Here is a 115,343-nt window from a genome sequence, read left to right as displayed (position 1 = left end):
ATAAGAGACGGCGCCGTTTCAGATATCGATTTTGAAACATTGAACGAAAGATACATTCCCGATTTTGAACCCACCGATGAACCGTATGTTTATCTGACTTCGCACAACCGAATGGCGGACGAAATCAACTTGAAAAAACTGGCAGAACTGAAAGGAAAATCGTATTTCTACAAAGCAGAAATTACTGGCAATTTTAATGAAAATCAATATCCGAACGAAGAGATTTTAGAATTGAAAACCGGCACCCAAATTATGTTTATCCGTAATGATGCAAGTGGCGAACACCGGTATTTCAATGGGAAATTAGCAGAAGTGGTAGAAATCGATGAGCAGGAAATACACGTGGTCATCGATGGTGAAGACGAAATTTTCAAACTGAAAAAAGAAACCTGGGATCAAAAACGCTATTCTTTGGCAGAAGACAAAAGCATTCAGGAAGAAGTTTTGGGCAGTTTCAAACAATACCCAATTCGCTTAGCTTGGGCGGTTACGATTCATAAATCTCAAGGTTTAACTTTCGATCGGTTGATCATCGATGCCGGAAAATCTTTCGCTTCCGGGCAAGTTTATGTGGCACTTTCGCGCTGTCGAACTTTAGAAGGTATTGTTCTGAAATCGAAAATTATGCCCGAAGTTATTTTTTCTGATAAAAGAGTGTCGAAATTCCAGGATGAAACGCACGCCAATGATCGCGTAGAAGAAATTCTTCAAACCGAGAAATATGATTACAGCATCAAAAAAATTGCGAGCCGATTGGATTGTAAATGGATTGCCGCTTCCTTAGAAATGTGGTACAACAGTGCGAAACACAGCAAGTTTTTGGATCAGGATAAAGCCAAATTTGTGTATGGAATTTTAAAACCCGATGTTTCAAATTTTGGACAAATCTTTGAAAAATTCGAGAAAATTATTCACCAGAAAACGCATAAATTCATCGAAGGAAAAGAAGAATGGAGCGACATTGAAACGAAAGCGAAAGGAGCCGTAAATTTCTTTTTCAGCAACATTAATTCGAAAGTTTTTTCGCCTTTAAAAGATTTTTATGCAGAAAGCAAATCGGTAAAAGGTTTGAAACAATACAACGAAGATTTCCGGGTTTTTCTGGATGATTTGGAAGATTATCTTAATGATTTAAAAACCGTGCACCTTTTAGAAACTCCGCTTTTCGACAAGGCGCTCGATGTTCCGGTGACGGCAAAAATCGCTAAAATTCCGTCGCATATTTTAACTTTTCAACTCTTCGAAGACGGTAAAACCATTCCCGAAATTGCAAAAGAACGTGGTTTGGTTACGGAAACCATCTACGGACATCTCGCCAAATTTGCCGAACAAGGTTTGCTCGATCTTAAAAGAATTTTCGATAAAGAAAAAATCAAAACCTTTGAAAAAGAATTCAAGAAAACTTCCCACGAAACCTTAAACGACTGGAAAAAAGCCTTGCCGAATGAGTTTGAATTTAATGAGATTCGGTTGTTGCTGAATCATTTTAGTTATAAGAAAGAGGATAGAAAATAGATGGAAGACGGAAGTTGGAAGTTGGAAGTAAATAGGTTTTTAGCAAGTAGAATATTTTCGTATTTTTAGCCCGCCTGCAGAAATACCCAAACCGTTAGCTGACATTAATGAAAACCCGTCTATGAAAAGTAAAATCCTGAATTTATTATTAGTTTTCATTTTCCTTTTTAGCTGTAAACAGAAACAAGCTGGAGCAAAAAATGATGAAATTTTAACACCTAATAATTCAAACAAAAATCTAAAAATTGAATATGGGGAAAAATTCTTTCACTATGATGCAGTTGATTATTATTCAATTTATATTAGTGAAAATGATGCAACTAAATTGCTTGATAAGCAAAATTCAAAAATAGAAGAAGAAAAATATAATATCATATTAAATGATGAATTTCCAAAAACAATTAATGAAATTAACTTCATTAAAGATTTATCAAGTTTAGGATTTAAAAAATCTTCAATTAAACCTAAAAAATTCACTGATTTGAATCAAATATTTGTGGAAAAAAGTGAACAAGACGGAATTGTATTTGCTTGCATTCCAGTTTTTAGAGATTTATTGGTTTTTAAAAAAAATAATAAAATAACAGGTTTTGCTAAAATCTGTTTTGAGTGTAATCAAAGTCACATAATTGGTTCAAAATCTGACACTAAAAATTTTGGTCAAGGTCAAGATTATGAAAAACTTGGAAAAATATTAGAGCGCAAATAAAAACGTCGCACAATAACAAAGCTTTCGTTGGGCTTGCAAAGCCAACAATGAAAGCCCGTTGAAAAGTCTCGCCCTTCGGGTAGCTGCAAAACGCTCATCCCTCTGAAGCACTCCGTAGCCACTGTGAAATGCTTCTTTCCTCTTCTTTTTACTTAGAATGCACTTCCTTTTACTTAGAATACGCTTCCTTTTATTTAGAACGCTCTACCTTTCACTTAGAATACATTTCATTCCACTTAGAATGCATTTCATTCCACTTAGAATGCATTTCATTTCACTTAGAATGAGTTTCCTTTCACTTAGAATGCATTTCCTTTCACTTAGAATGAGTTTTCAACCCTTTTTTTTGAAGTTTAATAAATTACTATCTCTATTTCATAAATTTTTAGGGTGTTTTAACCCTTTTTTAGGGTTGTACTGCTATTTTTTTCATCAAAATCGTTTTTTTAATGCATTTTATATATAAATTCGTGTATCATTTAAAAATACAATATCATGAAAAAAGAAATGGCCACCCGAAATTTCAATCTTACCGATGGGGTATTGAAACAAAAAGCAGACGAATTTTTGCTCCTGATGGATCGCGATGCGCAAGAATTTTCAGAAAGAGGTTATAATAGTGCAGCAAAAACTGCATATATGGCGGCAATAGAAGTCGTAAACTCATTTTCTTCCGATGAAACTCTGGAGGGGGAAAAAATGATCCTCACCGAAAACAAAAATGCAGCAAGAAGAATTCTGGAGAAATCCATGCGCACCATTTTTAATATGGCAGCCAATAAATTTGGGTTGCAATCTGCGCAATACCGCGCTTTTGGTCCCGGAGATATTTCCCAACAACCCGATGCAGAACTAGCAAGAACCTACAAAGTAATGGTAAAAGCTGCCAACAAAACCTTAGCAGATCTTAGTTCCGAAGGTCTTTCGCAGGAGAATATTACGGCACTTATTGAGCAAGGAACCCACTTCGATGAAACCATCGATGCTTTGGCAGAAGGAATTTCAGACCGGGATATTGCCACCGAAAGCAGAGTTGAAGCCTTAAATAATTTGTACGCCTTGCTCTCGAAATATGCAGGAATTGGGCAGGATATTTTCTATGAAACCAATGAGGCGAAGTACAATGATTACGTGATCTACGACACGCCAAGCGGAATGCCGCCGGAAGTTCCGGTGGTTTAAAGCAGAGGAACACTGATTAAACTTTGTCAAAGTTTAGAACTTTGACAAAGTTGTTCTAAAACAAACGCATCTCTACAAAAATCCGAAGGACTGAAATGATTGTAACAACGATAGATTAAGACTTATAACCTCAAAAGAAAGAGTTCGGTTCAGTACCGAACTCTTTGCTTTGAAAATAATGTTTAGTTTTTTCTACACTTTTGGGTGCAGGTTTTCACCGCAGGATTTTTCTATATAATAAGGTTAAGATTACAGGGGAAAAATATCACCCTTTCAGGGTTTTCAAAATTCAGCGATTCATTGTTTTTATAATCATGTCACCACTTCGTGGTGAAACCAAAGTTGAAGGGGCAGAAATAAAACTTTGCCAAAGTTTTGAACTTTGACAAAGTTGCATTAAAACAAACGCTCATCAATAAAAGTCCGAAGGACTGAAATTACAGAAAAAAAATATCACCCTTTCAGGGTTTTTAAAATTCAGGGGTTCATTTTTTACAATCATGTCACCACCTCGTGGTGAAACTAAAGTTGAAGGGGCTGAAATAAAACTTTGGCAAAGTTTTGAACTTTGCCAAAGTTGCATTAAAACAAACGCTCATCCATAAAAGTCCGAAGGACTGAAATGATTATAACAACCGAAAACACCACCAACAAAACCGCGAAGCGGTGAAATTATTAACCCAAATTTAGATTCAAAATCTTGTCAAGGTTTGGAACTTCGACAAAGAAAAAAAATCCCGATTCAAATGAATGAATCGGGATTTCTATTTTGAAAACTTTGTGAAAGTCTGGGACTTTGACAAAGTAGAAAAATCTTATGCTTGTACGTTGTTTCCTCCTAATACGAAAGGCTCAACTTCTTTGATTTCGCCAAATTGTTGTTCGTAGTTCGCAATGTTTTGTTGCAATGCAGTAAGGACTCTTTTTGCGTGAAGCGGAGCTAAGATTACTCTTGATCTTACGTTTGCTTGCTGAACTCCTGGCATCATTTGGATGAAATCTACCACGAATTCTGATGGAGAATGATTTACTAATGCTAAGTTACAGTACACTCCTGCAGCAATCATTTCGTTCAAGTTAATGTTGATGTTGTTTGGATCGTTGTTTTGGTTTTGGTTGTTGTCCATTTTTTTTTATATTTTAAATTATAGTTTTTGGTTGTCGGTTGTCGGTTGATGGTTGTCGGCTATAAAACCAACAACCATCAACAATCAACCGTCAACTATTTAGTTAATGTCTTCGAATTCTTTTTTCGAACCTACGATTACGTTTTGGTAGTCTTTCAAACCTGTTCCTGCAGGAATTCTGTGTCCTACAATTACGTTTTCTTTCAGACCTGTTAAGTAATCTACTTTCCCGGAAACCGCTGCTTCGTTCAAAACTTTGGTTGTTTCCTGGAAGGATGCTGCAGACATGAAAGATTTGGTTTGTAGCGCGGCTCTTGTGATCCCTTGCAATACCGGTGTTGCGGTTGCAGATAAGGCTTCACGAACTTCTACTAAAGCTAAATCTTCACGTTTCAGTTTAGAATTCTCGTCTCTTAGTTCTTTGGTAGTAATCATTTGACCAGGTTTGAATTCTTTCGAATCGCCGGCTTCTGTTACTACTTTCAGACCGAATACACGGTTGTTTTCTAATAAGAAATCGTATTTGTGCTCTAAAGCTCCTTCTAAGAAATGGGTATCTCCACCATCCACAATAGAAACTTTGGTCATCATCTGACGAACAATAATTTCAAAGTGTTTATCATCAATTTTCACCCCTTGAAGTCTGTAAACCTCTTGAATTTCATTAACGATATATTCCTGAACGGCAGTTGGTCCTTTAATTTTCAAGATATCATCTGGTGTGATTGATCCATCGGAAAGTGCAGTTCCTGCTCTCACGAAGTCATTTTCCTGTACCAAGATCTGGTTGGAAAGTTTCACCAAATATTTAGAGATTTCTCCGGTTTTTGCTTCTACGATCAACTCGCGGTTACCACGTTTGATTTTACCGTAAGAAACTACCCCGTCGATTTCTGTAACTACTGCTGGGTTTGAAGGATTTCTCGCTTCGAACAATTCGGTAACACGTGGTAAACCTCCTGTAATATCTCCTGATTTTGCAGATTTACGAGGGATTTTGATCATTACTTTACCGGCCTTAATTTTCTCGCCATCGTTGACCATAAGGTGGGCTCCGACTGGAAGGTTATAGGCTTTTTGCTCTACGCCTTTTGCATCTACTACTTTTAAAGTTGGTACGGCTTTCTTGTTACGGGATTCAGAAATTACTTTCTCCTCGAAACCAGTCTGCTCATCGATTTCCAATTGGAATGAAATACCTTGGATAATATCTTCGTACTCTACTTTACCGGCAGATTCTGCAATAATTACGGCGTTATATGGATCCCATCTTGCAATGGTATCTCCTTTTTTCACTTTATCACCTGATTTCACTAATAGTTCGGAACCATAAGGAACGTTGGCTACCATCAAAGGTGTTCTGGCTGCGTTGTCTGCAACCAAACGGAATTCTGTGGAACGTGAAACTAAGATTTCTGCTTTTTTACCTTCATCATTTTCAGAGGTTACAGTTCTTACCTCATCCATTTCCACGATACCGTCGCGTCTTGCAACAATGGATGGATTTTCGGTAATATTTCCTGCAGTTCCCCCTTGGTGGAAAGTTCTCAATGTTAACTGAGTTCCTGGTTCACCGATGGATTGTGCTGCAATAACTCCTACTGCTTCACCCATGTGAATTGGTTTCCCTGTTGCCAAGTTACGACCGTAACATTTCGCACAGATTCCTTTTTTCGCTTCACAAACAAGTGGTGAACGAGCTTCAACCATATCGATTCCGGCAGCTTCAACTAATTTAGCCAAACTTTCGTTGATCAACTGGTCTGCTTCAACAATAATCTCATCCGTTTCAGGATCATAAATATTGTGAAGAGAAACTCTACCTAAAATACGCTCAGAGATTTTTTCAACGATCTCGTCATTTTTCTTCAATGGCGTAATTTCTGTACCTCTTAAAGTTCCACAATCGTTTTCAGTAATGATCACGTCTTGTGCAACATCTACCAATCTACGGGTCAAGTAACCAGCATCGGCAGTTTTTAGAGCGGTATCCGCAAGACCTTTACGTGCACCGTGAGTAGAGATAAAGTATTCCAAAATTGATAAACCTTCTTTAAAGTTCGCCACAATTGGATTTTCAATAATCTCTGCTCCTGTAGAACCCGCTTTTTGAGGTTTTGCCATCAATCCACGCATTCCTGAAAGCTGACGAATCTGCTCTTTGGAACCCCTTGCTCCGGAATCAAGCATCATATAAACGGAATTGAACCCACCTTGATCGGTTTTCATTCTGCTCATAATCATCTCGGTTAATCCGGCGTTGGTATTGGTCCAAACGTCGATTACCTGGTTATATCTTTCAGTATCTGTAATAAGACCCATGTTATAGTTGGCCTTAATTTCGTCTACATTTTCTACTGCCGCTGCAATCATTCCTTTTTTCTCAGCAGGAATTGCGATATCTCCTAAACTAAATGAAAGTCCACCTTTGAATGCGTTTGCATATCCAAGATCTTTCATATCATCCAAGAAGCGTACAGTTGTTGGGAAATCGGTATCAGCTAAAACGCGTCCAATTACATTTCTTAATGATTTTTTGGTTAAAAGCTCATTAATGTAACCAGATTCTTTCGGTACAATTTGGTTGAATAAAATTCTACCTACTGTAGTTTCAGAAAGTTTCGTTTCGATTTGACCATCTTCACCTTTGATAGGCAATCTACATCTTACTTTAGCATTCAAAGAAACTTGTCCTTCAGCATAAGCAATTTCTACTTCTTCTGGAGAATAGAAAGTTAAGCCTTCCCCTAATACTTTTTTCTCTTCTGTAGAATCTAATTGTTTGGTCATAAAATAAAGACCCAAAACCATATCCTGAGAAGGTACAGTAATCGGCGAACCATTTGCAGGGTTCAAGATATTCTGAGAACCCAACATGAGAAGCTGTGCTTCTAAAATTGCTTCTGGTCCTAAAGGTAAATGCACCGCCATTTGATCCCCATCGAAATCCGCATTAAATGCAGTAGTTACCAATGGGTGAAGTTGAATTGCTTTTCCTTCGATCATTTTTGGCTGGAATGCCTGGATTCCTAGTCTGTGCAAAGTAGGTGCTCTGTTCAAAAGTACAGGGTGACCTTTCATAATCCCTTCTAAGATATCATAAACAACAGGTTCTTTTCTGTCGATGATTCTTTTTGCAGATTTTACAGTTTTTACAATCCCTCTTTCGATTAGTTTTCTAATGATAAACGGTTTGTAGAGTTCTGCCGCCATATCTTTTGGAATTCCACATTCGTGCAATTTCAAGTTTGGTCCTACAACAATTACGGAACGTGCTGAATAATCCACACGTTTTCCAAGTAAATTCTGACGGAAACGACCTTGTTTACCTTTCAATGAATCTGAAAGTGATTTCAATGGTCTGTTTGATTCAGATTTTACGGCAGAAGATTTTCTGGTATTATCGAATAATGAATCTACAGATTCCTGCAACATTCTTTTTTCGTTTCTCAAGATTACTTCAGGAGCTTTAATTTCCAAAAGTCTTTTCAAACGGTTGTTTCTGATGATTACACGACGGTAAAGATCATTTAAATCTGAAGTTGCAAAACGACCTCCATCCAATGGAACCAATGGTCTCAATTCTGGTGGAATTACAGGAAGAACCCGCATAATCATCCATTCCGGACGGTTCACCATTCTTGTATTAGCACCTCTGATTGCTTCTACTACGTTGAGTCTTTTTAATGCTTCAGTTCTTCTTTGTTTTGAAGATTCGTTGTGAGCTTTGTGACGCAAATCGAATGATAATGAATCTAGATCGATTCTGCTTAATAATTGCTCCACCGCTTCAGCACCCATTTTGGCGATGAATTTGTTTGGATCAGAATCATCAAGATATTGATTTTCGGCAGGAAGCGTATCTAGGATATCCAGATATTCTTCTTCTGTTAAAAATTCTTTATCATCGAAATCGGCACCGTCGGCTCTTTTCGCCATTCCTTGCTGAATCACGACATATCTTTCATAATAGATGATCATGTCGAGTTTCTTGGAAGGCAATCCTAACATGTAACCAATTTTGTTAGGTAAAGAACGGAAGTACCAAATGTGAGCAACAGGAACAACCAAACCAATGTGTCCGATTCTTTCTCTACGCACTTTTTTCTCGGTAACTTCTACTCCACAACGGTCACAAACGATTCCTTTGTATCGGATTCTTTTGTATTTTCCACAAGCACATTCGTAATCCTTCACAGGACCGAAGATTTTTTCGCAGAAAAGACCATCTCTTTCCGGCTTGTGCGTACGGTAATTAATTGTTTCGGGCTTTAGAACTTCACCACGGGAATCCTGTAGGATATTTTCCGGAGAAGCAAGACCGATCGTAATTTTAGTAAAATTACTTGTTTTATTTTTATTTGACATTTGTTAGATTTTAGATTATAGATTTTAGATTTTAATTTTTCTGAACGCAGGCATTCAAAATTTATAATTTAAAATTTAAAATTATTCTTCCAGTCTTACATCAAGACCAAGACCTTGTAACTCATGCAGCAATACATTGAAGGATTCTGGAATACCTGGTTCAGGCATTGCTTCACCTTTTGCAATTGCTTCATACGTTTTAGCTCTACCAATCACGTCATCGGATTTCACGGTTAAGATTTCTCTTAGAATGTTTGATGCACCGAAAGCTTCGAGTGCCCAAACCTCCATCTCACCGAATCTTTGTCCACCAAACTGCGCTTTACCACCCAAAGGTTGCTGCGTAATTAAGGAATAAGGTCCGATTGAACGAGCGTGCATTTTATCATCAACCATGTGTCCTAATTTCAACATGTAAATGATTCCTACGGTTGCAGGTTGCGAGAATCTTTCTCCGGTACCACCATCAAATAGATAAGTTGAACCAAATTCTGGAAGACCAGCTTGATTGGTATATTCTGTAATTTGTTCAATATTAGCACCATCGAAAATCGGTGTTGCGAATTTTAAACCTAATTTTTTACCAGCCCATCCGAGTACGGTTTCATAAATCTGCCCGATGTTCATACGAGAAGGTACACCCAATGGATTCAATACGATATCAACTGGAGTTCCGTCTTCTAGGAACGGCATGTCTTCTTCACGTACGATTCTGGATACGATCCCTTTGTTACCGTGACGACCTGCCATTTTATCACCAACGTTCAGTTTACGTTTTTTCGCAACATATACTTTCGCAAGTTTGATGATTCCTGCAGGAAGTTCATCACCGATAGAGATTGCAAATTTCTCGCGGTTTTTAACACCGTTTAAGTCATTAGACTTAATTTTGAAATTATGGATCAATTGCTTAATCAACTCGTTACGATCTGCATCTACGGTCCAGTCTGCTCCACTTACGTTTACATAATCTTCAACAGATTGAAGTAATTTTGTAGTAAATTTCACCCCTTTTCCGATGATTTCTTCATCAAGATCATTATTTACTCCTTGAGACGTTTTACCGTTAACAAGTGTTCCTAATTTTTCAAGAAGTAGATTTCTTAATTCGTCGAATTTTGCTTTGTAGTTATTTTCGATTTCTTCAAGTTTCAATTTCTCTTCAGATCTTTTCTTCTTGTCTTTGATGTTTCTAGAGAACAACTTTTTGTTGATGACAACACCTCTCAACGATGAATCTGCTTTCAATGAAGCATCTTTTACGTCTCCTGCTTTATCACCAAAAATCGCTCTCAATAATTTTTCTTCCGGAGTTGGATCTGATTCTCCTTTTGGAGTAATCTTACCAATCATAATGTCGCCAGGTTTTACGTCGGCTCCAATTCTGATCATTCCGTTTTCATCTAAATCTTTGGTAGCTTCTTCTGAAACGTTTGGAATATCTGCGGTTAATTCTTCCATACCCAATTTGGTATCTCGAACTTCCAGAGAATATTCATCAACGTGGATAGAAGTAAACCAATCTTCGCGAACTACTTTTTCGTTGATAACGATCGCATCCTCGAAGTTGTATCCTTTCCAAGGCATGAAGGCAACAACTAAGTTACGTCCTAATGCCAATTCTCCGTTTTCAGTTGCATAACCGTCGCAAAGAACTTGTCCTTTTACTACTTTATCTCCAACTCTTACGTTTGGTCTCAAAGTAATGGTTGTTCCTTGGTTGGTCTTACGGAATTTGGTCAGTTTGTATGATTTTGTTGCAGAATCAAATGATACTAAATCATTGTCTTCTGATCTTTCATATTTAATGGTAATTTTAACAGCATCTACATATTCTACAGTACCGTTTCCTTCAGCATTGATCAAAATTCTCGAGTCAGTAGCTACTTGTTTTTCAAGACCTGTTCCTACAATCGGAGCTTCTGGTTTCAATAATGGAACAGCTTGACGCATCATATTCGATCCCATCAATGCTCTATTCGCATCATCATGCTCCAAGAATGGAATTAATGAAGCAGAAATACCAGAAATCTGATTTGGTGCAACATCAATTAAATCTACTTGTTGTGGTTCTACTACTGGATAATCACCGTCAAGACGGGCAATTACTCTGTCGGTAGAAATGGTACCATCATCAAGCATTTCAACGTTGGCCTGTGCAATTACTTTATCTTCTTCATCTTCAGCATTAAGGAAAACAGCCTGAGTTTTAAGATCTACTTTACCGTTGTTTACTTTTCTGTAAGGGGTTTCGATAAATCCTAAACTGTTGATTTTCGCATAAATTCCTAGAGAAGAAATCAAACCAATGTTTGGTCCCTCTGGAGTTTCAATCGGACAGATTCTTCCGTAGTGTGTATGGTGAACGTCACGTACCTCAAAACCTGCTCTTTCTCTTGAAAGTCCACCAGGTCCTAGTGCAGAAAGTCTACGCTTGTGCGTGATTTCTGATAATGGATTGGTTTGATCCATGAACTGAGATAATTGATTCGTACCGAAGAATGAATTAATTACTGAAGTTAAAGTTTTTGCGTTTACCAAATCAATCGGAGTAAAGATTTCGTTATCTCTAACGTTCATTCGCTCTCTAATCGTTCTTGCAATTCTAGAAAGACCTACCCCAAACTGACCTGATAATTGCTCACCAACAGTTTTAATACGTCTATTTGACAAGTGATCAATATCATCTACTTCCGCTTTGGCATTGACCAATTCGATCAAATGTCTTACGATTGAGATGATGTCTTCTTTGGTTAAAACTTCTGTTTTCGCAGGAATATTTAATCCTAATTTTTTGTTCAATCGGTAACGACCAACTTCTCCTAATGAATAGCGTTGCTCCGAGAAGAATAATTTTTCGATAATTCCTCTTGCTGTTTCTTCATCGGGTGGATCTGCGTTACGCAACTGACGGTAAATATATTCAACCGCTTCTTTTTCGGAGTTGGTTGGATCTTTTTGTAACGTGTTCTGAATGATAGAGAATTCGTGGCTGTTTTCTTTGTGAATCAAAATTGATTTCACACCTGCATCAAGAATAAGATCTAAATGTTCTTTTTCAAGAATGGTTTCTCTATCTAAGATGATCTCATTTCTTTCGATAGAAACTACTTCACCCGTATCTTCGTCAACGAAATCTTCGAACCATGTGTTCAAAACTCTCGCTGCTAAAGTACGACCTTCTACTTTTTTCAGGGCTGCTTTCGAAACTTTCACTTCTTCCGCAAGATCAAAGATTTGAAGGATATCTTTATCGGATTCATATCCGATTGCTCTTAATAAAGTCGTTAACGGTAATTTTTTCTTACGGTCGATGTAAGCATACATTACGTTGTTGATATCGGTTGTAAATTCCATCCAAGATCCTTTGAAAGGGATAATTCTGGAATAATACAATTTCGTACCGTTCGCGTGATAGGTTTGACCAAAAAACACTCCCGGAGATCTGTGCAATTGGGTTACGATTACACGTTCAGCACCATTAATGATAAATGATCCAGAAGGCGTCATGTAAGGAACAGGACCTAAATAAACGTCTTGCACCACGGTTTGGAAATCTTCGTGTTCCGGATCGGTACAATACAATTTAAGTCTCGCTTTTAAAGGCACGGAATACGTAAGACCTCTTTCCACACACTCGTCGATCGAGTAACGTGGTGAATCAACCAGATAATCTAGAAATTCTAAAACGAAATTGTTTCTAGAATCTGTAATTGGGAAATTTTCTTCAAAGGTTTTGTACAGGGATTCGTTTAATCTCTGCTCCGGAAGGGTATCCAACTGGAAAAAACCTTTGAAAGATTGGATCTGAATGTCCAAAAAGTCAGGCGTTTCAATTTTTCCTTTTGCTGCGGAGAAATTGATTCTTTCGTTTCCCTGAGTTTTAGCGACTGCTTTAGATTTACTCATAAAAATTTTTAAGAATGAAGGGTTAAAAAATATTTTGTTTAAAAAATATCAGAAAAAACCTTTTAAGAGTAAGAGAAACAAGAAGATAGGCGCTAACAAATAGACTTGGCTCTTATCAAAAATGGGCTTATTCTAACTGCAACGCCGGTATATCTTTTCACGGAGTAGTGCAAAATACTTTTTGATCTTTCAACGCTAAACAATAGTGAAATCTGTAAATAGAGAAAAGCTGCTTTCAGAAACTGAAAGAGCTGATTTACAATATTTTAGTGATTTATGTACAATGGTTAGCGCCAAAAGGAGTGCAAATTTAGGTAAATTAATTCGCTTTGACAAGTAAAAAACCATCTCCGAAGAGATGGTCTATTATAAAATTTTGTTAAAATTTATTTAAACCCCGTCGCTTACGGTTTCCAGAAGCTCCATTTGCTTCCGTTAAATACAGCCAGACGTTTATAAAAAGTAGGCGAAACACCTGCCACATAAACCATCATGCCCGGTGAGGGACTTGGAATATTTTGTACATCGGCAACGGTTGGTAAGACCATTGCTTTGGTGGTGCTGTTTAAAACCAGCGCCCCTTCAGGAAATGAAACTGGTATTGGATCGGGTACCGTACCAATGATTGCTCTAGCAGATGCATCTTCTGTTATTCCTGTTGGTTGCTTTGCCAAAGCTGTAGTTACATCAGCATTTTGACCACTCAAGTCTACCCAAGCTGTTTCATTATAAAACTTCATTCTTGCGGCTGTTGCGGTAGTGGCATCTAAAATAATGGCACCACCAACCAACGCAGTTCCGGTAGGTAAGGTTCTAACATAAGGAACGATAATGCCCTTGTTTTGGTTTGCCGCAAAATCTAGGAGAACTGAAGTTTTGTTTGTTGCAGTACCTACTGCATCACCTAGGATGACCTGCGCATTTGCGAAAGAAAAACTTGCTATAAATAGGGTGAATATTATTTTTTTCATTTTATTTTAAATTTAAATTATAAAAATCCGGATTGGTTAAGAAAAATATTTTTTGATCAACCGACCGGCTTTTTGTTTCGATTAAGGACAGGTTGGAGTATTGAAACAGCTCCACGCAGCCCCGTCAAATAATTTTAAACATTTTAAATTGGTATCGTAAACCATCATTCCACTTTGGCCGGTCAATGCATTGATCTCTGCGGTAGTCATTCTGGTAATCACAAAACCTTTCGTATTGGATTCCAAGGCAGTGAAAGCAGATTTTCTCTCCATTGGCCAGTTATCAGGTTGAGGAGTTGCACCTGCTCTTTTCAGTAGCGTGATTCCGTGTTTCGTATCTGCACCTACAGTGCCTGTGTTGGGATCGTTGTAGCAAATACAAGCATTTATTGCGGCATTGGTAGATGCACCAACTCCTTGACCAATGTCTGCTGTAGTTGGTCCCGGCACATCTGTGTTATCTGCCAAACCAGCTAAATCTGAAGGGTTCGTTATAGAATTTAAATTATTTCCTGCATTGTTTACCAATTGTGGCACCCCTAAAGCAGCTGCAGATTGGCTTACAATATTTGGTTGTGTATTGGTTGTTATGCCATCATAAATAACTTTTATTTTTCCTCTATTAGCATAGTTCGCGTCCGCAATTGGCAAATGCAAAGGCCACACCTGCTCTATCGAAACATTTTCTGAGCCTTCTACCGCATCGGGGCAAGTATCACCATCACTATCCGTATCTAAATAATTTGGTGTTCCATCTCCGTCAGTATCTTTAGAGAAACAATATGAAATTGAGTCTAGGTGTCCAAAATCTCCTACAAACATTCTTATTCTATAAGTTCCTGCTGGCAAAGCAACTGAATTAATAGAGCTATTGTTCCAAATTTCATCCGAAATACTAGATGTGAAGTTGATAGTATTTCCTTGTGCAACAGTTATCCCTGTTGTTTCGTTTCTAATTTCTATTTTGGTAGACCATGGTGCATAACCTCCATTAGAAGATTCTCTGTTTGCAAACCAAGCAGAAGCAGAAAATACAGTTGGGGTAGTAAGGATAATATCTTTATAAACATAAGTACTAGAGGCATTTATATCAATATATTGCGTACCTGATTGTGCAACATCTGGCCCCTTAGAGTAGCCTGCTCCGTTTACTCTGATGACATTAAATGCGTTAGCTCCTCCTGTCTCTGTGCCCCATCCATTGTATGGATTGACACTCTGAATATTATTCCCGTTAACAGTTGTTACCGAAGGAGAATCAAACCCATCAGTTGAAGGATTAGATGTATTAATACACTGCCCTTCTGTTGTATCTAAAATCCCATCATTATCATCATCTAAGTCTACTGTATCTCCCACTCCATCACCATCAGAATCTACATCTACCACTGCCGGTAAACTACAGGTGGTTGTACTTCCATTTAAATCATATATTATGGTTCTAGTACCACTTGCACCACCACCATCGTAGGTAACTGGTACATCTATAAAAGTGCTAGCTGTCGTAATGGTAGCTTGGTAAGCCGGATTAGTAATATTTGTACCGTTCACATTGATGGTGTACGTTCCTGGATAGTACACATTTGAGATAGGAATACGTAAAGTTCTTGTGGAAGAAGTTCCTACAATATATGGGTTACTTGTCAGAAAACTAGCGCTACCACAATTAAAAGTAAAAGGTAAAAAATAATCTACACTTCCTAAATCGGAGTTAGCCGTCGGAGATAAACCCGTATAGGTAGTAAGAACACCACTTACGCTTTTTGTTAAAAAGTCAATACTTCTTATTTGTACACTCGTACCGCTAATTGTTGATAAATATATTTTACCGTTTAAATATGCAATACCTTGCGCTGCTCCCGGCATCGCATTAGTTGTGGTGTTAATTTGAAACATTTGCGTCGCTACTTGCGTTGATAGATTCATCTTATACAAATAGTAATTGGTTCCATTTTGAATAATTTGAAAAATATTGTTTTCATAATCAAAAGCACCATCAAAACCAAACGGTGTTCCACCTGTAAAAGTGGCATCTGCAGCATTAGCGAAAGTAATATTTGTAGCAGCTGGACTTGGATACATTTGCCGTATCGATTTGGCACCTCCAATATTACCATAGGTTATTCCAAAAAAAGTACCCGGTACATTATTAATCCCTAGACCACTGACTGCTGTAACAGTTCTTACACCAGTGGCTGTACCGTTTTTATAAAAACTTTGATTAGCAGTGACATTGGCGTTGAAATAAAACGGACCTCCTGATGCATTAGCTTCAAAGCCAACTGCGAGACTACTTTGGTCTGCAAAACTAGAAGTAGTTCCTAGACCAGTTACAGAAGCAGGCAAAGCACCTGTAGCAGCACCACCATTTAATGTTGTTATATCATAAATTCTACCGGTATATGCAGAAGAAAAATACAGTCTACCACTTTGGGCAGCTTGACTTAGAAGCATTGTTGTAAAAAACAAAGCCGCGAATAAAGTCAGAATTTTTTTAGTGAAATTATAGTTCATTACTTATTTTTATATAAATTTTGAGGATGTAAATGACAGAATATGTAACCTTTACACAAATGAATAAAGCAGTGGTGTTCTCACTGAAAAAGATTTATTACATACAAATTGAAAAAGCTATACAGCGTATGGTGGTCCCCGAAGTGAAGAGCTTCTGTATTTGCTAAATTGCAAATAAGAAAGTGAGGTATAAAACTTTTGTTTTTTTAATTGGCTTTCAATCTTAAGAATGGTTTGATCATAAGTTGAAGCAAGCGCATGTATTTGTAGAACATTAGATGGAAGTACAACAGCCGTTTTGGTTTTACCAGATCTTCCTGTAATCCCAGATTCACCGCCAGAAGAAACCGAAAAGTTATTTTTTGCTTTTTCTTGAATCCTTTTTACTAAATGCGCTAATTTTATTTTGGCTTTTTTTTCAGATGACGTATTGTTGGTCTGTTCTAAAAAAGTAGATTTTGTAAACTTTTTAATTTGAGTTTTTTTTCTTCCAGACACTACTTTTACCTTGTAGAACTCATCTAAACCGACAACTGTTGTTCCGGCCGTAACAAAAATGGTTTTATCTTCCTCATGGAGACTACCTGGAGATTCCTGCGAAACTTTGTCTGAAGGAACAATTTTGGTTGAATTTTCCTGAAACTGCTTTTCGGCGTTTGCTGTTGAAATATTTGCAGCTTGTCGGATCGTATCTGAAACAATGATATTTTCCAGATCATTTGGATGAGAAGGAACATCAACTGAACCGTTCGTATTGATAAAAGCTAAGCTTCCTTCCTCATGAGTAATTTTTATAGCCGCTCCATACAAATGAATTTGGAACAAAAAAGAAATAATGAGCACCGCAAATAAACGTGCTTTAACGTGCGCCTTCACTTTCAATGTTTCAAAACTTTTAAAAAGTAATTCTTTTTTCAAATGGTAATATTTATAAAATCTGTAAGAATTATTTTAAATACAAATTTAATCGCGACAAAAATAGGTGTTTTTTTTTAATTTATTATGTTAAGTCTTCGCAATAAATTACAATTTTAATTCATGAAGGCTATTTCTCAAAATAAAAACAAAAAAAAGCCGAATCAAAACTGATTCGGCTTTCTTTTAATATGATTTACTTTACGGTTTCCAAAAAGACCATTTGTTACCATTGTAAACCGCAAGCCTTTTTGCGCCGACTTTGTTGATATACACGATCATTCCGGGTGAAGGACTTGGAATATTTTGTACATCGGCAACGGTTGGTAAGACCATGGCTTTGGTGGTAGATTCTAAAACCAAAACACCATCGGCACTTGAACTTCTGGCACCGATAATTGATTTAGCACCAGTTTCTGATACAGCAGTTGAAGGCTGCGTTGCCAAGGAGGAAGAAATATCTGCATTTAGGCCGCTTAAATCTAACCATGATGTTCCGTTGGAAAATTTAAGTCGAGCAGCAGAGGGTGTACTTGCATCGAGTAGAATCGTTCCTTCTGTAATCGGAAGTGGCGGTGGAAGCGTTCTTACGTAGGGTAAAATAAGACCTTTATTTCCTACTGCAAATTCTAATAAAACAGATGTTTTTACAGGTGCAGTACCTATGGCATCACCAATGATTACTTGTGCATTTGCCAAAGCGAATCCTGATAAAAGTATTGTTGATATTAATTTTTTCATTTTATTTAATTTTTTAAAGATTAAAATATGGAGCACCACTTCGTTGATATAGAAATGCTTTTGTTTTAATGCTATTATGGACAAGCAGGGTTGCTAAAACACTTCCAACTCGTTCCGTCGTATATTTTTAAACATTTCGTAAAAGTATCATATATTATCATTCCCTCTTGTGGATTGGTGATTTTATCGATGTAGTTAACTGCGGATGATTGTAAGGGATCACTTGTCATTCTGGTAATCACTAAACCTTTGGTATTCGATTCTAACGCAAAATGTGCAGACTTTCTTACCATTGGCCAATCTGAAGCTGTTCCTCCCGCTCTCTTTAGTAGAGTGATTCCGTGAGTTGTAGCCTGAGCAAGGTTGGATGTATTTGCACTTTCATAACATGCAAGAGTAACGACTACAGTGTTGTTGGTCTTAATGTTATTACATGAACCACCTAATCCATTATTTGCACATTCGTACGAAGGATTAGTAGGCGGTATAGTTATATTAGGATTAGTTGCATCGGGATCAGTAACATCATTAGTACGTAATATCGCAGCTTCCACGAGTTGATTACCTGTCGTAGAAAGATTACTAACTGTTACGGTGATAATGTACGTGATTTCGCAACCGTTCGGAAGGTTAAGATTCGAGGTGTACGTATTAGTTCCTGAATTAAAATTCAATGCTAAGCTTTCGCTTCCACATCCATTATTAACAAACTGAATATTTTGTGGCGATAATCCTGTAGGAATTTTAAAGAAGAATGGAGCACCAGTGATGTCACTAACTCCCGCGTTTTTCACTTTTACTGTATAAGCGATCTGTTCTCCTACTACTGCATTTGTTCGATCTGGACTGATAGAGGTCACCAATAAATCTGCACTTTTAACCATAACACTCGTTGTCACAGTAGTTTCTTCGGCCTTAATAAAGGTCCATGTGTCTATAGATTTGATATCTCCAAAGAGTCCGCTTGTACCAGAACCTCCAACTCCCCATTTATGTCCATTGCTATTACTACTTATTCCAACACTATTTGCTGGTGGCAAATGACTGTTATTTTTCGGAGCTGAGATCGAACCATTCGACACGTTTGGAATATCAACATCATTCCAGTAAACTATATCTGAAACAACCTGGACCAAAGGAGTTGGCAAACTTAGCTTCGTATGGTCAAGAAGTTCCACAATGGTCCCGAAGCGGTTGTACTCCATATCAAAATAAGGGAAATGGACTTCCGCTTGTTGTAAACGAACTGTAATTTTAACAGGGAATGTTCCAACAGGTGATGCAGTTCCGCTTCCATCTTTGCCATCCCAAAAAATTTGATTAGCTCCCGCTGAAGAAGACCCTGTGAGTACGCGCGTTACGAAGCCGGGATTCGCGACCGTTCCCTCAATTGCGATACTATAATTTCCCTGTACGTCTGCATTAAATTTTATATAACCCCCTTTCTTACTTATCTGCCCAGTTGTACCTTCAACACCCACTACATTAACACTAGTAACAAGTGGAGTTTTTACAGCATTTTTCAGCCAGGTAGCGGTACCCGGAACTGCACCCGCAGATGAGGTTGGGAGATCAGCATTTGGCAAAGTGTAAAACATTTTATGAGTTATATTTTTAGCAGTATCTGCACTATTGGGATTTTGTACTTTTCCTGCTAAAAATGCAGAAGTGGAACCATTTAAACTTTTGTAAACGGGATCCTGAGTAGTCGCATCAATAAAGCCATTATTATTGACAAAAAATGTGAAATAGATCCCATTATTACCATTGTTGTTTATTCGGTAAGTATATCCGTCTTTAGTGAGGGCAAATAACTTTCCGTAGAAACCATCGCTGCTTACGCTACTTAAACCATTACTAAAGTTTAAAACGTTGGCATAAACTCTTCCCGGAATGAAGGCAGAATTTCCTGCATTGATTACAGAAATATCCCATGCCATAATTGACACATTATTTCCTTGCGTCCAGGATGAATTTGCACTAATTGTTGTAGACGGATCAGCTGTCCCTCTTGCTACAAATTCTACACGATAAATTCCTGCACCGCCTGTTGGAACCTGATAATAAATCGGAATATATCTTCCTCCCGAAGCTGCACCAGATAACTGTGGTCCTGCAATTTCGGCAGCTCTATTTGGAATTTGTCCTGCAATAGTGTTATCATTTACTTTTAAAGTTCCATCGGGTGCATACAGCCGAATTCTGGAAGCACCACCACCAATTTGCGCGCTGGATGCCAAGGTAATCTTTTCACCAACCTGTGCATAAACGTAATGGACTCCCTCATTCGGAAAAGGCCAGTTTTCTGTTGGAGTTAAACTTGATCTGAGATACGCACGTAAACCCACCGCTCCACTAGGATAAAGATCTTTTGATCCATCTGCAAACAAAGAAGTACTGCAGAGCATTGTGGCAAAAAGAATAGCGATGCTAAGCATCCGAGTCGCTTTTTGCCATGAATAAATTATTAATTTCATGATATTTGTGTTTGTGTTTGTGTTTGTGTTTAATGACTTATATCAAAGCAAAGAGCATCTATAAATAATACTACTGCTTAAACAATTTCATTTAAAAAAATAAGTTCTTCTTTTAGCAAAAAGGGGGAGGTCTGGAAAATAAAAACCGGGAAAGCGTTGCAATTTTAGAAAAGTCTGCAACGTAGGTTTTGATGAGGTACTCGAAAATATGAATGTTACTAACCACATATCGAAAAGAAAATAAATTCCCTGATTGAAATGCGGGAGTAATGATAGAATTTTTGGTATTTGAAAATGTACCAATATAAAAGCTATCTACAGATCCTTTACTTTTAAATACAAATCGCGTTGGAAATAATTTTGGGAGATTTTCAGCCCGATACTTAGTGGAGACTTTATCATTTCCAGCTACTACCTTCTTATTTATTTTTGAAAAAAAGTGCTTTTTACTACCACTTTCTTTAGGTACAGAATTGATTTTTACAATTTGGGTATAACTCGTAGAACCATTTTCAACTATTATGGCATCACCAGAAACGTAAATAATTGCTTGCTGATTTTGCTGCGGAATTTCAACTTCTAATACAGACGCATTAAAAAATGAAGTGATGCAGAGAAGAGGCAACAAAATAAATTTCAAAAAAAAGGAATTATAATTCCCTTTTTTCAGATTTGATTTTGTTGCTCTAAAGAATAAATTTTCTTTCAAGCTTGTGTTTGTGTTTTGTGTTTTCGATTATTTAATAAATAACCTTCACAAAAATAACAAACCAAAAATTAATTTACAGCGTAAAATCAAAAAAAGAATCTGATTAACAGCAAATTGGGTGATTTAACCCTTTCTTTACATCCTTAAAAATAATTTGAAAATAAAAAATATTTTTAATTAAAACATGAATTTTATAAACGAATCGTAATTATTATGCAACACTTATCAATAAATATTTCGTGCCATTCCATAAATGTGTGAATTACAAAATTCGGAAATAAGAAGGATCAAAACCGAAATTCAGAATCAGAAATGTTAATTTTAGTTAAAATAATATTTGAATCCAATAAGGAAATGTGAAATATCAATCGATTGTAAATACTAAAGAAGTCTTAGTTTGAATTAAATCATAAACCGGTGAGGATTTTCATCAAAAATCATTGAATTCGATACTGTGGAAATATTCAAAAAAAATGTTGTCGAGCAAAATTTTGAAAGAAAAAAAATCTGATGAATATTTTGGCAGAATTTTATAGGAAACACCATTTTTCATATAATCGTTACCATATCTTAAAAAGGATCATTCTTAATGATAAAGATATCAATTAATCCTCCAAATCAATTTAGGCTTAGACTATTTCCAACCCACTCTATCATGTGTAAAAAAGACACTTATGAGAAGCGGATTAAAATGTATTTTTGGAAAACTCTACAATTTTCGTGTTTCTATATTACAAAAAAAACCGTTCCAAAAAGGAACGGTTTCTATTATTAGGACTAAAAGTGAATTATTTCAATTCAACTTCAGCACCAGCTTCTTCTAATTGTTTTTTCAAAGCTTCTGCTTCGTCTTTAGAAACACCTTCTTTAATAGCAGTTGGAGCACCATCTACCATATCTTTAGCTTCTTTAAGACCAGCACCAGTTAAATCTTTAACTAGTTTTACAACTGCTAATTTAGAAGCACCTGCAGCTTTCAAGATAACATCGAATTCTGTTTTTTCTTCAGCAGCTTCAGCACCACCTGCAACAGCAGCAACTGCAACAGCAGCTGGTTCGATTCCGTACTCATCCTTAAGGATAGCAGCTAATTCATTTACGTCTTTAACGGTTAAGTTTACAAGCGTTTCCGCTAAGTTTTTTAAATCTGACATTTTAATAATGTTTTAATTGTTGAACGATTTATTTTGATTTGTTTTTGAGTCTAATTACTCTGCACTTGGTGCATCTGTAGCTTCAGCGCTTGCTTCTGGAGCAGCTTCTGCAGCTGGAGTTTCTTCTGCTTTCGCTTCAGCAACAGGTTCAGCTTCTTCAGCATTTCCTTGAGCTTCGTCTTTATTTTGAAGTGCAGAAAGTACATTTCTAAGTGGAGATTGAAGTAATGTGATGATTTCACCAATCATTTCTTCTCTAGATTTGATATTTACCAAAGTTTCTAGATGCTCATCACCTACATAGAATGTTTCTTGTAAGAAAGCAGATTTCAACGCTGGAATTTCTGCTTTTTTTCTGAATCCTTGAATCAACTTTGCCGGAGCATTTGCTGTTTCAGAAATCATTAAAGCGGAGTTTCCTTTGAAAGACTGGAACATTTCAGAGTAATCTACTCCTTCCATTTGTTCCATTGCTTTTTGTAACAAGGTATTTTTTACAACTTTCAGTGTAATATTTTGCTTAAATGCTTGTCTTCTAAAATCTGAAGTGGCAGCAGCATTCATTCCTTCAAGGTTTGCTACATAAACAACTTTCGCGTCTTGTAACATTCCTTTTATATCTTGTATTACTAATACTTTATCTTCTTTTGTCATTGTTCTTCAGATTTTAGTTTACAGATTTAGTATCAATTGCAATCCCTGGACTCATCGTAGAAGACAAATAAATGCTTTTCACATAAGTTCCTTTCGATGCGGTTGGTTTCAATTTGATTAAAGTCTGAATTAATTCAACAGCATTCTCTCTGATTTTAGCAGCATCAAAAGATACTTTACCAATTCCAGCATGAATAATACCGTATTTATCAACTTTGAAATCAATTTTACCTGCTTTTACTTCTGCAACTGCTTTACCAATTTCCATCGTTACGGTACCTGATTTTGGGTTTGGCATTAAACCTCTTGGTCCTAATACTCTACCTAATGGACCTAATTTACCCATAACTGCAGGCATAGTTACAATCACATCAACATCAGTCCAACCGTCTTTTATTTTCTGTAAATATTCGTCAAGACCTACGTAATCAGCACCTGCTTCTTTAGCTTCTGCTTCTTTGTCTGGAGTTACTAAAGCCAAAACTTTAACATCTTTACCAGTACCGTGTGGAAGAGAAACAACTCCTCTAACCATTTGGTTGGCTTTTCTAGGATCAACTCCTAATCTTACTGCTAAGTCAACAGAAGCGTCGAATTTTGCAGTGTTTACTTCTTTTACCAAAGCAGAAGCTTCGTCAAGAGAGTAAATTTTATTTTTTTCTAATTTGCTTAAAGCTTCTTTTTGCTTTTTTGTTAATTTTGCCATATCTATTAGTTTTAAGCGTTAGTTGGTTTAGTTCCTGTTACTCTTAATCCCATAGATCTTGCAGTTCCGGCAACCATTGTAAGAGCACCGTCAATTGTAAAGCAATTAAGATCTACCATTTTGTCTTCAGCAATTTTTTTAACTTGATCCCAAGACACGGAACCTACTTTTACTCGGTTTGGCTCTCCTGAACCTTTTTTCTGCTTAGAAGCATCTAAAAGTTGGATTGCAGCTGGTGGCGTTTTAATAACAAATTCAAAAGATTTGTCTTCGTACACTGTAATTACTACAGGTAACACTTGCCCAGGTTTGTCTTGAGTTCTTCCGTTAAATTGCTTACAAAACTCCATAATATTCACCCCTGCAGAACCCAAAGCTGGACCTACTGGTGGAGATGGGTTTGCTGCTCCTCCTTTTACTTGGAGCTTAACCATTTTAAAGACTTTTTTAGCCATTTTGATTTTTTAAAAAATTAAGTAATTTATGAATGTGGAAGCATTAATAAATCTGTAAATAGTTTCTCATCTAACTACTTTACATTTCGGACTGCAAAATTAAGAATTTTTTTTAATTACGCAAATGTAATTTGCTGATTTTTAATAAGAATTTGATTGAAACTCAAAGTCAATCTTGATTTAAAATTGAAAAAATGATTATAGCCCGAAGTAGAGAAACATTCCTAGTAGTTATTTTTGCGGATGTTTTCTCAGTTCTTACAGGTAATGAATGTGTATTTTAAATAATGCGGTTTCTTTTTTAATGTAATCAAAAAAGATCCAACCCAAATGAAACTTCAATTTCTGGTCTACTAAAAAGGTGAGCTCTTCATTTAATACTTTTAGTATAGGAATACGATGATCTTTTTTAACGAAACTTCCGTCTACCACCGTTTGAATAGGGATTAATTCTTAATTGTTTACTACAATTTTTTTAACAATCTTATCTTTTCCAGAAATAATCGTCACCAAATAAACGCCATTACTCAAAGAAATAGGCAGTTCTAAATTGCCAGAAAAATCTTGAGATTTTGCTGTGAAAATTCTTCTACCCAAATAATCATTTATGGAAATCTGTGCGTTTTTCAGTAAATAATTCGATTTAATTTTCAAAGAATATTTCACAGGATTTTCGATCCAAACTTGGTCATTTGTAGCATTTTCACTTGTACTTAATGTGCTAGAATTTAATATTTCATTTAAGGCAAACTGCACATTTTGCGAATTTAATGTAACGTGGTCTTCATTCACAGTGGGAACCGAATATGCTGCAAAAGGTGTTACGGACGAGGTATTGACCGGAGAATAATAGTTGCTGCTATTGATTGCTAATGAACTTAAAGCAGGAATAAAATTGAAGTACTTAATAGTCAGATTATTCACAAATTCTGTGAGAAGTGGATTAGAACCTGTCGCAGCTGCAAACTGATTCAAGTTAAATCTTCCTCCCGGAGCAGTATCTAACCCCTCGGAAGTTGTTGTAGATTTCGAACTGGCTGCACTAGAATATGCGGTAAACCAGAAGAAAATCCATTGTTGCGCCTTAAAATTACTGACTTCTAAAGTTTGATTTTTTAACGGAGTATAATTAACTTTTATAATTGCTCTTTGCGTGCTGGAATTGTTAAATGTATGATCCATTACCACCATTCCGGGAGTTCCAGTCATTGTTCCATTTCCGGCACCATTGCTGATGGCAACATTTCTAGTACTTACGGGAAAACCCATCGCATTTAATTCCGTTTGAAAAGGCGTTCTGTAATTTGGAGCTCCAGCTGGTAAAGTTTTTGTGGTATCAAATTCTACTGCATCACCTGGTTTCAAATGTGCTTCAAAATGATCGAGCAACATTTCTCTCGCAGCTGGACTTTTCAACATTCCGTTGACAATACCTTGCTAAGTAACATCACCTAAAGGTCCAAAACCCATATAATTAAACAGGTGTTGAAAGCCTATAGGAACATTCGCTCCCAAATGTGGCGCATCAAATGATAAGTAAAGTCGCGTATCTGGATTTAAATTATATTGCTCCATATATCTTAATGCATATCGCGAAATTAAGCCACCCATACTAGGACCGATAAGAACATTCTTCTCCGTTCCTACTTTTTCAGCATTTATCTTCTTCATCAATTCAACTAAAATCATGGCATTTCTTTGAATATAATCTACTCCACCATCAATAATTGTTGTAGAAGCATCTCGCGTGTCGGTAGGAAAGTTTAATACGATTACATCATAACCTTGGGCACGAATTACATCGCCTAAGTTTTGATTGGTGCCATAATTTAAGAGTTGGTAGATCGCTGAAGTATTTCGCGTATCACCAGGATCAAAACCATCTACCAATATGATCGGTTTGTCTAAAACTCCATTTACAGTATCAAGAAAAACTTCATATTCGCCTTTACCTAGAAACGACGCTGTTTCGCCATAACCTTTATACGGAATGGTGGAAGAAATTGAACTTACAATATTGGGTTGAAATGCAGCATTTCCCTTCGATTCGGTGTTCCTCTTTTGATATTGTACATCAATTGCAAAGGACTGCGAAATAATGGTTCCGTCGCTGAAATGAATTATATAAGGAACTGTATTAAATCCGTTTTCCTTAAAATTTAATTTAAACGGTTGATCAACCGTTATAATTCTCCAAGTGTTTTCTTCTTTTACCTCAATAAAAGAAATTGCACGCTTTGTAGTATTAAATATGAGATTGCTTTTGAGAATAAATGTGGGTTGATTATCCTTAGTTTTACCTAAAGTTGTACCTAAAAGATTTATTTGATAAAGATCAAAAACATCTTTACTTCCATCCCTTAATTCTAACTGATTATCAGAATTTAGTACTACTTTTCTGGTTTCTAAATCGTTTGCTTTTAAGTTATCAAAATCTGCTATCAATAATGAAAGCGGAATATAATTATTAATAAAACCATCATTGGATAAACTTTGAACGACCTCTAATTTCGGAAGTCTCTGTAAGTAATCTGCGCGCTGAATTTCATGATAAACCTGCAAGAAATTATTGGCTGAAACCTGGTCTTTCTTCAAATGCGTGGCATTTGAAACGGGATAAACCCGATCGTAAATAATTTTGGTTTCAGAATAGGGTTTTAATACTTCAAAAATTTTCTGCTCCTATCCGAAAGATATTCCAAAGCTGAGCAATAGCAAGAAGAATGTAAATTTAGTTTTCATCATTATAATTTTAATAAACTAAATTACTAAAAATTATGACTTCGATGGATAAAATTCAATCGCTTGACGATTTAATTACTAAAAGCAAGAAGAATGATAGCAAATTAAATAGCAATGAATAAAAAGTATTTTAAAGCTATTATAAAAATTCAAAAAAAAAAAGAACCAAGTAAATTGATTCTTTTTGTATTAATAAGAAGTAAGGCTATACCTTTTCAACCTGCATGTAACTTAATTCCATTGGAGTTTTTCTTCCAAATATCATTACTGAAACTTCTATTTTCTTTTTGTCTTCGAATAATTTTTCGATTGTACCGTTAAATCCGTTAAAAGGACCGTCGATTACTTTTACGTTTTCCCCTACGATGAAAGGAATATTTGCTTCCACGGCAAATTCTGAAAGCTCATCCATTCTACCAAGCATTCTGTTAACTTCAGATTTACGCATTGGAACAGGATCTCCCCCCTTGGTTAAACTTAAGAAAGAAATAACGCCGGGAATATTTTTAATAATGTGCGGAACCTCACCTGCTAAGTTTGCCTCTACCATCAAATATCCTGGATAATAAGGCTTCTCTTTTGGCACTTTTTTACCGTTTCTTAATTGAATTACCTTCTCCATCGGAATCACAACCTGAGTAACGAAATCCTCCAAACCATGGTGCTTCATCTCGTTCTCGATATAGGCTTTCACCTTATTTTCTTGTCCGCTGATGGATTTCAGTACATACCAGTTAGTGTCACTCATTTTGGAAAATAATTTTAATTGAAAAGATTGATAAAAAGGGTAAGAAAATTAGCAATCGACTTACTAAAAAGTGAATCAATTCCAAATGTGAAAATTGCTAAAAGAACTGTTCCAATAGTTACCACAATTGTAGATGATTGCAGTTCTGGCCACTTTGGCCATTCAACTTTATCCTTGAATTCGGTGTAAGAACCTTTTATAAAATCAACTAAGCTCATTATCTTTTTTTTGCACGGGCACAAGGACTCGAACCCTGATCAACGGTTTTGGAGACCGGTATCCTACCATTGGACGATGCCCGTAAATTAAAAAAAAGTTCCGTAAGTTTCCCTACGGAACTTTCATATTTATTTAGAAATTAATCTAATATTTCAGTTACCTGACCTGCACCAACTGTTCTACCACCTTCTCTGATCGCGAATCTAAGACCCACGTTAAGAGCGATTGGCTGTAACAATTCTACAGTAATAGTTAAGTTGTCTCCTGGCATTACCATCTCAACACCTTCTGGTAAGAAAATCTCACCTGTAACGTCTGTAGTTCTTACATAGAACTGTGGACGATATTTGTTGTGGAATGGAGTGTGACGACCACCTTCTTCTTTTGAAAGAACATAAACCTCAGCTTTGAAGTGTTTGTGTGGCTTAACAGAACCAGATTTTACGATAACCATCCCTCTTTTGATATCAGTTTTCTCAATACCTCTTAAAAGAATACCTACGTTATCTCCAGCTTCACCTCTGTCAAGGATTTTACGGAACATTTCTACTCCTGTTACAGTTGAAGTTAATTTTTCATCACCCATACCTACGATATCTACACCATCTCCTGTGTTGATTACCCCAGCTTCGATACGTCCTGTTGCTACAGTTCCACGACCTGTAATAGAGAATACATCTTCGATAGGCATCAAGAATGGTTTATCAACATCTCTTGTAGGAAGTGCGATCCAAGAATCAACTGCATCCATTAATTCTTCGATTTTCGCTACCCATTTAGCATCTCCGTTCAATCCACCTAAAGCAGATCCTTGGATTACTGGAGCGTTATCACCATCATATTCGTAAGAAGATAAAAGTTCTCTAACTTCTAATTCTACCAATTCTAACAATTCTGGATCATCTACCATATCTACTTTGTTCATGAAAACAAGTACATTAGGTACATTTACCTGACGACACAAAAGGATGTGCTCTCTTGTTTGAGGCATTGGTCCGTCTGTAGCAGCAACAACTAAAATAGCACCATCCATTTGAGCAGCACCTGTAACCATGTTTTTTACATAATCGGCGTGACCTGGACAATCTACGTGAGCATAGTGTCTGTTTGCAGTTTCATATTCAATGTGTGCAGTATTAATTGTAATACCTCTTTCTTTTTCTTCTGGTGCAGAATCGATAGAAGAGAAATCTCTTGCTGTTCCGTATCCTTTGTCAGATAATACTTTACTGATTGCTGCAGTAAGTGTAGTTTTACCATGGTCTACGTGACCGATGGTACCAATGTTCAAGTGCGGTTTGCTACGATTAAACGTTTCCTTTGCCATGATATAAATTATTTATTAATTATTTACTTTAATTTTCGGTGTGCAAATATAGTTATTTTTTGAATATTGAAAATCTTTTTGTACAAAAAAATTCTAACATTCAAAAATATTGCGTTACACCTTTGATATTTTACCGAATTATCAGCGTGCAAATTTAAGAAAAATTATTTATTTGTGAAAATTCTATAAATAAATTTCAACAAACATTTTCTTTTTTAAAGAAATCTCACCAGTTTTCATTCATTTTTTAGCAACACTTTTTTTTTATTAATGGCTTCCAAATCCAGTATTCAAAAGAAAAAAAGAATTATATGATAAAGCTATATAGCTGTTCAGGGATTTTTTTTCTGTTAAAGTCAAAATAAAATGGGGAATATCAATAAAGCCAAAAAAGCCTCTGTCACAAGTTCATCTATAACCACAATTAAAAAGGGTTTTTGGGACTCAGAACCTTTTCCCGTTAAAAGAACAAGTGGTAACAATCCTTCCGACGCCATTAATGGAGTAAATACAACAGGTCAGACTCTCACTCCTTCAAAATTACCCTCTGTTGAAATCTTTCCGGATTTCATATTTTGATGGAATTCCGAAAGTAAAAGCATTTTTTTAAATACAGATTACCAAAACTCGCTCCCTCCTAAATTCAAAATTCACTTCTGAACGACGAATCAAAATCATACCTCCAATTAACGCAATAGAACTTTGGCTACAACTAATAGCGAATGCACCTGAATAAACTTTAAGAGACAGCCATTTGGGAAGTCATTAAACGCACTTTTTACTAGGAAGATTGCCTCAATTCAAAATCACACTAAGATTTGAAAGATAAGATCATCATTTAACAAAAGAACTTTCAAAATGTGGTTTGAAAAGCAAAACTACGAAATTTAAGCAAAAAAAATCCCCCAATCAATTGAGAGATTTTCACAGAGCCAACTATGAGATTTGAACTCACGACCTCTTCCTTACCAAGGAAACGCTCTACCCCTGAGCTAAGTCGGCGAAAAAATTAAAAAAAAATCACAAGCCATAGAATGATTGTGATTTTTTTTGTGAGCGGAAGACGAGGGTCGAACTCGCGACATTCAGCTTGGAAGGCTGACGCTCTACCAACTGAGCTACTTCCGCATTTTTGTTTCCAAAAACTGTTGGTAAACGGTTTGCAAATTTATAAAAAATTTGCAAGTACGCAAATAAAACTAGAAAAAAATGTGGGGAGAGTAGGATTCGAACCTACGAAGTCGTAAGACAGCAGAGTTACAGTCTGATCCATTTGGCCACTCTGGAATCTCCCCAATTTTATTTTTTTCAATGAGCCTCCAGAGGGACTCGAACCCACGACCTGCTGATTACAAATCAGCTGCTCTAGCCAGCTGAGCTACGGAGGCAAAGATTTTTAAAGAACTACTTATCTGTTTTTGCGAGTGCAAATATAAGTGAGTTTTTTTGAAATCCGCAAATTATTTTAAAGAAATTTTTAATTTTTTTTTTAAGCTAGTTCTTTTTTCTTGATTAGCAGCTTTTTAGCAACTTCAGCACAAAGGTCTAAACTCTCTTCAAAACTTGCCGAAGTCTTTTTTACCACAATATCATCACCCGGAACTGCCAATAAAATCTCAACGGTCTTATTTTCTTTGTCTGATTTATTCTCAACTTTTAGATAAACTTTGCATTCTACGATTTTATCGTAATAGCTTTCGAGTTTATTTAATTTTTTTTCGATATGTTCTTCAAGCGGTGCGTGTGGTGTCAATCCCATTGACTGTACAGAAATTTTCATAAATCTACATTTTTTTTAGCTCGAGGATGAGCATTGTTAAAAACTTTTTTTAATTGTTCAATATTGGCAGTCGTATAAACCTGCGTTGATGCAAGCGACGAATGCCCCATAATTCTCTTTACTTTAGAAATTTCAGCCCCATGTTCCAAGACATGCGTCGCAAAACTATGTCTCAAAATATGGGGACTTTTTTTCTTCTTCGAAGTAACAAGACTAAGATAGGAATTAACTGTAGAATAGACAAATTTATCGTTCAATATTTTGCCTTTCGGATTGATGAAGAAGTACATCTCCCACTCTTTCAGCGGTTTCCTTTCTGTTAAATATTTCCTAAAATCAGCGGCGAGTTTTTCTGAAATAGGAATAATTCTCGCCTTATTCCCTTTTCCGACCACTTTGATCTCCAATGTGCTGAAATCTACATTTTCTAAAAGTAAATTCACTAATTCAGCTCGCCGCATTCCGGTTTGGTAAAGCGTTTCAATAATGAGTTCTTTGAGGAAACTCCCTTTATTTGGCTGAAATTCGGGCAACTTTTGATTGCTCATTTCCTCCTCGGAAAAAGGAATTTGTTTCTCCGCGTAAAATTTTAAGGACTGTATGCTTTCTAAAGGCGAGGTTTTCACCTGACCAACCTTCATAAGAAACAAGTAGAAACTCCTTAGAGAAGAGAGTTTGCGGTTAATGGAGCGCTTAGCGATTTTCTTTTCGCCTAATTCCACCATGAAATTTCTGATGATCTTTTTATCAACTGCACCAAAATCCTGATGGGCTTCTGACTGAAGAAGGAACTGGGAAAAACCCTCAAGATCCTTTCTATAACTCGTCAAAGTGTGTGGAGAATACCGTTTTTCAACAGCAATATATTCCAAAAATCTTTCTATCATAATATACCAACAAAAAAATCACTCTTCAAATATAACTATTTGAAAAGTGATTTTGGTATTTTATAAGTAAATTTTGACTTAAGCCTGCTCTTCTTTGCTCAAAATTCTTTGTTTATGAGCAGCTTTCACATTGGCCTGTCTTTTAACAACAGACGGTTTGTTGAATTGTTGACGACTTCTAAGAGCTCTAATAGTTCCTGTTTTGTCGAATTTCCTTTTATATTTTTTTAAGGCTCTGTCGATGGATTCACCATCTTTTACTGGGATTATTAACATAATTTACATCTCATTTTGGATTGCAAAAGTAAGATTTTTTTTCTTAATGACAAATTTTTTATTACTTTTAAACTCAATTTTCATTGAAGATGCAAAAAAACTATACCGTTATCAACGCTTCCGCAGGTTCTGGAAAAACCTACGCTCTGGTTCAGAACCTTCTAGCCATCTGTTTGAAACATCCATCGCAACCGGATAAAATCCGAAATATATTGGCGCTTACCTTCACCAATAAAGCGGCGAACGAAATGAAACACCGCATCATCGAGTGGTTAAAAGATTTTTCTGCAGATTCTTTTACAACGAATCAGGATTTAGTCAACGTTCAAATTAAACTTAAAAACCAAGGGTATAACATTGCGCTAAATGATTTGCATGAGCGTTCAAAAAAGATTCTGGATTACGTACTTCACCACTACTCTACTTTAAATATTGGAACGATCGATAAATTTAATGCAAGATTGGTTCGAAGCTTTTCTTATGAATTGGGTTTGGCGCAGAACTTTAATCTGGAAATCAATCCGGAACCTTTTCTCATGGAAGCCGTCGATAAAATGCTGGAAGATATCGGAGAAGAGAACGATGTTTCCGGAGCTTTTATGGATTTTGTTAATTACAGTTTAGATAATAACGACCGCTTCAACCTCAACAAAACTTTATACGATTCTGCAAAAGAATATGTGCAAGACAAACATTATTTCCGACTGCATGAAAACAAAGATTTTGATTGGGAAGTGTATGAGAAATCAAAAACAAAACTTCGGGAAGATCTGAAAAATCTAAAAAAGGAAAATATCGAATTGTTGCAAACTTCTATTGATTTAATGGTTGAAAAAAACCTTCAAGTCGGTGATTTCGCAGGTGGAAACAGCAATAGTATCGCCAAATTTTTCACTGAATCCTTGAAATATTACCGCTCTGAACGAAAAGATTTTCCTTTTCCGGGCAATGAAGAAACCGCTAAAAATAAATTTCTTGCCGGAGCATCCTCCACGGGTAAAAATCGGGAAAGTGAAATCCTGGAAATCCTCGATTTTTTAATGGAAAGCAGACAAAAAATCATCATTAATTATATTCTCACGCAAAAAAAAGAGAAAATTCTTAACGCTATTTTGCCATTAAAAGTCAACAAAGACATTCAGGATAAACTCGCAGAAATCGAGGCTGAAAACGATTTGGTTTTGCTCTCTAAATTTAATATTCTGATTCATGAAAACCTGCGCAATGAACCGTCATCATTTATTTATGAAAAAGTAGGAACTAAGTTTTCCCATTATTTTTTCGATGAATTTCAGGACACTTCTTTTCTGCAGTGGCAAAATTTAATTCCGTTAAGAGATCACGCGGTTTCATCAAGCGATATGAGTTTTACTTTGGTAGGAGATCCCAAACAGAGTATTTATAGGTTCCGAGGTGGTGATTCTAAACTCATGCTGGATATCATTAATCACAAAGAAGAATCATTGGTTCTTGCCGAACTCGAAAATCTGGAAAGTAACTGGCGAAGTGCAAAAAATATCGTCAATTTCAATAACGAACTGTATCAATTTTTCGCCAATTTTACGCAAGTAGAACATCAGAAAATTTTCGGACCCGACTCTCAGCAAATCCCAAAATCGAAATTGGAAGGTTGCGTTCGTGTAAATTTAATAGAAAATACCACGAAAAGTGTTTTTTATGAAGAAGTTGCACAACAGATGAAAACCGACATTCAAAGTAGTGTTGATCGCGGTTTCAGCCTTTCTGATATTACCATTCTTTGTCGTGGGAATTTCGATATTTTCAGTTTCTCGCAATTGCTCGGAAGTTTGAAAATTAATTACCATGGGAAAGAAGAATTTATAAAAACCATTTCTGATTCTGGTTTAACTTTAAATTTGTCTTCAACTTTAAAAGCGCTTACCGAATTTTTACGTTGGGAACAGAACCCCAAAAACTATCAGTTTGCCGTAAAAATGCTGTACTATTTGAATGTTTTGGGAAGAATAAAAATCGAGGATTTCACGGCAGAAATGTTGGAAATGTTGCAACTCGAGAACAAATCTGAAATGGAAGTATTTATTGAAAAAAAATACGGTATTCAGTTAAAAAACAAACATTTGCTTCAACTGAACCTCTATAATTTCATCGAAAATTATTTGCAGGAATTTTCGGTGGAAAGTAAGGAAACCGATTTCCTTTTCAATTACCTGGAAATGCTTTACGCTTATTGCCAAAATGCGGGTTCTACGCTGAAAGATTTTCTTCGGTTTTGGGATGAAGAAGGCCATATGAAGACGATTCAGGCTTCAGATAATTTAGATGCCATCAAATTGATGACGATTCACAAAGCAAAAGGTTTAGAATTTCCTGTTGTCTTTTTACCGATGGAAAACTCCAACAAAGACGGCAAATTCACAAACTGGCTCGAAATTGAAGCTGAAAACGGATTGTCTGCAGTCAATGTAAATGCCTTCGCAAAAGAGCTTGAAGTTTATGATGCTGAAATGGAGCAATTCAATCAGGAAAATGCTTATCAAAATAAAATCGACCGTTTCTGTTTGCAGTATGTTGCAACGACAAGAGCGGTGGAACAACTTTTTTTCTACATTCAAAAGCCAAATAAAACAGCCAATCATCTGGAAATTTATGAATTTTTGGAACCTAAAATCCCAAGAGATGAAGCGGGTGAAGAATTATCTTCTTTTGACCTGTATAAATTTTCGGAGGAAGATCTAAAGAAGCAAACCACGGATAAAACTTCGGAATTGATGACCAAACCTATTCAATTTAAAACAGAAAAAAGAGCAGATTTGGAAGCGATAAAAATTGCGACTCCATCCAAAAGTTATCAGAACCGCGTAGAAAAAGTGAGGATTGGGATTTTCACGCATGAAATTTTAGCGCGCATTAACACGGAAAAAGACATCGAAAAAACTTTACAATCTTATCTTTTGGAAGGAACGATCACGGAAGATGAAAAATCTGAAATTCAGGAACGGCTTTACGGTTTTATTAAAAATCCCGAATACTCGAAATATTTTATTGACAATCAAGTGGTTATCAACGAAAGAGACATTATGATCACGGAAAATGGGGATTCTAAAATGTATCGTCCTGACCGAATGATTGATACTGGGAATGGGTTTATTATCCTCGATTTTAAGACCGGAGACTTTAAAGAAAAACATCAATTACAAATTGAAGAATATCAAGCGGTGCTCGAAAAATTGGGTAAAAAAGTGATTGAAACCAAAATCATTTATGGGTAAAAAAAATCCTGTCACCACAATTGGCGACAGGATTTAGCTAGTAATTCTTTAAATTTTATTTCTTCACGGCAGTGACTACTTGAGCTTCCATCTTGGTAATATTATCAAAGATTTGCTTGAAAGCCGGATAATATTCAACCGGAAAAACAGCATCATCGATCATCACTGTTGTTTCTATCGTAAGTTTGTTTCCTTCCTGCGTCACGAGATAAATGTATTGCAATGCATTGTCTTCGGTGCGGAATTTTTTGGATTTTGGTACATTTTCGAAGGTATAATTATCGGGAATGGTCACCGTAACTTTTTTGATCCTGTCGGAAGCGGAGTAAAATTCAAGTGGTGCTTTACGCTTTTCTTCCTGATCAAAATTATGTTTCTGCGAGTACAAAAACAAAAGAGGATTAAAAACCAACTTGTTTCCTAAAACATCGGTAAAAGTATCTGCATTAAAGTCGAAACTCGTTTCAAAATCATTGTTATCCTGAACTCCATGTTTCAAATTAGAGATCGCGAATTTGTAGTCGTCTTTGTAACTTTTGGCGAATTTTTCTTGATCTTCTGTAAATCTTTCGTTGACCATCATTGCGTAAAGTTTGGTATCACGGTCTGAAAAATTACCTTCGAAAGTTCCGTCAGGATTCATTGTAGCATTTACGGTAAGAAGGGTTTTGCTCACTTCCGGAAACAAGATATTGATTTGTTTTGCATCATCTTTGGTCATATAATACCCGTAATAATTCAAGGCACGCGGCGAAATCATATTTAGATCACTTTGCTTGGAAGTTGCATCTAAAAGCACAAATTTGTTGTCTTCGATATAAGAAGCAAGGACAAAATTCAACTGCGCCAATGAAGGCAAATAACCCGTTAACATTCCTTTTTTTACGGTTGCCAAAACAATGGGATTTGCATCGATATCTGCACTTCTTAGCAACATTATCAACAAGAGGTTAATTTCTGCGGTATTCCCAATTTTAGTGGAAAGTAAATTGCGGATTCCTTTGTCTGTCACTACTTCATCTTCTTTATTCCAGGTATAATTTTTTTGAACATATTTCAAAATTGCACGAGCTTTGTCCGTTTTCGAGGGCATTTCTTTTATTTCAGCAGGAAGCAGATCTTTTACCAAATTCTGCTTTTTTAGTTCGCTCCCAAAATCGTCGTGGTCATATAATCTTTTGCTGATGTCTTTCCAGGTCAAAGCGTAGGATTTCAGTTCAGTGCCGCGCATAATCGAGTTAAGCTCAGATTTGATCCCTGTTTTATAATTATCACTGTTCAGGACATATTTTTCTTCTTTGTAAGGCGGAACGTTTTCGTACCCAAAACGATAGAGTTGGTAATCACCTCCATAGATTTTTTTCTCTTCCATTTCCCGAAAAGTGGGCAATAAATCTCCTTTGTAATTAATGTTATACCCAATCGGTTTCGGACTATCGAAAACATATTCAACATATCTTACAGGAATTTCATCTTCGATCATAACTCGTGGAGTAGATCCGATAAAAGGCGTATAAAGCAAGTAAGAATACTCTACAATCGAGCCATCTTTCACATTAGGAAAAGCAAATTTGGTAACGATGTAATTTTTATCTTCTTTAGACTTGTATTTTTCGTTACGTTCAACTTTGGCTTCTACTTTTTTACCGTTTTCCCAGTTGTAGGTGTAGGCTTTTAAATTGCTCAGTGTTTCGCGGCTGCCTCTGTTATCTTCGTACTGGGAAATTTTAAAATCTAAATAATCCGCGGCATTATCTTTATTATAAATTTTCACGCGATCCACAACATCTTTGTACAGAAAACCGTCATAATCAATTCTGAAATGAATTGATCGAAACAGAACTTCTGCGGGTGCATCGGGATATTTCGCTGATTTGGTGCTTTTCAAATCATCATCGGAAATTTTCGGGATTTCTAAAAATTTGTGTTGCGAAGAAACGAAACCAAATAAAAAGAGAGACAAAAAGAATAGATTTTTTTTCATTATAATTTAGAAATTAAGATTTTGGTATTATCATTACTCGCTGTTTTTTTTCTGAAAGCGACATACTCTTTGAATTTTTCTTTAGGATAAATTCCTTTTTTGATGGTTAAGATTCGATGTACAGAAAGCTTATTGTCTTTTAAACTAAAGCTGATCGTGTAAGAACCGAAATCTGTAGAAAAATTAGCCGGTGCAGGAACTTCTGTAAATTTGTAGCCTGCAGGAATGCTGTACTCCAGTTCATAATCATCCTGAAAAGGAAAAGAAGTTTCAAAAGGCAAAACTCTATCATCATTCATAGAAAAAGTAGTCGCTTGGTAGTAAGGCATCACAGGAAAAAACATATCGTTTCCTAATTTTTTGGAAAAGGAATTGGCCTTCAAATTCAGATCGTAATTAATTTTTGCCAGATCTCGGTCATTTTTTAAATTATTAATGGCAAGTTGATCAATCTTTAAATTATAATGTCTGTTTTTTAGGGCATCAATCATTTCATCATTTTTCAAACTGAAAAGTCTTAGACTACTGTCATACTGTCCTCCTGAAAACTCAAAATGAGCTTCGGAAGAAATGCTGCCATCTTCTGCAATTTGAATTTTTCCAATTAATTTTTCCTTACTTTCTTCAGGTTGATAAACGGGAGTATCGATAATTTGTATTCCATTTTCATTTACCGCCAAAACATTTCTGTTGTGTGAAGAATAAGAGAGATGATTAAAAGCAACTCTTTGTGAAGTGTTTTCTAACCAAATGTCGTTTTTTTCTGTCGGAACCATTAAAATAACGTGATTTCCGTCCAATTTCGGGAAATCTTTATCAAAATTAATTACCGAATCATCATTATAAATTATCGCATAATAGGAAGGAATTCCTGCAGCTGTAAGCAAAGTTCGCATATAATTGGTTAAAGCTTTGCAATCACCATATCCTTTTTTACTCACTTCCGAAGCCGGCATGGGTTTCCAACCGCCAATTCCCATTGATATCAGAACATAGCGCGTTTTATTTTGCATGTATTGATAAATGGTTTTTACTTTTTCGGCAGTTGTTCCTTTTAGATTTAAAGCAGAAATCTCTGCAGATATTTCTGGTGTAATGGTGGAAACCGGTGAAATTAATTGCTGATAATACCATTTACCGAAAGTATTCCAGTCGGTCATATCGCCTTGTTTTCCTTCAAGTGTAAATTTCTCGGGAGAAAATTGAACATCGGGCAATAAGTATTCTAAGCTTGGTGCTAAATCTTCTTGTTTAATAGCAGGAATATTTTGATAAGAGTACCTCCAGATGTTTCCTTCTTTAATTTCTGAAACTTTACCAATCGGTTTATCATTGATTTTGGTTCGAATCGGGATTCCCGAATTGTTGGTGATAACAAAACTGCTCTTTTCCAAAGAAACATTATAGGTAGAAATTGGGGAAAAACTTCTTAAATTAATGGTATTGGAAGTGCTGGTTTCGTAAGATAATTTTAGCGTGAAAGGATATTGTGTTGTAACCGGTTGCAATACAAGAATCCTGTCATCTACATATAAACCTGCACTTGGATTGTTGGTATAATCGGCAAAGTCTTTTTTAGAAAAAGTTTTGATTATTTTGCCTGAAGCGTCGAACATTTCAACTTTAATACCACTAACTCTGGTTGTTGGGTTGTATGGAATATAAATCCTGGAATAATCCTCACCTGCGGCGTTCATGATGGTCGAAACATAGGTTCTTTTAACCGTCATATCACTCACCGATTTCAGACTGTAATCTTCTGACCAATCTCTGATGACCGCCTGCGCATTTTTCACAAGATGTTCGGGAATGGAGGAAACATTATAGTCCTGAGCAAAGCTGAAACTAGCGAAAACTGAAAAAAGGAAGAGGTAAAGCTTTTTCATACATTTAATTTCCAGAGTCTGAAACAAAAACGCGCTGACTCAATTCCTGATCGAAAAGATAAAGTGCGGAAGGATTTTCGCAAACCATTTTTATTTTGGTAACGAGTTGTGATGCATTTGCTTCTTCTTCAACCTGCTCATTTACAAACCACTGAAGGAAAGAAATGGTGGCAAAATCGCCTTCAATATTGGCATTTTTCATAATATTAAAAATACTTTTCGTTACCAACTTTTCGTGATCCAAAGCTTTTTCGAAAATATCCGTGGCATTTTCAAATTCATAAGGAGGTTGTTCGATGGCGCCCATTCTGATTTCTGCACCTACATCGTTTAAGTAATCAAACATTTTGTCGGCGTGCATTAATTCTTCTTTGCTCTGAATTCTAAAATAATTGGCAATACCATCTAAATCCTTTGCATAAAACCAGGCAGACATTGATAAATAATACTGTGCGGCATATTGCTCTTTCGCAATTTGCTGATTGATCAAGTTCGCTATTTCATTTGATATCATATTTTCCTTTTTACCAAATATATAGATTTCAAGAGGGGTGAACAAGAAAAAAGCGGAAAAAATTTTCCGCTTCTATAAAAAAAATTAAAAATATAAATTAGTTTTTTGCAGGCATATCATGCATCCCTCTCTTCATCATTTTTTCTTTTCTGTCTTGCATTTTTTCCTGCTTTTTAGATTGCCATTTGGTGTATTGGTCAGGAGTCAAAATTTGTTTCATCTCAGCATTCCACTGCTCATTTTTGGCTTTCATCTGTTCCATTTTCGCCTTTCTTTCTGCCTGCATTTGTGGAGCATTTGCTTTTCTTTCTGCCATTTTTTTATCCTGCAAAGCTTTAATCTGAGCAACTTGTGCAGTTGAAAGATTCAGTTCAGATTGCATTTTTTCCATGTGATCTGCTCTTCTCTGTTCCATTTTTGCTGGATCTTTCATTTTCATGTCTTTCATTTGGCTGTTTTGTTGAGCCATTGCAAATGTTCCTATCGCTACGAACGCCGCGCTTAAAAATACTTTTTTCATTGTTTTACTATTTTATTTTTATTTGATGTTTTGATAAATATATTGTACTGAAGTTAAATATCTGAATCATAAATTTTTGTTAATTTAAATTTTAAATAAAATTTATTCAATCTTGCAGACCAATCAGAAAAAGAATTCAGACCGATATTAATAGAACTATCTTCCTGTAAATCGAAGTCCTGAACTGTTAGAAGTTCTCATTGGTGGAGCTTGTTTTTTCAGTTCAGAATTCATTTCGACTTTTCTATCTCCGCCTTTATTTCTCAAACCAGAACCGGAATCGTTTGATCGAAATCCTCCATTATTTCGTGGAGCCACTGGTTGCGACTTTGTACCGTTGTTATTTCTAAATCCTCCGTTATCACGTTGTCGGATATTTTTCACAGCATCATTTGGATTATTTCTAAAACCGTCGCTATTTCTATTGGCATCGTTTCTAAAACCGCCGTCGTACGAGTTATTTTGCCAGTTTCCGTCGTTGTTTCTGGTGGAATCTCTAAATCCCATTTCATGTCTAGGATTGTTTTGTTGGTATTGCTCCCGATCAATCCTGTATCGGTTGATATTGATATTTCGATATCTTGGAACCACATATATATTGGTTACATAATGTTGTCTCCTGTAATTCTGGTAATAAACAACCGGGTTATAACCTTGGTAATAATTATTTTGAAAAATCACAAAAATTCGTGGACCCATAATATTTTGCAAAGCATAAAAACGATCGTAATACCATCTGTCGGGATTGTATCTGTAATAAGAATTCCATGCACTGTATGAAGCATAGCGATCATTCAACATCATGATTTGCTCAATTTGCCACGGTGACAATCGGTGTCTTGCAAAAAAACGGTTCCAGTTCACCTCATAAATACTTTGCCGATAATCATTATAAGAACTTTGATAAAAATCATCGGTATAATAATCCGAGGGATATTCATAGTAATAATCATCCGGAAAATACATGGCATCTTCTTCGTTGCTATAATAGGTATTATTCGTGTTGTTTGAACTGGTCGGATAAGGATCCGGATAATATTGCGCGGAAATTAATGCTGATAAAAGCACCGAAATTCCATAAAATATTTTTTTCATTTTTTTGCCGTTTGTTTTAGTTATTGATACGTTCTTCTTACAAAATCATGCCAAGAATCGAACTTAAAACCTTTAATACAAGGGATTTAAACCCGAACTTCACTTCTTTGATGCCAATAAAAAAGGGAAGTTAAAACCAAAGTTTTAAATTCCCTTCCTAAAACCGTAAACACTTGAAAACCAATTATTAAAAATAAGTTAAACGCAGCTGCTACAATTTGCAAATATCTTATTTTTCTATATTCTGTTCGAATCTTTAACCCATGCGCTAATTTTGTTGTTAAAATCATCTTTTTTCAACAGATCTTCTACATTCAAATGCATTCTGTATCTCCAGTAATGAGGGAATACAGCTGGATTATTGATTCGTTCTTCATCTGGATTTGGATGTGCTAATTCTTGATCAGTTGCCAAAAATTCTTGAAGTGGGAAAATAGCTAACATTGCATCATTATAAAGATGTTGCTTCATAATGATTTCCGCGAGTTGCGGCTCTAAATTCCAAGGTGCAGTTCCAGATTGCCCCAATTGCTTGTTAAAATATTCTTGGGTGAAAATTCGGTCTTCATGCCACCATTGTCTTAGGGTAGAACTATCGTGCGAACTTGCAGTCACTACATTCATATAACCAGCATTTTTCGGATTATACCATGCAATATTTTCAGAAGGCATTCTCTGCACTTTCAGCGCAGTAATCGCCAATCGATCCATAACTTGTGGTACAGAATCTGGAACTAATCCTAAATCTTCGCCACAAATTAGCATGTCGGTCGAGTTCAAAATAACAGGAAGCGTTTCCATGGCTTTTTGGTACCAAAGTCCATCTTGTCTTTTGAAAAAGTAATCTACATACAGATCATCAATTGCATTTTTCTCTCTATCTGATAAATATTGGTAAGATTTTGTCTTGTTGATATTGAACCGTGGATGATAAACCACCGCACCATCTCTTGTTTCTTCAGGCAAGAAAAGCACATTTGCACAAAGTGAAATTAATTTACTTTCTGCCCAACCTTGAGGATTTTCTTTAAAGTAATCTGATAATTTTCTTTGGGTATTAAATTCTTCTTTAAAAGTATAGGTTCCATTAAAATGATTATTCATAAACTGGTTATGAATCGCATCTCTTTCGTCACCAAAGTAATCCCAAAGAATCTGATCGTTGATAAAAGGTTTGCAATAACGGTCTTCATTGAAAGGAATATTCCTAGCTTGAAACTCTTCCATTTTCACAGGAACTGCAGGATAAAAATAACCCAAAATTCCTTGCGTCGCACTCATCGGCATTCTCCAAATTCTAAAAAATCCCAGAATATGGTCAATTCTCATCGCATCAAAATATTGCTCCAAAGCTTTGAAACGGTTTTTCCACCAACGGTAACCATCTTCTTTCATCGCTTCCCAATTATAAGTTGGGAATTCCCAGTTTTGTCCGAGATCTGTAAATTGATCAGGTGGTGCTCCGGCTTGGAAATTCATACCAAACAATTCGGGTTCTGTCCAGGCTTCAACAGAATATCTATAAATTCCGATAGGCAAATCTCCTTTAACAGAAACTCCTAAACCGTGCGTATAATCGATTGCATCTTTTAACTGAAGATGAAGTTGATACTGAACCCAAGAATGCAGCATTGTCGTATCAAAATCTTTGCTTTTCGCAGTAAAAAACGGTGCGATCTTTCCGGCAATATATTTTTTATGCGTTTTCCAGTCGTTGAAATTGGGCGTTTTATACTTATCGCGCTGTACGCAAAAAGCGGAATAAGGCAGAAGCCATTCTTCATTATCTTTGATAAATTTCTTGAAACTACGGTCTTTTAGAATTTTATCTTTGTTAAGTTCAAAAACAGCTTTTACATAGTTCCATTTCCCAGAAATCATTTGCTCGTAATCGATGAGCGGTAAAGCATTGAGTTTTGCTTTTAGTGCATTGTATTCCTTAACTAAATTATCCGGTAAAGAAAAATCCAGTTTTTCAATGGACAAATATTGAGGATGAAGCGCATAAACAGAAATTGCTGCGTAGGGATATGAATCGGTCCACGTATAATTTGCAGTGGTATCATTAATTGGTAAAATCTGCAAAATAGAAAGATTCGTTTTTTTCGCCCAATCTGCTAAAATTTTCAAATCTGGAAATTCTCCTACACCGAAACCATTTTCAGATTTCAATGCAAAAACCGGAACTGCAACACCGGCTGCGTGGTACATTTCAAAAGCTTTAAATTTGAAAAAATGATCGGCTTTTATCTGCAAAATATTTTTTTCTGCATTGGGTAAAGCCCAGCGATTGTCACCGTATTCAATATCGAAAACCTGACCAGAATCGGTATTCAACAAACCGTATTTATACTGAATAAGTTGTTCCGTTGGCAATTCCAACGCAACTTCCCAAATCCCAAAGTCGGTTTGCAACATCGGTACAGCTTTCAAATATCCCCAATTTCCGAGCGCGTCATTATTTCCGAGCAACACGATTTTCCAGTTCGGATGATAAATCGGAGCTTCCAAACGAAACAAATGCGTATGCTTTTTCAAGACTGAAATTTTTTCGTTCTGGAAGCCGCTTAATTTATTTTTAAGAATTTTATTATTGAGATAATTTTCGGGGAAATTCTTGTTGTTCCAAACATCGAAAATGATAAATTCTTGATAGTTGTGCGGGAAATTCAGTTCGTGAAGAGAAAACTCTTCATCTAAAACAGTCCCACCATCATTAACCAATTGATATTTATACGAAATTGCTTTGGAGAAATAATCTACTTCTGCGTCCCAGTTTCCGTTCTCGTTATAATTTAAAAAGTGATTCCTAACTTCACCTCCTTCTTCCATTACCAAAAGCTGGAGTTTTTCTCCCATTTTAGTTTTGAAATTAACTCTAAAATACAATTTCATAGCTTGTCATTTGAAATTGCAATTTAGGAAAAAAAAGGCGGAAAATTATATTTTTTACAATTATTTTTTAAGAGTTTAGATGTTGATTTACAGAACCTTGCGAAGAAGAATTAAATGCATGAGCAAAATCATCAATTCTTTGAAATTAATATTTAGAATAAATAAAAAACCTCTCCTAAATTACATTTAAGAGAGGTTGGTTTATAAGTAGGGATTACATTCTAAGCCGCCACAAAACAATTGATGGTCTAAGAAATCGAATAACTTGTTCCTTCACGGCCATCTTTCAATTCAATTCCTTCTGCGAGCAAACGGTCGCGAATCTGGTCGGAAAGCTCGAAATTTTTAGATTTTCTAGCTTGGTTTCTTAAGTCGATTAAAACCTGTAAGGTCTGATCGAGTTTTGCATTATTATTCTCTTCAATATTCTGCAAACCTAGAATATCAAATATAAAATTGTTCATCAAACTTTTTAAATCCTGTAAGTCGATTTCAGAAATACTTTCTTTTCCATCCTTTAATTTAAAGATAAAATTTACCGCTTCGAAAAGATGGGCAATTAAAATTGGCGAATTAAAATCATCGGTTAAGGCAGCGTAGCATTTTTCTTTCCAAGCCTTTAAATCAAAAGTTGAAAGTGAAGCATTCGGAAATGTGGCATTCGAAAGAACTTTCATCGCTTCCATCAAACGCTGGAATCCTTTTTCACTCGCGACCATTGCCTCATTTGAGATATCTAAAACACTGCGGTAATGTGCTTGCATAAAATTAAAACGCACGACCGTAGGATGAAAAGCTTTCTCGAAAAAATTATTACTTCCCGAAACCAGTTCCATGGGTAAAATATAGTTTCCGGTCGATTTACTCATCCGTTGTCCGTTCATGGTCAACATATTCGCGTGCATCCAGTAATTTACAGGTTCCGTTCCGTTGCAGGCTTTTCCCTGTGCAACTTCACATTCATGGTGTGGGAATTTCAGATCCATTCCACCGCCGTGAATATCGAATTTTTCACCTAAATACTTCGTTGACATTGCCGTACATTCCAAATGCCATCCGGGAAAACCTTCACCCCAAGGAGAATTCCAACGCATAATATGAGCAGGAGAAGCCGCCTTCCAGAGCGCAAAATCTTGAGGATTTTTCTTCTCCGACTGTCCATCTAAATCACGGGTATTGGCGAAAAGTTCTTCGATATTTCTGCGGGAAAGCTCGCCGTAATTAAGGCCTCGTTTATTGTATTCTACAACATCGAAATAGACGGATTTATTACTCTCATAAGCAAAACCTTTGTCGATTAATTTCTGAGTCAGTTCGATCTGTTCCAAAATATGTCCGGTTGCGGTAGGTTCGATCGTAGGGGGAAGAAAATTAAACAACTCTAAAACCCGGTGAAAATCGACGGTATATTTCTGAACAATTTCCATTGGCTCCAGTTTTTCCAGCCGTGATTGTTTCACAAAACGGTCATTGTCAACATCGCCATCATCGGTTAAATGTCCTGCATCTGTAATATTTCTCACGTACCGCACTTTGTAACCCAAATGAACGAGCGAGCGGTAAATAAAATCGAAAGACATGAAGGTGCGCACATTTCCCAAATGCACATTGCTGTAAACGGTCGGTCCACAAACGTACATTCCAACACTCTTTTCGTGTATTGATTTAAAGATTTCTTTTTCGCCGGAAAGGGAATTGTATATTGTTAAATTCATTTTTATATTAAGTTTGAAATTACTCCAAATTGGAGCGATTACCGACATAATGAAGGAATTCTTGTCTGGTAATCGAATTGGTTCTGAAAAGCCCACTAAGTTCCGCAGTTGTAGTTGAACTAGCGGTGTCTTTGATGCCGCGACAGTTCACGCATAAATGTTTGGCTTCAATGATACAGGCAACATCTTTGGTTCCCAATGCTACTTTCAAAGCCTCCACAATCTGCATCGTCAAACGCTCCTGAACCTGTGGTCGTTTCGCGTAATAATCTACAACTCTGTTTATTTTCGAAAGGCCAATTACTTCACCATTAGAAATATAAGCAACATGCGCTCTACCAATAATCGGGAGAAAATGATGTTCGCAAAATGAATAAACGGTAATGTCTTTTTCCACCAGCATTTGGCGGTATTTGTATTTATTTGAAAAGGTAGAAATGCGTGGATTATTTTCTGGCAGAAGACCGCCAAAAATTTCATTCACATACATTTTCGCAACACGTTTCGGGGAATCTTTCAGGGAGTCATCGGTCATATCCATTCCTAAAGTTTCCATAATTTGATGGAAATGCTTTTGGATAATCTCGATTTTTTCTTCTGGTGATTTTTCAAAAGCGTCATCTCGCAAAGGTGTAAATCCTTTTCCGGTGAACAGATCATCGTCGTTGTCGAAATTTTTACTCATATCGTTATTTACTGGTAAGCAAAATTAAGGATTTAATTTCTATTTCCGTCACCAAAAATCCCTCGCCAAAAGTGAGGGATTTTAAGGGAAACAAATTCGATTCAATTTTAGAATCCGCCACTTCCGGAGAAGGTAAATGTCGCAGTTAATCCCGCTCTGATCGTAGAAAGTGGGAATGCTGTAGAAATTTTGTATTTGGTTAACAACTGATCGTAAAAGAATCTTATGTTAAAGTTTTGCGACATATTGTAATCTGCAGAAAATTTAAAGCTCATCACTCTTTGACCTCCTGTAATTTGGGAATCATTTTGTAAAATATTGGTGATTCTGGTCTGGCTGTCTCTGAGAGAGAAATCACCACGCAGATTCAAATCACTTTTAATGGTTCTGGATTTTCCTTTGAAATTCATTTTCATTTTGAGATCTTTAAGAATATATCCAAAACCTACAATGTACTCGTTACCGGCGTCTTCAGTCAAAGTTTGATTGACCAAACCGAGCATAAACAATCGGTCGCGGTTGTACTGCGCGCGGAACTGCATGTTATTTCTCATGGTAACATCTGCTCCGATCAGCGGCGCAAAAGCTTCCACGTAACCAACCTGAGAAAAAGTGTATGGATTAAACTGATTCCCAAAAGCATCAATTTTCGGTGCAGTTGAATTATTTTGTTGGTTATAAAAATCAACACTCGACTGGATTCCAGTTGCCGTGAAAGTGGAAGTATAACCGTGAAGAATATCAAATTTAGAAAACTGACTGTTGATCAACGGAATGTTTTTCAGCCCAGAATAAGTCACTCTCCAGTTTGGAAGAGGGAATCCTGATTTCTTCGGATCGGAAAGTCTGCCATTTACAGATCGTCCTTCTACAGCCGCCTGAAATGCAGGAATTAAAACATAAGCATCTGCTAAACCACGACCTTTGGCAAAATCGGTCTGATTATAAACACCACCTGATTGTATGAAAATTTGTTTCGCATTTTCATACATCGTATCGTAAATGCTTTTTCCATCTCTAAAAGCGGTATTAAAGGTCCACGTGGTTTTGGAGTAGCTGATCATATCGGTACCGAAAGAGTTTTGGAATCCATCTCTATTAGGATCTGCATCCACATTATAACCACCCTGAATGAAGTTGCTGTTGAAATTTTTCAGAAAATTAAAGTCGATACGGAAATCATTCACTGGTGCAACCTGAACATTGGCTATGAAATTTTGATTTTTCATTTGCGAATAAGGGTCATTCATGTACGGAGAATCAGAAATCCAACCGTTTTCGATAATGGTTCTTCTGAAATCTGCTTGTGATCCTAGAAGGAAACCAACAGTAGGTCCTCCTAATGTTTGACCGTAACCATACCAGTTTGGTGCAGAAAGCAAACCAGGGAGTACCGTTCCGTTATTTTCATTATAAGACAAATCAACTTGTTTGATAGAAGTTAAAGCGTACGCAATTCCCTGGAAAGGATTCAACTTATTTTTGAATTTATAACTTTTGAAACCTTTCTTTTTGCCCTTTTTCTGCCACACCAAATTATAAACATTGTTGAGGGAATCAATTTCCTGTTTGCGTTTCTGCATCGTGGTATTGATTTTTTGAAAATACTTAAATTTACTGAAGAATTTCGGCACATCAACTGCGGCAGTTGCGACAATATTATTGGTGTTTTGACCGATGCTTCCAAGACTTTCCGCACGTTGAGTCACAGGATTTATAAAGTTGGTCAACACGGTACTTCTCGCATTCCAATTATAGGTAAATCCGTAGCCAAGTTCTGCATTCACAAAGTCGAGATACGGTAAATATTCAAACGGGAATTTGTAATTCAGCTGTACTTTGTGGTTGTATAAAACAGGTCTTCCTGCACGGAAAGGATTGGCGAAAATTGAATTGGTGTTCATTTCGTACACATTCAAATTATCGTTCAACGTCCGCATTGCAGAATTAATTTCGAGTTTTAACGATTTGGTAAAATTAAATCCAATCCCATATTGCCACCCGAAAAAGAAGTTTCTGTTTTTGATGACATCAAAATCCTGACCTGCATTTCCACTAAGAATGGCTTCGATATTTCTAAATTCGAGTTCGTTGTAATTACGGTCGATTTCTGTACGGAAAGATAATCTTGTTGGAACAGGATTGATATTTACTTCTTTCAGCCATCTTAGGTATTTGTAAGATTTGGCAGTATCGCTCACAATTTTATTGAAAGGTCTTAGAACAAACGGCTTGAAGGAATAATTGTAATCAATATATCCTTTCAAATACTGACGGTAATTTTTCTTCGTATAAACATCTCTGAAGAAATCATCGTTGTAGATGGTCGTTACTGAAAGGTTTTCTACATCATAGAATTTCGGTTTTTTGTTCGGATTCATTCTTTCTTTACGCATGTTCACAACTCCTATACTTCGCTGTTGCGTGTAGGTTCTTGCGACTTTTTTCAGTTCCTCTTTATTTGGAGCCTGGTCAAAAGTTACATCATTATCCAAAGGATTATATTTCGGATCTTCGATGGTTTGCGTGTAAGAATAATTCACCGGAATTTTCATTCCCACTTTTTCAGGTAAAAATTTATCGACGTTTACGGTGGTGTTGATACTGAAGGCAGATCGTGCAGACTGCGCTCTTTCTGCAGGTTTCTCTGTGATTCCCCCAAATCCAATACTCGAAACAGAGGCATTTGCGTTCACCAAAGCGAAATCACCGAGGTTGAAATTCACACTTGCATTTCCTGCGTAACCGCCTTTATTTTCAATTTCAGAAAGACGGATTTCATTGACCCAAAGAACCAGGTCTTTCGAATCGGTGACTGATCTATTTCGAACTCCCAACATAATGGTGGATACGTTGCCTAAACTAGGGCGACCTTTGATGAATATTTTTTTATGGGGATCGATTGCGCCATAATCAAAGTCTTCTGTACGGTCATCAATTTTATTGTTTGGATTTTGATCGCGTCTTAACTTAGCATCTACAAAATTTTGAATTTCCAGGTTCACAGTATTCTCCGACGGCCAAATTTCTAATGGTGACCGCGCGTTGGTTGCCGTGTATTTCAGAGCCGCTTCATATTCGTAGTAGTTATCTGTAGCATCGCTTCCGAAACGGATGAAGAAAGTCGCATCTTTATCATAGACGGTAGAAGTCGGGTTTCGTAAATCTTCTGCATGGACAAAAAGTTCTAATTTTTTATAACGACGCATATCCAAAGCTACATTTTTGAATACTCCTTTTGTAGTTTTCAAGGCAATTGGCTGCGTTTTCATATAAAGTGAAGCTTCATTTTGTCTTTGAGCACCCGAATTTCCGCTGAGAACCTGTCTGTCGATTCCTGGAGGAAGTACGTAAGGAGGTTGGCTTAATCCGTTTTCTTCTAAGTTCACACTTCCTACATCAACTTTTTCATTGTCCACAGGATTTACTCCTTCCGTATCTGTAGTTGTTGTAGCAATATCTTTGGTATATTTTCGCCAGTCGCTTCTTACCAAATCCAACGTTCCGAATCGAATTGTTGATGCTTGATCGAAACCTGTTAAAAGCATTCTTGCGAACCGAACATTATTTAAAATTGAAGGATCTTTTGATCCACCAGAAGTCGGGTCTTTATCAAATTGCTGCACGGGAACACGGAACAAGTACCATTTGTTACTTCCGCTTTGTCCGTTCTGGAATTTCACCTCCACCGTTTTTTCATCAACAATAAATTTCTGTCCAACTGCAAGGCTTGATTTATCTAAATTGATGGTGTATTGGTTATAATTTTCGCTTTGATCTAAGTTATAATCTCTGTTTACATCTTCTGCATCCGGTGTTTGGGTAGAAACTTCTAAAGTATTGCTTTGGGAATTACCTTCGGGACCACGGAAATATTTGTAGCGCTCTGTTAACGAAGAAGCTTGCGCTCCCTGAAATTTATCAGAGAGATAAAATAGGAAATCATCAGAAGCAGGATCGGCAACTTTGGTGACAGGATTCACGAAATTGCTTCCGAATTTCGCAGCTTCACCTTGAGCTTCAAGACCGTCATAACCTAAATCTTGCGCGGTTCTTTCTTCATTTTCGGTGGAGAACGCATAGAGAATTGGGAACTGGTTCGGTTGAGTTCCCCATTTCGTTGATGTGGTATTTGCAGGAACATTTGGAGTAGGCAATCCGTTTTCGTACAATAATTTTCCATCTTTCAAAACATCTTCGGAGACGTTTCCTAACTGAAGTAATAATTTAGGATTTGCGCCTAAAGGATTTCCGTCTGCGTAAGGATCCATCATCCAGAATTCAACATATTCAATATTTGAATTCACGAAATTGGAGACAGAAATCGGTCGCATTAAACCCGCCCATCTTTGCTGAGTGGTTTCCGCATTTGGATTCACGTTATATGGTCCTCTTTCATTTGGAAAATAACTGAGGTCAAAAGTATTGGTATACAACTGTTCTCCGGCAACAAAATCTCTGGAATTGTATAATTCTTTCGTTTGAACTCGTCGCGAAGCATGATTAGAAAGTGCTTGTGCATTAATTCCGCCAGGAGCTGAACCGCCAATTCCGTAGAATCGTGGATCTATATTGTACCAAGTTAACAAACCTCTTCCGTTTCCGTGAGCGAGATCATCGTTTAAAGGTCCATTGGCGAAATAAGGTTCATTTGGGTTTTTCTCCGGTTTTGAAGCCAAGCTCCACAATGCTGGTTCCTTCAAGGAAATTTTAGAAGTCGTCTGTTCAAAATCATCAATATAAGATTGGTCTCCAGTTCCTTGATTTTGTCCCGGAATTAAATAGGCTCCTTCTGCCGCAAAACTTAAGTTTGAAGGAGCTTCAGTATTGATGAAAGGAATTTTATCGGTTAATCTCGTCAGGAAAGGCAATTCGTTATTATATAAAATATTGAAACCAGCCATCGTGTTGTTCACTGCTTCTTGCCCGAAATTTACTTTTTGCGTTAAAGGAGTTTCGGAATAATTCACCACCGTTCCTCCTATTGTTAGATGTTCATTGAACTTTCTTTCTAGATTTAATCCTAAAAATCTTTTTCTTTGGGTATTAAAAGTCAGCTGATTTTCTAAGGAAATATTAATTGCTTGACCAGATTGTTTTACGGTTTCATTAATGATATTGACCGTTCCGAGCATATAATCTACCGTATAGTCGATTCCTTCCTGCAGCTGAACTCCATTTGCAGTAACTTTTACCGAACCTTGAGGAACATTGATTGCCCCTAAAGAAATTCCGGTTCCTTGCGAACCTTTAAATCGACCTTCTAGCGTGTATGCTAAAGCCAATCGGTTTTCGGAAGCTACATTTTTGAATTTATCGTATAAATCATTAAAAACATATTTCGGATCACTGCTCCCTAAAACACTTTGAAGATAAGCGCCAAAAGGTTTCGCCTTCGTGAAAATTACTTTTCCGTCCTGTGGATTAATCGTTATTCCAGGTACAAAATCGAAAATCCCGTCTCCGGTCACATTTCCATTTTGCTGTAAATCGTTATTCATATTCAACCGATCCCAGTTGAATAATTTCAACAAATTCGTGTCCTGAACCGCGGTATTTGGTAAATAATTGACTTTACCACTTGTTGGATCTCTTAAAAAAACGTTCAGTAAGAAACCATCATTATTAATTTGATTAGAATTCAAAGAATAAATATTCTTCATCATCAAATCCCACATTGGAGTCGTGGTCGTAGTTTTGGTATTAGATTTTAACATCTTCGTGATAAGAACCGGGCTTTCTTCCGAAAATTCCCCGACTTTATATACTTTGCTGTCTCCATTCAAAGTATACGTATAGGCAACCGACAAAAGCTGGTTGTCATTCAACCGTTGATTCAGGGAAATATAACCCAATTGCGGATGAAAGGTAAATTCGTTTTGATTTAATTTCCTGGCTTTTCTGTTAAAAATAAATTCTTCACCATCGGTATAAGTGACCGGAGTTCCGTTGGCATTGGGAAAAGATTTCCCGTTGATGGTGTTGTAAGCGGTATTCACGTCTCTAATTCCGGTTCCTAAACCTGCAATTTGAGGATAAAGGGCATTCTGGGAATTATCGGGAAATCCTGAAATCCCTTCTCCTAGATCACGTATTCCTAAAATTCCTTTTTGATCCTGAAGATTTCCGGAGCCTTGATCCAAAACCCACGCTTCAATTCTGGTAATACTGATTCTTGAATTGATTTGAGGATAATTCAACAAAGCGGTATCATAATTATCTAAGAAATAATGCCCGATATAATAATGCTGATTGTCTTCATAGTCGATCGCATTCAATTTAAAGGTATTCATCACACCACCACCTTGTGCGACGATGTTTCTGGATTCTCCCTGTTGTTGGGAAAAGACTAATGTTCCAGTAGTTTTCCCGAGTTGAAATTCTGTTTTTAAACCGAACAATGATTCTGAACCCCGAATTAAACTGGTAGAAAGTGGCATATTCACGTTTCCAAATTCAATTCTTTTGATGATTTTATCTTCGCCACCTGTAGTTTTATCGTTTAAACCTTTGGACTGTAAATCCTTCCAGGTTCCTTTTGCTTGCCAAACCAGATTCATTCTATTCTCAAATGCAAATCCACTCTGGGTATCATAATTGGCTTTAAGCTGAAGATTTTCGCCCACTTTCCCTGTTAATCCAAGCTGGATTCTCTGTTGGATGTCGATGGCGAAACTGGTTCTGTTCTGGGGTAAAATTAAGGGATTATCGATCTTTTGGTAGAGTCCGCCGAGATCAAAAGAGGCAAATCCTTGTGGAATGATTTCAATTTTATTTCCTCCAAAAATTTCTTCGAAGAGCCTATTTTTTATTTTAAAACTCGGCAGTAATCCTTTTTTGAGTGCATCGGATTGATCTTTTCGGTAACCCAAATTATTGGTCGCCGATTTTTCATTGTAGTATTCCTTCAGCTGATTATTCAGCATATATTGATGATATTCGGCAGAAGTCATGGAAACAGGATTTCCGACTACCATATTCCCGATTTTGGGATAGAGAAAATACATTCCGCTGGAAACATCATAAAATGCGTCATAACGTAAAGGATTGGGCAGGGAAAAATCTTGCCGAACCGTAGAACTGTCCTGTGGTTTCACCTGTGCAAATACACTTGCAGACGAAAAACAAAGGAATATAAAAACTAAGAATGTATGCTGAAAAAAATTATTCTTCTTCAAATGTTAAATGTTTTTTAAGATTTGCTTCACCAATTGTTCAACTGAAAAATCAGGATTTTGCTTTAAAATGCGGTCTGCAATTTTCTCGCTCATTTTTTTGGGTATGCCCAAAACCTCTAATGCTGATAACGATTCTTCTTTAATTTTATTATTTGCAAATGTAGAAATATTTTCATCAGAATCTTTGAATTTTTGGACTTTATCCCGCAAATCAACAATCACTCTTTCAGCGGTTTTGGTTCCGATTCCCTTCACTTTTTGCAGCAGCAAACTGTTGTTGGAAAGGATTGCTGATGATATCTCTTCTAAGCTTAATGAAGAGAGCATAATAAGAGCTGAAACAGGACCTACTCCATTAACACTTATTAACAGATTAAAGAGTTCTTTTTCTAAAATTGTGTTAAAACCAAAAAGCAAGTGAGCGTCTTCTCGAATAATTTGCTGAATATGCAGGAAGGTAGGTTTTCCGGTTTCTAATTTCCCGGAAGTTTGCAGACTTACGCCCACATAATAACCGACTCCATTAACATCGAGAACCATGGAAGTTGGGTTCAGTTCCTGAACAATTCCTTTGAGAGAGTAAATCATAGTGTTTTTCTAAAAGTTTCAAATATAAGATTTTTAAAATTTATAAAAAAAGCAGTTTAGATGACTAAACTGCTTACTATTTATTTTGAAATTGATGCGTGGAATTGCTTACTATTATATTAAAAAAACCATGGTTTATTGCGATTGATCATTTAAAAAATTTCTCATCGATCAACCTTCGCCGATCTAATCTTTTTGTGTGCTTACTTTCCCAAAAAGCCTTTATATTGTAACTTTTTAGAAGATCATAGAAAGCCCGCTGTACTTTATAAAAGGAACTTTATCACCAATGATCATGAGTTTTAATCGCACCTCATCTAGGGAAACTATACTTTCTCTCTTCGCTGCGCATCCAAAACTGCGATCGTAGCCAAATTCACAATTTCATCTACACTTGCGCGCATTTGCAAAACGTGAACCGGTTGATTCAAGCCCATTAAAATAGGACCTACTACTTGCGCCACTTTCAATCCGCGGATGATTTTATAGGAAACATTCGCACTTTCTAAGTTTGGAAATACAAAAACATTCGCAGGAGTTGTTCCCAGTTTTGAAAACGGATAATCAGAAAGATGATCTGCGTTTAAGGCAAAATCGGGCTGAATTTCACCATCGACAATCATATTCGGAAATTTCTCATGAAGTATTGAAACGGCTTTCGCTACTTTTTTGGAGGTCTCTGAAATACCTGAAAAATTTTCAAAAGACAACATCGCAATTCGTGGTTCGATCGCAAAAGTTTTCACGGTAATTTCTGCCATTTTTGCGATATTCACCAGATCTTCGGAACTCGGACTTTGATTAATAGAAGTATCTGCGAAAAACAGCGGTCTTTTCTCCGTCATAATCATCATCATCGACGCAATTTTATCGACTCCTTTTTCTTTTTCGATTATCTTTAAAATCGGTTTCAGCGTGGATGAATAATTTTTCGAAAACCCAACGATCAAAGCATCAGTATCACCGTGACGAAGCATCAATGGACCGAAATAATCTCTTTGACGAACATATCTTTTGGCTTTATATTCATTCATCCCTTTCCTTTGGCGTAGTTTCCAAAGGGTTTCGCGGTATTTAATTCGGTTTTCTTCCTGATCATCGTCCATAGGATCAACAATCGGAACATCGATTTCAATTCCGAATTTTTTCATCTGTTCCAGCACAAATTTTTTCTCCCCTAACAAAATAGGTTGTGCAATTCCTTCTTCGTATAGAATCTGAGCAGCTTTCAAAACATTGTATTCTTCGGCATTTCCGAGTGTAACTCTTTTCGGATTAGAACGCGCTCTGTTTTGCATCATGCGGATGAGTTTCTCGTCGCGCCCCATTCTGTCGAGTAAGGCATTTTCGTAATCCTCAAAATTTTCGATCGGTTTTCCTGCGATTCCACTATCCATTGCAGCTTTGGCAACAGCTTTAGAAACTCGTGTAATTAATCGGTTATCGAAAGGTTTCGGTATAAAATATTCTCTGCTGAAATTTAATCCTTTTAAGTTATAAGCAAGAATTACTGCTTCTGGTACGGGTTCTTTGGCAAGATCAGCAATGGCTTTTACTGCGGCTAATTTCATTTCTTCATTAATCCCAGTCGCCTGAACATCGAGGGCGCCACGGAAAATATACGGAAATCCTAGAACGTTATTAACCTGATTAGGATAATCGCTTCTTCCGGTTGCCATAATGGTATCTTTACGGGTTTCCATCGCTAAATCATATTCGATTTCTGGGTTTGGATTTGCCAAACCGAAAACAATTGGATTATCGGCCATGCTCAAAAGCATTTCTGGCGTCATCACATCAGCTTTGGAAAGTCCGATAAAAACATCGGCACCTTGCAGCGCTTCTGCCAAAGTTTGCATCTCGGTTTCGGCTACAAAATCTAATTTTTCTGGGGTCAGGTTTTCTCTTTTATGATTGATGATTCCTTTTGAATCACACATTAAAACGTTTTCTTTTCTAAGTCCCAATTCCAAATAGAGTTTGGTACAGGCGATTGCTGCAGCTCCGGCTCCATTGACAACTACTTTCACGGCTTCGATTTTTTTATTTGCAATCTCTAAAGCATTAATTAAAGCTGCGGCAGAAATAATTGCAGTTCCGTGTTGATCGTCGTGCATCAACGGGATATTGAGTTCTTCCTTGAGTCGTTTTTCGATATAGAAAGCTTCCGGCGCTTTGATATCTTCTAAGTTGATCCCACCAAAAGTCGGTGCAATTCCTTTTACAATTTCAACAAATTTATCGGGATCCGTTTCATTAATCTCAATATCAAAAACATTAATATCTGCAAAAATTTTGAAGAGTAATCCTTTTCCTTCCATTACTGGTTTGGAAGCTTCAGCACCGATATTTCCTAATCCTAAAACTGCGGTTCCATTAGAAATTACGGCAACTAAATTTCCTTTTCCGGTGTATTCGTAAGCTAATTTGGGATCTCTTTCAATTTCTAAACAAGGAATCGCAACACCTGGTGAATAGGCGATCGAAAGATCCCGCTGCGAAGAGTGAGGTTTTGAAGGGACTACTTCTATCTTTCCTTTCGGCTCACTTCTATGATAATCGAGAACTGCTTCTTTAAAATTTTTCTCGTCTCTGTTCGTTTTGTTTGACATGTTTTTCTTTTTTTTTGCAAACGCAAATGTAATATTGATCAACTTTTAATGATTGGTTCATTGCTGTTGAAGGTGAAATTTGAATTAAACTTTAATTCAAAATATATTTAAGGTGGAAATCTACTAAACTATCGATAGGCTTCTGTACTACTTTTCCTATTGTTAAATTGAGTTCTGCCGCCGCTGCTCTTAAAATATCTTCGTAGATATAAGCAATATATCCGATAAAATTGATTTCGACCTCGCCTGCTTCAGGATAAGGCAGCACCTGATAATCCAGGAAATTCTTTAACTCATCGAAAACCATATTCTGAAAATAAGGATGTTTTTTTCGCTCGGCAATAAACTTATTGTATTCTCCTAAATATGCATTGGCTCTCGGATTGTGATACATGCTTCGAATGGCTTCTTCGATGGTAAGATGATAAGTATCGCGAAAATCCTGTTCTAAATCTTGTGGCAGTTTTTTCATAAAAAACCTTCGTAAAAGATGTTTTCCCAGAGCACTTCCGCTTCCTTCATCCCCAATTAAAAAACCGAGAGATGGCAAATCTACCCTTATTTTCTCCCCATCAAAAAAGCAAGAATTAGAACCTGTTCCAAGAATACAAACGATGGCTGGTTTGCCGTTGTAAGCTGAATAAGCAGCCGCTGTAAGGTCTTCTTTAATGGTAATTTCTGCCTGTGGAAAAGTCTTGACAAATTCGTTTCTTACTTTTTGGGCATTATCGGGAGTTCCGCAACCAGAACCGTAAAAAAAGACTTTTTCAAGGTGATTTTTGATGAAGAAAAGTGCCTCATTTTTATCAATTTCCTGTAAAATAAAATCGGTGTTAATGATATTCGGATTGAATCCCAATGTGGTGGTTTTCAAATGGATTTTTCCGGAATTTTCTAGGATTACCCAATCACATTTCGTGGAGCCGCCGTCAACAATGGCAATCATATTTTGTATAGTTTAATGCGCTAAAATATTAATTTAATTTTAAACCTTTTGTTATTTACCTCACTATTTTAATTCGGAGCTGAAATTTTAAGTAAAGAAGCAAAAAAAAGCAATTCAATATTGAATTGCCAAGTTTATTGATATGGTTCACAATGGTCTATTCGACTTCGATGACCTCTACAATTTCTGGTGCGAATTGTTTGATGGTATTTTCTACGCCCAGTTTCATGGTAGAAAAACTCATCGGACAACCGTTACAGTTCCCCTGAAGTTTTACATAAACGATATTATCTTTCACATCGATCAATTCTATATCACCGCCGTCTTTATTAAGAAACGGACGAATACTTTCCAGCGCATCCATTACTTTCGTCACGATTTCTTCGTGTTTGATTTCTGTTTTCATTTTTCTTTTGTGATATAAATTCGATTTCTATTTAAACCGTTATTTTTAATTTTATAAGCATCTCACGATAGGATCCGCTTATTTTTTTGAAGAACAACCCGCCATAGTAGTAATTTTCACTGCTTCTGTTGGTGGAAGTAATTTATTTCTTTCTACCAAGCTTTCGATCATATTTTGCGCTGTTTTAATATAAATTTCTTGAATTTTAGAACCCTCTTGTAAAACAGCAGGTCTACCAACATCTCCCGCTTCACGAATACTCTGAATCAGTGGAATTTCTCCCAAAACTGGAATTCCTAAATCTTCTGCTAAATATTGTGCTCCTTGATTTCCGAAAATGTAATATTTATTGTCGGGCAATTCAGCTGGAGTAAAGTACGACATATTTTCAATCAAACCAAGTACAGGGATATTGATGCTTTCCATCTGAAACATTGCAATTCCTTTTCTTACATCGGCAAGTGCGATATGTTGCGGCGTACTTACAATTACAGCTCCTGTCACAGGAACTTCCTGAATTATTGATAAATGGATATCACCAGTTCCCGGCGGTAAATCGATTAAAAGAAAATCGAGTTCTCCCCAAGCTGCATCACGAATCATTTGGTTTAAAGCTTTCGAAGCCATCGGTCCACGCCAAACAACAGCTTGATTAGCACCCGAGAAATAGCCAATCGACAGCATTTTCACTCCATAATTTTCTACGGGTTTCATCAGGTTTTTACCGTCAATTTCTACAGAAATTGGTTTTGCATCTGCAGTATCAAACATAGTTGGTATCGATGGTCCGTAAATATCGGCATCTAAAACCCCAACTTTGAAACCCATATTTGCTAAAGTTACCGCAAGATTAGCCGCAACAGTAGATTTACCAACACCTCCTTTACCGGAAGCAATTGCGATAATATTTTGAATACCTTTGATTTGTTTTCCTTTGATTTGACTTTGCTGAATCTCTGTTGGTTCTGGCGAAGCAATCTTTAATTTCAGAATAATTTCTTCTCCGAATTCTGAAGCGAAGGCTTGTTTCATGGCAGCTTCGAGCTTCTTTTTCTCATGCATTGCCGGTGAATGCGCGGTCATATCGATATAAACATCATTTCCCATTACCTGGAAATTCTGTACTAAATCATCAACCTCTATTTCTTTTAAAAACGCCTGAACTTTTTCTTTCGTCAACATAATTCTGTATAATAAATTGGAATACAAATTTACGGAAATTTTTGTTATTTAGAATGAGTAAAAGTTATGATTAATATCTGTATTTATTGTTATTATTAAGTTCATCACTTCTTCTACTCAGCCTATCACAATAACAAATTTATTCTAAAACCCATATATAGTTGAATTAAATTCATCACTTAAGTTAAAAAATTAACGTTTCAATCACAAATTTGCTTAATAGTTTGATATTTTATATTTACATTTGGTTTAAATTTAAACTCTATGAAAAAACTCATTTTACCGATTATTCTGTGTGGCTCCCTATTTGTGTCTGCTCAAGAAAAAAACAAAGCTTCGGATTCTTTATCGACGCAAGGAATTGATGAAGTAACCGTAACGGGCAGCAGAAATAAAAAAAGAACTGCAATAGACACGCCTGTTCCAGTAGATGTGATCGATGTAAAACAAATCAGCCAAGCAACAGGACAGGTTGATGTAAACCAACTCCTACAATTTGCCGCTCCTTCTTTTAACTCTAACAAACAATCAGGTTCCGATGGTGCAGATGCAGTAGATCCCGCAACTTTGCGTGGTTTAGGTCCTGATCAAACTTTGGTTTTACTCAACGGCAAAAGATACCATCAATCTTCACTTGTCAATTTATTTGGCACAAAAGGTCGCGGAAATTCAGGTACCGATATGAATACCATTCCTTTGGATGCAATTAAAAGAATAGAAGTTTTGCGTGACGGAGCTTCCGCACAATATGGCTCCGATGCAATTGCCGGCGTAATCAATGTTATTTTAAATGACCGAAAACAAGGTTTTGAAGCCAAAGCTTTTTACGGTTTAAATTTATTTAGAAGTCCGCACGGTGGAAACGCTATTGTTTCCGATAAAAATTTAGACGGACTCACTTTAGATGTAAGTGGAAACTATGGAACAAAGATCGGTCGTAATGGTGGATTTCTTAATGTTACCGGCGAAGTAGTCTCTAAAGGGTATGCTATTCGAAATGCAAATCCCGAATTATATACTGCACCTCGTCAAAGATTCGGGGATGCAAAATCTAACAATTATTATATTTTTTATAATGCTGAAATTCCGGTTTCTGCAAAGACTGACCTTTACTCGTTCGGAGGATTTTCTTATCGCAACACCGATGCTTATGCCTGGACAAGAGATGCTGAAGCCGATGGAAACGTACCTTCCATTTATCCGAATGGTTTCAATCCTATAGAGAATACAGAAATCAAAGATTTTACATTCAATAATGGTTTAAAATTCAAACTTGCCAATTGGGACCTCGATGTATTCAATGCTTTTGGCAGCAATCAATTCATGTATAACATCAACAATACGGTTAATGCAACATTGGGCGCAAATTCAAAAACAAGTTTTGATGCGGGTGGTCATTCTCTTTTACAAAACACCACAGGTTTCAATGCATCAAAACCTTTTGATGTACTAGAGGGACTCAATATCGCTTTAGGAGCCGAATTTAGATACGAACAATTTAAAATCATCAAAGGAGAAGAACAATCTTACTCCGCCTACGACATTAATGGAAATATTGTGACCGCTTCAACTCCCCAAAACCTCTTGGTAATCAACCCGCTTTCTGGAAATGTAAGGCCTGCAGGTTCACAAGGATTCCCGGGTTATTCTTCAGCAGTAGACCAAGGAAGAAACAATTTTGCAGCCTACTTGGATACAGAACTTGACCTTACCAAGAACTGGATGATCAGTGCTGCCGGAAGATTCGAAAATTACAATGATTTCGGAAGCACCATCAATGGGAAATTTTCGACACGATATAAAATTACAAAAGGGTTCGCTTTTCGAGGCTCAGTTTCTACTGGATTTCGCGCGCCTTCGTTGGTTCAGAAATTTTATGGTTTGAATTTTACGAATTTCCAAGGTGGACAATTGGTAACAATTCAGCTCGCTTCGAACGACAGTGCACTCGCAAAAGCCGTAGGAATCCCACAATTAAAACAGGAAAAATCGGTTAATGGAAGTGCAGGATTTACTTTTAATTCTAATAAATTCACTGCAACAGTTGATGGTTATTACGTAAAAGTAAAAGACAGAATTGTTTTGACAGGAAATTTTGATCAAAGCGATGACAAAATTGGGCAGATTTTGATTGATAATCATATCGATCAGGCACAGTTTTTCACCAATGCAATCGACACCAAAACTTTAGGACTTGACATCATTTTAACCTATAGCGAAAATATTGGTAGCGGTAAATTAACTTCAAGTTTTGCAGCTAATTTTAATGACATGGAAATTACTTCTGTCAACACCACCCCAGAATTGAAAGGCAAAGAAGATGTTTATTTAAGTCCGAGAGAAAAGGCATTTATCCTGGCTTCAGCTCCAAAAAACAAATTCAACTTGAGTTTAAACTACAAGATTCACAAATTTAATACTAATTTACAGCTGGTTCGATTTGACAAGGTTACATTAATCGGCTACAATGGCGCAGATGATTTCCAAAAATATGGTGCAAAAGTAACGACGGATCTTTCTTTCGGTTACGATTTCAGTAAAAACTTCAATTGGACCATTGGTGCGAAAAATATTTTCAACAGATATCCAAATCTTCAGGTACCTGCAGTTTCTGATGGTAACACAGAGTCGGGCGGAATTTTCGATCCGGTTCAAATGGGATTTGCAGGAAGACAGATTTTCACAAGAATCCATTATACTTTTTAAAAACAATTGATAAAAACTTATAAACTCAAAAACGAAAAAAAATGAATGTATCTTTAACATCGAAAATTGTAGCAGAAATGCTCGGAACAATGGTCTTGGTTTTAATGGGTTGCGGAAGTGCCGTAATTGCAGGAGCAGATGGAACGACAGGAGTTGGATTATTAGGAATCTCTTTTGCGTTTGGACTCAGTGTCGTAGCAATGGCATATGCAATCGGGCATATTTCTGGATGCCACATTAATCCAGCAATTTCAGTGGCAATGGTCGTTGCCGGAAGAATGAAAGCCAAAGAAGCTGCTTTTTATATCGTCGCCCAAATAATAGGAGCGATTATTGGCGCCGGAATTTTATATGTATTGGTCACCAATCAGATCGCAGGTTTTAATATGAAACCATACGCTCTCGGATCAAATGGATGGGGAACCGGATATTTGGGAGAATACAATACTTTAGCAGCTTTCGTAGCAGAATTTATTTTCACTTTTATTTTTCTGTTTGTGATTTTGGGTTCAACTTCGACCAAAAATATTAACGGTGGTTTTGCAGGTTTGGCGATTGGATTGTCTTTAACTCTAATTCATATAGTTGGAATAAAAATTACCGGAGTTTCTGTAAATCCAGCCAGAAGTATCGGACCAGCTCTTTTCGCAGGTGGAGCTGCAATTTCGCAACTTTGGTTATTTATTGTTGCCCCAGTTTTGGGAGGTATTGCCGCAGCTTTTATCCATGGGTTATTAATTGAAAATCCAAAAAGTTTCAGAGATTAAACCTTTAACAAATAACATGAAAAGAAAGACCATTGTTTGATTACAATGGTCTTTTTTAGTAATTAAAAAACAGTCCGATTATTCCATTCTTTTTAAACCTTCAATTTTCTAATGGGATTTTAAAAGAATTGATTAACAGGTTCAATACAAATATCTTTACAAAAAATCGGGGTAGAATGACCATTATTCCGCAAAATCCAGAGATAAGAATTAGAGATCGACTCCGAAATAAACAGGGTACATTCGGTTTTAATGAAATCATCAATTCCAACGATCACCAAAATTTTACCTTTAATTTTTGATAAATTTTAAAATATGAGTTAAATTTCCGGAGGTCATTAATCTAATGAAATAGGTTCCAGCGGGAAGCAAAGAAACATTTATTTTTTTGCCCGCAACTTTATTTTGCCTCACAGATTTTCCATTAAAATCGATGATTTCATAATTTTCAAAATCGATATCGGAATCTATATTGAAAAATTCTTGTACCGGATTGGGATAAATCTTCACAACCGCAATTTTTTTACCAGGATCATTTGTTGCTAATAAACAAGCAGGAGGATTGGTAATTGGTCCCGAAGAATAATCATAATAAACCGTATCTTCTGTCACAATATTAAAATATTGATAAAGAGGAGACATTGGAGGAAATACACAATTATCAAAAGTGACCTGTCCCACAAAAAAAGCCTGATTTCCCTTCAACCAACCCTCACAAACTGGCGTCATAGGTGGTCCACTGAAAAAATCGATAGTCACTTGCGGGTCATTTGAATTACTAAAAGAACAGGCATTTGTCCAAGTTGGTGGTTTTTTAAAATAAACCGTTTTGCTTGGAAATGGTCCAAAATAATATTTCTTTGAAAAGACTTGCGACAACTGATTCGAACTATTCTTAAGCATCGCTTTTACAGTCAGTACTTTGGAAATACTAATATTTACTTCATTTAATCCAGACATGGAATTAAGCGTTGGGTTCGTTCCATCCGTGGTATAGTAAATGGTTCCATTTCCGGTTAACATAGCGTTATACGGTTGCGGTCCAAACGAATAAACATAAGTTTGAAAAGTAATTTGCGAACTGTACCATTGAAAAATAGGCAGTAATAGAAGGAGTAAAAATTTTTTCATAATACTGAAATTAAGAGATGTAGGAAAGTTACAAAAAATTGTAAATATCGCAGAAGAAATTCTTGCTAAAAATTTCTTCATTCAGCTCTCAATTCCATATTTCAATTAGAAAAATTAGAGATCTCCACCATGATTTTCCAGCTGACCTTCCCATTTGGAAACGGCAGAAGTTGCCAAAGCATTTCCTAAAACATTGGTCATACTTCTTCCCATATCACAGAAATGATCGATCGGTAAAATCAAGGCAATTCCTTCTGGTGGAATTCCGAACATCGTGCAGGTTGCAACAATAATTACCAAACTCGCTCTTGGAACTCCGGCAATTCCTTTGGAAGTAAGCATCAAAACCAAAAGCATGATAATCTGTTGTCCCAAAGTCATATCGATCCCATAAATCTGCGCAATAAAAATCGCAGCGAAAGTCATGTACATCATACTTCCATCGAGGTTAAAGGAGTATCCTAAAGGTAAAATGAAAGAAACAATTCTATTATTGCACCCAAATCTTTCCAGTTCTTCTACCAATTTCGGGAAGACCGCTTCAGAACTTGTGGTGGAAAATGCAATGAGTAAAGGTTCTTTGATTCTTCGTAACAATTCGAAAAGTCGGTTCCCTAAAATTAAATATCCTACAACACAGAGAACAAGCCATAAAATTGCCAAGGCAAAGAAAAAATCACGCAAATAAATAGCGTACACTTTGAAAATATCGAAACCATTGGTAGCAACAACTGCCGCGATCGCCCCTAAAACGCCAAGTGGAGCGAACCACATGATGTAACCGACCATTTTTAGAATTGCATGGGCACAAATATCTAAAGCCCGAACAATAGGTTTGGTATATTCCTCACCCATATTGGCTAAAGCAATACCGAACATTATAGAGAAAACAACAATTTGCAAAACTTCATTGGTTGCAAATGCTTCGAACAAACTTTTGGGAATAATGTGCTTTACAAATTCTTCTAAAGACAAACCCTTACTATTTGCTACCACCTCTCCTGCAGCATCTGCAGCAGGTTTTGCCAATTGCATTACTCGACCTGGCTCTAACCAGTTCACAAAAACCAATCCGATCGTTAACGAAACCAAAGAAGCCGTAATAAACCAAAGCATGGCTTTACTTCCTACTCTACCAATCATTTTGATGTCACTCATTTTTGCAATCCCTACAACCAAAGTGGTAAAAACCAAAGGCGCAATAATCATCTGAACCAGACGGATGAAAATGGTACCAAGTAACTTAATGTTTTTTGAAAACCCCTCCGAACTCTCCGGATATTGCGTATGAACGACACCGCCCATGATAACTCCCACAACTAATGCGACGATAATAGCGATGAACAGTTTATTTTGACCTTTCATAATTTTTGCTTATTCTACAAATATAGTTTTTTTTAGGAAAAATCAGCTATAAAGAGGACTTAAGACACGCTATTGAATGAGAACTCTTTTTTGCACAGAAAGCCCAGCGAACATCAATTGAAAAGCAAAACACGTTTCCGAAAAATGACGCCGGCTTTTGTAGAATTATTTTTTAGGTTGGTTCCCACAAAAAAAACCCCTGAAAAATCAGAGGTTTCATTATAGTTTTGAGAGAAAACTACGCTTGCAAATATCTTGCGTAAGCATAACCTTCTTCTCCATCGGCAGTTCTTACTTTCCACCAATCATCATTTGTTTGCTCGACTAATGTTACAGATTCACCTTTTGCTGCTTTACCAACAATAGCGCCATCTGTAGAAGCTTCCTCTCTAATATTCAGATTAGAATCTTCAGTAGCAACAGTTAAAACTGCTCCAGCTTCTAATCCTACAACCTGTACATCTACATTAATATCAGAAGCAGAATACGTAGAATCTATTGCTCCAAGAGCGTTCCAAACTGCATCTTTTGCAGAAGTTGATCCGGCATGACCAGAAACATAAAGAATACCTTCTTGCTCGCTCACCTGAAGATTAGAAACTCCAGCTGATTGTGCTGCAGCAATTACTCCTGCATATTTATCTTGTAATTCGCTCATTTTTAATTATTTTACGGTGTAGTTATAATTTACTTTCCCAGCTTTCAAAGCATCTACAGACATTTTAATTTGTTTTGCTTGAGTAGGAGAAACATTTCCAGTTAAAGTTAATTCGCCATTTACGACCTCCACTTTTACAGAAGGAAAATCTTTTACGGCATCAGTCACTTTTTGCTGAACCATAGGATCTACTGCAGAAACAGTTTCTACGACAACCGGCGCTGCAATTGTAGACATGTCCATCACATCTTTAATTCCAGGAATTGCTTTTAACGAAGCAATCATGTTATCTTTTGAAGCTTGATCAGCAAAAGTTCCGCTCAAATGTGCAGTACCTTCTTTTACTTCAACCGAAGCGTTTGGATTAGAGGTTACTACTGTAGTTGCCTGAGTTTGAAGATCAGCATCAGAAATTTTCTTTTTACAAGAAATAGAACCGATAGACACGACTAGCGCTAAAGCAGCCATTGCAATTGTTTTTTTCATAGTTGAATTTATTTAATATTAAAATTGTAATTTCAAATTTAACAATAAAATGCACTCTTAAATACTAAAAAATGATAAAATTTTCATAAAATTTTAAATTAATTCATTCATTCGAAAAGAATTTGTCAATTCTCATCCTGCGTACAAAGAAACATCCTCCATGATCATCCGGAATGTTAAATTAATTCTTGGTGTAAATATTTTTTTGGTGGGCGGTAATCGGTGAAGCCAAAAACTTTGCGTTTGATCTTTCATGACCAAAAGACTTCCGTTGGCTAAAACAAGTTCTACCTTTTCTTTCGTGAATTTGTGTTTGAACGAAAATTTTCTTTCCGCCCCGAAACTTAAACTGGCAATTGCGCCATTTTTTTTCAAATCCTTCTCGCCGTCGCTGTGATAAGCCATTCCTTCGTTTCCATCATGATATAAATTAAGAAGGCAGGAATTAAATTGTTCCCCGGTTATTTCCTCCGTTAATTTCTTCAGTTCTAAAAGTTCCGGCGTCCATTTCAGAGCCTTTTTTGTAGAATTAGAATACGTATATTCGAAATTTTCGTCGCCATACCACGCCACTTTTCTTTTCGTGATGATTTTCTTGCCGAAAATTACTGCTTCGTCATTTCGCCACTCAATATCATTCAATAGTTTTAAATAAAACTGATTGGCTTTTTTCTCTTGCAGAATTTTCCCGTAATAATTCACTGTTCCATCTTGTGGCAAAAGATTTCTGTGCGGATCTGCGATATTTTCAAATAATTCCATCAATACAATTTAAAGATCAAATTTCTGTATTTAATTTTATAATTTCGTTTAAAATTAATTCAATGCAAAAATACTTTCAATTTTCCTTTCTCTTTTTACTGATATTTACGTTTGCTCAAAAAAAGCCAGACAATACTTTTGTTAAAGAACATTACAATAAAAAGGAGGTTTATATCACAATGCGAGATGGGGTGAAACTCTTTACTTCCATCTATACTCCGAAAGATATTTCCAAAACAAAAAAACTGCCTTTTTTGATGCAAAGAACTTGCTACAGCGTTGCGCCGTATGGTGAAACAGAATTTCCAAGATCGTTGGGTCCCAATAAATATCTGCTGAATGACGAATATATTTTCGTTTATCAGGATGTTCGCGGAAGATACATGAGTGAAGGAACTTTTACGAATATGACGCCGCAAGTGGAACGCAAATCTAAAAAAGACGTCGATGAAAGTACCGATACGTACGACACCATCGATTGGCTCATCAAAAACATTGAAAACAACAATAAAAAAGTTGGGCAATACGGAACTTCTTATCCGGGATTTTATACAGCAGCAGGAATTTTAGCCGATCATCCAAGTTTGGTGGCTTCTTCTCCACAAGCACCAATTTCGGATTTTTGGAATGATGATTTTCTGCACAACGGAAAATTTATGATGGGTTATTTCCGAACTTTCCCAGTGTTTGGAATTCAAAAAACCAAGGCAGAAAAAGACAGTTGGTTTATGGACACTTTCATTAAGCCTACCTCAGAAGACGGATTGAAATTTTACCGCGAAATGGGAACTTTGAAAGACGGATATGAAAAATATTACAAAAATAATTTCTTCATGACCGAAATCATGAACCACCCAAACTACGATGAATATTGGCAAAAAAGAGGTCTGCTTCCGCATCTGAAAAATGTAAACCACGCTGTAATGACTGTTGGAGGTTGGTTTGATGCAGAAGATCTTTCCGGACCATTAAATATTTATAAAACCATTGAAAAAACCAGTCCAAAAGCAAAAAACACCATCGTGATGGGACCTTTTTCTCACGGAGCTTGGGGAAGAGAAACCGGAAAAGCTTTTCATAATGAAATCTATTTTGGCGACAGTATTTCGACCTTTTATCAGAAAAATTTAGAAACAAAATTCTTTAATCATTATTTAAAAGGTGACCCGAAAACCGACGCAGGAATTCCGGAAGCGGTGATGTACGATACGGGAAGCAAAGAATGGCGGGAATTTGCGCAATATCCATCGAAAAATGTGAAAAAAGTTAGTTTCTATTTAGCAGATGGAACCTTGAAAAACGCAGCTTCCAATGCGGCTTCAGAATATTACAGCGACCCGAACAATCCTGTTTTAAGCTCCGATCATTTAAAAGATTTTAATGGTTTCACGCCGAAAAATTACATGAGCGAAGACCAAAGATTTGCGGTAGGAAGACCAGATGTGATCACTTTCACGACCGATATTCTGACAGAAGATATGACTTTTGGTGGCGAATTAATGGCGAAACTCAATATCGCTTCTACTTCTACTGATGCAGATTTTGCCGTAAAATTAATCGATGTTTATCCCGCAGATTTTGTTCCGAAAGAAAAGAAGGAAGGCGTGATTTACAACAATTATCATCAAATGGTTCGCAGCGAAATTATGCCTGCAAGATTCCGAAATTCTCGTGAAAAAGGCGAAGCTTTGGTTCCGAATCAGAAAACTGCTGTTAATTTCAGACTTCAGGATGTGATGCACACGTTCAAAAAAGGACATCGCATTCAGATTCAGATTTCCAGCACCTGGTTTCCTTTGTTCGTCGTGAATCCTCAGAAATTTCTAGAGAATCCCAACTTTGCCACAAAAGAAGACTACACGAAAGCTTTTATTAAAATTTTTGGAGATAGTTCTTTGGAGGTTGATGTTTTGAAGTAAATTAAAAAATACTACAGAGGAGAACCATATTCCTTTCATTCTCATTTTAAACTAATTTTATTTTATTCCATTTTAGGGAAAGCAAATCGAGAAGAAGCAGGCACAGAACAGTATATTTTTAGTTCATGACGACATTTGCGTTGCCCAATTTCCAGAAAGGTTCTTACACGCGTGCGACAGGTTTTCAGAGCTTCCGGAAAAGTTGTCGCACGAGTGTTTGGAACTTTCAGGAACACTAGAAAGCTTCTTGCACCCTCGCAACAGACTTTCCGGAACTCCGGAAAGCTTCTTGCACTCTAGCTTTAAACTTTCCGGTGAAAAAACTTTAAAACAGCTGTTTTATGAATGAAATACAATGAAGAATGCTTCGCAACGCCGATATCTGCAAAATATTTGTCATCGAGATTCTTTAATTTAAAAGGATCATACTTTACTCGCGAACAGAGAAAATAAGTTGCCAACGGAATATCTTGTGACCCTTTCATAAAAGAAAAACCGCCTGATTGGGCGGTTCGTCTATTTAAATTACTTTTGGATTTCAAATTTGTGATATTGGTAAAAGTATCTTCAATATCCATCCGCAAATTTCTACATTTTTGAAACGTGATAATACGCCAACATTTTATAATACAATTTTGCGGCAAGAAAAGCAGTGGGTTTCGGCATCGGAGAATCCATGAGTTCTACAATATCAAAAGCAACTACGTTGCATTTTTCGAAAACTTTTTTCAATAATTCCAAAGTAGGATACCATTGCAAACCTCCTGGTTCAGGTGTTCCGGTTGAAGGAGCAATCGAAGGATCAAAAGCATCTAAATCAATCGTGATGTAAACGTTTCCGGAAACTTTTTCTAAAACATCATCAATCCAAGTAGGATTAACGGCGATTTCATGTGCCCAAAAACAATTTCCATCTTGTACATATTGCATTTCCTCAATATCTCCAGAACGAATTCCGACCTGTACCAAATTATGTTTCTGACTCGCTTCAAAAACCGCACAAGCATGATTGGAAGTAGATCCGTGGAAGTCTGGACGTAAATCGGTGTGTGCATCCAATTGCAAAACGGTGAGGTTTTCAAATTTTTCCCCAACTGCACGAATCGATCCGATGGAAACGGAATGTTCCCCGCCAAAAAGCGTAAATAATTTCCCTTCGTTGGTTAAAAGTTCTTTTGTTTTTTGGTAAACCGCTTCGGTCATTGCTTCAGGCGATGATTTTTCGGAGATTTCTCCACCCAAATAAACGCCTTCCAAATAAGGTTCTGTCGAAGTTTCGATATCGTACAACTCCATATTTTCGGAAGCGTCTAAAAAAAGTTCTGGACCTTTATCTGCACCTTTTCCCCAAGTGGAGGTTCCATCATAAGGAACAGTTACGAGCATTACTTTTGAGTTTTCTAAGGTGGCATTTTCTTCGGGAATTCCGGCGTATGTTTTCATGTGAAATTTTAAATTTTGAATTATAAATTTTAGATGCCAAAGATAGTTATTTTACAAATTGATAAAAGTTAGCCCATTAATTTTAAAACACAGCCCGAATTGCGTAATTTTATAATTCTTTAAAAAAAATTCAAATGAAAATAATACCCGTAAAATTTGGCTGGGAAATATTACTTCTGGTTTATGGCATTTTCTTTTGGATGATTTATCTCAATTTTTCTGAACCCAAAGCCGGTTCATCAATCCTAATCAGTTTGTATTTTATTTTTGTAACTGTTTGTATTTTTGGAATTCGGTACAGGATTGATGATCAAACACTAAAAATTAGAAATGGATTTTTTGGTACTACAAAAATCGACATTAACAAAATTGAACGGCTTGAAAAAACATGGAATGCAATTTCATCTCCCGCGCCAAGTGTTTTTGGAAGAGTAGAAATTTATTTTGAAAACAACAGCATCGTAATTTCACCGAAAAACTTTGATGAATTCAAAACAGAACTTTTAAAAGTCAATCCAAATATTGTGATAAAAGAATAAAACTGGCGTTAATTTAAATAAATTTGTAAAAATTTTCAAATGCCATTAAAAGCAGTTTTATTCGATATGGACGGTGTGATTGTGGACACCGAACCTCTTCACCGGAAAGCCTATTTCAATATGTTTGATGACTTAAAAATTGAGGTATCTGAGGAAATTTACACTTCTTTCACCGGCGCTTCGACAAAGAAAGTTTGTGAAACCTTGATTACAGAATATCAACTTGAAAAAAATCATGAAGAATTAGCACTCATTAAAAGAAGGTACTTCAAAGAATACTTTTACAATGATGCCGATTTTCAACTTCTTCCTGGCGTGAAAAATTTGATTCAAAATTATTTTGAAAACGGAATAAAACTCGTGCTCGCTTCTTCTGCAAGCATGACGACGATTGATATGGTTTTTGATAAATTTGATTTGGAAAAATATTTTATCGCAAAAATTAGCGGTGCCGATTTAAAGGAGTCGAAACCGCATCCGGAAATTTTTGTTCTGGCCTCAGAACTCGCCAATGAACGAAAGGAAAACTGCATGGTGATCGAAGATTCTACCAACGGAATTTTAGCGGCTCATGCTGCAGGAATCTTTTGTACCGCTTATAAAAGCGAGCATTCATTTGGGCAAAATTATGAAAAGGCGACTTTGGTCATTTCAGATTTCTCAGAAGTTGAGTTTGATAAGATTTCGACCCATTTTTAAAAATTTTTTCTTTCTTTCAAATGACAAAATGCCTGAACTTTTAGCCCCGATTGAAGGGAAAATCCTTTTTTAAATGCTGCATTTGAGCATTTAAAAAAGATTGGAATGAAAGCGGGACTGATTTTGAAAAGAAGCGATCCCGATAGCTATCGGGACATGTTGCTCCTTAATATCCTAAAATCTTCAAAACATCTTCAGCTTTCTGTTCTTCCCGGAAAACTTTGTAAGTGAAATTTCCTTCCTCGTCTTTATCGATCAAAATATGTTTCGGTTGTGGCATCAAACAGTGATGAACTCCGCCGTAACCGCCAATTGTTTCCTGATACGCTCCGGTGTGGAAAAAACCGATAAACAGAGGTTTTGTTTCGCTGAAAACGGGTAAATAAATCGCATTGGTATGTTGCTCCGAATTGTAATAATCATCGGAATCACAAGTTAATCCACCCAGAAAAACGCGTTCGTAAGTATCTTCCCATCGATTGAGTGGAAGCATAATAAATTTTCGGGAAATCGCCCAAGTGTCGGGTAAAGTCGTCATGAAAGAAGAATCGATCATGTTCCATTTTTCCCGGTCGTTTTGACGTTTTTGAGAAATTATTTTATATAGATGACCACCACTTTCACCAACGGTAAAACTACCAAACTCGGTGTAAATATTGGGTTCTTCTACGCCTTCTTCTTCACAGAATTTTTTGATTTGCGACACGATTTCATTCACCATATATTGGTAATCGTAGTCGAAATTGAGGGAAGTTTTTATAGGAAAACCGCCACCAATATTGAGAGAATCAACTTCGGGTGCAATTTTTTTCAATCGTGCATAAACGCGCAAACATTTGTACAACTCATTCCAATAATAAGCGGTGTCTTTGATTCCGGTATTGATGAAAAAATGGAGCATTTTTAATCTCGCATTCGGATGTTCAGCAATTTTTTGGCTGTAATAAGGAATAATATCTTTGTACCCAATTCCTAATCTGGACGTATAAAATTCGAATTTTGGCTCTTCCTCAGAAGCGATTCTAATCCCAATATTAAAAGTAGTATCAATGCTTTCTGTCAATTTATCTAACTCGCGGTAATTATCGAGAATAGGAATAATATTTTGAAAACCATTGTTGATCAAATCAGATATTTTCGCCAAATAATCGTCGGTTTTAAAACCGTTGCAAATCACTTCAATATCTTTTCCGTATTTGCCTTTATCATACAGAGACTTCACGATATCCATATCGTAAGCTGAAGAAGTTTCTAAGGAAATATCGTTTTTCAAAGCTTCTTCTACCACAAAAGCAAACTGGCTGGATTTTGTGCAATAACAATATCTGTAGCCTTTTTTGTAGTCGTGTTTTTCTATTGCTTCTTTGAACCAACCTTTTGCACGTTGAATGTTCATAGAAATTTTTGGGAGATAATTAAATTTCAAAGGTGTTCCAAACTTTTCTACCACCTCCATCAAAGGAATATCATGGAAATGTAAACTATTTTCCGCAACGTTAAATTCTTCGGTTGGGAAATACAAAGTTTGGTCAATAAGCTCTGAATATTTAATCTTCATTATAGAAAAAAGTGTTTATAAAGTTAGAAGTGCAAATTTCGTAAAAAAAAGTGGTTTTATAGATTTATTTAGTCAAATTTAATGCGTTTGTCATCGTGTTTAGAATCTCAGTTTTACCAAAAAAATATTAAAAATCTGCTTAGTTTGAAACAAAAACAACCAGATCGCCACTTTCAAAATGAATCGTAACCATTTCCTCTACTGCAACATTTCTTGTGCCAATTCTTTTGGTAAGTTCTAAATGTTCATTATTTAAAGGCCATTGCAACCCGATCGTGGTGATATTTTTCGTGCTTGGAAAGGGATATAAAGAAATCGTTTTGCCTTTTACCTCGTTTAAAACTAATTTTTTCGGCGAAAAAAAATAACTTCCATATTCATCAAAAAAAGTAATCTTGAGATTGTTTTTAAAGAGAAAAGCTACCGTTAAATTCCCCAGAAAATGATCCATTTCGCCGCCACTTCCGCCATATACATCTACTTTTGTAAAACCTTTTTCTGCAATAATTTCCAAAGATTTTTGGAAATCAGTTTTGCTTTGATCGGGAGTATAAATAAATTTTTCCTCGTAAATATTTTCATCTTTTCCGGAATGTGAATCGAAATCACCGGAAATAAAATCAAGTTTTTCGAGGGGAAAATTCCTTTCTTTTAAATAATGAAAAGCGCCATCGGAACAGGCAATCAAGTAATAACTTTCCGTTTCGGGAAGATTTTTTGGCGGAATTCCGTTGATAAAAAGAAGGGCTTTCATTTTAATGGTAGAGTTTTTGAGTGATTGAGTGATTGAGTGATTGAGTTTTTAAAAAGGTAAATCGGAAATAGCGATTGGATTAATCATTTAGTTTTAATTTTCAATCAAGAACTTAAGAAGTCAATCTCTCAAAAACTCTTCTATTTTCTATCATTAGGATTCCAAAATTCTTCTGCTTCATTATTTAAATGCGAAACATAACGCGCCAAAACAAACAAATAATCCGAAAGTCGGTTCAAATATTTAATCAATTCCGGGCGAACTTCTTCCGATTCATTCAAAAAAACCAAACCTCTTTCGGCTCTTCTACAAACGGTTCTACAGATATGAAGGGACGTTGCGCCTTTTCCACCACCGGGAAGAATAAAATACTGAAGCGGTTGCAATTCTTTTTCAAATTCGTCCATCCAGTTTTCTAGTTCTTCAATTTCAACATCTGAAATCATTAAAGTCAAACGCGATTTTCCGGTGGCTAAAGTTAATTTATCGGTCGGTGTTGCAGATTCTGAACCTAGGGTAAATAAATCGAATTGTATTTTTTTGAGTTGGTTTAAAACTTTTTCATCCGCTATTTCGGTCTTTGCAAAACCGATAAAAGAGTTGAGTTCATCGATTGTTCCATAAGATTCTACTCTCGCGCAAGCTTTGGAAACCCGAGTTCCACCGTATAAAGCAGTTTCCCCTTTGTCGCCGGTTTTTGTATATATTTTCATTATTTTTACTTTATTAGAAACGTAAATTTAAGGTTTTTTAAAAGAGCTGAAAGATGGTCGCTTCAAAACTTTTGAAATATTTTGTAATAATTTCCCAACTTTTTTATCCAATGTTCAGAAGCCAGAAAATCTGACGGTCCAATTACCAATACAAGTGAAATGAAAAAAAATCTTCAGCATTCAACTTTAACAAAATCGAAAAAGAATGACTTACGATTTTGACCAGCTTTACGAGGAATTTTCGGGCAGAATCTACAAATTATGTTTGAGTTATTCCGGTGACCAACTATTTGCAGACGATCTCCATCAAGAAACGTGGATTGCAGTTTGGAACAGCTTGCCCAAATTTCGCGGGGAAAGTAAAATTGGCACCTGGGTTTACAGAATCGCGATTAACACTTGCTTGGTTGGACTGAAGAAAGAAAAAAACAAAGATCAAAATTCCGAAATCATTCTTGCAAAACTCGTTCACGAAGAAACCTACGACAACTCCAAAGAAATCAATCGATTGTATGAATGCATCAGTAAATTGAAAGAAAGCGAGAGAATCATCATCACTTTGGTTTTAGAAGAAAAACCTTACGAAGAAATCGCAGAAATCACAGGAATAACCGAAAATAATCTGCGCGTAAAAATTCATAGAATCAAAAAAGAACTTCAGGAAATATACACCAATTATGGAAGAATTTAAAGAACTGGAAAATCTTTGGAAACAATCTGAAACAAAGATTCCACCACAAAAAACCAATATTTCAAAAATAAAAAACAATCGTATGAAACTGAAAAACACCTATACCAAAGGAGCAATTTTGCTTATCCTTACCGGAATTTTCATCTTAGGTTTAATGATTTTTTTAGACTCCAATTTAAAAACCATTCTTGTCGTTTCATCAATGATAATAATCTCTATAACGTGCTTTCTACAAGCTGCTTTGATGCTTATCACCGCAAATGAAATCTCCAAAATTGATGAAACTCAAACTCCAACTTCTCATTTGAAACAATGGCAAAATTTCAGAGCATTTCAGAAAAAACAAAGACACTGGAACATGCCTGTTTATTACACCTTATTGAGCATTGCACTCGGAGTTTACATGTATGAATTGCTAAAAAACGTCGATTTATGGAAGATGATTCTCACTTTTGCCATCACGTATTCCTGGATGCTTTTCGCCTATTTTTATCTCGGTAAAAAAGAAATAAAAAAGCAAGATGCAAAGTTAGACGGCATTATTTCTGAACTGAAAAGTCTCGAAAATCAATTTCAATAGGTAAAAAATTCTGGGAGCAAAAACTTCCAGATTTTTTTTTAAAGTTCGTTTAAAACAATCTTCCAAAGACTTTTATTGAAACTTCGAAAAAAATTGATGTGCCCGATTTCACCTTTTTCAGAGTCTGAAACTGTAATTTCGCGGTAAGTTTTCTTTAAATGAGGATAAACATTGTTCATTAAATTTTCCATTCCTTTCATCGTAACCCAAGGATCGTCTTCAGCGTGAATGATGAAGGTTTCCTGCTTTAAATCTTTAGAAAAATGAGTAGCAATTTTTTCATAAAGACGGCTCGTTGATTTTCTATTTAAAATTAAAGTTCGCCAATCGTAAGCGACCCCTTTTGGTAAAGATTCGCCCAAACCAAAACGATGTGCCGGAAAATAACCAAAAAATTTGGTGGTGAGTGGAACGGCAATTCCGAAACCTAAAACTGCAGAGGCTGCAATATTTGCCTTTAGATTTCCAATGTATGCATCTTGAGTGGCGACAAAAATGAATTTGTCAAAAATATGGGCGTCTTCATTCATCCCAATAATCAAAGCTCCGACTGAATGTCCGAGACAAAATTTCTGGTGGTTTTGATAATTTTTTTTAATAAAATCGGTTACAGTTTTGAAATCATCTGTTCCCCAAATTCTCATGGTTGCATGAAAACCATTCATCTTTTTGGGTTTTGAATCGCCAATTCCCCTGTAATCATAGGTGATTGCGGTAAAGCCATTTTCTGCAAAATATTTGGCAAAAGAAAAATAAATTTGCTGTTTTACGCCAGTTGCAGAATTGATGAGCAACAATTTTCCGTTTGGATTTTGCGGTTCAAAAACAGTAACGGAAATTAAATTGTGATCTGAAGTTTTTAGAAATAATTGCTGCATGATATGGATCTACCTCAAAAATAAGAAGGGAAAATCTTGCTTAAAAGTATGAAATTAGAACAAGCGACCCAGAAATTTCGATATGTAAAAAATAGGATTTATTCTTGCGTGAAATCTTTAAGATAAGGCAATCCGCTTTGTGAACCTCTATTTTTAGCCACTTTTAGCGAAACATCATTTCCGAATTTCACACAATCATCTACAGAATTATGGTGACAAAGTGCGACTGCAAAACCAGAAGTAAAAGCATCGCCCATTCCCATTTTATGCAAAACTGAATCGTGATCGTTTCTATAATATTTCATTTCCGAACCGTTGAAATAGGTGGTGGAATTGGTATCATCTCTCACAAAAAGTTTGTTTGGATATTTTCTTAAAATCTGCTCACGATTTTCATCTCCAAAAACAATTGAAAGTTCATTGCTTTTCGCAACAATAAAACTTGCCTTTTCGATCATATGGTCGGAAAGTTTGGTCGCAGGAGAAGCATAAATGCCGACTTTGTTGTTGTTGCTTGTTGCTAAATCAACCGTAAATTCTACCACCTCCATCGGAATTTCTAGCTGCACTAAAACTAAATCACTTGTTGCAAAAAATTTTTCAGCTTCAATGATGTTTTCGATTTTCAAGCAATAATTGGAGGCAGGAACTACTACGATAGAATTAATTCCTTCCGCGGCGGTTACGTAAGCGGTTCCGGTGGAAACCTCTTCGTTTTCTGCGACAAATCCCACATTCACGCCTTCATCAACTAAATTTCGGAGAATTTGCTGCCCAAAAGGATCCATTCCCACACAACCGATGAAATAAACACTTGCACCAAGTCGCGAGGTTCCTACAGCCTGATTCGCGCCTTTTCCACCAAAAAAACTTTCGGATTTTTCTGCCATTACCGTTTCGTTGGGTTTCGGTAAATGATGCGTGTTCAGCACCAAATCGATGGAGGAACTTCCTACGACAATGATTTTCGGTTGTTCTGAAGTGATATTCATTTTTTCTAAAGTTTTTTATACTTGTAAATTGTTTAAAGATAAAGACGCGATTAATCGCGCCTTCAAAAACTAATGACCAAATTTATTCTTTTAATTAGAGATTGGAAAATCATTTAACTTTAATTAACTGCCTATTTCTATAAATTCTGTAATTAATTTCAGAGGCTGATTGTCTTTTCCAAAACCGATATAACTTGCATAAAATCCTTCACCATAACCAGTTTCGAACGCAAAAATATTGCCTTTCTTTTCTTCGTCGGGTTTTAAAAAAGCAAATTGATCGATTGCACCATTATGATCAAAAAAATATTCGTGGAAAAACTCTTCATAAATCCCCATAAATTCTGCACCTTTTCGGTGAAATAATCTTTTTTCTAAATGATTAAGGGAATCCTGCGTTTCAAAATCCATGAAACACCCCATTCCACTTTCTACGGGATAGCCGAAAATTTCTTCCCCTTTTAGATCGTCAATATTTTGGTCTTCGGTAGTTGCGAGTTTCCATTCGATGATTTCTTCGTCGCCAAAGATTATTTCTACGTAAGCTACGCAATTGCTTTCTCTTTCCTTATGCAACAAAACGGGAAATTCACCTTGCGGAAAATTGATTTTAAATTCCTTCATGTCGCTTGTAATTAATGGATCACAGGCTATGACTCTTCCTGTTGGAAGATTAATAGTTCCGGTGTCGAAACTTTCTATTAATGGATTTTCGACGAAATTTTTGCTAAAAAGTTTTTTGATATTTTCCAGGTGCTGCATAATGATGATGAAAAAGTAAAGGTAGTCGAAAAAGGCTAAAAAAATAAAGTTTAATTAGCCTTTAATTGAAGATTTTTAGGAATTCTATTTTAAAGCGTTTTAAGTTTATCTTCTAAAAGAACAATTTTATCTTGTGCATCTTTTTGTTTTTTGCGCTCTACTTCTACCACTTCTGGTTTGGCATTGGCAACAAATTTCTCGTTGGTTAATTTCTTTTCTACGGAAATCAAGAAGCCTTTTAAGTATTTAATTTCTTCTTCTGTTTTTATTTTTTCTTCAGCTAAATCTAAAGTTTCACTTAAAGGAATAGAAATTTCTGTTCCACCCATTAAAAATGAATAGCTAGGTTTATCGGTTTTTGTGGCAAAATGAATCTGAGAAATATTGGCTAATTTTTTCACCAAATTTTCATTATCAAAGCTCGATGCATTCGTGAAAACTTCTACGTCTTCGCGCGGAGAAATTCCTTTGCTTTGACGGTAATTGCGAACGCCGGAAATGAGTTCTTTTGAATTTTCGAAATCTTTAATAATGCTTTCGTCAAAGGTTGCATCTTTTTTCTGCTGGGAAATGACCAAAGCGTTTTCAGGAGTTCTTTCCGAAATATTTTGCCATAATTCTTCTGATAAAAAGGGCATAAATGGATGCAGTAACTTCATTAATTCTTCAAAATAAAGAATCGTTTGATCATAAACCTCTTTAGAAATCGGTTCGCCGTAAGCAGGTTTGATGGCTTCGAGATACCAAGAACAGAAATCATCCCAAATCAATTTGTACAACAAGTGCAGTGCATCAGAAATCCTGAATTTCTCGAATTGATCGGCGATTTCTGCAATCGTTTTATTCATTTGATTTCCGAACCATTCAATTGCTTGTTGATCGGCTTCGGCGCTTTTGAGGGTCTCATCTTTCTTCCAACCTTGGATAAGTTTGTAGGCATTCCAGATTTTGGTGGCGAAATTTCTTCCCTGCAACATTAATTCTTCATCGAAAAGCAAATCGTTTCCGGCGGCTGAACTAAGTAAACTTCCGACACGAACTCCATCTGCACCGTATTTTTCAATCAATTCAATCGGATCTGGTGAATTTCCTAATTGTTTCGACATTTTGCGGCGCTGTTTATCGCGAACAATTCCGGTGAAATAAACGTTTTGGAATGGCACTTCTTTTCGGTATTCCAAACCAGCCATGATCATTCTTGCGACCCAAAAGAAAATAATATCTGGACCAGTTACTAGATCTGAGGTTGGGTAATAATAATTAATATCTTTATTTTCGGGATCAGAAACACCGTCAAAAACCGACATAGGCCATAACCAGGACGAAAACCAAGTATCGAGAGCGTCTTCATCTTGCTTCAAATGGTCGATTGTCAGTTGATGGTTATTGGATTTCTCTTTGGCTAAAATTAAAGCTTCTTCAATTGTTTCTGCAACTACGAAATCATTTTCCCCTTCTCCAAAATAGAAAGCAGGAATTTGTTGACCCCACCACAATTGGCGGGAAATATTCCAGTCGCGGATGTTTTCCATCCAGTGTTTATAGGTGTTTTTGAATTTTTCTGGATGAAATTTCACCTCATCATTCATCACCACATCTAAAGCAGGTTTCGCCAAATCAGCCATTTTCAAAAACCACTGTACCGAAACTTTGGGTTCAATAACTGCTCCTGTTCTTTCGGAAGTTCCAACTTTATTGATGTAATCTTCTGCCTTTAGTAAAAGATCTTTTTCTTCTAATTCCTTTGCTATTTCTTTTCGGACCACAAATCTGTTTTTTCCGGCGTAATGCAAACCGTGTTCATTCAAATTCGCATCATCATCCAACGAATCGATTATTTGCAAACCATGACGTTTCCCGATTTCATAATCATTAATATCATGAGCAGGAGTTATTTTCAGCGCACCTGTACCGAATTCAATATCTACGTACTCATCTTCTATAATAGGAACTGCGCGATTTACGATCGGAACAATTACATTTTTTCCGCGCAAATGTGCAAAACGCTCATCATTAGGATTGATACAAACAGCAGTATCTCCGAAAATGGTTTCTGGACGAGTTGTTGCAACGGAAATAAATTCTTCTGTACCTTCAATTTTATATTTTAGATAATACAATTTCCCGTTTTGTTCTTTGAAGATCACTTCTTCATCAGAAATATTTGTTTTCGCTTCAGGATCCCAATTGACCATTCTGTACCCTCTATAAATGAGTCCTTTTTGATAAAGATCAACGAAAGATTTGATAACTTGGGAAGATAATTTTGGTTCTAAAGTAAATCGTGTTCTCTCCCAATCGCAAGAACAGCCTAATTTCTTCAACTGTTCTAAAATTGTTCCGCCATATTTGTCAGTCCAATCCCAAGCATGTTTTAAAAACTCTTCGCGGGAAAGATCGGCTTTATTGATTCCCTCTGATTTCAGTTTTGCCACAACTTTGGCTTCGGTTGCAATCGAAGCATGATCAGTTCCGGGAACCCAACAAGCATTGAAACCCTGCATTCTTGCTCTACGAACCAAAACATCCTGAATGGTATTGTTTAACATGTGTCCCATGTGAAGAATCCCTGTAACGTTTGGTGGTGGAATTACAATGGTATAAGGAGGTTTTTCGTTGGGTTCTGAATGAAAATAATCATTTTCTAACCAGTATTTGTACCACTTCGTTTCTGTTTCCTGTGGATTGTATTTTTCTGAAATCTGCATAAAGGCTTTTCTTGGGCTTAATAGTTGCAAAAATAGGCAAATAAAAAAAAATGATCTTCATATTGATTTAATTTTTAACTTTGTCATACAAGTTTTATCAAACAATCAATAAAAACAAATTAAAAATATGAAAAAGATTTTGGCAGGTTTATTTTTAACCGCATCTTTAGTATTCGCTTCTGCACAAACAATTTCCTTTGACAAGACCACATTTGACTATGGAAATGTAAAAGCTGGCGCAGATGGGCACCGATTTTTCGTAGTAAAAAATACGGGAGACAAACCATTAATTATTTCTAAAGTTCAGGCATCTTGCGGATGTACAACACCAGAATGGAGCCAAGATCCTATTATGCCAGGAAAAACAGCTCAAATCAAAGTTGGCTATAACACCACAATTGTTGGTCCGTTCACAAAAATTATTGAAGTATATTCTAATGATCCTGCAAACAGCAGATCAGTAATTAATATTAAAGGTACGGTAGAAGGAGGCGCTGAACAAGCTCCTGTGAAAGCTGAAGCCATGGAAGTAAAAGCAGTTGCTGCTCCTGTCGCAGCAGAAGCTGCTGTGAAAGCTGCTCGTTCAAAAGCAAGAAGAGCTGCGAAAAAAGCGTCTTAAATTTAAAAAACAATAGTTTTATTAAATAATTATTAAAATCACTTCTTTATTGGAGTGATTTTTTTATTTTTAATGAAAATAACAATTATGGATTTAGATTTCAGCGACAATTTCATTGTAAAAGGAGCATTTTCAATAAAAAACGCAACTACCCAATATAAAGGCAAACTCGAAAAAAAAGAGGGTGAAGAGATGCTGCAAAAAGAAAAAGCGAAACTCCGGGAACTGCAGGAACTGCTCTATGCAGACTCCAGCAAATCATTGCTCGTGGTACTTCAAGCCATGGATGGCGCAGGAAAAGATTCCTTAGTCGAACATGTTTTTGGCGGGGTAAATCCACAAGGTTGTGAGGTAACAAGTTTCAAAGCTCCAAGTCAAAAAGAATATTCCCACGATTTTTTGTGGCGCCATTATATTGCACTTCCAGAAAAAGGAGATATCGGAATCTTCAACAGAAGTCATTACGAAAGCGTTTTGGTCTGCAAAATTCATCCGGAATATAACCTGAACGAAAAAGTGTGGGATTCTGTTTCAGATTTTGATGATCAATTCTGGAAAAATCGGTACGAAAGCATCAGGAATTTTGAAAAACATTTGGCAGAAAACGGCACTTCAGTCATCAAAATATTCCTTCACATTTCTAAGGACGAACAGAAAAAAAGATTTATTGACAGAATCGACGAACAAGAGAAAAACTGGAAATTCTCGATGGGAGATTTACCGGAACGAGCACTTTGGGACCAATATATGTCAGCTTACGAAGAAGCAATCAACGAGACTTCAAAAGATTACGCACCGTGGTTTGTGATTCCTGCTGATGACAAATGGTTTGCGAGAGTTGCGGCGATACAAATCATCATTGATGCTTTGGAAGACATGAAACTGAAATTCCCAAAACTGTCGGAAGCTGATCAAAAAGAATTAGCAAGCGCAAAAAAACAATTGGAAAACGAATAAAGATGAAAAAAGTTTTAGTTTTATTGTTGCTTATTTATGGTGTTGTCGCTTTTGCACAAACTCCAAGGTTCACAAAATACAATGTTGCATCAACTTCTGTTCAAATATATTTACCTACAGAACCGAAATGGGACCAATCAACTTCAGAAGATGGAAGTGAAATCTTTATTTATGATGATCTTTTCGGAAACATGAATTACAGCGCTATTATTGTAAAATTACACCCAACTGTGGTCAATGACAAACCAGAAAGCTTATTAGAAAGTTATATGATTTATCTAGAAAAAGCTGTTTTTACATTAGATCAAAAAGCAGGTTTCGGGAAAGGTCATACTTTGGAAAATCAGCCGAATGTAAAAGGAATTTTGCAAATGGGCAAATCTAAAGATGGAAAAGAATACAAAATTATGGGTTGGACGGATGGAAAATATATGGCAGTTTTAGCAACGTCGTCTTTGGAGGAAATGAATTATAATATTCAGGAAATGTTTTTGCGTGGAATTCGGTTTCCGCAGTAATACTCAGAAAAAACCCACAAGAAAAACTATAAGCCGGATTCTGTTTTCAATTGCTTGAACGCTTGTTATTTATCTGCGCTTTACATTTCTGAAAAGCTTTAGCTGTTTACCCCTCGGTTTTTGGAGCGAGCCACTCCTATTTTTCATTGCTGAAAAAAATCCGATATACTTAACATTGCACCGCAAAGAGTTTACCTGGTTTCACTATAAATGAATATACATACTTTCTGTTGCACTGGTCCTGATCTCGCGACCGACGGATGTTATCCGTTTTGCTGCTCTATGGTGTCCGGACTTTCCTACCCCAAATAAATCTGGAATCAACAAGCCGTTTTTCTTGTGGACCGCAAAGATAGGAATTTAATGCAAGCGATTTAATAATTACGAAATTGAGTTTTGGCGGTAATCCTTAATTTCATAAGTTGGGCGAACTTTTTTTAAATAAATGAGGGATCAACGTATCTTTTTTCAAAATTTCTCTTTTTTGGAAAGAATATTGCAAGGACCAGAACTTAATTATTGATACTTTTGACCTATGAATTATTACGACATTGTCTTCTCCGTTTTACAAAGATGGTATGAAAGATTCGCACAAGCAACCCCTAAAATCGTAGTGGGGATTTTGGTATTTTCACTGATTGTAATGTTCAGTTCCTATCTGAGCAAATTGACAGTAAGGATCTTTCACCGTTTTTTTCCAAAAAGCAAAAACACCTCCTTTATCGTTCTCGTGAAGACCTTCAAATTCCTCATCATCTTAATGGGGACTTTCATTGCCTTAGAAATTATGGGATTGGGCGGCTTTGTTTTAAAATTTGTAGGTAGTTTAGGAGTTGCGGGTGTTATTGCAGGTGTTGCATTAAAAGATTTGGTCTCATCCATGTTTTCTGGAGCATTGATCGGCATCGATAAAGCTTTTGCGGTTGGAGATTACGTTTCTATCAAAGAAATTTCGGGTGTTGTGGAATCTATCGGATTTTTAACCACAAAAATCATTACCGATGAAGGCAAAAAAGTATACATTCCTAATCAATTGATTTTCAGTGCTCCATTTGTAAATTACACAACTTCAGGACAGCGAAAAGTATTTATTGATCTTCAAATCGCAAATTCTCAGGACCTAGAGCAAGCTACTAAAGTCATTTTAAACGAAATTAAAACTTTCGAATTCGCTAATCACGTGGAGCAAGCTGAAGTGATTGTTTTGAAACAGAATTTCGGGATTTTCTATCTTGAAGCCCGCTTTTCTATGAAAACCGGTGAAAATATGACGCGGATAAGAAGTGAAGCTTTGATGCGCCTCAAGAAAAAGCTTGACGAATCGGCTATTCAACTAGCAACCCAAACCAGTGATTCTTTATCCAATTAAACAGACCGCTCAATTTTCTAGAAAAGAGAACTCAATCATTTTTGTAAAGATTCACAAGAAAAAGTCAAGTTAGACCAATTCAAGCTGAAATGGAAGACAGCCGGAAAAAGCTTAAAAAAAAACCGTTCAAAAAATTGAACGGTTTTTTAATACAAATATTTGGAGAATCTTAGTGACCTAAAACTTCTTTTACTTTATTAGCAGCTTCTTCCAAAGTGATTACTGAATGAACTGGCAAACCAGAATCATCGATCAATTGTTTGGCTTCTACTGCGTTTGTACCTTGAAGACGCACGATCAAAGGAACAGGAAGACTTCCCATCGCTTTGTACGCATCTACAATTCCTTGTGCAACACGGTCGCAACGAACAATTCCACCGAAAATATTGATCAAAATTGCTTTTACGTTTGGATCTTTCAAAATAATTCCGAAAGCTTTCTGAACTCTTTCTGCATCAGCTGTTCCACCAACGTCTAAGAAATTTGCAGGATTTCCGCCAGATAATTTAATGATATCCATCGTTGCCATTGCAAGTCCAGCTCCATTTACCATACATGCAACATCACCATCCAATTTCACGAAGTTCAAACCAGCTTCACCAGCTTCTACATCTGTAGCATCTTCTTCTCTGGTATCTCTCAATTCTGCCAAATCTTTGTGACGGAACAAAGCGTTGTCGTCTAAAGAAACTTTAGCATCAACTGCGATAATTTTATTGTCAGAAGTTTTTAAAACCGGGTTGATTTCGAAAAGACTTGCGTCAATTCCTACGTAAGCATTATATAAAGAAGCGATGAATTTCACGAAATCTTTGTGAGCAGCACCTTCCAAACCTAGGTTGAAAGCGATTTTTCTTGCCTGAAAACCTTGCAAACCAACTGCAGGATCAACCACTTCATTGTGAATTAAATGAGGAGTAACTTCAGCAACGTGCTCAATATCCATCCCACCTTCTGTAGAATACACGATCATATTTTTTCCTTGCTCTCTATCTAAAAGGATCGATACATAAAACTCTTTGGTTTCAGATTCTCCCGGATAATACACGTCTTCAGCAACCAAAACGAAGTTCACTTTTTTCCCTTCTGCAGAAGTTTGTGGAGTTACCAACTGCATTCCGATGATGTTTCCAGCATTTTCTTTCAGTTTTTCCATGTTCGGAGAGAACTTTACACCGCCACCTTTTCCACGTCCACCGGCGTGAACCTGAGCTTTAACCACCCAACCTTCATTTCCGTTTAGTTCTGTCAATTTTTTTGCTGCAGCTTCAGCTTCATCAACATTATTTGCGATAAAACCTCTCTGGATGTTTACGCCGTATTTTGCCAAAATTTCTTTCGATTGGTACTCGTGAAGATTCATATTATTTAAATTAGATTTTTATTTTTTTTAAAGATTTACAAATTTAAGAAAATTTGCTTAGATAGTAGGTTTTGTGTTTAAATTATTTGCGCACACTTTGAACCAGGTCGAGAAGGTTTTTATGATATTTTTTGGCGCACATTTCACTTCGTCGAAAGGCATCATATTATTTTTTTATTGGGCGCCTTTTCCGGCTTTCACTACTCGCTCCCCGCTCAAATGCAGCGGGAGAGCTCAAACATGCCGTTCAATCCGGGGCGCAGTTCGTTTCTCATTAGAAATAGTGGAATAATTAATTATTTTTAGAGCACGGATTTTACGGATTTGCACAGATTTTAATCTGTAGAATAAAAATCACCGTTTTCGATTGCATCAGGAGAGCGCAAACATGCCGTTCAATTCAGGGCGCAGTTTGTTTCTCATTAGAAATAGTGGAATACTAATTTTTTTAGCGCAAAGATTTCTCGAATTTGAACAGATTTTAATATGTAAGAAAAAAAAATTATCGTTTTTATTTTTTCAAATCGTTGCCAACTTCTATCCGTCCAAATCCGTGTAAATCTGTGCAATCTGTGCGAATCCGAGAAATCTGTGCGAAAAAAAATACCACGAAATCATCCTTGCGTTGTTCTGCAGTCAGGATTTGCAATTTCGTTCAAAAAAGTTATAAATTGTTACGGGTTAAAAAATGAGATCTTTGCAGAAAACAAATACAATGAAATTTAAAACACCAAATAAAAAATGGACCCTCGTCTGGATTATGGTAGCACTGATTTTCGTGCTTGCAGTTTTTCCCGTTCCAGCGCAAAAACCCATCACATATATTGATCGCGAAAGCGGACAGGTTAAAATTGAAAAGGTTTATGGGGAAAAATGGCTCGATTGGCTGTATCATAATCCGGTCGGAGAAGCAAGTTTGTGGATCATCGCAAAACGAAAAATCCTGACTTCTATTTATGGAGACAAGATGGATGAACATTCATCAGCTGCTAAAATTCAACCTTTCATCAAAGAATATGAGGTTGATATCAGTATTGCTCAAACACAAAATTTCAATAGTTTTAATGATTTTTTCACGCGCAAACTCAAACCCGAATCAAGACCAATCATTGCAGATTCCCTTGCAGTAGCTTCTCCCGCAGATGGAAAAATTTTAGCTTTTACCAATGTCAATAATTCTGATTTCTATATTAAAGGTTTCAGATTTAATGTTCAATCATTTTTGAACAACCCCGAACTGGCGAAAAAATATGAAGACGGAGCCATGATCGTTTTCCGACTTGCACCACCGGATTATCACCGTTATCATTTTCCGGTAAGTGGAACCACCTCATCCTCAAATACGAAGATCGACGGCGATTATTATTCTGTAAATCCTTTAGCTCTTCGTAAAAAAGCCGAAATTTTCTGGCTGAATAAAAGAGAATATGGCATTATAAAAAGTGCAGCTTTTGGAGATGTTGTCATGGTAGAAGTGGGCGCAACAATGGTCGGAAGCATGATCAAAACTTATAACGGCACTACAGTGAAAAAAGGCGAAGAAAAAGGATATTTTAAATTCGGCGGTTCAACTGTAGTTTTATTGTTTGAGAAAGACCACATTAATATTGATTCCGATTTATTGATTAACACGTCGAAAGGATTAGAAACGACCATCAAAATGGGTGAAAAAATTGCGGTAAAAAAATAAAACTTTTTATCTTTTGTATTTTATTACAAAGATTTTCGAACTATTTTCTTCTCATAAAAAGTAGTCGCAATTCCCGCTAAAATAATGACACTTCCGATCATTTGAACATTTGTAATTTTTTCATTTACAAAGATCGCTGCTAAAATTGTGGCAAATATCGCTTGACTCAACAAGCTTAACGAAACACGTGTTGCCCGCATTTTTTGGGTTGCGTAACTGATAAGCAACCACGCAATCAACTGACAAACAACTCCTTGAACAAAAAGAGAATACCAGGCTTTTTCCGAAAAACCAACAAAACTTTCATGGAAGAAAACATTAATGAAAAAGAGAAATACTGTACTGAAAATCATGCTGTAGAGCATAAAAGTAATGATATTCATTTTCGCCAAAACATTCTTACTCACCAATATATAAATCGCATACAACAATCCTGAAAGAATTCCGAGAAAAAAGGCAAAATCGAGTTTGAATTCTAAAATCGTTTCAATGCCTACAAAAACAATCATTCCCATTAACGCAATTAAAGTTCCGAGCCAAAAACTTTTCTTCGGACGGTAACTGAGAAAAATAAAGGAAAAAACGCCGACCCAAATCGGAGACAAATTCGTGAGTAAAGTTGCCTGTGTTGCGGAGGAATTTTGAATGGAAATATTCCAGACTGCAATATCCGAAGCGAACAGAATTCCGCAAACCGCAATAGGAAAAAGCATTTTGATATTTTCTAACCGAACTTTATCTTTATAAATAGCGATGGGTAAAAGTATTGCCGTTGCAATTGCCATTCTGTAAAAAGCAGAAATTAATCCGGACGTGAGATTCATTCTTACGATCACCGGAAAAATAGAGATGCATAAAATGCCGAGAAATAAAGCGATTCTTGGTTTGGTCATGATCAATAAAGCCTTCCAACTTCTTTACAGATTTCTAAATATTCTTCCGGCATCTCTTTCGAAAAATAATTGGTTTCATAATATTCGTCGGAATGGGGAATATAAATGCTGTATTTTTTGCCAAGAGGAATGAGCGGAATAAAGAAAAGTTCGAAATAATATTGATATACTTTAATAATAGCATTAACGTGCAATCCGTTTTTCAGGATTTTACGATCTTCTTTACGCTTTAGTTTGGTCTTAATTCCGAAAATGAAAAACATTATATCTTATTTTTCACCAAATAAAAGATCAACATCGCCCAGGAAATAATCATCAACAATCCTCCAAGTGGCGTTAAAGGTCCAATGATTTTTGTAGGAATTGCAGCCACTTCACTAAAAGCCAATAAATAAATGGTCACCGAAAAAATGAAAGTTCCCGCAATCATTAAAATAGAAATCCATTTCTCAGAAGGCGTTTCAAATTTCAAAATATAACCCACGATTAATAAAAAAAGTGCAGCATACATTTGATATCTCACACCGGTTTCAAAACTGATGAGTTTTTCTACGGAAATCACTTTTTTCAAAGCATGTGCGCCGAAAGCGCCTAAAATAACAGACAGCAATCCGTAAACTGCTCCGATAATTAAGGTGGTATTTTTCATAATTTAAATTTCTCCTTTTTGATACATCATAAATAATTTCCCTACAACTGATAAAATTCCAATCAAAATAAACATCCACGAAAATTTTTTCGAGGTTGCCAATTTTGGATCTTTGGTCACTTTTAAAAAAAGCCCAAAAATCAATATAAAAAATCCTAAAACGATTCCGAACATATTATTTTTTTCTCAAAAGATTAAACTCCGAAATCACTTCATGGTGAGACACCGTTTTGTCTTTAAAATAATTCACAAAATAATTTTTCTCTTCTTCCGTCGCTTCTAATTGATTCAAAATATTGAACAAATGCATTTTCATGTGTCCCTTTTGAATTCCGGTTGTGGTTAAAGAACGAAGCGCGCCAAAATTCTGCGCCAATCCGGAAACCGCCAAAATACTCATCAATTCCTGCGCAGAAGGTTTTCCCAAAAGCGCCAAAGAAAATTTAACGAGCGGATGAAGATTCGTTAAACCACCGACAACGCCCACAGAAATCGGCAAATCAATCCAAAACCTAAAAATCCCGTTATCAATTGTACAATGGGTCAAACTGGAATATTTTCCATCTTTCGCTGCATAAGCATGCGCACAAGCTTCGGTTGCTCGGAAATCATTTCCGGTTGCAATTACTACAGCATCAACTCCGTTCATTATTCCTTTATTGTGCGTGGTTGCGCGATACGGTTCAATTTCTGCAATCGTAACGGCACGTTTAAATTTGGTCGCAAATTCCTCATTAGAAATTCCGCTATCATCATTCAAGTCCTCAATTTTACAGGAAACTTCGGCTCTTACAATACAATCTGGTGTAAAGTTGGAGAGAATATTCATCACAATTTGTAAAGAATCTTTCTCTTCCTGAGAAAATGCGTCTTCATTTTGAACTTCTTCTTTCAAAGTTTTTCCAAATTGTTCCAAACAGGAATTGATGAAATTCGCACCCATCGAATCTACGGTATCAAAACTCGCCTTCAACTGAAAATAATTTTCCAAATCTGCGGTTTTATCGATCAACCGAATATTCAAAATTCCGCCGCCACGATTTCTCATGTTTTTGGTAATTTCTTCTGTCGCTTCAAAGAGTTTTTTCTTTAATTTAAAGTTGAAGAAATGCAAAACTTTATGCGGTTCCACATTCAAAATAAAATGCGTGTGACCGAGTTTTTTCGTATTAATGATGGTTGTTTTGAAACCGCCTTTATCAATCCAGAATTTTGCCGCTTTCGAAGCTGCTGCAACCACGGAACTTTCTTCAACCGCCATTGGTAAAGCCAACAACTTTCCATCGATCAGGAAATTTGGGGCAATTCCATACGGCATATAAAAATTAGAAATCGTGTTTTCCGAAAATTCTTCGTGGAGTTTTTGCAAAGTTTCATCGCTGTTCCAATATTGCTGAAGAACCTGTTCGTAACTGCGGTCTTCATTCAGATATTCTTTGATGAGCCAATCTATTTTACTTTGTTTTGAAAGTTTAGAAAAACCTTCAACCGGACTGTGATTCATGGAATTTTAATTTGAAATTCAAAGATAAGAAATTCGGTGGGATGTTTGGAAGTTGAAGGACGGAAGTATGAAGACTGAAGTTGGATGTTGGATGTTGGATGTTGGATGAATTTCGAGAAATGACGAATAAAAAAAAATTCTATCTTTAAGTAATGAAAAAATTACTTCTTTTTTTGCCTTTGATTTTTCTTTTTACCTGCAAAAAGAGCGAAAGTTCTATTTCGAAAATTCTGAAAGCGGAAAATTCTGAAATTTCAAATTCGAAAACTTTACCGAAAATAAATATAGATAAAAACACCGTTAAAGAACGATTTGAGGCACCCAAAAATTATCATTGGATCGATGAAAAAGCTAATTCATTCGGTTATTTTCTGGAAAACTTTCCACTGAAAAAGTATAGTTCACTAATTAAGAAGTTTGACGGAAGTGAAATTACCACGCAAAATCTTCATGAAGCCATTTTCGATCTTGATGTCGGAACAAAAGATCTTCAACAATGTGCAGATGCAGTGATTCGGTTGAGAGCTGAATATTTATTTAAGACTAAAAACTTTGACAAAATTAAATTTCATTTTACAAGTGGTGATTTGATGAGCTGGAACGATTATAAAAATGGAGTTCGAGCCTTTGTAAATGGCAATTCTGTAAGCTTTAGAAAAACAGAAAATTTCGATGATTCTTATGAAAATTTTAGAAAATACTTGGATCTGATTTTCAATTATGCAGGTACAATTTCTTTAAATAAAGAATCAAATGCGGTCCTAAAAACTTCAGATTTGAAAACAGGCGATTTCTTGATTACGCCAGGAAGTCCGGGTCACGTTGTTTTTATTGCGGGAGTTTGCGAAAATGCAGCAGGAAAAAAGCTTTTTCTTTTGGCAGAAGGTTTTACTCCGGCGCAATCGATTCATTTGTTAAAAAATCCTTTCAATCCAAACATTTCACCTTGGTATGAATTGGACGTAAATTCTGCGCAAACAAAAACGGCGAGATATATATTTGAGCCGAGTAATTTTAGAAATTTTTAACAATGAAATTATAAAGATTTTGCAAAAGGATTTTCATCCAAAAAAAACCGTGTCAAGTTTTAATCTTAACACGGTTTAGGTATTTTTTTCAAATCTTAATTTCAATTACGCATCTAACTGCGTTCCCAAAAACTCCCATTCTTGCAAAGCCAAATCTAAATCTGCTTTCTTCGAATTGTATAGTTCTAAAGTTTCTTCTGATGGATTTTGCGTAGTGAAGCTTGCTTCCATTTCCTCGATCTTTAGTTCGAGTTCAGAAATTTTTTCTTCTACTTTTTTGATTTTATTTTGAATATTCTTTTGATCTTTGGAGACGATCACCGTAACTTTTTCTACTGGTTTTTCAACTACCTTCGCTACAGCTGGTTCGTTTCTGAGTTCTTGTAATTTCGATTTTTCTGCAGAAATTTCTCTGATGCTTTCTTTCTGACGGAACTCCAAATAATCATTAATATCTCCCAAAAATTCTTTCATCCTTCCATCGCGGAATTCGAAAATCTTATCACTCAATCCTTGTAGAAATTCCCGGTCGTGAGAAATAACGATCAATGTTCCCTCAAATTTTTGAAGCGCCATTTTGATGATTTCCTTCGATTGAATATCCAAGTGATTCGTCGGCTCATCCATAATCAACGTATTGAAAGGACGCAGCAACAATTTACACAAAGCCAACCGGTTTCTTTCTCCACCCGAAAGTACTTTGGTTTTTTTCTGAACATCTTCTCCCTGAAAAAGGAAACTTCCCAATAAATCGCGAACTCTTGGTCGGGTTTCTTCGGTTGCGGAATCTTCGGCTTCTTCCAAAACCGTTTTATTCGGTGTTAAAACTTCTTCCTGATTTTGGGCAAAATAACCGATGTTCACATTGTGACCAAGATTCCATTCTCCCGTTGTATCCGTAATTTCTCCGGCTAAAATTTTTGCTAAAGTTGTTTTTCCCTGTCCATTTTGACCTAATAAAGCGATTCTCTGTCCACGTTCGATAAAGAAATCTACTTTATCAAAAATCTGTTTATTACCATACGCTTTTCCAAGATTTTTCGCTTCGAAAACTACTTTTCCGGGAGTTACAGCGGGCTGAAAACGGATATTAAATTTAGAAACATCATCCGTATCAACTTCGATCCTTTCCAATTTATCTAATTTTTTGATTAAAGACTGCGCAAAAGAAGATTTGGTTGCAGACGCGCGAAAACGGTTGATGTTATCTTCCATTTGCTTTATTTCTACATCCTGATTTTTCTTCGCCTGTATCTGTTTTTCTTTTCGCTCTTTACTCAGCTCCAAATATTTGGTATAATTGGCTTTATAATCGTCAACTTTTCTATTATTAATGTCGAATGTTCGATTACAAACAGAGGTCATAAATTGCTTATCGTGACTTACCAATACGATGGAACCTGGATAATCTTTCAAAAAAGCTTCGAGCCAAATAATGGATTCCATGTCCAAGTGATTGGTTGGCTCATCCAGAAGCATGAGATCATTTTTCTGCAAAAGCAGTTTCGCGAGTTCAATTCTCATTCTCCAACCACCAGAAAAATCATCGGTAATTTTCTGAAAATCATCCGCTTTAAAACCTAAACCAAGCAAAACTTTCTCTACATCACCTTCCAAATTGTAGGCATCATAATGCATCAAAAGATCATTCAGTTCCGTCATTCTATGAATGATGTTTTCGTAAGCATCACTTTCATAGTCGGTTCTTGTCACCAATTGATGATTCACCTCATCAAGCTCATTTTTCATGGCATTGATTTGCTCAAAAGCTTGCATGGTTTCTTCCCAAACCGTTCGTCCTTTCACAAAATCTAAATCTTGTTTCAAAAAACCAATCGTTACGGTTCCTTCCTGCACAATGCTGCCTTCGTAGAAATTGATTTCTCCGGTAAGCATTTTCAACAAGGTAGATTTTCCTGCTCCATTTTTTCCAACTAAACCAATCTTATCATCTTTTTTGATGGTAAAATTGACGTTTTGAAAAAGATAATTTCCTGAATGATGAAGACCTAAACTTTGAACCGAAATCATAGTAATGAATGCTTATAATTGTGTGAATTTTCGAGGTGCAAAAGTAGTGAAACTAATTGAATTACTTATTGTTTTTGAAAACGGTGAATTTTTATATCGAATCAAAAAACACGGTGAATTCCGGTATGAAATAACATCGCTAAATGCAGACACAGCCACTAGAAAGCTACATTATATATAAAAAAAGAATCCACCGATGAAAGTGGATTCTAAAAACACAAATGATGAAAAAAAATTTATTCTTTGCTCTTGCGAGCATTTGAACACTGCAATAATAGATATATTTTTTAGATAAAAAAACTTTTTTTGCATTTAATTTCTTTTTATGGGGAAAGAAGTTAAAATACATCTACGGACTGTTCAAAGGTTGAAATATTACGATTAATGAAATAATTTATTATACCAATGAAGCGATAAAAATGGTCACAATTTGTTTAAATATAGGTGCGTTTAACTTAACTCCATCCAAAATATTTATTAAAGGCCATGATTATCAATACTTTTTTCCTTAATTTCAGTCAGGACTCTAGTGTAAGATCCGCTGTAAAAAATCTAAAAACTCAGCATTAATAGTCCTAAAATCCAAAAAACCGACCTTTTGAAATTTCAATTGGTCGGTTTTTATAATTATTTAAATAGGAAAGTTCTTAATTTTCTGTCTGCCGGAAAACCAAACCGCTTTCGTCGAAATAATCGAGTATGATTCGATCACCATCATTTACATGACCTGCAAGGATTTCTTTCGACAGTTTGTTTAAAACTTCTTGCTGCAAAACTCTTTTTAACGGTCTTGCACCGAAAGCCGGATCGTAACCTTTATTGGTAATATAAGTAATCGCATCTTCGGTTGCGGTCATGAAAATGCCTCGTTTTGCAAGCATATCATTAAAGCCTCTTAATTGATAATGCACAATTTTGCCAATTTCTTTTTTATTCAAAGGTTGGAAAAGAACGATTTCATCAATTCTGTTCAAAAATTCTGGACGTAACGTTTGCTTCAACAAGGTGAAAACTTCTTCTTTGGTCTTCGCCACAATTTCCTCCGCATTGTCATCGGTGATATTTTCGAAATTTTCCTGAATCAAATGCGATCCCAAATTGGAAGTCATAATAATGATCGAGTTTTTAAAATTCACAACCCTGCCTTTATTATCGGTTAATCGTCCATCATCCAAAACTTGCAATAAAGTGTTGAAAACATCGGGATGCGCTTTTTCAATTTCATCTAAAAGCACCACGGAATAAGGTCTTCTTCGCACCGCTTCTGTTAATTGTCCACCTTCATCGTAACCAACATATCCAGGAGGCGCTCCAACCAATCGCGAAACAGAATGCCTTTCCTGATATTCACTCATGTCAATTCTCGTCATATTATTTTCGTCATCGAACAGATATTCTGCGAGTGCTTTTGCCAATTCGGTTTTCCCAACTCCAGTTGTTCCGAGGAAAAGAAAACTTCCGATCGGTTTTTTCTCGTCGCTCAATCCTGCACGATTTCTTCTAATAGCATCCGCAACTGATTCAATGGCTTCTTCCTGTCCCACTACTCTTTTGTGCAGTTCATCTTCCAGATGCAACAATTTTTCTCTTTCAGACTGAATTAATTTCGTGACAGGAATTCCGGTCCATTTTGAAATGACTTCGGAAATATTTTCTGCGGTCACTTCCTCTTTGATCAGCTCGTTTTGATGGTTTTGCATTTCGAGTTCGAGTTTTTGCAAATCATCTTCTTTTTCTTTTATTTTTCCGTACTGAATTTCGGCTACTTTTGCATAATCCCCGATTCTCGAAGCCCTTTCTGCTTCTAATTTTAATGCTTCAATATCATTTTTAATGGAAGTTAAATCCTCCGATTTTTGTTTTTCCTTCAACCATTTCGCATTAATTTCATTGCGCTCTTCAGAAATTCTGGAAATATCTTCTTTCAGATGAGTGACTTTAATATCATTTCCTTCCCGGGAAATTGCTGCTAATTCAATTTCCATCTGCATCAGTTTTCGATCCAAAACATCGAGTTCTTCAGGTTTTGAATTGATTTCCATTCTCAATTTAGCGGACGCTTCATCAATGAGATCGATGGCTTTATCCGGTAAAAAACGGTCAGAAATATAACGTTGTGATTGCTCCACTGCGGCAATAATTGCTTCATCTTTGATCCGAACTTTATGGTGGGCTTCATATTTATCTTTAATTCCACGCAGAATAGAAATCGCCGATTCGGTATCGGGTTCTTCTACCATTACTTTTTGGAAACGTCTTTCTAACGCTTTGTCTTTTTCAAAATATTTTTGATATTCATTTAAAGTCGTCGCACCAATCGCTCTCAATTCTCCTCTCGCTAAAGCCGGTTTCAGAATATTTGCCGCATCCATCGCGCCTTCTCCACCTCCTGCTCCAACTAAAGTGTGGATCTCATCGATGAAAAGGATAATCTGTCCTGCAGAATTGGTGACTTCATTAATAACGGATTTTAAGCGTTCTTCAAACTCACCTTTGTATTTTGCACCCGCAATTAGAGCACCCATATCTAAAGAGTACAAGGTTTTATCCTGCAAATTTTCGGGAATATCGCCGGAAATAATTCGGTGCGCAATTCCTTCTGCGATCGCGGTTTTACCAACTCCGGGTTCACCAATTAGGATTGGATTATTTTTGGTTCTTCTGGAAAGAATCTGCAAAACTCTTCTAATTTCTTCATCGCGCCCAATTACAGGATCAAGTTTCCCTTCTGCGGCGAGAACATTGAAATTTTTAGCGTATTTGTTTAAACTTTGATAGGTTTCTTCGGAACTTGCAGAAGTTGCTTTCGAGCCTTTTCGCAATTCGTTGATCGCCATTTCCAAACCTTTTTTCGTGATGCCCATATCTTTGAGCATTTTGGAAACCTCAGAATTCACATCCAATAAAGAAAGCCACAGATGTTCGATGGTCACAAACTCGTCTCCCATTTTCTTTGCAATATTGGGCGCATCGAGCAAAACTTTATTCGCATTTTGGGAAAGGTAAATATTTCCACCTTCCACTTTTGGTAGTTTTTCGAGATTTTCTCGGTTTCTTTCTCTGACTAAAGTTAATTCGGCTTCTGATTTCTTTAACAAAAACTCCGAAATATTTTCTTCTGTTTGGAAAATCCCTTCCAATAAATGTTGTGGTTCTATTTGCTGATTGCCAAATTCCATTGCCACCTGTTGTGCTTTTTGGATGGCTTCTTGTGATTTTACAGTATATTGATTTAAATTCATTGTTATTTTTTTTAAAGGTTAAAAATTTTAGAAATAGTAGAAACTCAATTTTTTAGGAGGAATTCCTACTTTTTCTAATCAATTATAATCATTCGATGAGATGCTCTCAAAAACTATACTTATTCAATTTTCTTAAAAAAATACTGTCAGAATTTCCGAAATATAAATTTTAACACCTTGATAATCAGACAATATTTCCACATTTGTATTATCATATTCTAAAGGTAAGACATAAAAGAGCTGTTTAAATTTTTTATTACTCTGAAATTAATCATCTATTTTTAGCTTCTAAAAAATAAGTATATTTGTTGAACTCACCTTTTATATATTTAACATTATTTATGCACCATTTTCATTCATTAAAAACGACAAAAGTAAGCAAGGAAACGAACGATTGTGTTCACATCGCTTTTGCAATTCCGCCCGAATTAAGACATGAATTTACCTTTAAACAAGGGCAATACATCAATGTACGATTTCTGATGGGCGAAGAAGATCTGCGAAGAAGTTACTCGATTGTCAACGCACCAAGTGAAGGAAACGGCGATCTGGAAATCCTGGTCAAACACCTCGATAATGGAAAAGTTTCCACTTATTTAAATCAGGTTTTAAAATTGGGGGATTTTGTTGAAGTCATGGCTCCTTCCGGACATTTCTACACGCATTATCATCCATCGAATGAAAAAAATTACATTGGTTTAGCGGCAGGAAGTGGAATTTCTCCCGTTTTATCGAATCTAAAAGAAGCACTTTATCAAGAACCGAAAAGCAACGGATATTTGATTTTTAGCAATAAAAGTTTCGCTGAAATTATTTTTAAAAAAGAAATTGATGCTTTAGTAGCGCAGTTTGAAGGAAAATTAAAAGTCTTCTATCTGGTTTCGAGAGAAAAACATTTCGAAGATGAACTTTTTGAAGGCAGAATTTCCGCGGAAAAACTGGATCTTATTTTTGAAAAATTTCCGGAAATTCCTGTCCAGGATTCTACCTATTTTATTTGTGGACCTTCTGAAATGATCAAAGGAATTGGGGATTATCTGAAAAAAGACAAAAAAGTTCCTTCATTGCAAGTAATGTATGAGTATTATTCGGCGCCGGACGACGGAGAAAGTTCTGAAATGAGCGATGAATTTAAGGCCATTCCGAACTTGGAAAGCATGGTCACTTTAATCATTGATGATGATGAATATTCTTTTCACCTGAATTCTAAGAAAAGAAGTATTTTGGATCAGGCGTTGAACGATAAACTTCCGGTTCCATTCGCGTGCAAAGGCGGCGTTTGCTGTACTTGCAAAGCACAAGTGATGGAAGGTGAAGTTTTTATGGAGAAAAATTTCGCGTTGACCGAAGATGAAGTTGCGCGCGGTTTTGTTTTGACCTGTCAATGTCACCCGACAACAAATGTGGTGATGCTGAATTATGATGTATAATTTTTAAATTTAAAAAAATGCAAAACTGGAAATTTGTTTCTTTAATAGAAGTTGACAAAGAATTTAAAATCGAAGGAATCAACATTTGGAATCATTATTGGAATTGTTCCGAAAGAAAGATTGAAGTAATTGGTCCATTAAGTGGAAATCCTTATTTATTCAATCAATACGAAATAAAAAGCGCTGAAAAAACCATCACTTTTGTCGTTGGTGAATTTTCGGAAGGCAGAATTGGATTGTACATTCCAGAGGAAACTGCAATTCCCTCTATCTAATTAAATGATTAATTTAAAAAAATTAAGATGAATCAGGAAAAATTTTTAGAATACGTTCAAGACGAAAATAAAGTAGAACCAAAAGATGTAATGCCCGATGATTACAGAAAACTGTTGGTTCGCCAAATTTCTCAGCACGCCCATTCCGAGATTGTAGGAATGCTTCCGGAAGCTAACTGGATTTCCCGTGCGCCAACTTTAAGAAGAAAAATGGCACTTTTGGCAAAAATTCAGGATGAAGCCGGACACGGACTTTATTTATATGCTGCAACAGAAACTTTGAACAACGGAGAAATTGCTGCAGACCGCGATTCTACGTACAACGATATGCTTTCCGGAAAAGCAAAATATTCCAGCATTTTCAATTATCCTGCACTTTCCTGGGCAGATATTGGAGCGATCGGTTGGTTAGTTGATGGCGCTGCAATTATGAATCAGGTCATGTTGATGGGGAATTCTTACGGACCTTATTCCAGAGCGATGGTAAGAATTTGCAAAGAGGAATCTTTTCATCAAAGACAGGGTTATGAAATTTTGATGACGCTTTGTCGAGGAACAAAAGAGCAAAAAGATTTAGCACAGCAAGCTTTGAACCGCTTTTGGTGGCCAGCTTTGATGATGTTTGGACCAAACGATTCCGATTCTCCAAATTCAAAGAAATCCATGAATTATCGGGTAAAAAGAGAAAGCAATGATGATTTGCGTCAAAGATTTGTGGATGTTACGGTTTCTCAGGCAGAATTTTTAGGATTAAAAGTTCCGGATGAAAATTTAAAATGGAACGAAGAAAGACAACATTACGATTTCGGAGATTTACCTTGGGATGAATTTATGGAAGTTTTGAAAGGAAACGGACCTTGCAACAAAAAGCGTTTGGAAACGAAAAGAAAAGCTCAACGTGAACATTCTTGGGTGAAAGATGCGGCGATGGCTTTTGCGGGAAATATGAAGCATGAAACTGCAAATCTTTAAGTGAAAATATAATTTATGATCTGGACTGGACGTTTCGATGGTGATGAACCTTTATATCACAGAATTTTTCAAAGGGTCTCTTTGGAAAATAATTACGAAAATATTTTACCGAATGATTTCGTTTTACACGGATTTGCGGTGGATGAAGGCGTGAAAAGAAACAAAGGAAGAGTCGGTGCGAAAGACGCTCCCGATTTCATCAGAAAAAATTGCGCGAATTTTCCGGTTGTAAATCCAGATTTTTCTTTAAAAGATTTTGGAAATTTGGAATGCAATCCCGATAGTTATCGGGACGAAAATTTGGAGCAGGCTCAAAATCTTCTGGCTGAAAAAGTTCAAAAAACATTAGAAAAAGGCGGCAGATCAGTAGTTTTCGGAGGCGGCCATGAATCCATGTACGCTCATTATTCTGGTATTAGAAAAGCTTTTCCGAATAAAAAAATTGGCATCATTAATATAGATGCACATTTTGATAATCGGGAAATAGATTTGAAAGTGGGTTCAACATCGGGAACGGGATTTTGGCAAATTGCGCAAGAAGAAAAACTGCACTCCTTACATATTGGAATTCAGCGCAATTCGAATACCTTAAAGCTTTTTGACATTGCCCACAAAAACGGAATGAAATACATTTTAGCAGATGAAATTTTCTTTGAAAACCTCCCCAATGTTTATTCAAAAATCGATGATTTCGTAGAAGAAGCCGACCTACTTTACGTTACCATTTGCATGGACGTTTTCAATGCTTCAATCGCTCCCGGAGTTTCTGCTTCTGCCTACAATGGAATTTTTGCCGACGCTTCCTTTATGCATTTTTATAAACATATTTTAGATTCACAAAAATTGAAAGCTTTAGATGTCTGCGAGGTGAATCCAACCCACGATATTGCAGAACGAACTTCAAAATTAGCTGCAGCTTTAGTTAATGAATGGTTTATGGTATAGAAAAAACAGAAGCTCACAAATCACTTAGAAAAACAGAGGACTCCTTTTTATTTCTATTTCGCTTAATAATCCTTTCTTAATTTACATGAATGATCATTACTATTAATAAATCTTCAGCTGCTGAATTTAGAATTTACAAAGAACATTTTCTAAAATTTTCTGTAAGTATTGGCAAATAAGCGGATTGCAAAACAATCGATTTATTAAGCCTATTAATGATTAATTATTTCTAAAAAAACTTCAAATTATAAAGAATTTTATATATTTGCAGCAATTAACAACTTATTAAAATAAATTACTATGTCAGACATTGCATCAAGAGTAAAGGCTATTATCGCTGATAAACTCGACGTTGAGGAAACAGAAGTTACTCCAGAAGCTAGCTTTACTAACGATTTAGGAGCTGATTCATTGGATACTGTAGAATTAATTATGGAATTCGAAAAGGAATTTAACATCCAAATTCCTGATGATCAAGCAGAAAAAATCACCACTGTAGGACACGCTGTTGCTTATATTGAAGAAGTAGTGAACAAATAATATTCGATCTCAACGAAAAAAAAATTTATGGAATTAAAAAGAGTAGTTGTTACCGGTTTCGGCGCTATTACGCCTGTTGGAAATAATGCCAAAGATTACTGGGAAAGCCTTGTGAAAGGTGAGAGCGGTGCTGCTCCTATTACTCTTTTTGATGCCACAAATTTCAAAACCAAATTCGCCTGCGAAGTAAAAAATTTCGATCCATTGAATTATTTCGATAAGAAAGAATCAAAAAAAATGGACCGAAACACGCAGTTCGGACTCGTTGCCGCAAGAGAAGCCGTAGAACATTCTAGGATTATCGAAGACCATGTGGACAAAAACAGAGTTGGGGTGATCTGGGGTTCTGGAATTGGTGGCTTATCAACTTTTGAAAAAGAAGTTTTAGAGTGGGCAGGAACAGATATTCCTCGATTTAATCCTTTCTTTATCCCAAAAATGATCGCCGATATTACTGGAGGTCAAATTTCTATTGAATACGGATTTCACGGACCGAATTACACTACTGTTTCAGCGTGTGCTTCCTCTGCAAATGCTTTGATTGACGGTAAAATGCTCATTCAGTTAGGCAAAGCCGACGTCATTGTTTGTGGTGGTTCTGAAGCTGCAATTACAGCAAGTGGTGTTGGTGGTTTTAATGCGATGATGGCACTTTCTACCAGAAATGATGATCCAAAAACCGCTTCACGACCTTTTGATAAAGACCGAGATGGTTTTGTTTTAGGAGAAGGAGCAGGAACCATTATTTTAGAAGAATATGAACACGCAATAAAACGTGGCGCTACGATTTACGCAGAATTAACTGGAGGTGGAATGAGTGCAGATGCTTATCACATGACCGCTCCTCATCCTGAAGGTTTAGGCGCTTATCTGGTAATGAAAAATTGTTTAGAAGATGCAGGTGTAACAGCCGACGAAGTAGATCACATCAATATGCATGGTACTTCTACTCCATTGGGTGACATTGCAGAATCAAACGCAATTTCTCGATTATTTGGTGAACACGCTTTCGACATTCAAATTAATTCTACCAAATCAGTTACGGGTCACTTACTTGGTGCAGCTGGCGTGATTGAAGCGATTGCCATACTGAACAGCATAACTCATGGAATTGTACCACCTACCATCAATCATTTTACAGATGATGAAAAAATTGACAGCCGACTTAATTTTACCTTTAACAATGCGGTAAAAAAGGAAGTAAATATAGCGATGAGCAATACCTTCGGTTTCGGTGGACACAATGCCTGTGTACTTTTCACTAAAATCTAAGAAAATTTACAGATGGAGTTAAAGAAATATCTTTCTCAATTCCTCGTCAACAGAAAAAAAAAACTTTCGGAAAAAGACTATATTTTCAGTACCGAACTCACTAAAATTACGGGTTGCGGACAACAGAATATCCATCTTTACCGCGAAGCATTTTCATTAAAAACATCTTCCCGAAACAAAGAAATTAAAAATTACGAAAGACTCGAATTTTTAGGAGATTCAGTATTGGGAGCGATTATTTCGTGTCATCTATTCACAACTTATCCCGATGCAAATGAAGGTTACCTTACCCAAATGAAATCGAAAATTGTGAACCGCAAAAATCTAAATAAATTGGGTAATGAACTGCAACTCACGAAATTTTTGCAATATGATTCTACTACAATTTTAAGCGAAAATATTTCGGGAAATCTTTTGGAGTCTTTGGTAGGCGCACTTTACCTAGACCTGGATTATGAAACCTGCCGAAAAGTCGTTCTGGAAAGACTTCTAACACCGTCGGAGATGAATAAGCTCGAAAATAAAATCGTGAGCTACAAAGGGTTACTTTTAGAATGGGGACAGAAAAAAAAAGTGACCATCAAATACGAAACCTGCGAAGAAATGCAGCCCAACAAAAACTTAGTTTTCCGAAGTGTTGTCTGGCTGGATGAGGAAAAGATTTCAAATGCTACAGAAACCTCTAAGAAAAAAGCGGAAGAAAAAGCCGCACAGAGAGCCTTTTATATCCTAAACAAAAAACAAAGCATCCTTGAAATCTCAAAAGATACTGCTTGAAATTGAAGACGAAGATGAAGAAATAACTTTAGGTTTAATTCGTCTCGCAAAAGAAGTTCCAGAACATGAATTTTTTTACCAACTCAATGTACGCAACTCTTTCAAATTAACTAGAATTGCAGATTTAGTGTACTGCGGCGCGTACAACGACTATTTTTTTCCCAGGTTTGAAGGTTTTCATTGTGATTCGAAAGTTTGTTTTCAGTTTATTGCAAACAAATCCTCCCAACATATTCAGAAAAAAGTTTCGAACGAATTATTTTCAGGAGAACAGGAAACCAAATTCCTGCTGAATCATTTTCAGGATGTCGATTATCTCCTGAAAACATCGGAACCATTTAATGATTTTTCCTTAATTTTGCTCCCGGAAAATCTTATGTTTCCAATACAACATTTTCCACTAAGCCCTATCGAAGAGCTTTATCAAATAATTCAATATTATGAATAAATATTTAAAAAAAACAAAAATCATCGCAACCCTTGGACCAGCCTCTTCTGACAAAGAAGTCATTTTACAGCTCATTCAAGCCGGTGCAGATGTTTTCAGAATAAATTTCTCACACGCAGATTACGATTTAGTTTCCAGAAACGTACAAATGATTCGAGAATTGAATCAGGAATACGGATTTTCTGTAGGTATTCTCGGTGATTTACAAGGCCCGAAACTTCGTGTTGGCGTAGTAAAAGAAGGTTCCTATCTGAATCCAGGCGACATCTTAACCTTCACCAATGAAAAAATTGAAGGGGATTCTAAAATGGTGTACATGACCTATCAAAAGTTTCCTCAAGATGTAAAGGCAGGAGAAAGAATTTTGATCGATGATGGTAAATTAGTCTTGGAGGTTTTAGAGACCAACAATATCGACACTGTACGAGCAAAAACCATTCAAGGTGGACCGCTGAGTTCTAAAAAAGGAGTGAATTTACCGAACACCAATGTGTCGCTTCCAGCTTTAACTGAAAAAGATATTGAGGATGCTAATTTCATGCTCGATTTAGAATTGGATTGGATTGCATTGTCATTCGTTCGTCATGCGCAGGATATTATTGATTTGAAAGAAATCATGAAAAACCATCCTACTAACAAGCACAAAACGCCGATCATTGCTAAAATTGAAAAACCAGAAGGGGTAAAAAATATTGAAGAAATTCTTCAGGAATGCGATGGTTTAATGGTAGCTCGTGGAGATTTGGGCGTAGAAGTTCCGATGGAAGAAGTTCCGGCCATTCAGAAAAATTTGGTAGAAATCGCAAGAAAACATTCGAAACCCGTGATTATCGCCACCCAAATGATGGAAACCATGATCACCAGTTTAACACCAACAAGAGCTGAAGTAAATGACGTTGCAAACTCCGTATTAGACGGTGCCGATGCGGTAATGCTTTCAGGCGAAACTTCCGTTGGAAGATATCCTGTAGATGTGGTAAAAAACATGTCGAAAATCGTAAAAAACATTGAGCAAACCCATTTTTACCAAACGAAAAATTCTCCGATCGAACGTGAATTTAATTGTATTGATGAGCGCTTCATTACCAACAGAGTTTGTCTTGCAGCGGTAAGAATTGCAAAATCAACCAATGTGGAGGCGATTATTACCCTCACTTATTCTGGCTACACGGCTTTCCAAATTTCTGCACACCGACCAAACTCGAATATCATTGTTTTCAGTTCTAACAAAAGAGTTTTAACGATGCTTAACTTGCTTTGGGGCGTACGCGCGTACTATTACGACATGCAAAAATCGACCGATGAAACCATCGTACAGGTAAATATGTTGGCGCACACCCACGGTTTTGTAGAAAACGGCGATTTCGTGATCAACCTCAACGCTACTCCAGCGTATGAAGGCGGAAAAACCAATACATTAAGATTAACGACGATTTAATAGCGATTGTCCAAAAGCCATAGGCTAAAAGCAATAGGCTAGAAGCTAAAAGCCATTTGCCATCAGCAAAAACACAGTCTGCCCCCATTTATTTGGTGGCAGATTTTTTTTGTCTGGAAATTTGCTTTATTTACTGCGGAGAAGGCGCTCCCTTCTATTTATTTACAAAATCCTTTTGTCGGATAATTGGTTAAAAAACATTTTCAATCTGTTTTCTAAATTCAATTAAAAAAAGTGAGTTTTAACGGTTATTTGGTTCACTATTTCTTATTAATTTTGACTTACAAATCAATTAAAATTTTTAATTATGTCAATTAACAACCTCAACAACACGCACTTGACTGCGGCACAAATCGACGCAATCAACACCGCACTTGCTGCTTTAGAAGCTGCACTTGCGCCACTTACCGCAACGCTTACGCCAAATGAACGCAAAACCTATGGAAGCGTAAACGAATAGAACAAACTTCTGGTGAACAAAGTTTGGGATTACCGCAGAACCAGCCCAGAACTTTCTGTTCAAGATGAAGACTGGGTAGAATTTGAGAATGACTACAACAGCAGACTCTTCCTGGAGGGCGCCTTCAATAGATTGGAGGCATTGCAGGAAAAAATGAGAGATGCGAAGATCCTACACGATTACGACAATTACCAGTCAGCACTGAATGATTACGCGTTCACCACTTACAAAGCAGGTTCGAACTCGGCGGGTTTCCAAACCAAGATGAATGAGCTGAAACAGTTTTTTGGAAAACGTATAAAAAACACACCACCAGTAGAAGGTGGCGACAGTATCTAAAAAAGGCTGCTCACCATTACGAATCTCTGCCTTGGGCAGGGATTTTTTTGTGTCGTTTCGGTTCGGAACCTATCCGACGGGGTTCGGAACCGAAAATTTGCGGTTCAGAACCGGGACGACGGGGTTCGGAACCGGGACGACGGGGTTCAGAACTGGGACGACGGGGTTCGGAACCGGGACGACGAGGTTCGGAACCGGGATGACGGGGTTCGGAACCGGGATGACGGGGGTTCGAAACCGGGAATTTGGGGTTCAGGACCGCGATGGTGGGCGTTTTACTTAAAATTAACAATAGAATACCCAAATAACTGATCTTACCAAGACTTTTCGGCAGTATTAAGGGGTAGATTTTTTCGTTTTCTTTGGTTTCTCTTTGGTAAATAAGTCTGCTGTGTATTTTTCATAGAGCTCAAATAGGAATACCATCCTGTTGGCTTCGCTGGTAAAAGCTTGTGGTCGGTAAGCCAAGTCCACGGCTTTGTCTAAGTCATTGTGGGCTTTTACCAAAACAGGCGGCATCGTCAAAGGATCATAAAGAACCGCCAATGAACTGTTCGGAAATTGCAGTCGTGCGTCCAAAACTTTTTGTGCGGCTGTTTCTATGGAGTTGATCTGTTTATCGCTGGGATTTTCTGGGAACGGATAGTTGTTATAAACCAATTCATTTGAGTAGCGGTAATCACTTTTTATACGACCGCACATATTTTTAACCCAAACCATATGAATGCTTGACATTAGAACACCAAAATGATAGAGCTTTGCACCTTCAATAAATAGACAACTATCACTTGCAATAGAATTCTCGACAAAGAAGCCCAAAGGAATATATTTTCTATTCTCAGATGAATGACGTGGTATTAGCACGTAATCACTTTTTGGTTGTCTGTCCTCTCCAAACAAAGTTGGGAAAGCTGCCAGTTTTTGAGTTGCTTGTCTTGTGCTTTTTTCCCTAAGTTTTCTGACATTTTCAACTCTTTCAGTTACAAGTTTTGTTTCTTTTAAATCTGTTGGATTTGCACTTTTAAGCCATAAACACCAACGTTTATGACCATTTAGAAATTCGTGAGCTGAAATGAGTGGTCTGAAAAACTTTTCCGCTTTCGGTTCTTGTTCAATAAATGCGTTTTTTTCTACGTCTGTGAAAAGAAAATTTCCGCCATCATTAGGCATACTGCCAAATGATATTTCTGGAATATTGCAAATAGGTTTTCTGCGTTTACCAACAAAAATATCTTTTGCATCAACTAAATATGGATTGATATTTTTTGCTTTTATTTCGTGGGCTTCACTTTTGATATCTTCATATTCAAAAATACTTTTGTTTGATGTGTCGTAATTAGCGAACCCAACGATCACGCAATAAACCGCTGCATTTCCTTTGGCTTCATTACTCCATTTAAAAGTTCGGTGCGCAAAGTGAATTTTAATGTTGTATTTATTAAGCATTTGTCCCCACAGAATACTCGTTTGTTCCCCTTGAACAATGGAATTTGTAGAAACAAAGGCAACTTTAATTTTGGTGTTTTGAATATATTTTGCGGCTTTAATATACCAACCTGTTACATAGTCTAAAACTCCAGTTCCGTCTGCATAGTCAAATTCTTTTACAATTTGGTTGCGCTGATTTTGCTTCATGATTTTAGAACCAATAAAAGGAGGATTTCCAATGATATAAGAAAGCTCATCCTTAGAAATTACTTCTTCCCAATCGAATTCCAAAGCATCACCATGAACAATTTTCGCAGATTTTTTTAAGGGCAAACGCGCAAAGTATTGTCCAAACTCATGGCTGATCAACATATTCATTTGGTGGTCAATGAGCCACATTGCCACTTCGGCAATTCGTGCAGGGAACTCTTCATATTCTAATCCGCTCATCATATCGACATCCAGCCAAATAATACTACTCACGTCAATCACTTGTTGACCGCCTTTGTAGGTTGCGCGCAAAATTGCTAACTCCAGCAAACGCAATTCCCGGTAGGTAATCACCAAAAAATTTCCGCAACCACACGCTGGATCCAGAAATTTCAGGGTGCTTAGTTTTTTATGAAATTCGGGGAGTTTGTTTTTGTTGTCTTTTATGCCTTCAAATTCTTTCCAAAGTTCGTCCAGGAAAAGTGGTTTGATGAGTTTCAGGATATTGGTTTCACTAGTATAATGTGCGCCTAAGTTTCTGCGTTCCTTCGGGTTCATCACACTTTGAAACATGGAACCAAAAATGGCGGGCGAAATTTTACTCCAATCAATGTAGCAGCAATTCAGTAATGCCTGTCTCATTTTGCTGTCGAAACTTGCTGTAGGTAGGGATTCTAAGAACAGTTTTCCGTTGACGTATGGAAAATCTGCCAATTGCTCGTCTTGGTTTTTGTAGCGGTTTTCCTTCGGCGTGTTCAGCACCTGAAAGAGTTCGTGCAGTTTTGCAGCAAGATCGCTCCCATCCACATTGGTGCGTTGCTCAATATATTCCTGGAATTGCTGCTTATTGAAAATAGTGGTGTCTTCTGCAAAAAGCAAAAAAAGAATGCGAACCAAATACACTTCTAAGGAATGACCGGTGTAGCCAATTTCCTCTAACCGATCGTGAAGTTTGCCCATCAAATCAGCGGCTTTGATGTTTGCAGGATCCTGTTCTTCGTAAACTTTCTTTTGGTACCCCAATAAATAACCGAAATGCTGAACATTATTTACAAGATCATCGAGTTTAAATGCTATGGTTTTATTTTCTTCCAAATCGTAGAGCCGGAAGTTTTCAAAATCACAAATCAAGATGTATTTCGGGAGTTCGTGTTCCTTCAGTCCGTGGGTATAATCGATGGCTTGTTGGTAGGCTTTGTCAAGGTTTTTGCCGCGGCTTTTCATTTCTATTAAAATGGTGCCTTTCCAAAGCAGGTCAATGTAACCGTCTTTGTCATCTAATTTTTTCACCCGATGCTCGAAAGTGGAAACGCGTTTTCGTGTGATGCCAAAAACATTAAAAAACTCAACGAGAAAGGGTTTTGCATCTGCGTCTTCGTTTGAAGTTTCTGCCCATTCTTTGGAGAATTTTAATGCGCGGTCTTTTATTTCGTTCCAACTTAAAGCCATTATTTTTATTATGTTTAATTAAAAAATATTGAGGGGTCAACTTGAACCTCACTTATAGATATCTTTTTAATGATCATCAACTAAATATAATAAAATAAATTCAAAAAATAGGAACCGATTTTCTTAATTCCAAAAAAAATCCGCTCAGAAAAATATCTGAACGGATTATTTATTATTATTGCGTCGGTCGCTGACCGTTACATCATTCCCGGCATTCCACCTCCCATTGGCATGGCTGGTTCTGCGCTTTTCACTTCGGTGATGACACATTCTGTAGTCAACAACATTCCTGAAACTGATGCTGCGTTTTCTAAGGCTACACGAACTACTTTCGTAGGATCGATAATTCCTGCTTCGTACATATTCACGTACTCATCAGTTTTTGCGTTGAAACCGAAATCTCCGTTTCCTTCAGAAACTTTTGCTACGATTACAGAACCTTCTCCACCTGCATTGGCAACGATTTGTCTTAATGGTTCTTCAATCGCTCTTCTGATGATTTTAATACCAGTATCCTGATCCTGATTGTCTCCTTTCAAATTGATTAACGCTGAAATACTTCTTACCAAAGCAACGCCTCCTCCAGGAACAATTCCTTCTTCTACTGCTGCTCTTGTTGCGTGCAAAGCATCATCAACACGGTCTTTTTTCTCTTTCATTTCTACTTCAGAAGCTGCTCCTACGTAAAGTACCGCAACTCCACCTGCCAATTTAGCAAGACGTTCCTGTAACTTTTCTTTATCGTAGTCGGAAGTTGTGGTTTCCATCTGTGCTTTGATCTGGCTTACTCTTCCTTTGATTAAAGCTTCGTCACCACCACCGTTTACCAAAGTGGTATTGTCTTTATCGATCACAATTTTTTCTGCAGTTCCAAGCATATCCAAAGTTGCGTTTTCCATCGTGAAACCTCTTTCTTCAGAAATAACAGTTCCACCCGTTAAAATCGCGATATCTTCCAACATTGCTTTTCTTCGGTCTCCAAAACCTGGCGCTTTCACGGCAGCAATCTTCAATGATCCTCTTAGTTTATTTACTACCAAAGTTGCTAAAGCTTCGCCCTCAACTTCTTCACAGATAATTAGTAATGCTTTTCCTGATTGTGCAACCGGCTCCAAAACTGGAAGCAAATCTTTCATGGAAGAAATTTTCTTTTCTACCAAAAGGATATACGGATTTTCTAATTCAGCGATCATTTTTTCAGGATTGGTCACGAAATACGGAGATTGGTAACCTCTGTCGAACTGCATTCCTTCTACCACATCTACGGTAGTGTCGATTCCTTTTGCTTCTTCAACAGTGATTACTCCTTCTTTCCCTACTTTACCGAAAGCTTCAGCGATTAGAGAACCGATGGTTTCATCATTATTTGCAGAAACAGAGGCAACTTGCTTGATTTTTTCTGAATCATTTCCTACTTCCTGAGACTGAGATTTCAGGTTTTCAACTACTGCAGTAACTGCTTTGTCGATCCCTCTTTTTAAGTCCATTGGATTTGCTCCAGCTGCAACGTTTTTCAAACCTTCTCTTACGATTGCTTGCGCTAAAACGGTAGCTGTAGTAGTTCCATCTCCTGCGATGTCATTGGTTTTAGAAGCCACTTCTTTTACCATTTGAGCTCCCATATTTTCTACCCGGTCTTCGAGTTCAATTTCTTTTGCTACAGAAACACCGTCTTTGGTTACGTGTGGTGCACCGAAAGATTTTTCGATCACTACGTTTCTTCCTTTTGGTCCTAATGTTACTTTTACTGCATTTGCTAATGCATCGACTCCTCTTTTAAGAGCGTCTCTTGATTCGATATCGAATTTTATTTCTTTTGCCATAATGTTTTGCTTTTGGCGAATTGCTTTTGGCTTTTGGCTTAAGCAATTCGTAATTTTAATTTTGTTTTTTAATTTTCTTTAAGCTTATTCCACAAAGAAACTAGCTTCTTTTTTAATACTATTAATTCCAATAAAAGATTCTAAAAATCAATTTCATTGATGTATCCTAAATCTTTAGTCAAAATTAACTGGTTTTCAGCTTCATTAGATGAACCTAAAGCGATGTTGACAAAATTAGCAAACTCCTTATCTGAATTTCTGCCACTTCCTTCTGAAATATTATATCCAATTGAAGCGAAAGATCTTCTGATTTGAGAGGTTAATCCGAATAATTCTTCTTTAGGAAAATGCTTTGTTATAGAATAAATTTTTAAAGTTAATTGATGGCTCATTTGCCAAACTTCAAATTTTCTAAAATCTCTCATTTTCGTGAATTTTACAGACTTGCTAAATGCCAATCGCTAAAAGCCAACTGCTAAAAATTATCCAATAATTCCTAAAAGGTCAGATTCTTTTACGATCAAATAATCTTTACCATCTAACTTTAATTCAGATCCTGCGTACTTTCCATAAAGAACTTTGTCTCCTGCTTTTACGGTAGTTGGCTCATCTACTTTTCCTGGTCCTACTGCGATCACAGTACCTTCTTGTGGTTTTTCTTTTGCAGTATCTGGAATTATAATTCCGGAAGCGGTTTTTGTTTCAGCTTGAATCGGTTCAATTAAAACGCGATCTGCTAATGGTCTGAATTTTACTGACATATTATTTTGGTTTAATTTATTATGTTATGGTTTCAACTTCACTAAAACGATGCCACGGAAAGTAATCTGAAAATCTGTCATTATTCATGAATATAAATTGAGAAATTTTGGCAGAAAAAAAACCATTCAAATGAATGGCTTTTTACAATTTATATAGTTTTTCGGGATTTCTTTTGACCTTAAAGAAATCAAAAACCAAAATGATGTTATCTTTTGGATAAACTTTAAAGTACATTTTACATTTTTTTTACCAATCAAAGCAAAATGTATTTGATGCTTTTTAGAATAATAGGGATAGGTAACCAATTTGATTTTCACATTTTCAATCACCTTTTCATATTCAGAAATAAATACACGAGTTTGTTTCTCTGTCCATTTTTCTGAAAGTTCATTTAAAATCTCATTAAAATGAATATTTGCTATTTTTGAGAATACAACTCGCATACCTTATCCTCGATATTTTTTCTAAAACCTTCTTCGGAAATAGTTTCTAATTTTCCACTAAGAAAATCATTCTCCATCTCTAAAAAATGTTCTAAATGCGTATCATCTTCCTCCACATTTACAATGCCTTTTATGTTTTCTAGAAATTTTAAAATCAATGGCAAATGTTGCTTTTCAATTTCTATATTTAATTTTATGGTTTCCATCTTCTGAAATTTTAGTAAAGTTAAATAAATAGATTTTATCGCATCCTACTTTCCAGCTGCTTGCATCGGATTTACTTTTCCGGTTGATGCTCCGCGTGCAGAACCGCCCTGTTTCATTTTGAAAACTTCAAATTTTGAAGTTGGTGCCGGAATTTCGCCCCAGAAATTATTGGAAGTATCGATATCTGCCGTTTCTCGCATCGGATCAAGTTGAATAGATTTTAGTTTCTTGTCGAAATAATACGTTTTAGAAACGTTGTTTTCATTTTTTCTCCAGATTTGTGCAGATGACTTATCAGTAAGTTTAGAACCGTCTTCAAAAGTAAATTCTAAAATAATCGGCATTACTAAACCTCCTTTGTTCGTGAAATCGATTTGATAAGCGGTCATGTTTTGCAAATTAACTTTGTCGTTTGCGGCAATATTTTCTAAGTTATCGTTTTTTAAAGTATAGGATTTCGCCTGATCTACTTTTTCCATTCCGCGATTGTATTTCCAATAGAAATCTTGGGTTTCCTTTTCTACATCCGTGTAAAATACGATGTTTTTATCTTCTTTATTTCTGATTTTAGAAATATCTGTAAATTCATTTTGCTGGGGTTTATCCACCGTATAAATAACCTCTTTATTTTTGACAACCGCATCTAAATCAGGCGTCGCAACCGTTACTTTGTCGATAGAAATATCTACAGGATCAATTCCGTAAAACCAACCGCGCCAAAACCAATCGAGGTTTTCAGCACTTGCATCATTCATGGTTCGGAAAAAATCTGCCGGTTCCGGATGTTTAAAAGCCCATCTTTTTGCGTACGTTTTAAAAGCCTTGTCAAATAATTCTCTTCCCATAATGGTTTCGCGCAAAATATTCAATCCTGTTGCCGGTTTTGAATACGCGTTCGGACCAAATTGAATGATGTTTTCAGAATTCGTCATGATGGGTTCCAACTGATCTTTCGGCAGCTTCATGTAATCGACAATGGTGTGAGCTGGACCGCGGCGAGAAGGGAATTTATTATCCCATTTTTCTTCGGTCAAATATTCCACAAAAGTATTCAAACCTTCATCCATCCAAGACCATTGTCTTTCGTCGGAATTAATGATCATGGGGAAAAAGTTGTGGCCAACTTCATGAACAATTACGCCGATCATCCCATTTTTTATTCCTTCAGAATAGGTTCCATCTTTTTCGGTTCTGCCATAATTGAAACAAATCATGGGATATTCCATTCCGTTTGCAGCTTCAATAGATTGCGCAACTGGATACGGATAAGGAATGGTAAATTCTGAGTAGGTTTTAATGGTGTGAGCAACTGCTCTTGTAGAAAACTTGCGATATAAATTATAGGCTTCTTTCGGATATAAACTCATCGCCATCACTTCATTTTTATTTTCTGGAATGGTGACTTTCATCCCGTCCCAAATAAATTTTCTGGAGGAAGTCCAGGCAAAATCCCGAACATTTTCGGCTTCAAATTTCCAGATTTTTCGATCTTTAGATTTGCTTTTCTCTGCTTTTTTTGCCTCTTCTAAAGTTACGATTTCGACAGGTTCATTTGAATTTTGTGCTTGTTTCCAGCGAGAAAGCTGGGCAGAAGTTAGTACTTGTTCGTAATTTTTACCCACCCCAGTTCCGGCTACAATATGATCGGCGGGAACATTCATCGAAACTTTGAAATTGCCAAAAACCAGCGCAAACTCTCCTCTTCCGGTAAACTGATTGGTTTGCCAACCTTTGAAATCGCTGTAAACACACATTCTTGGATACCATTGGGTGATGGTATATAAATCGTTGCCATCTTCGCGGAAATTTTCATAACCTCCTCTTCCACCCATGACCATTCGGTTCGGAAATTTATAATTCCAATCGATTTTAAATGTGAATTTTTCTCCTTTTTTTAATACTTTCGGAAGATCGATACGCATCATGGTTTTGTTGACTACAAATTGCAGTGGAACTCCTGAATCGTCTCTCACTTTTTCTAAATTTACGCCATAACCATTATCTTTTACCGGTAATTCTGTTGTTTTCAACCGGTCGGTTGTGATCATCTTTGGTAATTTTGTTCCATCATCGTAACCTGCATCTTTTAGAGATGAATGTTCGTTCTCATCTAATTGCAACCAAATGTATTCGAGATCATCTGGAGAATTATTGTAGTACGTAATGGTTTCTGACCCGCGCAAACTTCTTTTGTCTTCATCTAAAAAGGCGGTAATATCGTAGTCGGCGCGGTTTTGCCAATATCCTTGTCCGGGAGCACCGGAACCGGTTCTGTAAATATTCGCAGTGGGCAAAATGGTTCCGAGTTGTTCGAATTTGTTACCATGATTGCTTGTAGGATTGTTTTGAATGTTTTGCCCAAAAGCAAAAGCAGAACAAAAAAGAAGCGTAGCGATTTTGAATTTCATTGTAAAAGGAGAGTTTGACTTAAGTTTCAAATGTAATTAATTTCTGTGGAGTAAGAACCACTTTTCAAATAAAGGCCTTTGATTGCGAACGAAACTTGCGCCCCGACTTGATTTCTATGACACCGCCAAACTATTTTGGTAATTATTTTCATATTTTTTTCCAGATTTGAGTACTGCAAAAATGAGATGGATTATTTTATT

At 36.4% G+C, this 115,343-nt stretch carries 91 protein-coding genes, 5 tRNA genes, 1 other RNA gene and 1 pseudogene (1 of these 98 running past the window's edge); 28 read left to right on the top strand and 70 right to left on the bottom strand.

The window, feature by feature from the left end:
- From BW932_RS00510 to BW932_RS00500, 3 genes are all read left to right on the top strand, one after another.
- Positions 1–1,515, top strand: the 3' portion of a protein-coding gene (locus BW932_RS00510) for a helix-turn-helix domain-containing protein (protein ID WP_076384289.1). The gene continues 612 nt to the left of window position 1, outside the view; 1,515 of the gene's 2,127 nt are visible here — the last part of the coding sequence; its start codon lies beyond the left edge, outside the window; its stop codon occupies positions 1,513–1,515.
- 121 nt (positions 1,516–1,636) lie between these two features.
- Positions 1,637–2,224 carry a hypothetical protein gene (locus tag BW932_RS00505; protein ID WP_076384287.1) on the top strand — a complete coding sequence of 196 codons (588 nt, stop codon included), beginning with the start codon at positions 1,637–1,639 and terminating at the stop codon, positions 2,222–2,224.
- 495 nt (positions 2,225–2,719) lie between these two features.
- Positions 2,720–3,406 (top strand): hypothetical protein, encoded by a 687-nt coding sequence (locus BW932_RS00500; RefSeq protein ID WP_076384285.1) that lies wholly within the window; start codon positions 2,720–2,722, stop codon positions 3,404–3,406.
- 815 nt (positions 3,407–4,221) lie between these two features.
- Here BW932_RS00500 and BW932_RS00490 read toward each other — a convergent pair.
- The 27 genes and pseudogenes from BW932_RS00490 to rpsU all read right to left on the bottom strand — a co-directional run bounded on the left by BW932_RS00490 (position 4,222) and on the right by rpsU (position 32,085).
- The gene (locus BW932_RS00490; protein WP_076384281.1) at positions 4,222–4,533 is read right to left on the bottom strand and encodes a DUF3467 domain-containing protein; all 312 of its coding nucleotides are present in this window, start codon (positions 4,531–4,533) and stop codon (positions 4,222–4,224) included.
- 99 nt (positions 4,534–4,632) lie between these two features.
- The gene (rpoC, locus tag BW932_RS00485; protein WP_076384279.1) at positions 4,633–8,901 is read right to left on the bottom strand and encodes a DNA-directed RNA polymerase subunit beta'; all 4,269 of its coding nucleotides are present in this window, start codon (positions 8,899–8,901) and stop codon (positions 4,633–4,635) included.
- Positions 8,902–8,982: 81 nt separating this feature from the next.
- Entirely contained in the window at positions 8,983–12,810 is a 3,828-nt protein-coding gene (gene rpoB / locus BW932_RS00480; protein ID WP_076384277.1) for a DNA-directed RNA polymerase subunit beta, read from the bottom strand.
- Positions 12,811–13,214: 404 nt separating this feature from the next.
- Entirely contained in the window at positions 13,215–13,781 is a 567-nt protein-coding gene (locus BW932_RS00475) for a hypothetical protein (RefSeq protein ID WP_076384275.1), read from the bottom strand.
- 81 nt (positions 13,782–13,862) lie between these two features.
- Positions 13,863–15,863 carry a hypothetical protein gene (locus BW932_RS00470; protein ID WP_143745474.1) on the bottom strand — a complete coding sequence of 667 codons (2,001 nt, stop codon included), beginning with the start codon at positions 15,861–15,863 and terminating at the stop codon, positions 13,863–13,865.
- Between the two features lie 549 nt (positions 15,864–16,412).
- Positions 16,413–17,213 (bottom strand): hypothetical protein, encoded by an 801-nt coding sequence (locus tag BW932_RS00465; protein WP_076384271.1) that lies wholly within the window; start codon positions 17,211–17,213, stop codon positions 16,413–16,415.
- Positions 17,214–17,411: 198 nt separating this feature from the next.
- Positions 17,412–17,951 carry a hypothetical protein gene (locus BW932_RS00460; RefSeq protein WP_076384269.1) on the bottom strand — a complete coding sequence of 180 codons (540 nt, stop codon included), beginning with the start codon at positions 17,949–17,951 and terminating at the stop codon, positions 17,412–17,414.
- A 74-nt stretch (positions 17,952–18,025) separates the two neighbouring features.
- On the bottom strand, positions 18,026–20,428 hold the full coding sequence (locus BW932_RS00455; RefSeq protein ID WP_084566402.1) for a DUF11 domain-containing protein: 2,403 nt from the start codon (positions 20,426–20,428) through the stop codon (positions 18,026–18,028).
- A gap of 112 nt (positions 20,429–20,540) precedes the next feature.
- A complete protein-coding gene (locus BW932_RS00450; protein ID WP_076384265.1) occupies positions 20,541–21,137 on the bottom strand; it encodes a hypothetical protein in 597 nt (198 codons plus the stop codon).
- Positions 21,138–21,925: 788 nt separating this feature from the next.
- Positions 21,926–22,291, bottom strand: a complete 366-nt coding sequence (rplL, locus tag BW932_RS00445; protein WP_076384264.1) for a 50S ribosomal protein L7/L12 — start codon at positions 22,289–22,291, stop codon at positions 21,926–21,928.
- A 54-nt stretch (positions 22,292–22,345) separates the two neighbouring features.
- Positions 22,346–22,945, bottom strand: a complete 600-nt coding sequence (gene rplJ, locus BW932_RS00440; protein ID WP_076384262.1) for a 50S ribosomal protein L10 — start codon at positions 22,943–22,945, stop codon at positions 22,346–22,348.
- 13 nt (positions 22,946–22,958) lie between these two features.
- Positions 22,959–23,651 (bottom strand): 50S ribosomal protein L1, encoded by a 693-nt coding sequence (gene rplA / locus BW932_RS00435; RefSeq protein WP_076384260.1) that lies wholly within the window; start codon positions 23,649–23,651, stop codon positions 22,959–22,961.
- A gap of 11 nt (positions 23,652–23,662) precedes the next feature.
- The gene (gene rplK / locus BW932_RS00430; protein WP_076384258.1) at positions 23,663–24,106 is read right to left on the bottom strand and encodes a 50S ribosomal protein L11; all 444 of its coding nucleotides are present in this window, start codon (positions 24,104–24,106) and stop codon (positions 23,663–23,665) included.
- Between the two features lie 453 nt (positions 24,107–24,559).
- On the bottom strand, positions 24,560–25,525 hold the full coding sequence (locus BW932_RS00425; protein ID WP_076384256.1) for a T9SS type A sorting domain-containing protein: 966 nt from the start codon (positions 25,523–25,525) through the stop codon (positions 24,560–24,562).
- Positions 25,526–25,543: 18 nt separating this feature from the next.
- Positions 25,544–26,701: an esterase/lipase family protein gene (locus BW932_RS00420; protein WP_076384254.1), complete on the bottom strand. Its 1,158-nt coding sequence runs from the start codon at positions 26,699–26,701 to the stop codon at positions 25,544–25,546.
- A gap of 352 nt (positions 26,702–27,053) precedes the next feature.
- Complete coding sequence (gene nusG / locus BW932_RS00415) at positions 27,054–27,596, bottom strand: transcription termination/antitermination protein NusG (protein WP_076384252.1); 543 nt, start codon at positions 27,594–27,596, stop codon at positions 27,054–27,056.
- Between the two features lie 14 nt (positions 27,597–27,610).
- Positions 27,611–27,814 (bottom strand): preprotein translocase subunit SecE, encoded by a 204-nt coding sequence (secE, locus tag BW932_RS00410; protein ID WP_076384250.1) that lies wholly within the window; start codon positions 27,812–27,814, stop codon positions 27,611–27,613.
- 13 nt (positions 27,815–27,827) lie between these two features.
- Positions 27,828–27,898: transfer RNA gene (locus BW932_RS00405), tRNA-Trp, on the bottom strand.
- A gap of 56 nt (positions 27,899–27,954) precedes the next feature.
- Positions 27,955–29,142, bottom strand: coding sequence for an elongation factor Tu (gene tuf, locus BW932_RS00400; protein ID WP_076384248.1), 1,188 nt, complete (start codon positions 29,140–29,142; stop codon positions 27,955–27,957).
- Between the two features lie 356 nt (positions 29,143–29,498).
- A pseudogene (locus tag BW932_RS14485) lies at positions 29,499–29,648 on the bottom strand (efflux RND transporter permease subunit); the annotation flags it as partial.
- Between the two features lie 424 nt (positions 29,649–30,072).
- Positions 30,073–30,144, bottom strand: a tRNA-Thr gene (locus BW932_RS00390).
- A 53-nt stretch (positions 30,145–30,197) separates the two neighbouring features.
- Positions 30,198–30,270, bottom strand: a tRNA-Gly gene (locus BW932_RS00385).
- A gap of 84 nt (positions 30,271–30,354) precedes the next feature.
- Positions 30,355–30,437: transfer RNA gene (locus BW932_RS00380), tRNA-Tyr, on the bottom strand.
- Between the two features lie 19 nt (positions 30,438–30,456).
- Positions 30,457–30,530 (bottom strand) — tRNA-Thr (locus BW932_RS00375).
- A 101-nt stretch (positions 30,531–30,631) separates the two neighbouring features.
- Positions 30,632–30,922, bottom strand: a complete 291-nt coding sequence (gene hpf / locus BW932_RS00370; RefSeq protein ID WP_076384246.1) for a ribosome hibernation-promoting factor, HPF/YfiA family — start codon at positions 30,920–30,922, stop codon at positions 30,632–30,634.
- Positions 30,919–31,809: a tyrosine-type recombinase/integrase gene (locus BW932_RS00365; RefSeq protein WP_076384244.1), complete on the bottom strand. Its 891-nt coding sequence runs from the start codon at positions 31,807–31,809 to the stop codon at positions 30,919–30,921. Before BW932_RS00365 ends, hpf begins: the two co-directional genes overlap by 4 nt.
- A 78-nt stretch (positions 31,810–31,887) precedes the next feature.
- Positions 31,888–32,085, bottom strand: coding sequence for a 30S ribosomal protein S21 (gene rpsU / locus BW932_RS00360; protein ID WP_076384242.1), 198 nt, complete (start codon positions 32,083–32,085; stop codon positions 31,888–31,890).
- Positions 32,086–32,174: 89 nt separating this feature from the next.
- Here rpsU and BW932_RS00355 point away from each other — a divergent pair, with 89 nt between their 5' ends.
- On the top strand, positions 32,175–35,336 hold the full coding sequence (locus BW932_RS00355) for a UvrD-helicase domain-containing protein (protein WP_076384240.1): 3,162 nt from the start codon (positions 32,175–32,177) through the stop codon (positions 35,334–35,336).
- A gap of 55 nt (positions 35,337–35,391) precedes the next feature.
- On the opposite strand, the gene BW932_RS00350 is transcribed toward BW932_RS00355, so the two are convergent.
- The 14 genes from BW932_RS00350 to BW932_RS00280 form a co-directional block, all read right to left on the bottom strand.
- A complete protein-coding gene (locus BW932_RS00350) occupies positions 35,392–37,320 on the bottom strand; it encodes a DUF3857 domain-containing protein (protein ID WP_076384238.1) in 1,929 nt (642 codons plus the stop codon).
- Positions 37,320–39,206, bottom strand: a complete 1,887-nt coding sequence (locus BW932_RS00345) for a DUF3857 domain-containing protein (protein ID WP_076384236.1) — start codon at positions 39,204–39,206, stop codon at positions 37,320–37,322. Before BW932_RS00345 ends, BW932_RS00350 begins: the two co-directional genes overlap by 1 nt.
- Before the next feature lie 4 nt (positions 39,207–39,210).
- Positions 39,211–39,720: a ferritin gene (locus tag BW932_RS00340; protein WP_076384234.1), complete on the bottom strand. Its 510-nt coding sequence runs from the start codon at positions 39,718–39,720 to the stop codon at positions 39,211–39,213.
- A 97-nt stretch (positions 39,721–39,817) separates the two neighbouring features.
- Complete coding sequence (locus BW932_RS00335; RefSeq protein ID WP_076384232.1) at positions 39,818–40,240, bottom strand: hypothetical protein; 423 nt, start codon at positions 40,238–40,240, stop codon at positions 39,818–39,820.
- 156 nt (positions 40,241–40,396) lie between these two features.
- Entirely contained in the window at positions 40,397–41,335 is a 939-nt protein-coding gene (locus tag BW932_RS00330; protein ID WP_076384230.1) for a hypothetical protein, read from the bottom strand.
- Between the two features lie 237 nt (positions 41,336–41,572).
- Complete coding sequence (locus tag BW932_RS00320; protein ID WP_245820611.1) at positions 41,573–44,194, bottom strand: 4-alpha-glucanotransferase; 2,622 nt, start codon at positions 44,192–44,194, stop codon at positions 41,573–41,575.
- 284 nt (positions 44,195–44,478) lie between these two features.
- A complete protein-coding gene (gene cysS / locus BW932_RS00315; protein WP_076384224.1) occupies positions 44,479–45,945 on the bottom strand; it encodes a cysteine--tRNA ligase in 1,467 nt (488 codons plus the stop codon).
- 19 nt (positions 45,946–45,964) lie between these two features.
- Complete coding sequence (gene folE, locus BW932_RS00310; protein WP_076384222.1) at positions 45,965–46,630, bottom strand: GTP cyclohydrolase I FolE; 666 nt, start codon at positions 46,628–46,630, stop codon at positions 45,965–45,967.
- A 107-nt stretch (positions 46,631–46,737) separates the two neighbouring features.
- The gene (sov, locus tag BW932_RS00305; protein ID WP_084566400.1) at positions 46,738–53,808 is read right to left on the bottom strand and encodes a T9SS outer membrane translocon Sov/SprA; all 7,071 of its coding nucleotides are present in this window, start codon (positions 53,806–53,808) and stop codon (positions 46,738–46,740) included.
- 3 nt (positions 53,809–53,811) lie between these two features.
- Complete coding sequence (gene ruvA, locus BW932_RS00300; RefSeq protein WP_076384220.1) at positions 53,812–54,396, bottom strand: Holliday junction branch migration protein RuvA; 585 nt, start codon at positions 54,394–54,396, stop codon at positions 53,812–53,814.
- 326 nt (positions 54,397–54,722) lie between these two features.
- Positions 54,723–57,008 carry an NADP-dependent malic enzyme gene (locus BW932_RS00295; protein WP_076384218.1) on the bottom strand — a complete coding sequence of 762 codons (2,286 nt, stop codon included), beginning with the start codon at positions 57,006–57,008 and terminating at the stop codon, positions 54,723–54,725.
- 91 nt (positions 57,009–57,099) lie between these two features.
- Entirely contained in the window at positions 57,100–57,954 is an 855-nt protein-coding gene (locus BW932_RS00290; protein WP_076384216.1) for a BadF/BadG/BcrA/BcrD ATPase family protein, read from the bottom strand.
- A 157-nt stretch (positions 57,955–58,111) separates the two neighbouring features.
- Positions 58,112–58,360, bottom strand: coding sequence for a NifU family protein (locus tag BW932_RS00285; protein WP_076384214.1), 249 nt, complete (start codon positions 58,358–58,360; stop codon positions 58,112–58,114).
- A gap of 78 nt (positions 58,361–58,438) precedes the next feature.
- The gene (locus BW932_RS00280; RefSeq protein ID WP_076384212.1) at positions 58,439–59,542 is read right to left on the bottom strand and encodes an Mrp/NBP35 family ATP-binding protein; all 1,104 of its coding nucleotides are present in this window, start codon (positions 59,540–59,542) and stop codon (positions 58,439–58,441) included.
- Positions 59,543–59,806: 264 nt separating this feature from the next.
- Between BW932_RS00280 and BW932_RS00275 the strand changes: the two genes are divergently transcribed.
- Together BW932_RS00275 and aqpZ are read left to right on the top strand one after the other, a co-directional pair.
- On the top strand, positions 59,807–62,248 hold the full coding sequence (locus BW932_RS00275; RefSeq protein WP_076384210.1) for a TonB-dependent receptor plug domain-containing protein: 2,442 nt from the start codon (positions 59,807–59,809) through the stop codon (positions 62,246–62,248).
- A 41-nt stretch (positions 62,249–62,289) separates the two neighbouring features.
- Positions 62,290–63,015, top strand: coding sequence for an aquaporin Z (aqpZ, locus tag BW932_RS00270; RefSeq protein ID WP_076384208.1), 726 nt, complete (start codon positions 62,290–62,292; stop codon positions 63,013–63,015).
- A gap of 291 nt (positions 63,016–63,306) precedes the next feature.
- On the opposite strand, the gene BW932_RS00265 is transcribed toward aqpZ, so the two are convergent.
- From BW932_RS00265 to BW932_RS00245, 5 genes are all read right to left on the bottom strand, one after another.
- Positions 63,307–64,146 carry a T9SS type A sorting domain-containing protein gene (locus tag BW932_RS00265; RefSeq protein ID WP_076384206.1) on the bottom strand — a complete coding sequence of 280 codons (840 nt, stop codon included), beginning with the start codon at positions 64,144–64,146 and terminating at the stop codon, positions 63,307–63,309.
- Positions 64,147–64,260: 114 nt separating this feature from the next.
- Positions 64,261–65,511, bottom strand: a complete 1,251-nt coding sequence (locus tag BW932_RS00260; protein ID WP_076384204.1) for a dicarboxylate/amino acid:cation symporter — start codon at positions 65,509–65,511, stop codon at positions 64,261–64,263.
- 238 nt (positions 65,512–65,749) lie between these two features.
- Complete coding sequence (locus BW932_RS00255; RefSeq protein WP_076384202.1) at positions 65,750–66,169, bottom strand: SH3 domain-containing protein; 420 nt, start codon at positions 66,167–66,169, stop codon at positions 65,750–65,752.
- Between the two features lie 6 nt (positions 66,170–66,175).
- Positions 66,176–66,655 carry a BON domain-containing protein gene (locus BW932_RS00250; protein ID WP_076384200.1) on the bottom strand — a complete coding sequence of 160 codons (480 nt, stop codon included), beginning with the start codon at positions 66,653–66,655 and terminating at the stop codon, positions 66,176–66,178.
- A 132-nt stretch (positions 66,656–66,787) separates the two neighbouring features.
- Positions 66,788–67,417, bottom strand: a complete 630-nt coding sequence (locus tag BW932_RS00245; RefSeq protein WP_076384198.1) for an alpha-ketoglutarate-dependent dioxygenase AlkB family protein — start codon at positions 67,415–67,417, stop codon at positions 66,788–66,790.
- A 62-nt stretch (positions 67,418–67,479) separates the two neighbouring features.
- Between BW932_RS00245 and BW932_RS00240 the strand changes: the two genes are divergently transcribed.
- The gene (locus BW932_RS00240; RefSeq protein ID WP_076384196.1) at positions 67,480–69,336 is read left to right on the top strand and encodes a CocE/NonD family hydrolase; all 1,857 of its coding nucleotides are present in this window, start codon (positions 67,480–67,482) and stop codon (positions 69,334–69,336) included.
- A gap of 302 nt (positions 69,337–69,638) precedes the next feature.
- Here BW932_RS00240 and BW932_RS00230 read toward each other — a convergent pair whose 3' ends face one another.
- Together BW932_RS00230 and speB are read right to left on the bottom strand one after the other, a co-directional pair.
- On the bottom strand, positions 69,639–69,914 hold the full coding sequence (locus BW932_RS00230; protein ID WP_076384194.1) for a hypothetical protein: 276 nt from the start codon (positions 69,912–69,914) through the stop codon (positions 69,639–69,641).
- A gap of 10 nt (positions 69,915–69,924) precedes the next feature.
- Positions 69,925–70,779 carry an agmatinase gene (speB, locus tag BW932_RS00225; protein WP_076384192.1) on the bottom strand — a complete coding sequence of 285 codons (855 nt, stop codon included), beginning with the start codon at positions 70,777–70,779 and terminating at the stop codon, positions 69,925–69,927.
- Positions 70,780–70,913: 134 nt separating this feature from the next.
- Here speB and BW932_RS00220 point away from each other — a divergent pair, with 134 nt between their 5' ends.
- Together BW932_RS00220 and BW932_RS00215 are read left to right on the top strand one after the other, a co-directional pair.
- Positions 70,914–71,318, top strand: coding sequence for a PH domain-containing protein (locus tag BW932_RS00220; RefSeq protein ID WP_076384190.1), 405 nt, complete (start codon positions 70,914–70,916; stop codon positions 71,316–71,318).
- A 39-nt stretch (positions 71,319–71,357) separates the two neighbouring features.
- Positions 71,358–72,017 (top strand): HAD family hydrolase, encoded by a 660-nt coding sequence (locus tag BW932_RS00215; RefSeq protein WP_076384188.1) that lies wholly within the window; start codon positions 71,358–71,360, stop codon positions 72,015–72,017.
- Between the two features lie 166 nt (positions 72,018–72,183).
- Here BW932_RS00215 and BW932_RS00210 read toward each other — a convergent pair whose 3' ends face one another.
- The 3 genes from BW932_RS00210 to BW932_RS00200 all read right to left on the bottom strand — a co-directional run bounded on the left by BW932_RS00210 (position 72,184) and on the right by BW932_RS00200 (position 75,042).
- Positions 72,184–73,575 (bottom strand): type III PLP-dependent enzyme domain-containing protein, encoded by a 1,392-nt coding sequence (locus tag BW932_RS00210; RefSeq protein WP_076384186.1) that lies wholly within the window; start codon positions 73,573–73,575, stop codon positions 72,184–72,186.
- 139 nt (positions 73,576–73,714) lie between these two features.
- Positions 73,715–74,329, bottom strand: coding sequence for a thiamine diphosphokinase (locus BW932_RS00205; RefSeq protein ID WP_076384184.1), 615 nt, complete (start codon positions 74,327–74,329; stop codon positions 73,715–73,717).
- Positions 74,330–74,469: 140 nt separating this feature from the next.
- A complete protein-coding gene (locus BW932_RS00200) occupies positions 74,470–75,042 on the bottom strand; it encodes a cob(I)yrinic acid a,c-diamide adenosyltransferase (protein ID WP_076384182.1) in 573 nt (190 codons plus the stop codon).
- Between the two features lie 205 nt (positions 75,043–75,247).
- On the opposite strand from BW932_RS00200, the gene BW932_RS00195 reads away from it, so the two are divergent.
- Both BW932_RS00195 and BW932_RS00190 read left to right on the top strand, forming a co-directional pair.
- Positions 75,248–75,733: an RNA polymerase sigma factor gene (locus tag BW932_RS00195; protein WP_076384180.1), complete on the top strand. Its 486-nt coding sequence runs from the start codon at positions 75,248–75,250 to the stop codon at positions 75,731–75,733.
- Positions 75,720–76,313: a hypothetical protein gene (locus BW932_RS00190; RefSeq protein ID WP_076384178.1), complete on the top strand. Its 594-nt coding sequence runs from the start codon at positions 75,720–75,722 to the stop codon at positions 76,311–76,313. The genes BW932_RS00195 and BW932_RS00190 overlap by 14 nt, the downstream gene beginning before the upstream one ends.
- A 38-nt stretch (positions 76,314–76,351) precedes the next feature.
- Here the strand turns inward: BW932_RS00190 and BW932_RS00185 are convergent, their stop codons facing one another.
- The 4 genes from BW932_RS00185 to BW932_RS00170 form a co-directional block, all read right to left on the bottom strand.
- On the bottom strand, positions 76,352–77,191 hold the full coding sequence (locus tag BW932_RS00185; RefSeq protein ID WP_076384176.1) for an alpha/beta hydrolase family protein: 840 nt from the start codon (positions 77,189–77,191) through the stop codon (positions 76,352–76,354).
- A 98-nt stretch (positions 77,192–77,289) separates the two neighbouring features.
- Positions 77,290–78,183: a ribokinase gene (locus tag BW932_RS00180; RefSeq protein ID WP_076384174.1), complete on the bottom strand. Its 894-nt coding sequence runs from the start codon at positions 78,181–78,183 to the stop codon at positions 77,290–77,292.
- Between the two features lie 123 nt (positions 78,184–78,306).
- Entirely contained in the window at positions 78,307–78,945 is a 639-nt protein-coding gene (locus BW932_RS00175; RefSeq protein ID WP_076384172.1) for a DUF4241 domain-containing protein, read from the bottom strand.
- Between the two features lie 89 nt (positions 78,946–79,034).
- Positions 79,035–81,653, bottom strand: coding sequence for a valine--tRNA ligase (locus tag BW932_RS00170; RefSeq protein ID WP_076384170.1), 2,619 nt, complete (start codon positions 81,651–81,653; stop codon positions 79,035–79,037).
- A gap of 127 nt (positions 81,654–81,780) precedes the next feature.
- On the opposite strand from BW932_RS00170, the gene BW932_RS00165 reads away from it, so the two are divergent.
- The 3 genes from BW932_RS00165 (at position 81,781) to BW932_RS00155 (ending at position 83,747) form a co-directional block, all read left to right on the top strand.
- Positions 81,781–82,272, top strand: coding sequence for a DUF1573 domain-containing protein (locus BW932_RS00165; RefSeq protein ID WP_076384168.1), 492 nt, complete (start codon positions 81,781–81,783; stop codon positions 82,270–82,272).
- Positions 82,273–82,359: 87 nt separating this feature from the next.
- The gene (locus BW932_RS00160) at positions 82,360–83,229 is read left to right on the top strand and encodes a polyphosphate kinase 2 family protein (protein WP_076384166.1); all 870 of its coding nucleotides are present in this window, start codon (positions 82,360–82,362) and stop codon (positions 83,227–83,229) included.
- A 2-nt stretch (positions 83,230–83,231) separates the two neighbouring features.
- A complete protein-coding gene (locus tag BW932_RS00155; RefSeq protein WP_076384164.1) occupies positions 83,232–83,747 on the top strand; it encodes a hypothetical protein in 516 nt (171 codons plus the stop codon).
- Positions 83,748–83,760: 13 nt separating this feature from the next.
- Here BW932_RS00155 and rnpB read toward each other — a convergent pair.
- Positions 83,761–84,087: RNase P RNA component class A (rnpB, locus tag BW932_RS00150), an RNA gene on the bottom strand.
- Between the two features lie 195 nt (positions 84,088–84,282).
- Between rnpB and BW932_RS00145 the strand changes: the two genes are divergently transcribed.
- Positions 84,283–85,116, top strand: a complete 834-nt coding sequence (locus tag BW932_RS00145; RefSeq protein WP_076384162.1) for a mechanosensitive ion channel family protein — start codon at positions 84,283–84,285, stop codon at positions 85,114–85,116.
- A gap of 169 nt (positions 85,117–85,285) precedes the next feature.
- Here the strand turns inward: BW932_RS00145 and sucC are convergent, their stop codons facing one another.
- Positions 85,286–86,479, bottom strand: a complete 1,194-nt coding sequence (gene sucC, locus BW932_RS00140) for an ADP-forming succinate--CoA ligase subunit beta (RefSeq protein ID WP_076384160.1) — start codon at positions 86,477–86,479, stop codon at positions 85,286–85,288.
- Positions 86,480–87,194: 715 nt separating this feature from the next.
- Between sucC and BW932_RS00135 the strand changes: the two genes are divergently transcribed.
- The gene (locus tag BW932_RS00135; RefSeq protein ID WP_221404506.1) at positions 87,195–88,169 is read left to right on the top strand and encodes a phosphatidylserine decarboxylase; all 975 of its coding nucleotides are present in this window, start codon (positions 87,195–87,197) and stop codon (positions 88,167–88,169) included.
- Between the two features lie 23 nt (positions 88,170–88,192).
- Here BW932_RS00135 and BW932_RS00130 read toward each other — a convergent pair whose 3' ends face one another.
- From BW932_RS00130 to BW932_RS00115, 5 genes are read right to left on the bottom strand one after another with little or no spacing between them, the layout of a single operon-like run.
- Positions 88,193–89,062, bottom strand: coding sequence for a DMT family transporter (locus BW932_RS00130; protein ID WP_076384159.1), 870 nt, complete (start codon positions 89,060–89,062; stop codon positions 88,193–88,195).
- Positions 89,063–89,064: 2 nt separating this feature from the next.
- Positions 89,065–89,325: a hypothetical protein gene (locus BW932_RS00125; protein WP_076384157.1), complete on the bottom strand. Its 261-nt coding sequence runs from the start codon at positions 89,323–89,325 to the stop codon at positions 89,065–89,067.
- Complete coding sequence (locus BW932_RS00120) at positions 89,325–89,711, bottom strand: DUF423 domain-containing protein (RefSeq protein ID WP_076384155.1); 387 nt, start codon at positions 89,709–89,711, stop codon at positions 89,325–89,327. Before BW932_RS00120 ends, BW932_RS00125 begins: the two co-directional genes overlap by 1 nt.
- Before the next feature lie 3 nt (positions 89,712–89,714).
- Positions 89,715–89,885: a hypothetical protein gene (locus tag BW932_RS14275; protein ID WP_159436406.1), complete on the bottom strand. Its 171-nt coding sequence runs from the start codon at positions 89,883–89,885 to the stop codon at positions 89,715–89,717.
- Between the two features lies 1 nt (position 89,886).
- Positions 89,887–91,215, bottom strand: coding sequence for a hydroxymethylglutaryl-CoA reductase, degradative (locus BW932_RS00115; RefSeq protein ID WP_076384153.1), 1,329 nt, complete (start codon positions 91,213–91,215; stop codon positions 89,887–89,889).
- Positions 91,216–91,367: 152 nt separating this feature from the next.
- Between BW932_RS00115 and BW932_RS00110 the strand changes: the two genes are divergently transcribed.
- Positions 91,368–92,243, top strand: coding sequence for a DUF4846 domain-containing protein (locus tag BW932_RS00110; protein WP_076384151.1), 876 nt, complete (start codon positions 91,368–91,370; stop codon positions 92,241–92,243).
- A gap of 105 nt (positions 92,244–92,348) precedes the next feature.
- On the opposite strand, the gene BW932_RS00105 is transcribed toward BW932_RS00110, so the two are convergent.
- Both BW932_RS00105 and clpB read right to left on the bottom strand, forming a co-directional pair.
- Positions 92,349–94,274, bottom strand: a complete 1,926-nt coding sequence (locus BW932_RS00105; protein ID WP_076384149.1) for an ABC-F family ATP-binding cassette domain-containing protein — start codon at positions 94,272–94,274, stop codon at positions 92,349–92,351.
- A gap of 647 nt (positions 94,275–94,921) precedes the next feature.
- Entirely contained in the window at positions 94,922–97,516 is a 2,595-nt protein-coding gene (clpB, locus tag BW932_RS00095) for an ATP-dependent chaperone ClpB (RefSeq protein WP_076384145.1), read from the bottom strand.
- Positions 97,517–97,857: 341 nt separating this feature from the next.
- On the opposite strand from clpB, the gene BW932_RS00090 reads away from it, so the two are divergent.
- From BW932_RS00090 to BW932_RS00045, 11 genes are all read left to right on the top strand, one after another.
- Positions 97,858–98,946, top strand: a complete 1,089-nt coding sequence (locus BW932_RS00090; RefSeq protein ID WP_076384143.1) for an FAD-binding oxidoreductase — start codon at positions 97,858–97,860, stop codon at positions 98,944–98,946.
- Positions 98,947–98,963: 17 nt separating this feature from the next.
- The gene (locus BW932_RS00085) at positions 98,964–99,221 is read left to right on the top strand and encodes a hypothetical protein (protein WP_076384141.1); all 258 of its coding nucleotides are present in this window, start codon (positions 98,964–98,966) and stop codon (positions 99,219–99,221) included.
- Between the two features lie 27 nt (positions 99,222–99,248).
- Positions 99,249–100,193 (top strand): 1,2-phenylacetyl-CoA epoxidase subunit PaaA, encoded by a 945-nt coding sequence (gene paaA / locus BW932_RS00080; protein WP_076384139.1) that lies wholly within the window; start codon positions 99,249–99,251, stop codon positions 100,191–100,193.
- A gap of 15 nt (positions 100,194–100,208) precedes the next feature.
- Positions 100,209–101,138, top strand: coding sequence for a formimidoylglutamase (hutG, locus tag BW932_RS00075; RefSeq protein WP_076384137.1), 930 nt, complete (start codon positions 100,209–100,211; stop codon positions 101,136–101,138).
- 300 nt (positions 101,139–101,438) lie between these two features.
- Positions 101,439–101,678, top strand: coding sequence for an acyl carrier protein (locus BW932_RS00070; RefSeq protein ID WP_076384135.1), 240 nt, complete (start codon positions 101,439–101,441; stop codon positions 101,676–101,678).
- A gap of 27 nt (positions 101,679–101,705) precedes the next feature.
- Complete coding sequence (gene fabF, locus BW932_RS00065) at positions 101,706–102,950, top strand: beta-ketoacyl-ACP synthase II (protein ID WP_076384133.1); 1,245 nt, start codon at positions 101,706–101,708, stop codon at positions 102,948–102,950.
- A gap of 12 nt (positions 102,951–102,962) precedes the next feature.
- On the top strand, positions 102,963–103,727 hold the full coding sequence (gene rnc, locus BW932_RS00060; RefSeq protein ID WP_076384131.1) for a ribonuclease III: 765 nt from the start codon (positions 102,963–102,965) through the stop codon (positions 103,725–103,727).
- Positions 103,702–104,175, top strand: coding sequence for an IPExxxVDY family protein (locus tag BW932_RS00055; RefSeq protein ID WP_076384129.1), 474 nt, complete (start codon positions 103,702–103,704; stop codon positions 104,173–104,175). Before rnc ends, BW932_RS00055 begins: the two co-directional genes overlap by 26 nt.
- A complete protein-coding gene (gene pyk / locus BW932_RS00050) occupies positions 104,168–105,613 on the top strand; it encodes a pyruvate kinase (protein ID WP_076384127.1) in 1,446 nt (481 codons plus the stop codon). Before BW932_RS00055 ends, pyk begins: the two co-directional genes overlap by 8 nt.
- A gap of 307 nt (positions 105,614–105,920) precedes the next feature.
- Positions 105,921–106,073 carry a hypothetical protein gene (locus tag BW932_RS14340; RefSeq protein ID WP_245820607.1) on the top strand — a complete coding sequence of 51 codons (153 nt, stop codon included), beginning with the start codon at positions 105,921–105,923 and terminating at the stop codon, positions 106,071–106,073.
- 12 nt (positions 106,074–106,085) lie between these two features.
- Positions 106,086–106,412: a hypothetical protein gene (locus tag BW932_RS00045; RefSeq protein ID WP_245820606.1), complete on the top strand. Its 327-nt coding sequence runs from the start codon at positions 106,086–106,088 to the stop codon at positions 106,410–106,412.
- A gap of 336 nt (positions 106,413–106,748) precedes the next feature.
- On the opposite strand, the gene BW932_RS00035 is transcribed toward BW932_RS00045, so the two are convergent.
- The 6 genes from BW932_RS00035 to BW932_RS00005 all read right to left on the bottom strand — a co-directional run bounded on the left by BW932_RS00035 (position 106,749) and on the right by BW932_RS00005 (position 115,142).
- Positions 106,749–109,499 carry a DNA methyltransferase gene (locus BW932_RS00035; protein WP_076384123.1) on the bottom strand — a complete coding sequence of 917 codons (2,751 nt, stop codon included), beginning with the start codon at positions 109,497–109,499 and terminating at the stop codon, positions 106,749–106,751.
- A 197-nt stretch (positions 109,500–109,696) separates the two neighbouring features.
- Positions 109,697–111,322 (bottom strand): chaperonin GroEL, encoded by a 1,626-nt coding sequence (groL, locus tag BW932_RS00030; protein ID WP_076384121.1) that lies wholly within the window; start codon positions 111,320–111,322, stop codon positions 109,697–109,699.
- A 140-nt stretch (positions 111,323–111,462) separates the two neighbouring features.
- Complete coding sequence (locus tag BW932_RS00025; RefSeq protein ID WP_185113904.1) at positions 111,463–111,747, bottom strand: four helix bundle protein; 285 nt, start codon at positions 111,745–111,747, stop codon at positions 111,463–111,465.
- A gap of 57 nt (positions 111,748–111,804) precedes the next feature.
- Positions 111,805–112,083: a co-chaperone GroES gene (locus BW932_RS00020; protein WP_076384119.1), complete on the bottom strand. Its 279-nt coding sequence runs from the start codon at positions 112,081–112,083 to the stop codon at positions 111,805–111,807.
- A gap of 419 nt (positions 112,084–112,502) precedes the next feature.
- Positions 112,503–112,733 (bottom strand): hypothetical protein, encoded by a 231-nt coding sequence (locus BW932_RS00010; protein ID WP_076384115.1) that lies wholly within the window; start codon positions 112,731–112,733, stop codon positions 112,503–112,505.
- A 45-nt stretch (positions 112,734–112,778) separates the two neighbouring features.
- A complete protein-coding gene (locus BW932_RS00005; protein ID WP_076384113.1) occupies positions 112,779–115,142 on the bottom strand; it encodes a M1 family metallopeptidase in 2,364 nt (787 codons plus the stop codon).
- Between the last annotated feature and the right edge of the window lie 201 nt (positions 115,143–115,343).

Source organism: Kaistella chaponensis, from assembly GCF_900156725.1.
Lineage (GTDB): Bacteria > Bacteroidota > Bacteroidia > Flavobacteriales > Weeksellaceae > Kaistella > Kaistella chaponensis.
This window is presented reverse-complemented; position numbering and strand designations above follow the sequence as displayed.

Bases quoted from the DNA above. Each gene is read 5' to 3' on its own strand.
- BW932_RS00505 (WP_076384287.1), top strand. From the start codon at position 1,637: ATGAAAAGTAAAATCCTGAATTTATTATTAGTTTTCATTTTCCTTTTT.
- BW932_RS00500 (WP_076384285.1), top strand. From the start codon at position 2,720: ATGAAAAAAGAAATGGCCACCCGAAATTTCAATCTTACCGATGGGGTA.
- BW932_RS00490 (WP_076384281.1), bottom strand. From the start codon at position 4,533: ATGGACAACAACCAAAACCAAAACAACGATCCAAACAACATCAACATT.
- rpoC (WP_076384279.1), bottom strand. From the start codon at position 8,901: ATGTCAAATAAAAATAAAACAAGTAATTTTACTAAAATTACGATCGGT.
- rpoB (WP_076384277.1), bottom strand. From the start codon at position 12,810: ATGAGTAAATCTAAAGCAGTCGCTAAAACTCAGGGAAACGAAAGAATC.
- BW932_RS00475 (WP_076384275.1), bottom strand. From the start codon at position 13,781: ATGAAAAAAATAATATTCACCCTATTTATAGCAAGTTTTTCTTTCGCA.
- BW932_RS00470 (WP_143745474.1), bottom strand. From the start codon at position 15,863: ATGTATCCAAGTCCAGCTGCTACAAATATTACTTTCGCTAATGCTGCA.
- BW932_RS00460 (WP_076384269.1), bottom strand. From the start codon at position 17,951: ATGAAAAAATTAATATCAACAATACTTTTATCAGGATTCGCTTTGGCA.
- BW932_RS00455 (WP_084566402.1), bottom strand. From the start codon at position 20,428: ATGAAATTAATAATTTATTCATGGCAAAAAGCGACTCGGATGCTTAGC.
- rplL (WP_076384264.1), bottom strand. From the start codon at position 22,291: ATGTCAGATTTAAAAAACTTAGCGGAAACGCTTGTAAACTTAACCGTT.
- rplJ (WP_076384262.1), bottom strand. From the start codon at position 22,945: ATGACAAAAGAAGATAAAGTATTAGTAATACAAGATATAAAAGGAATG.
- rplA (WP_076384260.1), bottom strand. From the start codon at position 23,651: ATGGCAAAATTAACAAAAAAGCAAAAAGAAGCTTTAAGCAAATTAGAA.
- rplK (WP_076384258.1), bottom strand. From the start codon at position 24,106: ATGGCTAAAAAAGTCTTTAAAATGGTTAAGCTCCAAGTAAAAGGAGGA.
- BW932_RS00425 (WP_076384256.1), bottom strand. From the start codon at position 25,525: ATGTTGAAAAGTCCAGCTGCGAGAGAAATGTTGCTCGATCATTTTGAA.
- nusG (WP_076384252.1), bottom strand. From the start codon at position 27,596: ATGAGTGACACTAACTGGTATGTACTGAAATCCATCAGCGGACAAGAA.
- secE (WP_076384250.1), bottom strand. From the start codon at position 27,814: ATGAGCTTAGTTGATTTTATAAAAGGTTCTTACACCGAATTCAAGGAT.
- tuf (WP_076384248.1), bottom strand. From the start codon at position 29,142: ATGGCAAAGGAAACGTTTAATCGTAGCAAACCGCACTTGAACATTGGT.
- hpf (WP_076384246.1), bottom strand. From the start codon at position 30,922: ATGAAAATTTCTGTACAGTCAATGGGATTGACACCACACGCACCGCTT.
- BW932_RS00365 (WP_076384244.1), bottom strand. From the start codon at position 31,809: ATGATAGAAAGATTTTTGGAATATATTGCTGTTGAAAAACGGTATTCT.
- rpsU (WP_076384242.1), bottom strand. From the start codon at position 32,085: ATGTTAATAATCCCAGTAAAAGATGGTGAATCCATCGACAGAGCCTTA.
- BW932_RS00355 (WP_076384240.1), top strand. From the start codon at position 32,175: ATGCAAAAAAACTATACCGTTATCAACGCTTCCGCAGGTTCTGGAAAA.
- BW932_RS00350 (WP_076384238.1), bottom strand. From the start codon at position 37,320: ATGAAAAAAAATCTATTCTTTTTGTCTCTCTTTTTATTTGGTTTCGTT.
- BW932_RS00345 (WP_076384236.1), bottom strand. From the start codon at position 39,206: ATGAAAAAGCTTTACCTCTTCCTTTTTTCAGTTTTCGCTAGTTTCAGC.
- BW932_RS00340 (WP_076384234.1), bottom strand. From the start codon at position 39,720: ATGATATCAAATGAAATAGCGAACTTGATCAATCAGCAAATTGCGAAA.
- BW932_RS00335 (WP_076384232.1), bottom strand. From the start codon at position 40,240: ATGAAAAAAGTATTTTTAAGCGCGGCGTTCGTAGCGATAGGAACATTT.
- BW932_RS00330 (WP_076384230.1), bottom strand. From the start codon at position 41,335: ATGAAAAAAATATTTTATGGAATTTCGGTGCTTTTATCAGCATTAATT.
- BW932_RS00320 (WP_245820611.1), bottom strand. From the start codon at position 44,194: ATGGGAGAAAAACTCCAGCTTTTGGTAATGGAAGAAGGAGGTGAAGTT.
- cysS (WP_076384224.1), bottom strand. From the start codon at position 45,945: ATGAATTTAACAATATACAATTCCCTTTCCGGCGAAAAAGAAATCTTT.
- folE (WP_076384222.1), bottom strand. From the start codon at position 46,630: ATGAGTAAAAATTTCGACAACGACGATGATCTGTTCACCGGAAAAGGA.
- ruvA (WP_076384220.1), bottom strand. From the start codon at position 54,396: ATGATTTACTCTCTCAAAGGAATTGTTCAGGAACTGAACCCAACTTCC.
- BW932_RS00295 (WP_076384218.1), bottom strand. From the start codon at position 57,008: ATGTCAAACAAAACGAACAGAGACGAGAAAAATTTTAAAGAAGCAGTT.
- BW932_RS00290 (WP_076384216.1), bottom strand. From the start codon at position 57,954: ATGATTGCCATTGTTGACGGCGGCTCCACGAAATGTGATTGGGTAATC.
- BW932_RS00285 (WP_076384214.1), bottom strand. From the start codon at position 58,360: ATGAAAACAGAAATCAAACACGAAGAAATCGTGACGAAAGTAATGGAT.
- BW932_RS00280 (WP_076384212.1), bottom strand. From the start codon at position 59,542: ATGTTGACGAAAGAAAAAGTTCAGGCGTTTTTAAAAGAAATAGAGGTT.
- BW932_RS00275 (WP_076384210.1), top strand. From the start codon at position 59,807: ATGAAAAAACTCATTTTACCGATTATTCTGTGTGGCTCCCTATTTGTG.
- aqpZ (WP_076384208.1), top strand. From the start codon at position 62,290: ATGAATGTATCTTTAACATCGAAAATTGTAGCAGAAATGCTCGGAACA.
- BW932_RS00265 (WP_076384206.1), bottom strand. From the start codon at position 64,146: ATGAAAAAATTTTTACTCCTTCTATTACTGCCTATTTTTCAATGGTAC.
- BW932_RS00260 (WP_076384204.1), bottom strand. From the start codon at position 65,511: ATGAAAGGTCAAAATAAACTGTTCATCGCTATTATCGTCGCATTAGTT.
- BW932_RS00255 (WP_076384202.1), bottom strand. From the start codon at position 66,169: ATGAGCGAATTACAAGATAAATATGCAGGAGTAATTGCTGCAGCACAA.
- BW932_RS00250 (WP_076384200.1), bottom strand. From the start codon at position 66,655: ATGAAAAAAACAATTGCAATGGCTGCTTTAGCGCTAGTCGTGTCTATC.
- BW932_RS00245 (WP_076384198.1), bottom strand. From the start codon at position 67,417: ATGGAATTATTTGAAAATATCGCAGATCCGCACAGAAATCTTTTGCCA.
- BW932_RS00240 (WP_076384196.1), top strand. From the start codon at position 67,480: ATGCAAAAATACTTTCAATTTTCCTTTCTCTTTTTACTGATATTTACG.
- BW932_RS00230 (WP_076384194.1), bottom strand. From the start codon at position 69,914: ATGGATATTGAAGATACTTTTACCAATATCACAAATTTGAAATCCAAA.
- speB (WP_076384192.1), bottom strand. From the start codon at position 70,779: ATGAAAACATACGCCGGAATTCCCGAAGAAAATGCCACCTTAGAAAAC.
- BW932_RS00220 (WP_076384190.1), top strand. From the start codon at position 70,914: ATGAAAATAATACCCGTAAAATTTGGCTGGGAAATATTACTTCTGGTT.
- BW932_RS00215 (WP_076384188.1), top strand. From the start codon at position 71,358: ATGCCATTAAAAGCAGTTTTATTCGATATGGACGGTGTGATTGTGGAC.
- BW932_RS00210 (WP_076384186.1), bottom strand. From the start codon at position 73,575: ATGAAGATTAAATATTCAGAGCTTATTGACCAAACTTTGTATTTCCCA.
- BW932_RS00205 (WP_076384184.1), bottom strand. From the start codon at position 74,329: ATGAAAGCCCTTCTTTTTATCAACGGAATTCCGCCAAAAAATCTTCCC.
- BW932_RS00200 (WP_076384182.1), bottom strand. From the start codon at position 75,042: ATGAAAATATATACAAAAACCGGCGACAAAGGGGAAACTGCTTTATAC.
- BW932_RS00195 (WP_076384180.1), top strand. From the start codon at position 75,248: ATGACTTACGATTTTGACCAGCTTTACGAGGAATTTTCGGGCAGAATC.
- BW932_RS00190 (WP_076384178.1), top strand. From the start codon at position 75,720: ATGGAAGAATTTAAAGAACTGGAAAATCTTTGGAAACAATCTGAAACA.
- BW932_RS00185 (WP_076384176.1), bottom strand. From the start codon at position 77,191: ATGCAGCAATTATTTCTAAAAACTTCAGATCACAATTTAATTTCCGTT.
- BW932_RS00180 (WP_076384174.1), bottom strand. From the start codon at position 78,183: ATGAATATCACTTCAGAACAACCGAAAATCATTGTCGTAGGAAGTTCC.
- BW932_RS00175 (WP_076384172.1), bottom strand. From the start codon at position 78,945: ATGCAGCACCTGGAAAATATCAAAAAACTTTTTAGCAAAAATTTCGTC.
- BW932_RS00170 (WP_076384170.1), bottom strand. From the start codon at position 81,653: ATGCAGATTTCAGAAAAATACAATCCACAGGAAACAGAAACGAAGTGG.
- BW932_RS00165 (WP_076384168.1), top strand. From the start codon at position 81,781: ATGAAAAAGATTTTGGCAGGTTTATTTTTAACCGCATCTTTAGTATTC.
- BW932_RS00160 (WP_076384166.1), top strand. From the start codon at position 82,360: ATGGATTTAGATTTCAGCGACAATTTCATTGTAAAAGGAGCATTTTCA.
- BW932_RS00155 (WP_076384164.1), top strand. From the start codon at position 83,232: ATGAAAAAAGTTTTAGTTTTATTGTTGCTTATTTATGGTGTTGTCGCT.
- BW932_RS00145 (WP_076384162.1), top strand. From the start codon at position 84,283: ATGAATTATTACGACATTGTCTTCTCCGTTTTACAAAGATGGTATGAA.
- sucC (WP_076384160.1), bottom strand. From the start codon at position 86,479: ATGAATCTTCACGAGTACCAATCGAAAGAAATTTTGGCAAAATACGGC.
- BW932_RS00135 (WP_221404506.1), top strand. From the start codon at position 87,195: ATGAAATTTAAAACACCAAATAAAAAATGGACCCTCGTCTGGATTATG.
- BW932_RS00130 (WP_076384159.1), bottom strand. From the start codon at position 89,062: ATGACCAAACCAAGAATCGCTTTATTTCTCGGCATTTTATGCATCTCT.
- BW932_RS00125 (WP_076384157.1), bottom strand. From the start codon at position 89,325: ATGTTTTTCATTTTCGGAATTAAGACCAAACTAAAGCGTAAAGAAGAT.
- BW932_RS00120 (WP_076384155.1), bottom strand. From the start codon at position 89,711: ATGAAAAATACCACCTTAATTATCGGAGCAGTTTACGGATTGCTGTCT.
- BW932_RS14275 (WP_159436406.1), bottom strand. From the start codon at position 89,885: ATGTTCGGAATCGTTTTAGGATTTTTTATATTGATTTTTGGGCTTTTT.
- BW932_RS00115 (WP_076384153.1), bottom strand. From the start codon at position 91,215: ATGAATCACAGTCCGGTTGAAGGTTTTTCTAAACTTTCAAAACAAAGT.
- BW932_RS00110 (WP_076384151.1), top strand. From the start codon at position 91,368: ATGAAAAAATTACTTCTTTTTTTGCCTTTGATTTTTCTTTTTACCTGC.
- BW932_RS00105 (WP_076384149.1), bottom strand. From the start codon at position 94,274: ATGATTTCGGTTCAAAGTTTAGGTCTTCATCATTCAGGAAATTATCTT.
- clpB (WP_076384145.1), bottom strand. From the start codon at position 97,516: ATGAATTTAAATCAATATACTGTAAAATCACAAGAAGCCATCCAAAAA.
- BW932_RS00090 (WP_076384143.1), top strand. From the start codon at position 97,858: ATGCACCATTTTCATTCATTAAAAACGACAAAAGTAAGCAAGGAAACG.
- BW932_RS00085 (WP_076384141.1), top strand. From the start codon at position 98,964: ATGCAAAACTGGAAATTTGTTTCTTTAATAGAAGTTGACAAAGAATTT.
- paaA (WP_076384139.1), top strand. From the start codon at position 99,249: ATGAATCAGGAAAAATTTTTAGAATACGTTCAAGACGAAAATAAAGTA.
- hutG (WP_076384137.1), top strand. From the start codon at position 100,209: ATGATCTGGACTGGACGTTTCGATGGTGATGAACCTTTATATCACAGA.
- BW932_RS00070 (WP_076384135.1), top strand. From the start codon at position 101,439: ATGTCAGACATTGCATCAAGAGTAAAGGCTATTATCGCTGATAAACTC.
- fabF (WP_076384133.1), top strand. From the start codon at position 101,706: ATGGAATTAAAAAGAGTAGTTGTTACCGGTTTCGGCGCTATTACGCCT.
- rnc (WP_076384131.1), top strand. From the start codon at position 102,963: ATGGAGTTAAAGAAATATCTTTCTCAATTCCTCGTCAACAGAAAAAAA.
- pyk (WP_076384127.1), top strand. From the start codon at position 104,168: ATGAATAAATATTTAAAAAAAACAAAAATCATCGCAACCCTTGGACCA.
- BW932_RS14340 (WP_245820607.1), top strand. From the start codon at position 105,921: ATGTCAATTAACAACCTCAACAACACGCACTTGACTGCGGCACAAATC.
- BW932_RS00035 (WP_076384123.1), bottom strand. From the start codon at position 109,499: ATGGCTTTAAGTTGGAACGAAATAAAAGACCGCGCATTAAAATTCTCC.
- groL (WP_076384121.1), bottom strand. From the start codon at position 111,322: ATGGCAAAAGAAATAAAATTCGATATCGAATCAAGAGACGCTCTTAAA.
- BW932_RS00025 (WP_185113904.1), bottom strand. From the start codon at position 111,747: ATGAGAGATTTTAGAAAATTTGAAGTTTGGCAAATGAGCCATCAATTA.
- BW932_RS00020 (WP_076384119.1), bottom strand. From the start codon at position 112,083: ATGTCAGTAAAATTCAGACCATTAGCAGATCGCGTTTTAATTGAACCG.
- BW932_RS00010 (WP_076384115.1), bottom strand. From the start codon at position 112,733: ATGGAAACCATAAAATTAAATATAGAAATTGAAAAGCAACATTTGCCA.
- BW932_RS00005 (WP_076384113.1), bottom strand. From the start codon at position 115,142: ATGAAATTCAAAATCGCTACGCTTCTTTTTTGTTCTGCTTTTGCTTTT.